Source organism: Mesorhizobium sp. M0047 (assembly GCF_040323315.1).
Lineage (GTDB): Bacteria > Pseudomonadota > Alphaproteobacteria > Rhizobiales > Rhizobiaceae > Mesorhizobium.
On the sequence record NZ_JAMYUW010000015.1, the window covers coordinates 1 to 113,362 of the forward strand.

Sequence of the window (113,362 nt, forward strand, 5' to 3'; positions counted from 1 at the left end):
GATGCGCACCGAGCGCCAGTATTTTCAAACCACTCTCTCCCCGGAAATGGAAAAACGTGCCGAACGGAATCCTGCTCGCCCTGATTGCCTATGCAAGCTATTCGGGCAGCGATGCCGTTGTCAAAAGCTTGGGCGGACAGCTGACGGTCTTCGAGATCGGATTTTTCATAACCCTGTTTGCAGGGTTCTTCCTCTTTTTCACGCGCCCGGCGGACGAACGCTGGCGTGATTTCTGGCGCACCAGGCGGCCCTGGGCGGTGCAGGCGCGTGCGTGGGCGGGAATCGCCTCCGGCGTGCTTAGCGTCTATGCCTTCACAACCATTCCGCTGGCGGAGTGCTATGCGCTGATCTTCCTGGCGCCGCTCTGCGTCACCATCCTGTCCACCGTGATCCTCGGGGAGAAGGTTGGTCCGTGGCGCTGGCTGGCGGTGGTCGCCGGCTTTGCCGGTGTCATGCTGGTGGTGCGGCCGGGCTTTCGCGAACTCAATCTCGGCCACCTTGCCGCCTTCGGCGTCGCCTTCCTCGCCGCCACCAGCGTCATCCTGATGCGCTCGCTGGCGCAGCAGGAAAAGCGCACGACGATGCTGGGCGTGCTGGTCGGCTACGGCCTGGCGTTCAACGGCATCGGCGCCGCGGCCACCACGTTCACCGTTCCCGACGGAAAGCAGCTGGTGTGGCTGGTGATGGCCGGAGCCTTCACGGCAGGCGGACAATTCCTGCAGCTGCTGGCCATGAAATACGCACCCGCCAACCGCGTCGCGCCGACGCATTACTCGCAGATCGTCTGGGCGGTGATCCTTGGCGCGTCGTTCTTCCAGGAATACCCCGACGGGCTGACGCTGGTCGGCCTGGCGGTCGTCGGTGGAGCCGGCCTGCTGACCATGGTGCGCGAGGAAGCGCGGCTGGGTACCGTGCGCTGGAACCCGTTTTCCCGCACCCGGCTCTGAGCCGGCACCGGTTGCACGGCGACCGTCAGCGCTGATATGCGGACGCGATGACGACAAAGCCCTTGCCCGAGCTTCCTGTTTCCGCCGTGCTGCCGGCGCTGCACGAGGCGCTCGGCCATGGCAACAGCGCCGTGCTGGTGGCGCCGCCCGGCGCCGGCAAGACGACGCTGGTGCCGCTGGCGCTGCTCGGCGCATCCTGGCTGGGCGCCGGCAAGATCGTGCTGCTCGAACCGCGCCGGCTCGCCGCCCGCGCCGCCGCCCGCCGCATGGCCGAATTGTTGGGCGAGGAGCCCGGCGCCACCGTCGGCTACGCCATGCGCATGGAGAACCGCACCTCGGCAAGCACCAGGATACTGGTCGTCACCGAAGGCGTGCTCGCGCGCATGATCCTCGATGATCCCGAACTGCCCGGCGTCTCGGCTGTTATTTTCGACGAATTCCACGAGCGTTCGCTCGACGGCGATTTCGGTCTTGCGCTGGCGCTCGACGTGCAGGGTGCGCTGCGGCCGGATCTGCGGCTGCTGGTGATGTCGGCGACGCTCGACGGCGCCCGCGTCGCCAAACTTCTGTCGGGCGCCCCGGTGATCCAGAGCGAGGGTCGCGCCTTTCCTGTCGACATCCGCTATGACGAGCGCGCCGCTGGCACCACCGTCGAGGACGCCATGGCCAAGGCGATCCGCGCCGCCCTTGCCGATGAGAGCGGCAGCGTGCTTGCCTTCCTGCCCGGCCAGCGCGAGATCGAACGCACCGCCGAGCGGCTGGCCGGCAGGACCGGTGCCGATACCGACATCGTGCCGCTCTACGGCATGCTCGACGGCAAGGCGCAGGATGCGGCGATCAAGCCAGCGCCTCCAGGCCGCCGCAAGGTGGTGCTGGCGACGTCGATTGCCGAAACCTCGATCACCATCGACGGCGTGCGGGTCGTCATCGATTCCGGCCTGTCGCGACTGCCGCGATACGAGCCGGCCAGTGGCCTCACCCGGCTGGAGACCGTGCGCGTCAGCAAGGCCTCCGCCGACCAGCGCGCCGGCCGTGCCGGGCGCACGCAAGCTGGCGTCGCCGTCCGGCTGTGGCGGGCCGAGCAGACGGCAGCACTCGCCGCCTTCACGCCGCCCGAAATCCTCGAGGCGGACCTGTCCGGCCTGTTGCTCGACTGCGCCGCCTTCGGCGTCGCCGATCCGACAAAGCTCGCCTTTCTCAATCCGCCGCCGGCGCCGGCGCTCAACGAGGCCCGGGCGCTGCTGCGCGCGCTGGATGCCATAGACGAGGCGGGCCGCCTGACGGAAGCGGGCACGGCGATGCGCAAGCTCGCTTTGCCCGTACGGCTGGCACATATGGTCGCCGAGGCAGCGAAGAGCGGCCATGCCTTCGAGGCGGCCATGCTTGCCGTGCTGCTCACCGAACGCGGCCTTGGCGGTGATGGCGCCGACCTGGAACGGCGACTGATGCGCTTTCGCTCGGAACGAACGCCGCGTGCCACCGCCGCACGCCAGCTCGCCGAACGGCTGGCAAGGCAGGCCTTACCCTCCCCCTCGAGGGGAGGGTCGGCGAGCGAGCAGCGCGCAGCGACGCGAGGGAGACGGGGTGGGGTCGCCGATGGCGTGCCCGAACCGACGCCACCCCGATCCGCTACGCGGATCGACCCTCCCCACAAGGGGGAGGGAGCCGGTCCCCTGCTCGTCCACGCCTGGCCGGACCGCGTCGCCAGGGCGCGGGGCGAGCGCGGCCGTTTCGTGCTGGCCAATGGTTCGGGCGCCATGCTCGACGCCGCCGATCCGCTGGCGGGCGAGCCATTTCTGGTCGTCGCCGACCTGCAAGGCAAGGCGCAGAATGCGCGCATCACGGCGGCAGCTTCCATCGGTGAGGACGATGTCCGCGCAGCACTTGCCGGCAGGATCGAAACACGAAGGCAAACGAGCTTCGACCGCGACAAGCGTGCCGTGCGCGTGCGCGAGACCGTGCGCCTCGGCGCGATCACGCTTGCCGAACGCATGCTGCCGCCGCCAACCGGCACAGATGCCGATCAGGCCATCCTTGATGCGGTGCGCGAGCACGGGCTGTCGCTGCTGAGCTGGAGCAAGGAGGCGCAAACGCTGCGCCAGCGGCTATCTTGGCTCCATCGCGGCCTTGGCGCGCCCTGGCCCGATATGGCGGATGCCGCCCTCATCGAGCGCCTCGACGACTGGCTGCTGCCGTTCCTGTCCGGCGGGGCAAATTTTGCCGCCATCGATGCGGGCGTTATCTCGGCCGGACTGGCGACACTCGTGCCGCACGATCTCCAGCGCAAGATCGACACGCTGGCGCCAACCCATTTCGACGCGCCGTCAGGCAGCCATGTGCCGATCCGCTATGACGGCGAATGGCCGGTGCTGGCGGTTCGCGTGCAGGAGCTGTTCGGCCTCGATCGCCACCCCGCCATCGCCAATGGCACCGTGCCACTGACGCTCGAACTCCTGTCGCCGGCGCACCGGCCGATCCAGACGACACGCGACCTGCCCGGCTTCTGGCGCGGCTCCTGGGCCGATGTGCGCGCCGACATGCGCGGCCGCTATCCCAAGCATGTCTGGCCCGAAAATCCGCTGCTCGCCGCCGCCACCGCCCGGGCAAAACCCAGAGGCACCTAGCGCTTGCCGTCCCGCGGCTGTATTTCAGGCCATGACCAACGTTTTGCATTCGCCCGATTTCCAGCAGAGCCAGAGACTGCGCCTCAACACGCTGATCCGTCTGCGTTGGCTTGCGATCGTCGGACAGAGCGTTGCGGTTCTCGTCGTTGCCTATGGCCTGAAGTTTCCGCTGCCGGTCAGCCTGTGCTTTGCGCTGATCGCCTGTTCGGCCTGGATGAACCTGTATCTCGCCTTCCGGTTCCCGGCGGCGCACCGGCTCACCCCACTTGCGGCCTTCGGCATCCTCATCTTCGACAGCCTGCAGCTTGCCGGCCTGCTCTACATGACCGGCGGCCTCACCAACCCGTTCTCGCTGCTGATGACGGTGCCCGTCGTCATCTCGGCGACATCGCTGCCCCTGCGCCTGACCGCTATCCTCGGCGGGCTGGTGATGTCGGCGGCGACCTTGCTGGTCTTTGTCCATCTGCCGCTGCCCTGGCATGAGGACGCACCGCTGGAGATGCCCTTCATCTACGTCGCCGGCATGTGGATGGCGGTGCTGTCCTCGATCGCCTTCACCGCCATATACGCCTTCCGCGTGGCTGCCGAAGCAAGGCTTCTTGCAAATGCGCTCGCCGCCACCGAGTTGGTGCTGCAGCGCGAGCAGCACCTCTCGGCGCTCGACGGGCTGGCCGCTGCGGCCGCGCACGAGCTTGGCACGCCGCTCGCCACCATCGCGCTTGTCACCAAGGAGATGGAAAAGGCACTCGGCAACGATCCGAAATACGGGGAAGACATGAAGCTGCTTCGCTCGCAGAGCGAGCGCTGCCGCGAAATCCTCAAGCGCCTGACCAGTCTGTCGTCCGAGGGCGAGGCGCATCTTTCGCGGCTGCCGTTGACCTCGCTGGTCGAGGAGGTCACCGCCCCGCATCGCGATTTCGGCATCTCGATCAAGCTTCGGCCTGGCGAACGCATCGGGCCCGAGCCGGTCGGGCGCCGCAATCCGGGCGTCATTTACGGCCTCGGCAATCTGGTCGAGAATGCCGTCGATTTCGCCCGCAAGAGCGTCACTGTCGGCTGGAGCTGGAACGAGGCCACCGTCACTTTCTCGATCATCGATGACGGCCCGGGCTTTCCGGCCGAGATCATCGACCGCATCGGCGAGCCCTACATGTCGACGCGCCAGGGCAATGAAGCCGGCGGCGGCCTGGGGCTCGGCCTGTTCATCGCCAAGACGTTGCTCGAACGCTCGGGCGCGACGCTCGATTTCCGCAATTCGAGCGGCCTGGGTGAGGGCGCCGTGGTACAGATTTCGTGGCCGCGTGGTGTGTTCCTCAATCCGGAAATCACTTCGGCCAGCATGTTCGACACCGCCTGAGAGCCTTGAAGGAGCTCTAAAAATTGGACAATGAGGCTCGGGAACTATATCTGCGTAAAATTAAGGCAGCAGGAATTTTGAGACTATGACAGGCGACGAAAATATTGGCGCAATGGTTGAAGGCGAAGACACCTCGCTGCTCATCGTCGATGACGACAAGCCGTTCCTGACGCGTCTGGCCCGCGCCATGGAAACCAGGGGATTCGTCGTCGAGACGGCCGAGAGCGTCGAGGAGGCGGTTGCCAAGGCGCGCGCCAATCCGCCCGCCTACGCCGTGGTGGACATGCGGCTCGGTGACGGCAACGGCCTCGACGTGGTCGCGGCCATCCGCGAAAAGCGCGACGATTCCCGCACCATCATCCTGACCGGCTACGGCAACATCGCCACCGCGGTGACCGCGGTTAAGCTCGGCGCCGTCGATTACCTCTCCAAGCCTGCCGACGCCGACGATATCTTCGCGGCACTCACCCGCACCGCCGGTGAGCGCGCGGCCCCTCCGGAAAACCCGATGTCGGCCGACCGCGTCCGTTGGGAGCATATCCAGCGCGTCTATGAAATGTGCGAGCGCAACGTCTCGGAGACCGCGCGCCGGCTCAACATGCATCGCCGCACCTTGCAGCGGATACTGGCCAAGCGCGCACCGCGCTAAACCGAGCATCGACATCCTCGGGTCTGCGCCGCGTCGCTACGCTCCTTCCTCTGGGATGACGAAGTGATGGGCGTTTCGGCCACTCTCCGAGGTATGCGATCTGTCAACGTGAACGGGTGTCTTGCGCCCCCAGCGACACTTGCGCATCATTGCCAGTGACGCGGCTTAACGGAGGTGACATGCAGGATTTGAAGCAGCGGCCGGTTTCCGTCCTTCGCGAATTTCTCGACAGCGAGGCGGCCGGCGGCATCATCCTGATGATGGCGGCGGCTCTGGCTCTTATCGTCGCCAATTCGCCGCTCGCCGAAACCTACTTTTCCGCTCTTCATGCCTATCTCGGCCCGCTCAGCGTGTCGCACTGGGTCAATGACGGACTGATGGCGGTTTTCTTCCTGCTCGTCGGGCTGGAGATCAAGCGCGAGATGCTGGATGGCCAGCTCTCCACCTGGCCCCGGCGCGCCTTGCCCGGCATCGCCGCCGCCGGCGGCATGGTGGTTCCGGCGCTCGTCTATGTCGCCATCAACCGCGACAATACGGCGGCGCTGTCAGGCTGGGCGATCCCGACCGCCACCGACATCGCGTTCGCGCTCGGTGTGCTGTCGCTGCTCGGCAGCCGCGTGCCGGCTTCGCTGAAAGTGTTCCTTACAGCACTTGCCATCATCGATGATCTCGGCGCCGTCATCATCATCGCCATCTTCTACACCAGCGGCCTGTCGCTCACCTATCTCGGCGCCGCTTTCGCGGTCATCGCCGCGCTCGTCGTGCTCAACCGCATGCGGGTGATGACGCTGCTGCCCTATCTCGTGCTGGGCGTCGTCCTGTGGGTGCTGGTGCTGAAATCGGGCGTCCATGCGACGCTTGCCGGCGTCGCGCTGGCGCTGACCATTCCGCTCGAACGCTCCGCCGGGATCGGCCACGATCTCGACCATTCGCCGCTGCACCGGCTCGAGCACGGCCTGCACAAATTAGTGCCCTTTGTCGTCATCCCGATCTTCGGCTTTGCCAATGCTGGCGTTTCGCTCGCCGGCCTGAGCTTCGGCGCGCTGATCGAACCGTTGACGCTGGGTGTCGCCGCCGGCCTCGTGGTCGGCAAGCTGGTCGGCGTGTTCGGCTCCTCGGCACTTGCCATCCGGTTCGGGCTTGCCGATCTGCCCGTCAATGCCGGCTGGGCGCACATGATCGGCATCTCGCTGCTGTGCGGCATCGGCTTCACCATGAGCCTGTTCATCGGCCTGCTCGCCTTCGCCAGTGACGTGGCATTGCAGGACGCGGTCAAGGTCGGCATCCTCGCCGGCTCCTTCATCGCCGCCATCCTTGGCGCCGCCGTGCTTTTGATGGCTCCGGCGGTTGATGTAGTGGACGAGGGCGAAGAGTAAGGCGAAACCTACTCGCTCTCATCCTCGATCGCCGGCACCGACACACCGGCAAGCTCCGCCGCCAGCAGCCGTGAAGCGCCGGCCCGCGCGATCCGCAGCATCAGCGCCTTGCGCGTTGCCGCCGCCATGCGGTGCTCGGGCGCATCGCGCATGATCTCGGCGCCGTAGCCGTCGGAAAGGATGAAGCCGCACTCCTCCGGAAAGATCTCCGAGGGCACGCCGGGATGGGTGGCGAAGAAGAAGCGGTCGGAATGCAGCCGGTAGTCGGGCCATTTGCGGTCGACCCTGAAATCCTCGATCGAGGATTTGATCTCGATGATCCAGATGTCGCCCTGCCGCGTAAGTGCGACGAGGTCGGCACGGCGGCCGGTGGCCAGCGACAGCTCAGGCAGCACATGCGCGCCCATCTCCATCAACAGCCGCTGCACGCCGCGCCGCACCAGCATGGCGCGTTCGGACTGGCGACCGTCGATGAGTGGGTTGATTGAGATGGGGGAAATGATCGGCATGGCGGCACCATGCCAGATTCTGTTCACGGTTTGAACCCACTTTCCGGGCAATTACCGATTGACAAGCCCTGCGCAATAGGAATATAATCCTAAAATGGCTTATTGCCAACAGAGAGAAGCAACGTCATGCCCCAAACGCCATGGGAAGTGCTGCTGATGGGCCTGCGTTGGATCGCATCTCTGATGGGTGCCTTGCCATTTGCGAGGAACGGTACAAATGAGCCTGATATCCTGGAGCGCCCCAAAGAAACCGTACCATCCCCTTGCGCGGTTCATATCGGCGCACCCGGATTCGCCAACTCGGCAACAAACCACGGTCGCCAGGAAGTGGCCGGCGCATGCCGGTGGGACGGCATTGCCGAAGCCGCGTCGGCCACTGCGGCGACTTTGGGGGTATGCCGCCTCACCAGACTAGCATCCGGCGACAAGGGCGAGAGCCTTGGTAAAAACCGTACCGTCGAAGTCCGGAAGGCGCTCTCGCTCATCGCCTCGTTTCATTCCATCCGAGGAATGGCGGCCTTGCTTGCCTGCGATCTCGCTTCGGCCTTCAGCAACGCTTCATGCAGGTGCCTGGAACGGTCGCGCCCAGGCGATTTCATATTTGACAGGGCCCGGGCCACCGCGGCGCCTCGTTCGTTTCCCCCTGATGACCGCCGCCAGCAACAGGCGCATAGCCTCTCTAAATTAGCTAGCGCGCATATAAGGAAAAAGTGGTATTTTAAGAGGCAGCCGGAGCTCCCCCATGACACCCCGCTCCGGTCAGGCCCGGTAGCGGTCCACCCAAAGGAAAGGCTGCCGGGCCGCTGTCTTCCATCAACAGCCCGGCAAACGGGGCCAAGACCTGAGATCCACCCACAAAATCTGACAGTCCGGAGATGTCCATTGGACGTGCCTCTGTTGGCCGAGATGTAAGTCGCGTCGACCCTGCCACCAAAGGTAGTGCCGGTCATCAGGATGACAACTCGCCCTCGCGCTCAAATGTATGATCGTTGCCAAAATGGCCGACGCGGATGCCGGTGAGACAACATTGCCTAATCGCGTCGGCCACCTGCGGCGGAATTAGGATTGCCGCCTTTCAAGTTTAGCGCGGCTCAGAAGGTGGGCAATGCGCCTCACGGCTTGGTTATGATCGTACAATCGAGTCCCCATGTGCGAGTCCCCGTCTGCCTTTTTGCAACCAACCCATGGCCCCCTCGTTGAGCCAATGCCGGGCTGATCCCCGGCGCTCCAGAGACTGCCCGCCGCCTTGCAGCGGCGGGCCTTTTGCGCTGATCGGAGTCTAGCCGACAGCGATAGCGCAGGCCCGGCGAATGCGGAGGCCTTCGTGTTTGCCGCGCGTATCGGTCAGAATCGGATCCAGAAGGATCTGCGGAAACACCTGCGGCGCCAGTAACCGTAACGCCAATAGCGACGGCAAACTCTTCTCCAGACGCGACGACGGCGGCGGTGCCACCTGCGATGCCGCACGAACTCGATGCCGTCAGGACCATCCTGGTCCAGGATATCGTCGGACGGTCGGTCGAGTTCATCGAGAATGCCGGGTCCCGTATTCGGGATGCCGGCTAACGCAGTGGCAGGACGCGCAAGTGCGACCACGGTCGCGGCCCCGGCCATTCCTAGCATTCCAGTCAGAAACAATCGCCGATCCATGCCAACCTCCGTCGTTGATCATTGCGACAAGGATGAAATAGTGCGGTCGATTGACGCGCCCAGATATGGGAGGAAATTGTGCCGATTGAACTGCCGCGCCGGCGGCGACGGGCTTTCTTGGCGCCGGCTTGACAATCCGTGCGCCAAGGCACCGCTCGAGCCTTGTCGACGCGAGGTTGCTTATGCAGGCGCCGGGGCACGCTTGTTGCTGAGCAACGCCGCCCCGGCCATGTCATCGAGGATCGGGCAATCCGGCCTTTCGTCGCCATGGCAGGCGTGGATCAGCTTCTGCAAGGTCGAGCGCATCGACTGCAGTTCACGCACCTTCTCCTCGATCGCCGTGACATGGGCGGCGGCGATCTCGCGCACGTCGTGGCTGGCGCGGTCGCGGTCCTGGTAGAGCGCCATCAACTGGCGGCAATCATCAATGGAAAAGCCGAGATTGCGCGCGCGGCGCAAAAAGGTCAGCCGGTGGATGTCGTCTCCGGAATAGTCGCGGTAGCCGTTGACGGCGCGCGCCGGAGCGATCAGGCCGATCTCTTCATAGTAGCGGATGGTCTTGGCCGGCAGGCCGGAACGGTGGGCGGCGTCACCGACATTCATGACGGTTCTCCTCGATTCCTGATGAAGCCGTGGGCGCGGCCATTGAATTTCCTCCACAATCCTGTGAAGGCTGTTGCCAAAATGCCATAGTGGCACGCTTACCAGCACGTCAACTTCGGCATATAGGCATCGCGCGCTTGGCAAGCAAAGAAAATGCCAGCATGAATGATTGCGAAAAAGCGGCCGACTCGTGCCGCCGAAGTTGGGGCGGGGCACCGGATCACCTGATGCGCATGAAGTCGTTTGCTATCGTCGCCGCACTGGCGCTGTCCACTGCTATCGCCGGTTGCAGCACCATCGGCTCGCAGATTTTTTCCAACGACTATGGCGCGGTCACCGACGCCGGTTACCAGCTGCCGCGCGTCCCGATCGAGAAAGTGCCGTTGAAGTACCATCGGCAGGAAGTGAACTACGACAGCCCGGAAAAGCCGGGCACCATCATCGTCGATACGCAGAACAAGTTCCTCTATTTCGTCGAAGGTGACGGCCGGGCTATTCGCTACGGCATCGGCGTCGGCCGCGAAGGCTTCGAGTGGCATGGCACCGCCCACATTGCGCTCAAGCGCGAATGGCCGACCTGGACGCCGCCGAGGCAGATGATCCAGCGCCAGCCCGAATTGGAAAAGTTTGCCGGCGGCATGGAGCCGGGCCTGAAGAACCCGCTCGGTGCGCGCGCCATGTACCTGTTCAACAAGGGTGGTGACTCGGGCTATCGCCTGCACGGCAGCCCGGAATGGAATTCGATTGGCAAAGCGATGTCGTCGGGCTGCATCCGCCTGATGAACCAGGACATTATCGACCTCTATGACCGCGCCTCGGTAGGCGCCAAGGTCATTGTTCTTTAGACCATGATCCCGAGAAACCGGTACCGGTTCTCGGAAAAATCATGATCAGATAGAGGCAGCTTTCGTACGCGGACCGTCTAGGCAACAACGGACGTCCCAAACAGAAAACCGGGCACTTTGGCCCGGTTTTTTGTTTTTTGCCTGGGACTGCTTCGATGCCCTTTTGAGAGTTCGCCCTGCTGAATCCGTATGGTTTGGTTTTCGAGAACCCGAGCGGAGCGTACGTTTAGTACGTGAGCACCGGAAGCGCAGAAAACCGAGCTAGATGGTCAGCAGGGTAGAACTAGAGCGGTTCAGACATTGATTGAATCCGAGGTGATTCCTGAGAGGGTGATTTTGTGATTTTTCAAGATGCTGGCTGGATCGGAGGCCTTCTTAGAAGTTAACGTCCTGCGAATGTTCGCCCCCGGGGGGAAGGTCAAATATGGATCGCGACGACGCACAAAAGAGAGTTCGGACCTTGACGTCCGGTATGTGGCAATCCCTCATGGACGGAGGAGGCGAAGCTTTTTGGAAGCCCCGCGCGAACGAAGCGCTTGCGCTGTCGATTGTGGCATACGGTCAAGTCTCTCCCGAGACGGCAAAGATCACACACGCCCTTGCCGGTATAGAGGCAAAACTCGGAAATCATGAGGAAGCTGAAGGGCTATTTCAGCAAGCCCGCGAGATTTATGATGTATTGGAAGGGCCTTTGTCCGAAGGCAGCGTCTCCATGAATCTTGGGATGGCCGAGGAAAGATTTCTTCTTGGTCATATCGATGAAGCAATAGGTATTTGCTTTGACCGCCAAAAAGAAATTGAGCGAGTGCTCGCCGACGATCCGATGAAAATCCGTCATCCAGGGTCAAAGATTGATCAAGTTCGTTCAGCTTATATGAGCCTACTAAACTGGCTACTGAAATTTGGAATGACAGATCAAGCAGTAATGCAGGCGGAGACTATTTATGGCTACGACCGAAAGCAAGAGTCGCGCAACGATGTCGATCTTTCGAACAGCGCGTGGCGATTGGCGGGAGCGCTGCGGCGCGCCGGACGATTGGAACAAGCGGTTTCTCTTTATCGCGAAGCTATCGCGATTGGAACTGCACATGGCTTGCCGGAATGGGGCGGCCATAGTGGTCACGTGAGTGACCTTGCCGAATGCCTATTTGAGCTGGGCCATCTAGCAGAAGCTGAAGCACAGATGCGCGTTTCTATAACCCTTTCTGAGGGACGTCCTTTGGCCAATTCTGTTAGGGCCGAAAAATTTGAGTACCTTTCGAAGATTCTCGCAGCCAAAGGTGATCGGAGCGGCGCGCTTTCCGCTCTGCTGGAGGCAAAACAAAATCATGACCAAGTTGAGAAATGGGAACGATTTACTCCTTACTGGATTAAAAGCGACCGCCGCATCCAAGCCCTGATAAGTGCAATGTCAGAAATAAGATAGCGAAGGACGATTTTCCTAGCAATGGGCGTCAAGAAACCTGTTCGACCTGCTGCACTTCCGGCACGAAGTGGCGCAGAAGGTTCTGGATGCCGTGCTTCAGCGTCGCCGTCGACGACGGGCAGCCGGCGCAGGCGCCTTTCATGTGCAGGAACACCGTGCCGTTCTCGAAGCCGCGGAAAGTGATGTCGCCGCCATCCTGGGCAACCGCCGGGCGCACGCGCGTGTCGAGCAGTTCCTTGATGGTGATGACCAGTTCCTCGTCAGCCTTGTCGTAGAACTCGCCGGTCAGGCTGGTCTCGGCGGCAGGGCCGGCCTTGGCCATGACGGGCGCACCGGACATGAAATGTTCCATGATGGCGCCGAGGATCGCCGGCTTCAAATGCTGCCAGTCGGGGCCATCCTTTGTCACAGTGATGAAGTCATAGCCGAAGAAAACACCGGTAATGCCGGCAATTTCAAACAGCCGGCCGGCGAGCGGCGAGGCAATTGAGGCGCTGTCGGCATCGCGGAAATCGGCGGTGCCTTCCAGAAGCACTTCCTTGCCGGGCAGGAATTTCAGCGTCGCCGGGTTTGGCGTCGATTCGGTCTGGATGAACATGGCCGTCTCCGTGCCCGTTTCGGGCAGCTAGTTTGGAATAATTCTAAATAGGCCCAATCCGCTGGACATTCAAGCGAAACGCATCGTCGGAACGGCTGGCTGGCGGAATGTTTTTGCGCGCCCCGGGAGGTGATCGAAGGTGTGTTGAGGTTCAGTCAGGCCGCCCTGACATCGATACACCTCAGGCGAGACTGTCGATCTCTTCATCCGAAAGGTTCTGCGGCACGACCGTCACCGGGATCGGGAAGGCGGCACCCTTGCCGGCCACGGCGCCGACCAGCGGGCCCGGGCCCTCCTTGCCCGCACCGGCGGCCAGCACCAGGATGGCGATGTCCTGGTCTTCCTCGATCAATTTGTGGATCTCTTCCGTCGGCTTGCCTTCGCGCACAACCATCTCCGGCTCGATGCCAAGCTTCTGGCGCACCCTGCTGGCATAGCTGTCGAGTGCCGCGCGCGCCGTGGCGGTCGCCTCCTCGCGCATGATCTTCTCGACGCCCAGCCAGTGCTGGAAATCGTCCGGCTCGATGACATAGAGCAGCACCAGCGTGCCGCTGGTGCTCTGCGCCCGCTTCGAGGCGTAGGCGACGGCGCGCTCACACTCGGGCGTGTCGTCGATGATCGCCAGGAATTTGCGGCGATGGCCGGCTTCGCGGCTGAGGCGTTTGGAGACCATGTCTGTGTACTCGGTGTTACTGAGGCCGCAATCTGCCACCGCCGCAGACCGGCGGCAAGCCGCCGGCCTTGGGCAAGTATGGTGCAGTGCGACAGCGAGAGATCAGGCCTGCAGCAGCCCGATGATGTCGCGCACGGTCTTCATCGTCGCCTCGGCCAGCACGCCGGCGCGCTCGCCGCCGTCCCTGAGCACCGCGTCGACATAGGTGCGGTCGTCGGAAATGCGGCGCATCTCGCTGGCGATCGGCGCCAGTCTTTCCACCGCAAGGTCCGCCAGCGCCGGCTTGAACACCGAAAACTGCTGGCCGGCGAACTCCTTGAGCACATCGGCCTTCGACATCTCGGCGAGACCAGCATAGATGCCGACCAGGTTTTCCGCCTCGGGCCGGGCGGCCAGGCCGTCCAGTTCGCTCGGCAACGCTTCCGGGTCGGTCTTGGCCTTGCGGATCTTCTTCGAGATGGCATCGGCATCGTCGGTCAGGTTGATGCGCGACAGGTCCGACGGGTCCGACTTCGACATCTTCTTCGAGCCGTCGCGCAGCGACATGATGCGCGCCGCCGGCCCGCCGATGACCGGCTCGGTCAGCGGGAAATAGCCATTCACGGTCTCTTCGCCGACCTGCATCTCGACGCCGACGCCAAGACGGGCGATGCGGTCAGAAAAATCGTTGTTGAATTTCTGCGCGATGTCGCGGGTCAGCTCCAGATGCTGCTTCTGGTCCTCACCCACCGGCACATGCGTTGCACGATAGAGCAGAATGTCGGCAGCCATCAGGGAGGGATAGGCAAGCAGGCCGAGCGACGCGTTCTCGCGGTCCTTGCCGGCCTTGTCCTTGAACTGCGTCATGCGGTTCATCCAGCCGATACGCGCCACGCAATTGAAGATCCAGGCAAGCTCCGCATGCTGCATGACCCGCGACTGATTGAAGACGATGTGCTTCTTCGGGTCGATGCCCGAAGCCAGGAACGCAGCGGTGATCGACCGCGTCTGGTCGGCGAGGTCTTCATAAACGAGTTGGGCGGTCAGCGAATGCAGGTCGACGACGCAATAGATGCAGTCGGAAGTATCCTGCAGGGCGACGAATTTCTTGATGGCGCCAAGATAGTTGCCGAGATGCAGATTGCCGGTCGGCTGCACGCCGGAAAAGACGAGTGGCTTGAAGGCGGTCATGATTTCCTCATGGCTTGTGGAGGGCCGTTTCGCGCGCGGCGAAAGTCTTTCGACGGCGCGCTTATGGACGAGAGCAGCGTTGCGATCAAGACCGGCGTTGCCGACCGGTTGCCCGGTCTATTCGTCCGGTTCGATTCTTGCCGCCAGGGGTGCTCCCTTGGCCTCGCCCCGTTTGACATTGCGACGGATCATGCCGAAATCGGCGCCGCCGGTTGCAAACGCGGTGACGAAGTAGAGCAGTGCCCCGCCGGCAACCAGCGCCAGGAGCGTCGTCGCCTTGACGACCAGCGGCGAACCCGGGCCGAGCCTCACGGCGAACCAGTGCTCGGCAAAATAGAGCGCCGCCCCCATCACCACCGCCGACAGCACCAGCCGCGGAATGCGTTTCATCAGGGGCACGTCGCGGCCCCAATGGCCGCGCCGGATCAAGACGCCGAGCAGCATCATCGCGTTGACCCAGCCGGCGACGGCCGAGGCCACCGCGATGCCGGGCGCGCCCATCCGTGGAAACAGCGTCAGGGCCGTGGTGACGTTTACCGCCACCGAGATGGCGGCAAAGATCATCGGCGTGCGCGTGTCCTCGCGGGCGAAATAGCCCGGGGTGAACGCCTTGATAAGCACGAAGGCTGGCAGGCCGAGGCCGAAGATCGCCAGGATCGCCGCCACCGTCGGCGTCGAGCCGTTGGCGGCAAACGCGCCCCGTTCATAGACCAGCCGCACGATCGGCTCCGACATCACCCAGAGGGCTGCTGCGGCTGGCAAGGTAAGAAACAGCGTGAATTCGACCGAGCGGTTCTGCAGGTTGGCCGCCTCGATCAGATTGCCAGACTTCAGCGCCCGCGACAGTTCGGGCAACAGCACGATCGCGACCGCGACGCCGACCACGCCCAGCGGCAACTGGTAGATGCGGTCGGCATAAGCGAGCGAGGACACCGCGCTGTTCTGGGCCGAGGCGATTGCCGTGCCGATCAGCTGGTTGATCTGGGTGATGCCGCCGGTGATTGCCGCCGGCAGTGCCAGGATCAGCAGCCGCTTGACCGCGGGCGTCATTTTCGGACGGCGAAAGCCGATCGAGATGCCGGCGTGGCGCACCGCCACCCAGACGATCGCCAGTTGCACCAGTCCGGCGGCAAGCACGCCCCAGGACAGCCCGTAGCCGACGGTGAGCGCGTCGGAGCCCCTGTACCAGGCATAGGCGAGCACGCCGATCAGGATGACGTTGAGGAACACCGGTGCCACCGCGGCGGCGAAATAGCGGCGCAGCGAATTCAGCATGCCCGCCATCATGGCGCCGAGCGACATGCAGATCAGATAGGGGAACATGATCGTCGCCAGCGTCACCGTGGTGTCGAACTTCCCCGGCGTGCCGGCAAAACCGGGCGCCACCAAATAGCGCACGATCAGCGGCATCGACAGTTCCATGATGATCGTCAGCGCCAGCAGAGCCGTGAACAGGACGCCGAAGACTTCCTCGGAGAAGCGCTTGGCACCATCGGTACCGTGGGTCTCGATCTCCTTGGCGAACAGCGGCACGAAGGCGGCGTTGAAGGCGCCCTCGGCAAACAGCCGGCGAAAGGTGTTGGGAAACTGGAAGGCGGCGTTGAAGGCATCGGCGACCGGCCCGGTGCCGAGCGCTGCGGCCATCAGCATCTCACGGCCGAAGCCGAGCGCGCGGCTCATCAGCGTGCCGGAAGCGACCGTTGCGAATTTCTTGACGAGGCTCATGCGTTTGGAGACTGCCTGCAGGATGAGGACAAAGTGATGGTGGCGGTCACTCGGCCGCTGCCTTGGCCTTGCCGCCGCGTTCGGGCGCGATGCCTTCGAGCGTTGCCACCAGCCGGTTGCGGATGGTGGCGATGCGAGCCGGGCTGTCGATCTTCTGGCCGGTGAGATCGGTGACATAGAAGGTGTCGATGACCTTCTCGCCGAAGGTGGTGATGTGGGCCGATGCGATGTCGAGCGACAGGTCGGAAAGCGTTCCGGTGATCTCCGACAGCAAGCCCGGCCGGTCCAGGCCCTCGACCTCGACGACCGAAAAACGGTTAGACAGCGTGTTGCGGATTTCAGCGCGCGGCGGGATCTTGAATGCCTTGGAGCCGCGCCGCGGTTTGGTGCGCTTCTCGATCATCTCCGGCAGCCAGCTCTTGCCTGAGAGCACGTCCTCTATCAGCCGTCCGACACGCTCGGCACGCCGGCGCTCGTCCTCGTCGCGGTCGAATTCTCGCGAGATCAGGATGGTGTCCAGGGCGCGGCCATCCGACGTCGTGAAGATCTGTGCGTCGACGATGTTGCCGCCGGCTCCGGCGCAAGCCCCTGCGATGACCGAGAGCAGGCGGGGATGGTCCTGCGCCAGCACGGTGATTTCGGTCACGGCCTCGAACTGGTGGGTCTTGACCATGGTGGCGAGCTTCTTGCCCGCCACATCAGCCTCGCGGATGAACTCGGCATGGCGCAGCTGGTCGGCGAGATCGACGGTCAAAAGGTAGTTCTCGTAGTGTTGGCCGACATAGCGCTTGCGGACCTTGTCCGGCCAACCGGCGAGTGCCTCGGCGAGAAGCTCGCGCGCCGCCGCCGTGCGCTGGGCGCGCGACACTTCCGAAAAGCCGCCGGTCAAAAGCAATTCGGTTTCGTAGTAAAGCGTGCGCAGCAACTGGCCCTTCCAGCCGTTCCAGACACCGGGTCCAACGCCCCTGATGTCGCAGACGGTCAGGATCAAAAGCAGCTTCAGCCGCTCGACCGATTGCACGATCGCGGCGAAATCCTCGATGGTCTTGCGGTCGTTGAGGTCGCGGGTCTGCGCCGTCATCGACATCACCAGATGGTTCTCGACCAGCCAGGCAACGGTTTCGGTATCGGCTGGAGACAGTCCCATATGCGGGCAGATGCGCCGGGCGATCCTGGCACCGACCTCGGAATGATCCTCCGGCCTGCCCTTGGCGATGTCGTGCAGCAGCACGGCGACATAGAGCGCCTCGCGGCTCTTCTTCAGCCCCGGCATCAGCGTGTGCGCGAGGGGATGGACCTTTTCGCCGTCGCCGCGCTCGATCTCGGCCAGCACGCCGATGCAGCGGATCAGATGCTCGTCCACCGTGTAGTGGTGGTACATCGAGAACTGCATCATGGCGACGATCTTGCCGAAATCCGGGATCAGTCTGCCGAGCAGTCCGGCCTCGTTCATGCGCCGCAGATTGAGTTCGGCATTGCGGTCCGAGGTCAGGATGTCGAGGAACAGCCGGTTGGCTTCCTCATCACGCCGCAGCGACTTGTTGACCAGGCCGAGCGAGCGGGTCAGCAGTTTCAGCGCATCGGGGTGGAATTCAAGGCCGTGCTTGTCGGCAAACCAGAACAACCTCAAAAGATTGACCGGATCGCGTTCGAACACCTGGTCGTCGGCGATGTTGATGCGGTGGTTGTCGACGATGAAGTCCGACGTGCCGGCCAGCTTGCGCTTGCGTCGTGAGAAGGTGAGGAAGATACGGTTGAAGCCCGGCACGTGCTTGGCCTGCTCCTCCTCGAGCGCGGCACAGAAGATGCGGGTCAGGTCGCCGACATCCTTGGCGACGAGGAAATAGTGCTTCATGAAGCGCTCGACCGCCGACAGGCCGGGGTGGGTGGTGTAGCCGAGCCGTTCGGCGATCTCGCGCTGGATGTCGAAATGCAGCCTTTCCTCGGCCTTGCCGGTGAGAAAATGCATATGGCAGCGTACCGCCCACAGAAAATCCTCGGCCTTCAGGAACTCCCGGTATTCGCCCTCGGTGAAGACGCCCTTGTCGACCAGTTCCTCGCCGGTACGCACCCGATAGAAATATTTGCCGATCCAGAACAGCGTCTGCAGGTCGCGCAGGCCGCCCTTGCCGTCCTTGACGTTGGGCTCCACGAGATAACGGCTTTCACCGGCCTTGGCATGACGGTCGTCACGTTCGGCAAGCTTGGCCTGAACATATTCGGGGCCGGTCGTGCGCACCACCTCATGGTCGAAGCGCAGCATCAGCTCGTCATAGAGTTTTTCCTCGCCCCACAGGAAACGCGCTTCGAGGATCGAGGTGCGGATGGTGATGTCGTTGCGCGACAGCCGCACGCATTCGTCGATATTGCGGGTAGCGTGGCCGACCTTCAGCCCCAGATCCCACAGCATGTAGAGCATGTATTCGACGGTCTGTTCGCCCCATGGCGTCTGCTTGTAGGGCAGCAGGAACAACAGGTCGATGTCGGACCCAGGCGCCAGCGTACCGCGGCCATAGCCGCCGACGGCGACGACGGCCATGCGCTCCGCCGAAGACGGGTTCTTGACCCGATAGACATGGGTGACGGCAAAATCGTAGAGCGCCCGGATGATCTCGTCCATGAGATGCGACAACCGCGCCGCGCAGGCACTGCCGCCGCCGTCGTCCCGCAGCATCCGTTCGGCAATGGCGCGCCCGTCTGCCAGCCGCCCCTTGAGCAGATGGAGCACACCGCTGCGCGCCGCCTGTGCGGAGCCGTCGCCTGCCTTGGCCGCAGTCAGCGCGGTCATCTCGCGTCGCAAGGCTTCGCCATCGATCAGTTCGTCGAGCTTCAGGGAGATTCTTGCCATATGTTCAGGTCGGCCTTGCCTTTTCGGCGGCGTCTATAGCGCGTTTTCGCGGCGCTGGGTATGGGGCGGAAAGACGAGCCCGCTCTCGCTCAAGCGTGCTTGGCATCCACCCGCAACGAGATGAAGAAATTTAACCCCTTGACCTTCCAGTTACTGGAAGCCCTATCTCCGCGTCACCCACCGACCCTTAGAGGCATTTTCGCATGACGCATTCCGATCACGATCATCACGCGCATGGCGGCTGCTGTTCGGCAAACCGCGAAGCACCTGCCGCACAGGCCGTCGTCCGCGATCCGGTCTGCGGCATGACCGTCGACCCGGCCGCCGGCAAGCCGACGTCCGAGCATGATGGCCATCTCTATCATTTCTGCAGTCAAGGCTGCCGCACGAAATTCGTCGCCGAGCCGGAAAAATTCCTGACTGCCACCGATCCGGTCTGCGGCATGAGCGTCGACCGTGCGACGGCCAGGCACTTCGTCCGCCACGAAGGCAGTGGCTTCTACTTCTGCTCCGCTGGCTGCCAGGCGAAATTCGAAGCGGAGCCGCAAAAATATCTCGGCGACAGGCCGGTGCCCCAGGCGATGCCCAAGGGCACGCAATACACCTGCCCGATGCACCCCGAAATCATCCGCGACAAGCCCGGCTCATGCCCAATCTGCGGCATGGCGCTGGAGCCGATGGGCGTGCCGACAGGCGATGAAGGGCCAAATCCCGAACTGGTCGATTTCACCAGGCGGTTCTGGGTCAGTGCCGCACTGTCTGTGCCGTTGCTGATCGTCGCCATGGCGCCGATGCTCGGCCTGACGTTCCAAGCCTTGATCGACGAGCGGACGATGGTCTGGCTGGAGCTGGCGTTGGCCAGTCCCGTCGTGCTGTGGGCGGCGCTGCCCTTCTTTCATCGCGGCTGGGATTCGATCCTCAACCGCAGCCCCAACATGTGGACCCTGATCTCGCTAGGCGTAGGTGCTGCCTATCTCTACAGCGTTGTCGCGACGCTGTTTCCGGACATTTTTCCGCATCAGTTCCGCGGCCATGGCGGTGGCGTGCCGGTCTATTTCGAGGCTGCCGCCGTCATCGTCGCGCTGGTCTTCCTCGGCCAGGTATTGGAGCTACGTGCGCGTGAAAAGACCGGCTCGGCAATTCGTGCCTTGCTTGATCTCGCGCCCAAGACCGCGCGGCTGATCGCCGCCGACGGTTCCGAAAGCGATGTGCCGCTTGACGCGGTCAAGGTCGGCGATCGCCTGCGCATTCGTCCCGGCGACGCGGTACCGGTCGACGGCATCGTGCTGGAGGGCCGTTCCTCGATAGACGAATCGATGATCACGGGCGAGCCGTTGCCGGTCGAAAAGACTGAAGGCGATGCCTTGACCGGCGGCACGCTCAATAAGAACGGTTCGCTGATCATGCGCGCCGAGCGGATCGGCTCCGAGACGACGCTGGCGCGCATCGTCGAGCTCGTCGCCAAGGCGCAACGCTCACGCGCCCCGATTCAGGGGCTGGCCGATCGCGTTTCCTTCTACTTTGTCCCGGCCGTCGTCCTCATCGCGATTGCCGCTTTCATCGCCTGGGCGATGTTTGGACCCGAGCCTAGCCTGATCTTTGCCATCGTCTCGGCGGTGTCGGTGCTGATCATCGCTTGCCCTTGTGCGCTCGGCCTCGCCACGCCGATGTCGATCATGACAGCCACCGGGCGCGGGGCGCACGCCGGCGTGCTGATCAAGGAAGCCGCAGCCCTCGAACGCTTCGCCTCCGTCGACACGCTGATCGTCGACAAGACGGGTACGCTGACCGAAGGCCGGCCGAAACTAACCGATGTCGTTGCGGCAAAGGGCTTTTCCGAAGACGAATTGCTGGCGCTTGCCGCAGGCTTGGAAAAAGGCTCGGAGCATCCGCTGGCCGAAGCCATCGTCGAAGGCGCCGCCGCGCGCGGCGTAGCCGTCGCCGATGCCAGCGGCTTCGAGGCGGCCACCGGCAAGGGCGTCTCCGGCACCGTATCGGGAAAGAAGGTCGCGCTCGGCAACGCCGCGATGATGGCCGATCTCGGCATCGACACCGCATCCATCTCGGCTCAGGCCGAGACGCTGCAGACGGAAGGCAAGACGGCGATGTTCGTCGCCGTCGGCAAGAAACTGGGCGGCATTGTCGCTGTCGCCGATCCGGTCAAGACGACCACAGCCGAGGCGATCAAGGCGCTGCATGGCAGCGGCCTGAGGATCATCATGGCGACCGGCGACAATGAGCGTACGGCCAACGCCATTGCCAGGAGCCTCGGCATCGACGAGGTTCGCGCCGGCCTGTTGCCGGAACAGAAGGCAGGGCTCGTCGAGGAACTGCGCGCAAAAGGCGCGGGCGTCGCCATGGCCGGCGACGGCGTCAACGACGCACCCGCGCTTGCCGCTGCCGATGTCGGCATCGCCATGGGCACCGGCGCCGATGTCGCCGTCGAAAGCGCCGGCATCACCTTGGTCAAGGGCGACCTCAATGGCATCGTGCGGGCCCGCACGCTGGCCCAGGCGACGATCCGCAACATCCGCCAGAACCTGTTCTTTGCCTTCCTCTACAACGTGCTTGGCGTGCCGGTCGCTGCGGGCGTGCTCTATCCGCTCACTGGCACGCTCTTGTCGCCCATGCTGGCGGCGGCGGCGATGAGCCTGTCCTCGGTGTCGGTGATATCAAACGCCCTACGGCTCAGAACATTGAAACTCTGATCCAAGCCCCCAAATACGAAACGCAATCAACAGGAGACCATGAATGACCTTGGCTAAGAAAATCGTGCTTTTGCTGATGGCGGCCGGAATGCTGGTTGCCGTCTTCCTCGAAAGCGTTCCGGCGCAGAGCGAAGAGATGAAACACGACATGGGCGCCATGGCGACGGACGCGACCAGCCCTTCGACGGAAGGCTACAGGGCGGCGATGGACAAGATGCACACCGACATGATGGCGTCCGAGTACACCGGCAATGCCGACGTCGATTTCGTCAAGGGCATGATCCCACATCATCAGGGTGCGATCGACATGGCCAAGGTCGTGCTTGCCAATGGCAAGGATCCGGAAATCCGCAAGCTCGCCGAAGGCGTCATCGCGGCTCAGCAAGCCGAGATCAAGCAGATGCAGGCCTGGCTCGCCGCCCATCCGGTGAAGTGAGCTTCAGGCAATCGCCAAGGCAATCGAGAACGCCTCTGGATTTCTCGCCCAGCCTGTGATGCGATCCGGCCCCACTGGAGCCTGCCATGCCATCGATCATCAGAACCACCAGATTGCCCTCTGGCGAAGCCGTTCAGGTGCTTGGTCAGGGGACATGGAAGATGGGTGAGGATATCAGCCGCCGCACCGATGAAGTGAATGCTCTCAAGCTCGGCCTCGACCTCGGCATAACACTGATCGACACCGCTGAAATGTATGCCGGCGGCCGCGCCGAGCAGGTGGTGGCGGAGGCTATTGCCGGGCGCCGGGACGAGACCTTCCTGGTTTCAAAGGTTCTACCATCAAACGCTTCGCGCGAGGGCGTGCAGCGCGCCTGCGAAAACAGCCTGAAACACCTGCGCACCGACCGCATCGATCTTTATTTGCTGCATTGGCCCGGCGGCGTGCCGTTGATCGAGACGGTCGCGGCCTTCGAGGCCTTGAAAGAGGACGGCAAGATCCGCCACTGGGGCGTCAGCAATTTCGACGCCGACGAGATGGAAGAACTGGTCGGCTTGCCAGATGGCGGCAACGTCCAGACAAACCAGGTGCTCTATAATCTGGTCCGGCGTGGCCTCGAATTCGATCTCGCCCCCTGGAGTCGGCAGCGCGGCATCCCTTTGATGGCCTATTCGCCGGTCGAGCAGGGCGCGCTGGCGCGCAACGCCCGGCTCGACGCAATTGCCGCCCGCCACAACGCCACGGCCGCACAGATCGCCTTGGCCTGGGTGATGCACCAGGAGGGCGTCATCGCCATTCCGAAAGCCAGCAGCCAGCAGCACGTCCGCCAGAATGCTGCTGCGCTCGACATCAAGCTTACGGGCGAAGATCTCGCCGATCTCGACCGCGCCTTCCCGCCGCCGACGCGCAAGCGCGGCCTGGAGATGATCTGACTACTTGCCCGCCAGCCCCTTCAGCCGGTAAAGCGCTTCCAGCGCCTCCCTTGGCGTCATCTCGTCGGGATTGATCTCGCCCAGCGCCGCGCCCAGCGCGTCGTTCTTCACCGGCTTGGGCGCTTCCCGCTTCACCGCCACCGAAAACAGCGGCAGGTCGTCCACCAGCCGGTTGGTCTTGCCGGAAACCTCGCCTTCCTCCAACTGGTGCAGCACTTCCTTGGCCCGGTCTACCACCGCCTCCGGCAGGCCGGCCAGCCGCGCCACCTGCACGCCGTAGGAACGGTCGGCGGCGCCCTTGCCGACCTCGTGCAGGAAGACGACGTCGTTTTCCCATTCCTTGACCCGCATGGTGACATTGTGCAATCGCGCCAGCTTGCCGGCGAGCGACGTCATCTCGTGGAAATGGGTGGCGAAGATCGCCCGGCAGCGGTTCTTCTCGTGCAGATATTCAACCGCTGCCCAGGCGATCGACAGGCCGTCGAAGGTGGCGGTGCCGCGGCCGATCTCGTCGAGAATGACCAGCGCGCGCTCCCCGGCCTGGTTGAGGATCGCCGCCGTCTCGACCATCTCGACCATGAATGTCGAGCGGCCGCGCGCCAGATCGTCCGAGGCGCCGACACGCGAGAACAGCCGGTCGACGACGCCCACATGTGCCGATGTCGCCGGCACGAAGGAGCCGGTCTGGGCCAGGATGGCGATCAGCGCGTTCTGCCGCAGGAACGTCGACTTGCCGCCCATATTGGGACCGGTCAAAAGCCAGATCGCGCCGTTCCTGGCGCTGCCTTCCGGCGACAGATCGCAGTCGTTGGCGACGAACGGGCCTTCGCCGGACCGGCGTAGCGCCTGCTCGACCACCGGATGCCGCCCGCCCGCAATCTCGAAAGCCAAGCTCGAATCCACCACCGGCCGGCACCAGGCTTCGCTTTCCGACAAAAGCGCGAGTGCCGCCGACACGTCGAGCACGGCCAGCGCGTCGGCGCCGGCGCGGATCTTTTCCGCCTCGCCGACCGCTTCCGCCGTCAGCGCGTCGAAGGCGGCAAGCTCGATGCTGAGCGCCCGGTCTGCGGCATTGGCGATCTTGGTCTCGAGTCCGGCAAGTTCGGTCGTGGTGAAGCGCATGGCGTTGGCCATGGTCTGCCGGTGGATGAAGCGCGCCTTTGCGCCGTCGCTGCCGGTCATGATCGCGTGGTGATTGGCGGTCACCTCGATGTAGTAGCCAAGCACATTGTTGTGCCGGATCTTCAGCGAGCGGATGCCGGTCTCTTCGATCAGCGAGCGCTCGAGCCCGGCGATCACCTTTCGCGATTCGTCGCGCAGCGCCCGCATCTCGTCGAGATCCGGGTGGTAGCCACCGCGCACGAAGCCGCCGTCGCGCTTCAGCAGCGGCAGTTCCTCGCCAAGCGCCTGCGTCAGGTGCTGGGCCAGCGCCTGAGGCAGCGCATGGATGGCGGCGAGTGCGGCCGCGAGTTCCAGGGGCAGGGCGGTCGCGGCAAAGATTTCGGCGATCGCGCCGGCCGCGTCGAAACCGGCGCGTAGTGCGCCGAGATCGCGCGGTCCGCCCCGGTTGAGCGCCAGCCTTGACAGTGCCCGCGGCATGTCGGCAACGCTCTTCAGGCTCGACCGCACCGCCTGGCAGAGCCGCGTCTCGGAACGGAAGAACGACACCGAATCCAGCCTGGCGCCGATCGCGGCGGGGTCGGTCAGAGGCGCCATCAGCCTGTCGGCGAGCAGCCTTGCGCCGCCGCCGGTCACCGTACGGTCGATCGCCTTGAACAGCGAGCCCTCGCGGCTGCCGGACAGCGTGCGCAGCAGTTCCAGATTGCCGCGTGTCGCCGGATCGATGAACAGGGTCGAACCCTGCTCCTCACGCTCCGGCCGAGACAGCGGCGGACGCTCGGCCTTCTGCGTCTTTTCGACATAGGCAATGGCGCCCGAGATCGCCGACAGTTCGGCGCGCGAAAAGGCGCCAAAGGAATCCGGCGTCGCCACGTCGAAGAAGCGAGCGATGCGCCCGGTGGCCGAGGCCGAATCGAACAGCGACGGCGGCTGCGGGCTGGCGACGCGGCCGAGCACGTCGAACACAGGCTTCAGTTCCGGATCGTAAAACACTGGTTCGGCGACGATCAGCTCACGCGGATCGACACGGAAGATGTCGGCCAGCAGCCGGTCGGCGGTTGTGTCGGTGACGCGGAAGGCGCCGGTCGAGATGTCGATCCAGGCCAGCGCAAAGGCGTGATCGGTCTCGCCACCCTTCACCCGCCCCAGGGCCATCAGAAAGCTCGATTCCGACGGTGCCAGCAATTTGTCCTCGGTGATGGTGCCAGGCGTCACCAACCGCACCACGTCGCGGCGCACCACGGATTTCGAGCCGCGTTTCATCGCCTCGGCCGGATCCTCGATCTGCTCGCAGACGGCAACGCGAAATCCCTGGCCGATCAGCTTCTGCAGATAATCGTCGGCCGCATGCACCGGCACGCCACACATTGGAATGTCGAGCCCTTGATACTTGCCGCGCTTGGTCAGCACGATGCCCAGCGCCCGGCTCGCCTTCTCGGCGTCGTCGAAGAACAGCTCGTAGAAATCGCCCATGCGGTAGAACAGCAGCGAATCCGGGTTCGCCGCCTTGATCTCGATGAACTGCTCTATCATCGGCGTGGCGCCGGCGGTCGGCAACGGCGTCATGGCCTCGGGGGCGTCCGGCTCGTTCGGGGCATGCATGTTCATGCACGGCACGCTAGCAGATGTGATCGCGCGGTTTAATGCCGGGGCTTCGAAAAACAGGGGACGACCGGGCTGCCGGGTGTTCGCAATTTCCCGGACGATCCGCGATTCCCAAGCGCTGGCGGTTTACACGCGGCGGCGCGTGGTCTTAATTCGAATCGAAACAAAGCACCCGCTTCAACGAGGTGCTGCACCGGCGAGGAAATCAAGCACATCATGGCCAGGAAAACCGAGAACAGCGGTCCGTCCGTCAGCGCGCAGGAAGCACTCGAATTCCACGCCATGGGGCGCCCCGGCAAGCTGGAAGTCGTCGCCACCAAGCCGATGGCAACGCAACGCGATCTGAGTCTCGCCTATTCGCCCGGCGTCGCGGTTCCGGTTCTCGCTATCGCCGAGGACCCCAGCCGCGCCTTCGACTACACGACGCGCGGCAACATGGTCGCCGTCATCTCCAACGGCACCGCCATTCTCGGCCTCGGTAATCTCGGCGCGCTGGCCTCCAAGCCGGTGATGGAAGGCAAGGCGGTGCTGTTCAAGCGCTTCGCCGATGTCGATTCCATCGATCTTGAGGTCGATACCGAGGATGCCGAGGAGTTCATCAACTGCGTGCGCTTCCTCGGCCCGTCCTTCGGCGGCATCAATCTCGAGGACATCAAGGCGCCGGAATGCTTCATCATCGAGCAGCGGCTGCGCGAATTGATGGACATCCCGGTCTTTCACGACGACCAGCACGGCACGGCCATCATCTCGTCCGCCGGCCTGATCAACGCGCTGGAGGTCACCGGCCGCGACATGAAGACCACGAAGATGGTCTGCAACGGCGCCGGTGCCGCCGGCATCGCTTGCATCGAATTGATGAAGGCGATGGGCTTCACGCCCGAAAACATCATTTTGTGCGACACCAAGGGCGTGGTCTTTCAAGGCCGCACCGAAGGCATGAACCAGTGGAAATCGGCGCATGCGGTCAAGACCGAGGCACGCAGCCTCGCCGAGGCGCTCGACGGCGCCGATGTCTTCCTTGGCCTTTCCGCCAAGGGTGCGCTGACCACCGCAATGTTGCGGTCCATGGCCAAGAACCCGATCATTTTCGCCATGGCCAATCCCGACCCGGAGATCACGCCGGAGGAAGTGGCCGAGATCCGGACCGATGCCATCATGGCGACCGGGCGTTCCGACTATCCTAACCAGGTCAACAACGTGCTCGGCTTCCCCTACATCTTCCGCGGTGCGCTGGATGTCAGGGCCACCACCATCAATGACGACATGAAGATCGCCGCCGCCCAGGCACTTGCAGCACTTGCGCGCCAGGACGTGCCCGACGACGTCGCCGCCGCCTATCAGGGCAACCGGCCGAAATTCGGCCCCAACTACATCATCCCGGTGCCGTTCGACCCGCGCCTGATCTCGGCCATTCCGATAGCGGTGGCCAAGGCGGCGATGGATTCAGGCGTCGCTCGCAAGCCGATCCTCGATCTCGACCGCTACGCGCAGGAACTGTCAGCCCGCCGCGACCCGATCGCCTCGACCTTGCAGCGCATCTACGACCGTGTGCGCCGCCAGCCCAAGCGCATCGTCTTCGCCGAGGGCGAGGAGGAACAGGTGATGCGCGCCGCCGTCTCCTATGTGAACCAGAAGCTCGGCACCGCCATCCTGCTTGGTCGCGACGACGTCATCAAGGACAACGCCAGGCTCGCCGGCATCGACCTCAACAAGCAAGGCATCGAGATCATCAATGCACGGCTGTCGCGCCGCAACGGCGTCTACACCGATTACCTCTACGAGCGCATGCAGCGCAAAGGCTTCCTGTTCCGCGACTGCCAGCGGCTGATCAACAACGACCGCAACCACTTCGCCGCCTGCATGGTGGCGTTGGGCGATGCCGACGGTATCGTCACGGGCGTGACCCGCAACTATTCCACCGCGCTCGACGACATCCGTCGCGTCATCGATGCCAGGCCCGGCCACCGCGTCATCGGCGTCTCGATCGTGCTGGCGCGGGGCAGGACCGTGCTGGTCGCCGATACCGCCGTGCACGATATGCCGAACGCCGAGCAGATCGCCGACATCGCCGAGGAGGCGGCAGGCTTCGCCCGCCGCATGGGCTACGAGCCGAGGCTTGCCATGCTTGCCTATTCGACCTTCGGCCATCCGCACGGCGAGCGCTCCGAACGCGTCCAGGAAGCCGTGCGCATCCTCGACAAGCGTCGTGTCGATTTCGAATATGACGGCGAAATGGCCGCCGATGTCGCGCTCAACGCCCGCGCCATGGCGCAATATCCGTTCATCCGGCTGACTGGCCCGGCCAATGTGCTGATCATGCCGGCGTTCCACTCGGCCTCGATCTCGACCAAGATGCTGCAGGAACTCGGCGGCTCGACGGTAATCGGCCCGCTGCTGGTCGGGCTGAACAAGCCTGTGCAGATCGTGTCTCTCAACGCTAAGGACTCAGACATCGTCAACATGGCGGCGATCGCGGCGTATACGGCGGGGACTTGACGAACGGTCCGCGCCGCGGACGAAAAGCCGACGACCTGGCTTTCTGACCGTACGGCGTCCAGAAGGCCGCCGACGCTCAGCCATAAGAGATTGATAAGATTCAGCTGATATAGGGGATGTCCTGCCGACGTGCCGTGATGGCATCTACGGCTCGCTCAGACCGCCAAAACGGGGGTGCGGCCATGAAGCATGATCGAGTTCCAGCATCGGTGGTCGGCGAGGGGGCCTATCAGGACGAACGCCTGGATGCGCTTCTCAGCATCACCGGCCGCATGGACGGCTATCTCTACCGCTGTCGCAATGATGCGTCCTACACCATGCTCTACATCAGCGACGGCATTTTCACCGTCAGCGGTTATTGGCCGAGCGATTTCATTCACAACGCGGTGCGCGACTATGTCTCGGCCATCCATCCGGATGATCTCGCCGCCGTTTATGCCGCCGTCGACGGCGCGCTCGAGGCGCGCTGCAACTGGAACGTCGACTATCGCATCGTCCCGCAGGTCGGCGAACCGCTATGGGTGCGCGAGATCGGCGGCGGTGTCTGGGACGACACCGGGAAACTCGAATTCCTGGAAGGCTTCGTCGTCGACATCAGCGACCGCAAGGTTGTCGAGGACCTCAATTCCCAGCTGCTGCTGGATCTGAAGGCAGCCAACGAGGAACTGTCCGTGCAAAAGCGGGAGATCGAACTGGCGAAGCTGCAGAGCGACCATTCGGCCAACCACGATGCATTGACCGACTTGCCCAACCGGCGCGCCTTCCACGATGAACTGAAATCGGTGGTCGCCCGCTGTGGCGCCACCGGCGAGGCGGCCGGTCTTCTGTTCATCGACCTCGACCGGTTCAAGCAAGTCAACGACACGCTCGGCCACGAGGCCGGCGACGCACTGCTTCTGCGCGTATCGAAGAACCTTCGCTCCATCTTGCGCAGTGACGATTTCGTGGCGCGGCTCGGTGGCGATGAGTTCGCCTTCCTGTTTTCGGGAGAGCCGGATCTCGCGCGGCAAAAGGCGGTGCGGGTCGCCGAGCGCATCCTGGAAAGGCTGCAGATCAAAATCCCGGCGCCGGATAGCGCCATCCAGATCGGCTGCACCGTCGGTATCGCCATGTATCCTGTGGACGCCGCCGATTCGGATGCCTTGGTCGCGCTCGCCGACCGGCTGATGTATATCGGCAAAAGAAATGGCCGCAACCGATTGGTCACTGCCGGAGAACTGACTTCGCAAGAACAGTCCGGATCTCGCCAGCCGATTCGCAAGACCGCCTAGGCTAGGCGCGACCTGGGTGTAGCAAAGCTATCAAGCCGGCGCGAAGACGCGTGCGGCCTTGACGACCTCCTCGACCTGATCCTGGCGAAGCAGGTCGATTGGGACTTGGCCTTCGAGGTCGGCCGAGGGCCGCGTCAGCCACAGCCACGCCAGCCTCGGATTGCTGATCAGGGACAGCACGGCGCGGATGCCCGCCACCGGCCTGCCGTCGACGAACTGCGCCAACGGGAAGACATGTTTGCGGCCGCCCTTGCGCAAGGCGATGATCTCGCCCCGCCTTTGCCAGCGATGCAGGGTCGAGCGGGCGATGCGCAGGTTTTCTTCCAGATAGGTCGATCCGGCCACGCGGCCCGCCCAGTCCTCGATCAGCATCGATTCGAGGTCGTCGGCTCGCGGCGATGAAGAAACAGGTTCATCGATATCGGCCGGGGATGCCGGTCCTGTCGCGCGGCCTATGCCTGCCTCGCTACGGCGCGCGGCCTCCGCCGCCAGCGCGCGAACAAATTTCGAGGCCAGGCCGGGCAGGTCGGCATGGATGGTGTCGATGGCGCGCTGGTGCTTCGGCGACAGCAAGGTGACGGCGGACGCAATGCTGCCGGCGATCTTGCCGACCGAGACCATGGTGGGCTTGTTGATGGCCTCATCATAGTGGGCAAGCGCGCGTTCGACGTTCTCCGCGACCATCTCCGCGAAGTCGTCGTGCTTGATGTCCTGGATCTGAAATTTGTTCATGCATCTGTCTTCCGGACCGCGCGCTCCTCCCAGCGGCGGGTTGTTGAACTTCTAGAGCGGAAAGCGGAAATCGCGGCGGCAACAGATGCAGCGGCCCGACAGCTTGCTGTCTTGCATTTCTGGACACCCCAATTGGCTACTGGCGCCCCGAAAGGTCAGTCGCGAGGCGCCTCGATTGCGTGTAGGTGCGATGTGTGACAGCCGCGCGACGGTGAGCGCACGTACGGCCAAGCTGCCGATCTCCCCACTTGTGGGGGAGATGCCCGGCAGGGCAGAGGGGGCGCGAAGGATCGCTACGGAGCGATGTTTGCGTCCACCTCTTCGGTCGACGGCGCGCCATGAAATTCATGCCGTCCATTTTTGGGTTGGCGGCAGTGTAAAGCCTTGGAGATGCTGGCGGGACAGCGCCCCTCTCTGGCCTGCCGGCCATCTCCCCCACAAGGAGGGAGATCGGCAGCTTGATGGCCGCTACAGCAATCCCGCCTGCTCAGCCTCGCGGCGCAAATTCTGCCGCGGCCTGGGGCCGATCTGCTGGATCACCAATCCGGCCGCCAGTGAGCCAAGGTCGCCACAGGTCTGCAGGTCGCGGCCTTGGGTGTATCCATGCAGGAAGCCGGCCGCATAGAGATCGCCGGCGCCCGTCGTGTCGACCAGTTCCTTGATCGCTGTCGCCTTGATGACCACGGTCTCGTCGCCGCGCACGATGACGGAGCCTTTCTCCGAGCGGGTCACGGCGGCGATACGGCAATCCTTGCGGATCTGCGCCAGCGCCTCGTCGAACGACGATGTCTGGTAGAGCGACTTGATCTCGTGGCTGTTGGCGAAGACGATGTCGACCGTGCCCGAACGCATGAGGTCGAGGAATTCGTCGCGGTAGCGGTCGACGCAGAACGAATCCGACAGGGTCATGGAGACTTCGCGGCCCGCCGCATGCGCCAGCTTGGCTGTCTGCCGAATTGCTTCCTTGGCGCGCGGCGGATCCCACAGATAGCCTTCGAAATAGGTGACCTTGGCGCCAGATGCCTTGTCGGCCTCGACATCCTCCGGTCCGAGCTCTACGCAGGCGCCGAGATAGGTGTTCATCGAACGCTCGCCATCGGGGGTGACGAAGATCATCGAGCGCGCCGTCGGCGGCTCGCCCTTGAGCGGCCTGGTGTCGAAGGCGACGCCCTGGGCATGGATGTCGTGAGCGTAGATTTCGCCCAGCGTATCGTTCGAGACCTTGCCGAAGAAAGCGGCGCGGCCGCCGAAGCTGGCAACGCCGGCCGCCGTATTGCCGGCGCTGCCGCCGGAGGCTTCGATCGCCGGGCCCATGCGGCTGTAGAGCAGTTCGGCGCGCTTTGTGTCGATGAGGTTCATCGCGCCCTTGATGATGCCGTTGGTTTCGAGGAATTCCTCGTCGCACTGGGCGATGATGTCGACAATGGCATTGCCGATGCAAAGCACGTCATATTTCGGCATCAATGTCTCCGCCAAAAACCCGAGCCGGCTTCTTGCCATGCCGGCCCGGCGCGGGTCTAGCGATTTGAAACCGGTTTGCCTAGGGCGTGATACGGAACTTTGGCGAAACAGGCTGGAACAGGCCAAAGGTGCCCGCAGCCGCGAGGCGCTATGACAATTCGACCGTGGCCGAAGCATTTCGTCGCCGCACAGCTTACAAGCCCGGCTCAGCCGATCACGTTTTGAAGCGAGCCAGTTCATGCCTGTAAAAAACAACATGACGACCGACCTGGCGCTGCTCGCCGTGCTGGCATTGCTCTGGGGCGCCTCTTACACCTTCATCAAGATCGGCGTCGAGACCATCCCGCCGGTCACCTTCATTGCCGCCCGCACCCTGATCGCAGGCGGTATCCTGTTCGCGATCATCCGCTGGCGCGGGCTTGCAATGCCGGGGGATGCGGCAAGCTGGCGCCGCTTTGCCTTTCAGGCCTGCCTCAACAGCGTCGTGCCGTTCACCCTGATCGCCGCGGCCGAACGCTCGGTGGATGCCGGCCTCGCCACCATCCTGAACGCGACCTCGCCGATCTTCACCTTCCTCTTGACCGCGCTCGTCACCCGCCATGAGCCGGTCACGTTGCGCAAGCTGATTGGCGTCGGCGCCGGCATTACCGGCATCTGCCTCATCATCGGCACGCAGGCCCTGGGTGGTCTCGGTCACGAATTGTGGGCGCAGTTGGCTGTCGTCGCGGCGACGATCTGCTATGCCGGTGCGGCGATCTTTGGCCGTGGCTTCAAGGGCCTCGACCCGATGCTGCCGGCCGCTGGTTCGATGCTGTGCGGCGCCGTCATTCTGGTGCCGCTCAGCCTTGTGTTCGACCAGCCATGGACGCTGGCGCCGTCGACGGCCTCGATCTTGGCGTTGCTCGGCCTGTCGGTGTTTTCCACCGCGCTGGCCTTCGTCATCTATTTTCGCCTCATCCACACGCTGGGCTCGGTCGGCACCACCTCGCAGGCCTATTTGCGCGTGCCCATCGGCGTCGGCATTGGCGCCCTCTTCCTCGGCGAAAGCCTGGGTTCGACGGCATGGCTGGGCATGGGTTTCGTCGTCGCCGGCGTCGCTGCCATGACCATACCGGTTCGAAAGCCGGCGTTTGCGCGGTAGAGCAATTCCAGGAAAGGTGTGAAGCGGTTTTCCCGGGAAAAGCGCATAGCGCTTTCCCTTGGGAATTGCGTCAAAGCAAAGAACCAGCCCGCTTGTGCGCCCGACCTAAGCTGCCTATCTCGGAAGCGTCCGCCGCTCGCCGGTGTCCGCTGACCTGGGGTGAAGCACGGTGATTTTCGACGCAGCACGCACCGCGGCCCTTGAGTTGCTCTCGCCTCCCTTTCGTGCCGTGTTCGTGAAGACGCTTGGGCTGACCTTGCTGGCGCTGGTGGCCTTGTGGTTCGGGCTGACCAGCCTTGTCGAGTGGCTGGCGCTGCCGTGGCTGCAGACGCTGTTGCCCGGCATGCCGTCCTGGGCCGGCTGGCTCGGCGGCATCATCGCCGCCATCGCTCTTGCCTTCGGCATGGCACTGCTCATCGCGCCGGTGACGGCTGTTGTCGCCGGCCTGTTTCTCGACGATATCGCCGACGTGGTCGAGCATACCGACTATCCCGGCGATCCGCCCGGCCGCGCCATGCCGACGCTGCGCTCGCTGGTGCTGTCGATGCGATTCCTCGGCGTCGTCATTCTTGGCAACATCGTCGCCTTGCTGCTTCTGCTGGTGCCGGGCATCAACATTGCCGCACTCTTCATCGTCAACGGCTATCTGCTCGGACGCGAGTTCTTCGAATTCGCCGCCATGCGCTTTCGCGGGGAAGACGAGGCCAGGGCCTTGCGCAGGCACTATGCCGGCACCGTGTTCCTCGCCGGGATGCTCATCGCTGCCTTCCTCGCGCTGCCGCTGCTCAATCTGGTGACGCCGCTGTTTGCTGCCGCCATGATGGTGCATCTGCACAAGGCAATCAGCGCGCGGGAAGTTGCCCGCCGCGGCTAAGCTCTATTCAGCGTAGGAGGAACCCGCATCCCAGTTCGTCGTCGGGCTCGACGATGAACTCAGCCCGTCCGGAATAGTAGGCGCGGCCGCCGACGCGGGCGATGATCGCCTCGTGCTGGCCAGCCTTCGCCGTCCGCACCACGGACCCGGAAAAGCGCGAGCCGGCAATGCTCTCGAACATGCGCGTCTGCCCCATCGCGATCTCGCCCTTGGCCTGCATGGCCGCCAGCCTTGCGGTGACGCCGGAGCCGGTCGGCGAGCGGTCGACCTCGGCCTCGGCGAAGACGCAGATGTTTTTGGTCGCCTCATCGGAAAATGCGTCGCGGCCATCGGTCAGGATGGTGCCGTAGAGAAAGGCAAGGTCGGCATGGTCGGGATGCGACAGCGGAAATTCGGCCTTCAGCCTGCCTGTCAGGGCCGTCGCCGCATCGACGAAATCGCGTACCCGGTCGCGGCCGAATTCGAGCCCGAATTGGTGGCAATCGGCCAGCGCGTAGAAGGCTCCGCCATAGGCGATGTCGAAACCGATCGTGCCATGGCCCGCCAGCTCTATCGTCTGCCCGCCGGCGAATAGGAAGGCCGGCACGCTTTCGAACGACACCGCACCGGCCTTGCCGTCCCTGACCTCGACCGAGGCGACGACCAACCCGCATGGCGCCTCGATGTTGACCGTCGTCACCGGCTCGCGTTTCGTCACCAGTCCTTCGTCCACTGCGTAGCGGCCGAGCGCGACGATGGCGTGCCCGCACATGGTCGAATAGCCCTCATTGTGCATGAACAGCACGGCGAGGTCGGCGCCGGGCAGGTCCGGCTCGACCAGCAAGGCGCCATACATATCGTAATGGCCGCGCGGCTCGAACATCAGGATTTTCCTGAGATGATCGAGATGGTCGCGCACATAGGCGCGCTTTTCCAGGATCGTGCCTCTGGGGATATCCGGATAGCCGCCAGTGACGATCCTGAGCGGTTCGCCGCCGGTATGCATGTCGACGACGGTGAGCGTCATTCGATGAGCCCTATCTAAGCTGAAGGTTTGGCAAACAGAGCCTGCAGCTTGCCGAACGGCATGGCGGCGCGGGTGAAGCCGAATGTACCATCCTGCTGGATCTCGCGCGCCGCCGTCTCCAGCATGCCATAGGCGAAATTGGTCAGCCACGGCCCGAGCGAAATACGCTTGACTCCGGCCGTGGCGAGATCGGCGATGGTGAAGCCGGGCCTCGCCATGACGTTGACCGGCTTGCCGACCGCCGAGCAGATCGCACGCACCATCTCGACGTCGCCGATGCCCGGCGCATAGAGCACATCGGCGCCGGCCTTCTCGAAAGCCTGCAGCCGCTTGATGGTGTCGTCGAGGTCGGACTTGCCCCACAAGAAATTCTCGGCGCGCGCGGTGAAGACGAAATCACGCTTCAGCGCGCGAGCCGCCTCCACGGCCGCCGCGACGCGCTCGACGGCGTGCGAGAAATCATAGATCGGTCTGTCCGGGTCGCCGGTGTGGTCCTCGATCGAGCAGCCGGCAAGGCCGGCCGCTTCCGCCGCGAAGATGGTTTCCGCGGCACTGGTCGGGCTGTCGCCCTTGCCCTTCTCGAGATCGGCCGAGACCGGCAGGCTGGTCGCCGCCGTCACCTCGCGGCAATGGTGGATCATCTGGTCGAAGGTCACGGTGCCATCCGGCAGGCCGCGCGAAAAGGCAAAGCCGGCGCTGGTTGTCGCCAGTGCCGTGAAGCCGAAAGAAGCCAACAGCTTCGTCGTGCCGATGTCCCAGGGATTGGGCATGACGAAGGTCGAGGCATGCAGGTCGCGAAAGATCTTGCCCTTGTCCATGGTAGTTCCCCCTGTGCGGTGTGGCTGAGCGGATTTTATCCTGCCTCATTTGGCCGGGCAAACGAATGCGGTTGGGTCAGAAGCGTTTGGCGTTCTCTTCTGCCAATTTGTCCAGCGCGTCGGAATCCTTGGCGTAGCGCGATGTCTTCTTGTCCCAGAGATAGGTGACGGAAATCGCGTGAGTTCCAGGCTTGGGCCGGGCATCGTCGCAGGATTCGCCGCTCAGCACCGTAGCATTGGTCACGATCACCTTGATCGCGGCATAAGGCTGGCAGGGTGGATTTCATGCGCGGCCTCGAGTTGGCGGCGCCAAGCTGGCACGGCCGATCGAGGCGTACAGCCGCGGCTGGAGATCAGGTCAGTGGATCGGCACCAGCCCGGCCAGTTCGCGCATGTCGTCGAACAGGATGCCGCCTGCCTGGATCAGGCCATCGCGGTCGGAATAGGGATCGGCATGATAGGAAAACACCCGCATGCCGGCGGCGATGCCGGCCTGCGTGCCGGCGACGCTGTCTTCGATGACGATGCAGTCGGCGGGCGCGAAGCCCATGGTCTTGGCCGCATGCAGGAACAGGTCGGGGAACGGTTTGCCGCGCGCGACCATGGTGGAAGAAAACATCGCGTGCTCGAACAGCGGCAACAGCCCGGTCTGGCCGAGCGTGATGTGCATCTTCGACACCCGGGCGGAAGTGGCGACACAATAGGCGATGCCGGCTGAGCGCACGGTTTCGACAAACTCGCGGACGTAGGGGATCGCCTCGACGCCATGGGCAAACAGATCCGGAAGGCCGGCATTCCAGCGATCGACGAAATCGGCGCCGAGTCTGACGCTGGTCTCCCCTTCGATCTCTTTCTGCACCGACGCCATGCTGCGGCCGGAGAAATGCTTGCGGCAATATTCGAAGCTCGTCGGATAGCCGGCAGCGCTCAGCCATTCGGCGAGGCGCCGATTGGCCAAGTTCTCTGTATCGACCAGGATCCCGTCGCAGTCGAAGATGACAAGTTTAGGAATTCGCATCAGGCGGTGCCGGTCGATCCGAACCCGCCCGAGCCACGCGCCGTTCCGCCGGCCAATGTGCGTTCTTCCACGGCCGCCTGCGTCACCGCCGCGAAGACGATCTGGGCGATGCGCATGCCGCGCGTCACCGCGAAATCCTCGTCGCCGAGATTGATCAGCAGCACCTTCACCTCGCCGCGATAGTCGCTGTCGATAGTGCCGGGCGTGTTGAGGACGGTCAATCCATGTTTGAAGGCAAGGCCCGAGCGAGGCCTGACCTGACCTTCCATGCCTTCCGGAATTTCTAGGATCAGCCCAGTCGGCACCAAAGCGCGTTTGCCAGGCAGGATCAGCAGCGGCCGGTCCTCGGGCACCGCGGCGCGCAGATCCATGCCCGCCGCACCTGCGCTTTCATAGCCAGGAAGGGGAAGCCCTTCAGCATGCGGCAACCTGACGAAGCCGACGGTGGGACAGATGACGGAGGGAGTTTGAAGGGCTGCGCGCATAAAATCGATCCTATCGGCGCGAACGGCGATTCGGTCAACTCGACTACAATCCTATCAACGGCTTTCTTTGTGGCGTTACGACGACCTAGCCATCGGAACGACGGTCGTCTCCTTGATCTCTTCCATCACGAAAGAGGCCGATACATCGGACAGCGCCACCTTGGCGATCAGCCGCTGGTAGAGCCGGTCATAGGCCTTCACGTCGGCGACGCGGGCGCGCAAGACATAGTCGAGGTCGCCGGACATGCGGTAGACGCCGATGATCTCGGGAAAGCTTGTCACCGCCGCCCGGAATTTCCGCAGCCACTCCGGGTCGTGGTTGGACGTGCGGATCAGGATGAAGACAGAAAGGCCAAGTCCGAGCTTTTCGGCATCGACCAGGGCCACCCGCCCGGTGATGACGCCATCCTCCTCCAGCCGCTTCACGCGGCGCCAGCAGGCATTGCGCGACAGCGCCACGCGTTCCGACAGCTGGTCGACCGACAGCGTGCCGTCACATTGCAACTCTGCCAGCAATTTCCGATCGATTTCGTCGATTTCCAACGCCATGCGGGATGTTTGTCCCATGAGATGGCCAAATACAAGGACAATTTGAGACCGATGAACCTGCGAAGCATGTCAGGATACTCATGTCAGGAACGTCAAGCGCTGAAGGGAACCAGCATGTCGATCGCAAGGATTTTCACCTCTCATCCGGCCAAGGTCGGCGAGACCTATTTCGGTCACATGGGTTTTGCCGCCTGGTTTTCGTCGCGGCTGCTGATGGCGGCGGGCGCCGCGCTCGTTCACGCTTTCTTGCCATTTCTGTTTGAAACTACGGCCAGCCGAATCGTTCGCGAGCTTTACGAACGGACGCACAACAGAGGCAAACACCCGATCAAGGAGCCTGCGGCTCTTATGGATCGCGCCTAGAGGACGACAGAAAGCGATGTGCCGATGGGCGGCCTATCTCGGTGAAGCGGTCTTTCTCGAAGACATCCTTACCGCGCCCTGTCACTCGCTAATCGCCCAGAGCCATTGCGCCCAGGAAGCAAAGTCGCCGACCAATGGCGACGGCTTTGGTCTTGCCTGGTATGGCGACCGCCCTGAGCCGGGTCTCTATCGCGATATCCTGCCGGCCTGGTCGGATCCCAATCTGAAGAGCCTGTGCCGGCAGATCAAATCCGGCCTGTTCCTGGCCCATGTGCGCGCCTCCACCGGCGGCGCCACCAGCCGCATGAACTGCCATCCGTTCATCTCCAACTCCTGGTCGTTCATGCACAACGGCCAGATCGGCGGCTTCGAAAAAATCCGCCGCGCGCTGGAGAACTCGCTGTCCGACGCCGTCTTCGACCAGCGCGAAGGCACCACCGATTCCGAATTGTTTTTCCTGCTGATGATCGATGAAGGGTTGGCCGGCGACCCGCAAGGTGCCGTCTCGCGTGCCACCAGCCGCGTGCTCGACGCTTCGCGCCGCGCCGGTCTCGATCCGTCACTGAAACTCACCGCCGCCTTCTCGGACGGGCAGGCACTTCACGCGGTGCGTTATGCGACCGACGCCCACGCGCCGACGCTCTACACCTCCACCTTACGCAAGGGCGGCGGCCGCTGCATCATGTCCGAACCGTTTGACCGCGAGGGCGGCGATTGGCAGGCTATTCCGCCATCGAGCTTTGTCACCATGACCAGGGATGGCATGGCTATTCGCCCCTTTGCTCCGGCTGCCGCCAAGCTGGCGCTGGCCGTCTAATGCATGTCGCTCAAAAGTGGCCCCGGTTTTGAGACAACGACATGCATGGAAGCGAAGACCTAAAGCGCGCTGCATGAATCCATTTCGACGCGACGCGCTTTAGTCGCAAATCACGGCGTCGTCGCGGGCATCGGCTGGCAGTCACTTTCAGGGGCTTTGCGGCGCGCTGGATTGTCTCAGCCAATGGCGGTCGAAGACATCGAGAATGGCGCGGAACTCGGCTGGCGGGATCTGGTGGACGCCGCCATCGCTGCCTCCCACGAGGAACCGTACGAGTTGTCGGTCGACCTGCTCCGGCTGGTCGATGGATATGCCGAGCGATGCCAAATCCTCCGATATCGACTGGTCGCCCAGCAGGTATCCGCCCCACGAGGCTGTCCCGGGCGCCGGATCGCGCAGACGTACCATGAGGATCCTGGTCAATGACGGCAGCGCCTCTGGGCCGATAATAGCGGTTCCGCACATGTACCCACCAAGCACACTTCCCGGCTGCGACTGCGGCAACAGGCTGATGAAGAACTGGGCGTCGCCGCCGGCTTCCTTCAGATGCACGTAAAGGCCGCGCTTGGCTGGCGTGACCGGGCCGCCAAGCACCAACTGGCCGGTCGGCAAGGCCTCGCGATATGTGGCGGTCAAGCCATGCAGGCCAGGTCCTGCCTCGATCGACAGAATGCCCTTGATGATCTGGCCGCGATAGTAAGGCGACCAGGCGCGCGAATAACATGCATAAGCACCGGTCAGCGCGAAGACGACGCTGCGCTCATCATGGTTGGAGGTGGCATCGAATTGAGTGCCGGCGCGGCGTTCGAGCACCGCGCTGTCGACGCCGTGGCGGGCTGCGATGGCGGCGGTGAAGTGCGGCAGGTCGCAGTCGGCGATCCATGAGCCGGGCTGCTCCAGGCCTAGCAGCTTCGTCCAATCGTCATAGACACTGTGCTCGCGCGGCTGGGCGCGACCCTGCAGCCATTTGTCGGCGCGGCCGAGATCGAACGCGGTCTTGGGGTTAACGGCCCGGAACGCCGCCGCCAGATCCTTGCGGGTGACGGTCCCCAATAACGCCGACGTCAACCGCAATTTCTGCGCAATGTGCTGTGCCATTCGGCTGCCTCTTGCTGCTCGTTGTTCTGCCATAGCATGCTGCACCTATCCTTCCATGATATATTTCCATTAGCTAATATTCCAGGAATTCCAGAGAATTCCACGGTATTCCATACGTGCTGCCTTTTTCGGTCGCGGGCCGGCGCTAAGCTCGCAGAGGGCTAGGGGCATATCATCCGCGAGAACGTGCTGAACGTGGGCTGAGCACGTCCCTTCCTTTGCAGAGCAGTGACACACTCCAATCGAGCAACGGGTAACCAAGCTCAAGGAGCCTGCTGGCAACCGAACCGTAATGCCATCTAAACCTGAAGGAACGACCGGATGACCTCGAACGCCTCTTCCAGACTGACGTTAATTGTATTTACCGCTGGCTGTATCGCGCTGGCGCTGCTCTTCCGATACGCGCCGGCCGGTGAATTTCCCTCGAAATATACCAAGGTCGCACCGGTGGCACGCGCCGCAAATCCGACCCGCATCGACGTCGACAATGAGGCGCACGCCATACGCTTCTACATCGATGGCAAGCAGGTCGCCTTGCTCGATCAGTCCGGTTTCAGGCAATGAAGCGCCGGCCGTTTTGAATGCATGAGGCAAGAATTTGGGCGCGACGCATGGCTGATCCAGAAAATGCGGAGCGCTTTGGAACTTGAGAGGAAACAGTCATGAGACTCGTTCTGTCCGCGTTGCTTGTGTTGCTTGCCTTGTCGCAGGTGGCGGAGGCAAAGAAGAAAGTCTTGGTGACGCAGGACGATGTCGCCAAGGCACAGGCGTCCCGGCCGCCGCTCGACAATGCATCGACAGGCGGGATTAGGCCAGCAGCGAACTCAAAGGCGCCGGCCACCGACGGGCCGCAGTACCCGCCGGCGCTGTATTTCAACTTCCTGTAGGCCGGTTGCTTGCCGATCGACGACCCGTGCGGCGCCGATCTTGAGCCGTTACTGAGACTCACTGCCGCCTTCTCGGGCGGGGCAGGCGCTGCACGCGGTTCGCTACGCCGCCACAGAGGGGGCGCCGTACAGCGCTCAAACGCAGCCGATCCCCTACTGCTCAACTTCGCTTGAAATCGCAACGCCATCCGCCATCTTGACCAGGGCGAGCGCGTCAAGCCGGAGCATGGGTTATGGACAGCATCTTTTCCTCAACCGGCCAAATGGCCGCCGCGATACTTGACCGCAAGATTTCCGCCATCGAAGCGCTCGACGCGCACTTGGCGCAGATCGATGCGCACAACGATGCGGTCAACGCCGTCATCTCGCTCGACAGGGAAAGGGCTCGCAGCCGAGCCAAAGAAGCCGACGCGGCGCTGGCGCAAGGCGCCGCACTTGGGCCGCTGCATGGCGTACCGTTCACGCTGAAGGACATGCACGAGACATCTGGCATGAAGACCACAGTTGGCTTCCCGGACTTCGCCGATTACATCGCCAGACAAGACAGCCCCGTCGTCGCGCGATTGAAGGCAGCCGGCGGCGTGCTGATGGCCAAGACCAATGTCCCGACCATGCTGTCTGATTGGCAGTCGAACAATCCGCTGTTTGGCCGCACCAACAATCCATGGGACCTCGAGTGCACCGCCGGCGGCTCCAGTGGCGGTGCGGCAGCGGCGATTTGCACAGGGATGACACCGTTCGACATCGGCACGGACATGCAGGATTCGATCCGGCTGCCGGCCGCCTTCTGCGGTGTCTATGGCCTAAAGCCGACGGAGCATCGCGTTTCGCTGACCGGCGCCTTCCCGAACCCAGGCGGTGCTGCGCGCAGTGTGCGGCTGATGTCCTGTCTTGGACCACTGGCGCGCAGTGTGGAAGATCTGGCACTGATCTATCAAATCATTTCCGGCCCGGATGAAAGCGACACCGATCTCGCGCCGGTGCCGGTCGAGGACGTGCCGAAGCTCGATCTCAAGACAGTGCGCATTGCCTTCGCGCCGTCCTTTCCCGGATTTCCGGTGGCCGGCGACATCAGTGCCGCGGTCGAAAGTCTCGCAAGGCAGCTGCAAGGCGCAGGCGCCGTCGTCGAAGAAGCGAAACTGCCGAAACTCAATCTGCATGACGATCTGGAGCAGGGCGGCGCCCTGATCGGCATGATGATGGAGGCCGCGCAGCCGGAGCCGCCACAGGAACCGACTCCGGTCTCACGCTGGTTCGAGGCGCTCGCCCGCCGCGACAAATCCATTCTCGCCTGGGACCGGTTTTTCGAAAATTATGACGCGTTGCTCTGCCCGGTCGCCATGACCACGGCCTTCCCGCATTGCGAGCCGGGCACATCGATCGAGGTCGACGGCAAAGAGCAGAGCTATTGGATGCTGCCGGCCTATGGCGCGGTATTCAACTACAGCGGCCACCCAGCGCTTTCGATCCCGTGCGGACAAGACAGCGCCGGCCTGCCAGTCGGCCTGCAGCTGGTCGGCAGACGCTGGTCGGAGGAGCAGTTGCTCGGCATCGCCAAGGCAATCGAACCCTTGGCTGGCGGCTTTCGCCGCCCGCCTGGCTATTGAGCGAAGCGCGACAATCCATAAGTGCCAAGCAGCGGGTCGCGCTCGCCTTCCAGTATCTCCCGTGCGACGAACAGGCCGACGGCCGGCGCCAGGGTGATGCCCGAATGCATGACCGCGACATAGACACCTTCCATGCCCTCGGCGCGGCCGATGATCGGAAAGCCGTCGATCGGCGTCGGCCGATAGCCGACCGTGTGGAATTCCAATTCCAGCCCGTCGCTGCCGTGCAGCATTGCTTTCAGGGCCGCAAAAAGCCTGCGGGCGGTGCCTTGCGGATCCATGCCCGGGTCGGCACCGCCGAAATCGGAGCCGGCAATGATCCGGCCTTCGGCTGTCTGGCGCATGTGCAGCCGCTCGGCCAGCACCAGGCCGTTGAGCAGCTTTTTGTAGGGCCGTGAGTGGACGATCAGCCCAGGCGGCGTCTCGATCGGCAGTCTGATCCCGGCCGTCGCGGCAATATCCGGTGAGCCGGCGCCGGCCGCGATCACGACCTCGTCGGCGGCAATCAGGCCATGCGATGTGTTCACGCCGGTAATCCGGCCGCCGGTCTGGACCAGCGCCGTAACGGTGCTGGAGATGATGCGCGCGCCATGTCGTTCGGCATCGGCCAGCACCATTTTGGCGGCGGCCACCGGCTCGGCGACACCCTCCTCAGCCACATGCAGGGCAAAGTCGGGAGGCTCGGCGAGATTTGGCTCGATGCGCGCCACGCCGGCGCGGTCGACGCGCTCGATGCCGTAGCCCCAGGCGGAATGCTCCGTGGCGTAAGTTTCCATTGCGGCGGCCGGCAGATCCCAGCACAGGCCGCCGCACCAGCTGAGCGGCAGGCCGGGCAGGTCCTGCGCCAGCCGCGACCACTCGGCCATCGCGCGGGTGCGCAGTCGGAAATACGGCTCCGGGTTGCCCCAACTGGCATTGATCCAGGCGAACGAGTTCGACGTCGCCACCCCGCCAGCGGCACTGTCGGCGATAACCGTCACCTGTGCGCCCGATTTCGCAAGATGCCAGGCGATGGAGGCGCCGATGATACCGGCGCCGATGACGATCACTTGCTTCGCAGCGCTCATGCTGACTCCCTCTGCCTCGCAATTCCTGACGGACATCCACCCAAGTGCCATCCTGTTTCCCACTTGCCAACATCACGCAGCAGGAAATATGCGCAATGCGCACGCAACGTGATCAAGTTCCTTATTCCGAGGGCGAGCAGCGATGTCCGTGCCGCCGGAGCGGTCGACAGCCCGGCACTGCGCTGCTAGAAGCCCGGCCTGTCACACGGAAATCCCAGAGAATGCCCGAAGCAATAGAAGAAGAAGTGGCGCGCCGCCGCACCTTCGCGATCATCGCACACCCGGACGCCGGCAAGACGACGTTGACCGAAAAGCTGCTGCTGTTCGGCGGCGCCATCCAGCTTGCCGGCGAAGTCAAGGCCAAGAAGGACAGGATCCAGACCCGGTCCGACTGGATGAAGATCGAGCGCGAGCGCGGCATTTCGGTCGTCACTTCGGTGATGACCTTCGAGTACGAGAACACCGTCTTCAACCTGCTGGACACGCCCGGTCACGAGGATTTCGCCGACGACACTTACCGCACGCTGTCGGCGGTCGACTCGGCCGTGATGGTCATCGACGCCGCCAAGGGCATCGAGCCGCGCACGCTGAAACTGTTCGAGGTCTGCCGGCTGCGTGACATCCCGATCATCACCTTCGTCAACAAGATGGACCGCGAAAGTCGCGACCCGTTCGAGATTCTCGACGAGATCGAGCAGAAGCTGGCACTGGATACCGCGCCCATCACGTGGCCGATTGGTCGGGGAAGAACCTTTTCCGGCACCTATCATCTGGCGCTGAACGCGGTGCGCAAGGGCGACGACGAGAAGGAACGCACGCCGGTCCACGGTCCCGATTCCAACCGCGTTGCCGGGCTGCTGCCGGAAAACGAGCGCGAGGCCTTTATCGAGGAGCTGGAGCTCGCGCGGGAGGCTTGCCGACCTCTTGATATTGACTCGTTCCGGGAAGGTCATCTGACGCCGGTCTATTTCGGCTCTGCGCTGCGCAATTATGGCGTCCGCGACCTGATCGAGGCGCTTGGCGCCTTTGGGCCGCCGCCGCGCGCGCAGGAGGCCGACACCCGCAAGGTCGAGGCGACCGAAGAGAAGATGACGTCCTTCGTCTTCAAGATCCAGGCCAACATGGACCCCAACCACCGCGACCGTATCGCCTTCGTCCGCGTCTGCTCGGGCAAGCTCGAGCGCGGCATGAAGGCCAGGCTGGTGCGCACGGGAAAACCGATGTCGCTGTCGGCACCGCAATTCTTCTTTGCCCGCACCCGCGTCACTGCCGACGAGGCCTTCGCCGGCGACGTCGTCGGCATTCCCAACCACGGCACGCTACGCATTGGCGACACGCTGACCGAGGGCGAGGAGATCCTGTTCCGCGGCGTGCCGAATTTCGCGCCCGAAATCCTGCGTCGTGTCCGCCTCGGCGATGCGATGAAGGCCAAGAAGCTCAAGGAGGCGCTGCAGCAGATGGCCGAGGAAGGCGTCGTGCAGCTGTTTTCACCCGAGGATGGTTCACCAGCGATAGTCGGCGTCGTCGGCGCGCTGCAGCTCGACGTGCTGAAGGAACGGCTGAACTTCGAATACACACTGCCCGTCGAATTCGAGATGTCGCGCTTTTCCGTCTGCCGCTGGATCTCGGCCGACGACAAGGCCGAGGTACACCGCTTCATCGAGGGGCATCGCGGCGACATCGCCCGCGACCTCGACAATGATCCGGTGTTTCTGGCCCAGCACGCCTTTTCGCTGAACTACGAAGCCGAGCGCTGGAAGGCGATCCGCTTCGCTACGATCAAGGATTATCAGGTTCGCGACAGAGCGGCGTAGGCGCCAGTTTTTCCTTCTCCCCGTTCACGGGGAGAAGGTGCCCGAAGGGCGGATGAGGGGCAGCGTCGACCTGGGTCTAATAGATTCCAACGTTCCCCGCCCGTCGCAGGCTCCAGGCGTTCGAAGCTCGAAAAGCCAAGCAATTGGCTTTCCGTCCGCTACGCGGACCGCTTCTCACCCTTTCGCCGCTTCCTCGATCTTGGCGACGTCGATCTTGCTCATCTGCATCATCGCGGACATCACGCGGCCGGCCTTGGCCCGGTCCGGATCCAGGAGCAGGTGCGGCAGCTGCTCCGGCACAACCTGCCAGGAGACGCCGAATTTATCCTTCAGCCAGCTGCATTGCGACGGTTGGCCGCCACCTTCGATGAGCTTGTCCCAGAAGTAATCTACCTCTTCCTGCGTCTTGCAGTCGATCGACTGCGACATCGCTTCGGTGTGCTTGAACTGCGGTCCACCATTGAGCGCCTGGAACTGCACGCCGTCGAGCTCGAACGTGGTCACCAACACCTTGCCTTCATCGGCGTGGCCTTCGGGCCAACGCATCACGCTCAGCACCTTCGAACTCTTGAAGATGGAGACGTAGAAATTCATGGCCTCTTCGGCCTGGCCGTCGAACCACAGGCAGGTGGTGATCTTTTGCATGTCGTGCTCCTCGGGTGTTTTGGTTGCGGTTACGGCGAAACGGCTTACTCCGGGAATGGTGCTGCCATTTCCATACCGTTTGCCTAAGGACGGCCGTGCGGCACGCAATCCGACAACAGGGTGCAATTTTTTTGGAAGATCTGATTTTTGAGGGGAATCTGGCGCATTGCAAAATTGTGGCCAGACCATGTTTGCGCGTCTATAACGCCTGCGGTCCGAATCCAGCGCCGCCGCGCCATATCTTCGGCTGCGGCCAGCCACCAAGGAAAAAACATGCCTGCCTATCGCTCCCGCACCACCACTCATGGCCGCAACATGGCCGGCGCCCGCGGTCTGTGGCGCGCCACAGGCATGAAGGACAGCGACTTCGGCAAGCCGATTATCGCCGTCGTCAACTCCTTCACTCAGTTCGTGCCCGGCCATGTCCATTTGAAGGACCTCGGCCAGCTGGTCGCGCGCGAGATCGAGAAGGCCGGCGGTGTCGCCAAGGAATTCAACACCATCGCCGTCGATGACGGCATCGCCATGGGCCATGACGGCATGCTCTATTCGCTGCCGTCGCGCGAGCTGATCGCCGATTCCGTCGAATACATGGTCAATGCGCATTGCGCCGATGCCATGGTCTGCATCTCCAATTGCGACAAGATCACCCCCGGCATGCTGATGGCCTCGTTGCGCCTCAACATTCCGACCGTCTTCGTTTCCGGCGGGCCGATGGAAGCCGGCAAGGTGGTGCTGGCCGGCAAGACGCAGGCGCTCGATCTGGTCGACGCCATGGTGGCGGCCGCCGACGACAAGATCTCCGACGAGGACGTCAAGATCATCGAGCGCTCGGCCTGCCCGACCTGTGGCTCCTGCTCGGGCATGTTCACCGCCAATTCGATGAATTGTTTGACCGAGGCGCTGGGTCTTTCGCTGCCCGGCAACGGTTCGACGCTTGCCACGCATGCCGACCGCAAGCGCCTGTTCGTCGAGGCAGGTCACCTGATCGTCGATCTCGCGCAGCGCTACTACGAGCAGGATGATGAGACCGCTCTGCCGCGCAACATCGCCTCGAAGGGCGCCTTCGAGAACGCCATGACGCTCGATATCGCCATGGGCGGCTCGACCAACACCGTGCTGCACATCCTCGCCGCCGCGCATGAGGGTGAGATCGACTTTGATCAGGATGACATCGACGCGCTGTCCCGCAAGGTGCCGGTGCTGTGCAAGGTGGCTCCCGCCAAGGCGGACATCCATATGGAAGACGTCCACCGCGCCGGCGGCATCATGGCCATCCTCGGCCAGCTCGACAATGCCGGCTTGATCAACCGCGACCTGCCGACAGTTCATACGTCAACGCTCGGTGAAGCACTCGACCATTGGGATATTTCCCGTACCACCAGCCAGAGCGTGCGCGATTTCTTCCTCGCTGCCCCTGGCGGCGTGCCGACGCAGGTCGCCTTCAGCCAGGACCGTCGCTGGGACGAGCTCGATCTCGACCGCGAAAAGGGTGCTATCCGCTCGGCGCAACATCCCTTTTCCAAGGATGGCGGCCTCGCCGTTCTGAAAGGCAATCTGGCGCTCGACGGCTGCATAGTGAAGACGGCCGGCGTCGACGAATCGATCCTGAAGTTCACCGGCCCGGCCCGCGTGTTCGAAAGCCAGGATTCTAGCGTCAAAGCGATCCTGTCCAACGAGATCAAGGCCGGCGATGTCGTCGTCATTCGCTATGAGGGACCGCGCGGCGGCCCCGGCATGCAGGAGATGCTCTACCCGACCAGCTATCTGAAGTCGAAGGGGCTCGGCAAGGCCTGCGCCCTGGTCACCGATGGGCGCTTCTCCGGCGGCACGTCGGGCCTGTCGATCGGCCATGCGTCGCCGGAAGCCGCCGAAGGCGGCCTGATCGGCTTGGTGCGGGAAGGCGATACGATCGAGATCGACATCCCCAACCGCAGCATCCGCCTTGCCGTTAGCGACGCTGAAATCGCTGCCCGCCGGGCTGCGATGGAAGCAAAGGGCGCCTTGGCCTGGAAGCCCGAGGAAAAGCGCAAGCGCAAGGTGACGACCGCCTTGCGCGCCTATGCCGCGATGGCCACCAGCGCGGCCAAGGGCGCGGTAAGGTTCGTGCCGGAGTAGGGAGTTTTTCCTTCTCCGCAAGGGAGAAGGAGGAGCCGCGCTGGATGATTCTTCAAGCGGGATGGCGACATGGATTTCGACCTTATCGTACGCGGCGGCACGCTGCCTGATGGCAGGGTTGCCGACATTGGCATCTCCGGTGAGACCATCGCGGCGATCGACCCCGCTCTGCATGGTTCCGCGCAAACCGAGATCGACGCCCGTGGCAATCTGGTCTCTGCGCCCTTCGTCGATCCGCATTTCCACATGGACGCAACGCTCTCCTACGGCATTCCGCGCATCAATGCGTCGGGCACGCTGCTCGAAGGCATTTCGCTGTGGGGCGAATTGAAGCCGCTTTTGACGCATGAGGCGGTGCGCGACCGCGCATTGGCATACTGCGACTGGGCGGTGTCGATGGGCCTGCTCGCCATCCGCACCCATGTCGATGTCTGCGATGACCGCCTGCTGGCGGTCGAGGCCCTGCTTGAGGTCAAGAAGACGGTCGCCCCTTACATTGACCTCCAATTGGTCGCCTTCCCGCAGGACGGGTTCTATCGTTCGCCGACAGCACGTGAAAACACCATCCGTGCGCTGGACCTGGGCGTCGATATTGTCGGCGGCATCCCGCATTTCGAGCGCACCATGGCCGACGGCACGCGCTCGGTAACGGAACTGTGCGAGATCGCGGCCCGGCGCGGCCTGATGGTCGACCTGCATTGCGACGAGACCGACGACCCGCTGTCGCGTCACATCGAACAGCTCGCCTATGAGACGCAGCGCCTTGGCCTGCAGGGCAAGGTGGCCGGCTCGCATCTCACCTCGATGCATTCAATGGACAATTACTACGTCTCGAAACTGCTGCCGCTGATCGCCGAGGCGGACGTCTCGGTCATCCCCAATCCGCTGATCAACATCATGCTGCAGGGCCGCCACGATACCTTCCCGAAGCGCCGGGGTATGACCCGGGTCAAGGAAATGCAGGCGCTCGGAATCCGCGTCGGCTGGGGCCAGGATTGCGTGCTCGATCCCTGGTATTCGCTGGGCACCGCCGATATGCTCGACGTCGCTTTCATGGGCCTGCACGTTGCCCAGATGTCGAGCCCGGCCGACATGGCGCGCTGCTTCGACATGGTCACCAACGTCAACGCGTCGATCATGGGGCTCGACCATCTCGGCCTGGCGGTCGGCAAGCGCGCCAGCCTTGTCGTCCTCGACGCCAGCAATCCGGTCGAGGCCCTGCGCCTGCGCGCCGAACGCCTGTGTGTCATCGCCAGGGGCAAGGTGGTGGCGGAGCGGACGAAGCAGGAGACCAGGCTTTCGATCGTTGGACGGCCGGCACTGGTGAACCGGCGACATATATCCAGCTAGATACAGCCGATTCCCGGCTCTGGCCTTGCCGATTTCCGGATTTCTCCTCGTCAAAGCCGCCGCTTCCGTCTACGACGCGGCTTACGCAGGGAGGATTCGGGATCGGCATGACGCAGCCCGTGGTGCAGAATTCCACAGTTCGGAACGTGCTTTTGGCCGGCATTCTGCTGATGCTGGCCGGCGACTTCCTGTTTGCGCTGAACGACGCCATGGGCAAGTGGCTGGTCGCCAGCTTCTCCGTCGGCCAGGTTGTGCTGATCCGGTCCATCGGCGCCTTCTTCGTGCTTGGCCCGATGATCGCCCATCAGGGCACGGCCAAGCTGTTTCGCATGGAGCGCCTGGAGCTGCAGCTGCTGCGCGTGGTGATGACCACGCTCGACACCGCGCTCTTCTATGCCGCCGTCGTCTATCTGCCGCTCGCGGATGTGATGAGTTTCTACATGGCCGGGCCGATCTACGTCGCGGCACTCTCGCACCTCTTGCTTGGCGAAAAGGTCGGCTGGCGCCGCTGGATGGCCATCCTGCTCGGCTTCTGCGGCGTGCTGATCATGCTGAAACCGTCCTCGGCGGCGTTCTCGCTGTCATCGGGCTTCGCGCTCGCAGGCAGCGTCGCCTTCGCTTTCGCCATCATCCTCAACCGCCGCTTGCGCGGCACCAGCGACACCAATCTGGTGACGTGGCAGACCATCGGCACGCTGCTGGTCGGCGGTGTGCTGACCATCGGCGCCTGGCAGACGCCGTCAGCGCTCGACCTCAGTGCCATGCTGCTGCTCGGCATTGTCTCCTGCGGCGCACATCTGATGATCACCAGGGCGCTCAAGCTAGCGCCGGCCTCGACGCTGGCGCCGCTGCACTACACGCTGCTCCTGTGGGCGGTTGTGTTCGGGCTGGTGTTCTTCGGTGACGTTCCGGGCCCGCGCATCCTGATCGGCTCGGGCATCGTGGTTCTCGCCGGCCTGTTCATCTTCCACCGCCAGAAAGTGGTCGAGACCACGGTGCCGCCCGAAAACGTGCCGAAGGGCGTGAATTAGGTCAAGATTCCTGGTGCCTAACCCCGGCGTACCGCCGTCAGTTGCCGTGAAAACTCCGGCGCCTCCATCAGCGCCTTGCAGCGGGCGAAGCGGCCATCGGCATAGGTGCGAAAGTCGTCGACCGGATTGTTGTTGGCGAGCTGGATCAGTCCCCACAGCGTCCACAACAAATCGCACATCGCCTTGTAGATGACGATGCGGCCGCGCTCGGCCGGCCTCGCCTCGCCGCAGAAATAGGCGCGCATCATCTCTTCGTCCTGCGCTGCGTCGAATCTGCCTTCCACGGAGAGGTCGCCAAGGTCCCAGAGCGGGTCGTTCATGCCCGAATATTCCCAGTCGACGATCCACATCCGCTCACCCGTGTCGAGGAAGTTCTCGCACAGCGGATCGCAGTGGCAGGCGACGATGGGCAGCGGATGGGCGGCGAGCGCCGATCGCACAGTCTCGGCCTCGTGCACCACGTCATGATAGCCGGCGGGCAGGGCGACATCCTTGGTCGACAGCACCTTGAGATAATCGTCGATCATCGCAAACAATTCGAAGCGGAAGGGAAACACCGCGCCTGAATTGTGCAGCTTGCGAAAAGCCTCGCCAGCCCGCGCGGGACTGCCCGACCGAAGCTTGAATTTTTCCGGCGACATCGTCTCGGCGCCGGCGATGAAGCGCGTCACCATGATTCCGGTGGCGGGATCGACATGCAGCACCTCAGGGCTGACCCCTGCCTTTGCCGCTTCGCGCGCCGCTACCACCTCGTTGGCCCTGTTGATGTATTCTTCGGTACCTTTGCCGGGAATGCGCAGGCAGAATTGGCCGGCCCTGAATACCAGATTGGTGAGACCGCCAAGCCGTTCGAGTGGCCCGGTGTAGCCGGCCAGCACGGGAATGACGGCCAATGTCGCGCGCACTTCGTCTGTCACCATGCCTGCGCCCCCACGCTGTTATTTGTCGCAGCGACGGTTCCACAATTTTCGTGCTTTGGCTATCATCCGATGTGAGACCCAAGGAATGGTGGACAGGACAAAAGTGGCGGACAGCAAACATCATGGTGCACTTGGCGCCGTCTATGCGGCCAAGCGCCCGGAGGAGGTCGCAGCACTCTATAACAGCTGGTCGCAGACCTATGACGCCGACATGTCGGCCGCCGGCTATCGCCACCCAACGATCTGCCTTGCGCTGCTGGCCCGCCATCTGCCGCGCGGTGCCGCACCGCTGCTCGATGCCGGGGCCGGCACTGGGCTGATCGGCGAATGGTTGAACATTGCCGGCTATCCCCAGGTCGAGGCACTGGACATCTCGGAAGGCATGCTGGCTCAGGCCGCGCGCAAGGGCGTCTATTCGGCGCTTCATTGCCTGGCTCTCGGCGGTCATCTGCCCTTTGCCGACGATGCCTATGCCGGGATCATCTCGGCCGGCGTCTTCACCTCCGGCCATGTCGGCACTGAGGGGCTGGACGAACTGATCCGCATCTGCAGGCCGGGCGGCATCATCGTGCTGACGGTCAAGAACACGCTGTGGGAAGCGGGCTTCGCCGCGCGCATCGCCGAGCTCGAGGCGCAAGGTCTCGTCAGCCGCGTCGAGGAAACGAGGCCTTACATTTCCATGCCGGGCGAGGCCGACACCGTGCCGAGCCGCGGTCTCGCTTTGCGCGTGATTTGATCTACGCTTTGACCTTGGCGGCTGTCGGATCGTACATCGGCTCGAGATGGATATTGGCCGGTGTTCGTTCCATCGCGACCACCAGTTCGTAGTCGCCCGAGGTGAGAAAATCTTCACTGACGCCATCGGCGTTGCGCACATAGCCGTAGCCGATGTTCTTGCCCAGCGTGTAGCCGTAGCCACCGCTGGTGAGATAGCCGACCAGCTCGCCATTGCGTAGGATGGTCTCGCGTCCGAGCAACACGATCTCGGGGTCATCGACCGTGAAGCCGGCGAAACGTTTCTTCAGCGCCGCGCCGCTGGCCGTCTCGAGCGCTCGCCGCCCAATGAAATCGGTATTCTTGCGCAGCTTGACCGCCCAGCCGAGGCCTGCTTCCTGCGGCGTGTCATTGGGCGTGATGTCGGAGCCCCAGGCGCGATAGCCTTTTTCCAACCGCAGCGATTCGAGCGCACGATAGCCGACCGGGCGGATCTCATACGTCTTTCCTGCCTCCATCAGGCAGTCGAAGACTTCGCCGGTGGCCGCGATCGGCACATGCAGTTCCCAGCCGAGCTCGCCGACATAGGTGACGCGCAGCGCCCGAACCGTGTGACCGGCGACGGCAATCTCACGCACATGGCCGAATGGGAATGCCGCGTTCGACACGTCCGCGCCGGTCACCGCCGAAAGCACGTCGCGCGCCCGAGGGCCCATCAGCGAAAGCGTGCCGAAATCCTCGGTGACGTCGACAAGCGTGGCACTGAGCCCTTGGCCGATATGGTCGCTGATCCATGACAGATCATGTGTGCGAAAACCTGTGCCTGTGACGATGTAGAACTTTTCCTCCGCCAGCCGCGCCACCGTCAGGTCGGCCTCGATGCCGCCGCGTGTATTGAGAAGCTGCGTATAGGTCAGCCGGCCGGCCGGCTTGCCGACGTCGTTGGCGCAGATCCAGTCCAGCGCCTTGAGCGCGTCAGCCCCGCTCAGCTCGTATTTGGCGAAGGACGATTGATCGAAGATGCTTACCTTTTCGCGCACGTGCCGGTGTTCGTCGCCGACCGCGGCGAACCAGTTCTGCCGCCCCATCGAATAGATGTCCTGGGGCTCGACACCTTCGGGCGCAAACCAGTTAGGCCGCTCCCAGCCGAGCTTCGAGCCGAACACGGCGCGCTGCTGTTTCAGCCTGTCGTAAAGGGGCGAGACGATACGAGGCCGCCCGCTGACGTACTCCTCATGCGGAAAGCCGATCGTATAGTGTTTCCCATAGGCTTCCAGAGTGCGGTCGCGGACCCACTGCCGGTCGCGGTGCAAATTGGAAAAGCGCCTGATATCGACGACCCACAGGTCGAGTGGCGCTTCGCCGTCGACAACCCACTGCGCCAGCACCCAGCCGGCCCCGCCGCCCGATGCGATGCCGAAGGCGTTGAAGCCGGCGCCGACGAACATGTTGGCGCATTCGGGCGCAGTGCCGAGGATGAAATTGCCGTCCGGCGTAAAACTCTCCGGGCCGTTGATCATCTGCTTGACGCCGACGGTTTCCAGCGCCGGCATACGCGCGATCGCCTGCATCATGTGTTGCTCGAAATGATCGTAATCGTCGTCGAACAGTCTGAACTCCCAATCATTGGGTACGTCGCCCCCGGGGAGATCGGTCGTCCAGGCCTGTGGATTCGGCTCGTAGCCGCCCATCACCAGCCCGCCGACCTCCTCCTTGAAATAGGTGCGCCGGTCCGGGTCACGAATGGTCGGCGCGTCGGTCGCCAGCCCATCGATCTTCTCGGTGATGATGTACTGGTGCTTCACTGGCTGCAGCGGCACGTTGATGCCGGCCATCGCGCCGACCTGCCGTGCCCATTGCCCGGCGCAGTTGACCACCTTGTCGCAGGCGATGTCGCCCTTGCTGGTCTTTACCATCGTGATGCGGCCGTCCTTCATCTCGAAACCGGTGACGCGGACATCCTCGAACAATTTCGCGCCATGCATGCGCGCGCCCTTGGCCAGCGACTGCGTGATGTCGGAGGGGCTCGCCTGGCCATCGGTCGGCAGCCAGGAGGCTCCGACGAGATCGCCAGTTTCCATGAGCGGCCACATGGATTTGATCTCCGCCGGGGACAGCAATTGCATGTCCATGCCGAAACTTTTCGCCGTCGTCGCCAGCCTTTTGTACTCGGTCCAGCGGTCGGCATTGGTGGCGAGCCTGAGGCACCCGGTCATCTTCCAGCCGGTGGCGAGGCCGGTCTCGGCCTCCAGTCCCTTGTAGAGGTCGACTGAGTATTTTAGCACACGGGTGATCGACGCTGACGAGCGCAGCTGGCCGACAAGGCCGGCGGCGTGCCAGGTCGAGCCCGAGGTCAGCTTGCCTTGCTCCAGCAACACGACATCAGCCTTGTGGTCGCGCGCCAGGTGATACGCTGTCGAACAGCCGATGATGCCGCCGCCAATGACGACGATGGCGGCCTGGCTGGGCAATGTCATGATTTCTGTGTCCCGTACTTCGTTCTGTAGTTTTCCAGCGCGGCGTCGAGCCGCGTCAGGTTTTCCTCGGTGTAGGCGACGTAGTCGATGCCGGGCGCGTCGAGGTAGAGCTCGGACACCATGCTCCACATCGCCTCGCGCAGCAGCGAAGCGCATTGCATAGCCGCGTGCGAGCGGCGGATCGCCTCGTCCGGTTCCTTCATGAAATAGGCGGTCAGGAAGGCGAAGGATTCCTCGTCGCTCATCCCGGCGTTGGAGGCTACGCCGGCGAGATCGAACATCGCCGTATTGAAGCCGGCATATTCGAAGTCGATCAGCCACAGCCTGTTGCCATCGTCGAGAATGTTGGCCGGCAGCAGATCGTTGTGGCCAAAGACGATCGGCAGCAGTTTCTGTGCGCGCTCCAGCTCGTCAGCCAGCGTCAGCAGGCGCGGCAGGTCGCTGCGTTTGCGGCTGCCGCCTTCTTCAAGCGTGCGCGCATAGTCTCGGATGACATGGAACACCCAGAACATGAAGCCGGCGCCGGAGACGTGATTGGGCATCTCGCGATGGAAGGCGCGCATGAGCGCCGCGATACGCCCGAGACTGGTGCGCACATCCTCCGCCTGCAAGGTTTTGGCGCCGAGAAACTCCGTCACCAGGATGCCCGGCTCGGCATGGAGGACGGCCGGTGCGAAACCAGCGGCATGGGCCGCCCGCGCGGTCATCACCTCGCGCTCACGAAAGACATGGTGGAACGGATAGTCCTTGCCGAAGCGAACGACATGTTTGCCGGCCGCATCCGTGACCACATAGTTGGCGTTGCTCAGACCGCCGGGTAGGGGTGCGATTTCGATGCCGCCGGTCCAGCAGGGCAGGTCGCGGATGCGTTCTTCGGCGGTCACGGAATCATCCCTGGTTTGCTGGGGGTTCGATAAGGTGCCATGGACAGAGCGACGATGGCGGGGAGAAACGCAAAAAATCTCGTCGGTGCGGGATGCCAGGATCGGTATCCCGCACCGCACCGACGAGCCCCTTGGCCAGGTCTTTGAGCCCGGCATCCGCCCCCGCGGATCTGAAACTTCCTCGCGCCCGGCACGTTACAAACGGCCTGGTGCGTGAGTTGCGGATCTGCCATCACCCTCCCGTTGCAGCTCCGAACCCTGTCTTGACTTCACGCCCGGGTTGCTCGGTTGTCAAGAAAAAGATGTGACCTTTTTTGGGTGTTTTGCCCGAAACCTAAGATGGCTCCTTTAAAAACGCTTGAATTACCTTAAAATCGGTCAGAGTCTCAGTTCGGGGAACCAAATGGCTCAATCCAAGCGCCACGGCGAGATCCTGCGGCTGCTGCAGGAAGAAGGCACTGTCACCATCGCCAGCCTGGCCGACCGGCTGGGCGTTTCGCTCGAGACCGTGCGCCGCGACGTCAAGCCTCTCACCGGCGACGGCTCCGTCCTCAAGATGCATGGCGCCATCGGCCTGCCGTCGATGGTAGGCGAAGCGCCGTTCGAGCGGCGCATGCGTGAGAATGCCGATGCCAAGCGCATCATTGCCCGCATGGTCGCCGGCACCATCCGCGATGGCGAATCGATCATGCTCGACACCGGCACGACAACCTCGTTCCTAGCCCGCGAGCTGCTCGGCCATCGGCGCTTGACGGTCGTCACCAACTCATCGGATATCGCCCGCACGCTGGCCACCATCAACGGCAATAAGGTCTACATGGCCGGCGGCGAGCTGCGCAGCGATTCCGGCGCCGCCTTCGGCGCCTCGGCCATTGACTTCGTCAGCCGCTTCTCGGTCAGCCACGCCATCATCTCCACCGGTGCCGTCGATGCGGTGATGGGAGTCATGGACTATGACCTGGAAGAAGCCGAATTCGCGCGCATGGTGCTGTCGCGCGGTCAGCGTTCGCTCGTCATCACCGATCATTCTAAGTTCGGCCGCCTCGGTCTGGTCCAGGTCTGCGGCTTCGATAGTTTTTCCGAGATCGCCACCGACCGGTCGCCGCCGCACGACATCGCCGCGGCCTTGGCGCAGGCCGGCGCGCGGCTCAGCATCGTCGGCGCGGAGAGCGGGTTCTGATCAAGCCAACCCATGCCGACGATTTGGCCGGCACTTCCCACCGCCGCCTCCGCCGTGTTTAGTCCGGCTATGGCCTTCACCATCCGCCAGTTGCAGTTCTTCATCGCCGTGGCCGAGCAAGGCACGGTCTCGGGTGCCGCGCAGAACCTCTCGATCTCACAGTCGTCGGTCACCGAAGCGATCAAGGAACTCGAAAGCGATCTCGGCGTCGAACTGTTCGAACGCCATCCGCGCGGGCTGAACATTACCCACAAGGGCCACCAGTTCCTGCGCCACGCCACCAAGATCCTCGCCGACGTTTCCGACGCGCGCCGTTCTTTCTCCGGCGAGCAAACGGTGGCAGGCGGTCGGCTGCAGCTGGGCGTCACCTCGCTCGTCGCAGGTTACGTGCTGTCGGATCTGCTTGCCCGCTACCGCCGCGCCTATCCCGGCGTCGAGGTCTCGGCAATCGAGGATAATGGCGACTACCTCGAGCATCTCTTGATCGGCGGCAAGCTCGACATTGCCGTCATGGTCACCTCCAATCTGCGCGACCGCACCGCGCTGCAGTCGGAAATCCTCGAAGTCTCGGCGTATCGGCTGTGGCTGCCGCTCGGCCACCCGCTCGTCAGCGCAGACATCATCAGCATTGGCGACATTGCCTCCGAAACGCTAATTATGCTGACCGTCGATGAGATCGAGGAAAATACTGGCAAGCTGCTGACGGCAATCGGCGCCAAGCCACATGTCGCCTTCCGCACGCGTTCCGTCGAAGCCGTGCGCAGTCTGGTCGCGACCGGTGCCGGCGTGGCGCTGTTGCCCGACCTCGTCTACCGGCCCTGGTCGCTGGAAGGCGACCGCATCGAATCGCGCGACATTTCGGGCTCCTTGCCGGTGGTGCAGGTCGGCATGGTCTGGCGGCGCGGTTCCGGCCTGCCGCAGGCGGCACGCGATTTCATCGGCCTTGCCCAGTCGCAACGGACGGTCCGCCGCTAGTGTGGCCTACTCCAAGTTGACGTCGCCAGTCTTGCGCTCGCGCCTTGTGACAGAGACCGCCTCCGCCTTGAACGGCCTGATTGGAGCAACCTCGAAGCGGCCGGCGCCGGCAAGCCTGACGGCGGGGCGGAACGTCGGAACACTCCATCGGCCGGGCTGCCGGACATCGGGCGGCGTGACGCAAAGCCTCTCGGATCGCGGTCAGGCGCTGGATGGCTTGGTCAAGTTCGTTCGCCTTGGCATCCAGGCGCCCTCGATCCATTTTCGGCAGGCCGTCGGGCGTCAGCATCGCGGAAATCTCGTCCAGTGCAAATCCACCGGCGCGTCCAAGCGCGATCAAGGCGAGCCGTTCCAGGACGGCCGGGTCGAACAAGCGGCGCTGGCCGCGACGGCCGATCGAGGCGATGAGGCCCTTCTCCTCGTACTAGCGAAGTGTCGAGGCGGGCACGCCGGTACGGCGTGACACTTCGGCAATATCCATATCTTTCATGCTTGACCTCAAGTCGGCTTGAACTCGTAGAGTGCTCGCGACGAGCGGTGAGAGCAACAGAAAGTGAGGTCCGTTATGCCACAATCCGCGCAGCCAAACACACGGCAAGCCGCGCTCTGGAATGATGTCAGCGGAAAGGCCTGGGTCGAGATGCAGCCGATCCTCGACGAGGTACTGGCGCCGTTCGAGCGGCTGGTAGTCGATGCCGGCTATCCCGGGGAAGGGGGCAATGTCCTGGACATCGGCTGCGGCGCCGGCGCTACAACTCTGGCGATGGCGCGCCTCGTGGGCAACGACGGACGTTGTGTTGGGCTTGACATCTCGCAGCCGCTTGTCGCCCTGGCGACGGAGCGCACGCGGCGGGAAGAGGTAGCAAACGCAAGTTTTGAAGTGGGCGATGCCCAGGCGTATGCATTCGAATCTGGGCACTTCGACGCTGTTGTCTCGCGCTTTGGTGTCATGTTCTTCGATGATCCCGTGGCCGCGTTCACCAACATAAGACGGGCCGCAAGGCGCGGTGGCAAACTCGCCTTTGTTGCTTGGCGCAGTCCAGTCGAGAATGATTTCATGACGACCGCTGCGCGAGCGGCTGCGCCTTTCCTGCCGCCCGCACCCGCGCCAGACCCCGATGCGCCGGGGCAGTTTGCCTTTGCCGACGGCGCCAAGGTGAAGCGGATCCTTGACGCCAGCGGCTGGGCATCAATCGAAGTCGAACAGGTGGACGTCCTGTGTCAGATCGCCCAAGACGATCTGATGACGTACGTCACCCGGCTAGGGTCGGTCGGCGCCGCGATGCGCGAGGTTGACCGGGCAGTGGCCGAAAAAATCACTACGGTGTTGCCTGCTGCGTTCGCGCCTTTCATGGAGGACGGTGAGGCTCGCTTCAATGCCGCCTGCTGGCTGGTGACGGCGCTGGCTTGAAGGGGGCGTCTGGCTATCGGTAAAACCGATATCGCCTTTCTGATAAATCAATTTGCGAAACCGGGTTTTTCACAGCACTTTCCGATTTCAGGGACAAGCCGCCATCAGAGCGGCATCAAGTCTAAACGGACGAACTGACTTTTTCAGGCTGCGCGTGACCCCTGGCGAGGACCGAAAACCGGCTTTCGCAGTCAAGCGCCAAAATGGGAGATCGACGATGAATTCATTCCTCAAGTCATGCACTGCCTTGACGATCGCGCTGACCTTCTCCGGCCAGGCCGTCGCCCAGGTCAAGGAACTTGGCAAGGGCGAAGGCCAGCTCAACATCGTGGCGTGGCCGGGCTACATCGAACGCGGCGAAACCGACAAGGGCTATGACTGGGTGACCTCTTTCGAGAAGGAAACCGGCTGCAAGGTAAACGTCAAGACGGCCAATACTTCCGACGAGATGGTCTCGCTGATGAACGAGGGTGGTTTCGACCTTGTCACCGCCTCAGGCGATGCCTCGCTGCGCCTCGTTGCCGGCAAGCGCGTGCAACCAATCAACACCGATCTCATCCCGAGCTGGAAAACGGTCGACGAGCGCCTCAAGGACGCGCCGTGGTTTACCGTCGGCGGCGTCCATTACGGCGTTCCCTACCAGTGGGGTCCCAACATCCTGATGTACAACACCGACGTATTCAAGGAGGCTCCCAAGAGCTGGAATGTCGTCTTCGAGGAAATGAAGCTGCCGGATGGCAAATCCAACAAGGGGCGCGTGCAGGCCTATGATGGGCCGATCCACATCGCGGATGCGGCCAACTATCTGATGTTCCATAAGCCGGAACTCGGCATCAAGGATCCTTACGAACTGAATGAGGACCAGTACAAGGCAGCGCTCGACCTGCTGCGCGTCCAGCGCACCCTGGTCGGCCGCTACTGGCATGACGCAGCTATCCAGGTCGACGATTTCCAGAACGAAGGCGTCGTCGCTTCCGGTTCGTGGCCTTTCCAGGTCAACACGCTGGTCGCCGCCAAGAAGCCGATCGCCTCGACCATTCCGGAGGAGGGCGCCACCGGTTGGGCCGACACCACGATGATGGAAGCCGATTCGGCCAATCCCAACTGCGCCTATATGTGGATGGAACATTCGCTGTCGCCCAAGGTACAGGGTGATGTCTCGGCCTGGTTTGGTTCGCTGCCCGTCGTGCCAGCCGCCTGTAAGGGCAATGAGCTTTTGACCGACGAAGGCTGCAAGACCAACGGCTACGACAATTTCGACAAGATCAAGTTCTGGAAGACCCCGGTGTCGAAATGCACCACCCAGAACGACCAGTGCGTGCCCTATTACCGCTGGGTATCGGACTATATCGGCGTCATCGGGGGTCGTTAAGCGCTCTTACCCTTCCCTTGTGGGGAGGGTCGACGCGCAGCGTCGGGGTGGGGTCCCGGACACGATTTTGCCTATGAGGCCGCCCCCCACCGTGGCCTTTGCTGCGGTCTCCTCCATCGACGGGAGGTGGGGTGGCGCGCGAATTCGCCATCCCCTGCCAGGATTTGCAGGCGAGGTGATCGACAGAACTAAACCGGCAACAGACTGACAGCACCATGACATCAGCCGTTTCCTTCCAGAAAGCCTCGCGCCATTTCGGCAGCGTTCGCGCCGTCGACGCGGTCGATCTCGAGATCGCGCCGGCCGAATTCTTCGCCATGCTGGGGCCGTCCGGTTCCGGCAAGACCACCTGTCTGCGCCTCATCGCCGGTTTTGAGCAGCCGACCTCCGGTTCGATCTCGATCTTTGGCGAACGCGCCGAAGGCGTGCCGCCCTATCGACGCAACGTCAATACCGTGTTTCAGGACTATGCGCTGTTCCCGCATCTGAATGTGCTCGACAACGTCGCCTACGGGCTGATGGTCAAGGGCGCCAGCAAGGCTGAACGGCACAAGGCTGCGGAAGAGGCTCTGGCTCTGGTGCGGCTGCCCGGCTATGGCGCTCGCCGCCCCGGCCAGCTTTCCGGCGGCCAGCGCCAGCGCGTCGCACTCGCCCGCGCGCTGGTCAACCAGCCCAGGGTGCTGTTGCTCGACGAGCCGCTTGGCGCGCTCGACCTCAAATTGCGCGAGAACATGCAGGAGGAACTGAAGTCGCTGCAGAAGGCCCTCGGCATCACCTTCGTCTTCGTCACCCACGATCAGGGCGAGGCGCTGTCGATGGCCGACCGCGTCGCCGTCTTCAATGACGGCAAGATCATGCAAATCGGTACACCGGAGGATATCTACCAGCGGCCGAAGACCCGCTTCGTTGCCGATTTCGTCGGCTCATCCAATGTACTGCCGCCGGATTTCGTCCAGCGTTATTCCGGCCAGCATCGCTGGGGCAGCCTGCGCCCTGAATCCATTCGCGTCGGACGAGCGGCCAGTGGTGAAGGCGTGTCCGCCCGCCTCGTCTCGACCAATTATCTCGGCGCCACGACGAAGCTGGCACTCGACGCCGACGGGCTGCGGTTGCACGCCATCGTGCCGGCCGGCACGGCCTTGCCAGGGGAAGGCGAGACGGTCGTGCTCACCTTCAACCGCGAGCATCTGCACCTGATGGATGAGCCGGCATGATGAAGGTTTGCGCGAAGCGCCCCCCTCTGTCCTGCCGGACATCTCCCCCTCAAGGGGGGAGATCAGTAGCTTCCCGGCCTCGCCAATTCTGCCACGTAGGAGATTGGCGAAACCCGAATGGACAGCCAATCTCCCCCCTTGAGGGGGAGATGTCCGGCAGGACAGAGGGGGGCGCCGTAGAGCGCTACCTGTCTCATGATCTCCCGCAATACAGAGCGGCCCGATGACAATCGCCGCGCTCAACTCCAATCCCACCCCCGCCATCCTGCCGGGCAGCGGCGGCTTGCGAGGCGCGCTGTCGGATCTTTTCTGGCGCAAGCCGAAGGTCCTGCTGCTGCTCATGCTGCTGCCACCGGTGCTGTGGCTCGGGATCGTCTATATCGGCTCGCTATTCGCCCTCCTGGCGCAGAGTTTTTTCTCCATCGACGAGTTTTCCGGCCTCATCAACCGAGAGTTCACGTTGAAGACCTATGCCGACCTGTTCCAGGCCGCCAATCTCGACATCATCCTGCGGACGGTGACGATGGCGGCTCTGGTCACGCTGGCCTCGGCCGTCGTCGCCTTCCCGATCGCCTACTACGCGGCGCGCTATGCGCGCGGCCGCTGGAAGGCGCTGTTCTACCTCGGCATCATGCTGCCGCTGTGGTCGAGCTACCTGGTCAAGATCTATGCCTGGAAGCTTATCCTGGCCAAGGAAGGAATCCTGACCTGGCTGCTCGCCAAGCTGCATCTGTCGTGGGTACTCGACGCCTGGCTGTCGCTGCCGGTCGTTGGCGGCAATTCGCTGTCGGTGTCGTTCACCGGCACCTTCATCGTCTTCGTCTATGTCTGGCTGCCTTTCATGATCCTGCCGGTACAGGCGGCGCTCGAGCGCGTGCCCGGCAATCTGGTCGAGGCATCGTCCGACTTGGGGGCTTCGCCGGGACAGACCTTCCGCAACGTGCTGTTCCCGCTGGCGTTGCCGGGCATAGTCGCCGGCTCGATCTTTACCTTTTCGCTGACGCTCGGCGACTACATCATCCCGCAGATCATCGGCACCTCGCGGCTGTTCATCGGCCAGGCGGTCTATTCGCAGCAAGGCACCGCCGGCAACATCCCGCTCGCCGCCGCCTTCACCGTGGTGCCGATCGTCATCATGGGGTTCTATCTCTGGGGCGCCAAGCGCATGGGGGCCTTCGATGCGCTCTGATGGTTCCCAGTCGGCTCCGCTCGGCCTGAAGATCGCCGCTGCCTGCGGGCTGCTGTTCCTGCACCTGCCGATCCTGCTGATTTTCGTCTATGCCTTCACCACTGAGGAAAAAAGCTTCGTCTGGCCGCCGCCGGGCCTGACGACGCAATGGTTCGCCGTCACCTGGAACCGGCCCGATGTCTGGCAGGCGCTGTCGCTGTCGGTCAGGGTCGCGGCCATCTCGACGGCGATCGCGCTCGTCCTCGGTACGCTCTGTTCGGCGGCTGTGTCGCGGACGAAATTCTTCGGCCGCGAAACCATCTCGCTGCTGGTCATCCTGCCGATCGCGCTGCCCGGCATCATCACCGGCATTGCATTGCGCTCGGCCTTTTCGCTGGCAGACATCCCGTTCTCGTTCTGGACGATCGTGCTAGGCCACGCCACCTTCTGCGTCGTTGTCGTCTACAACAACGCGGTCGCCCGCTTTCGCCGCACATCGGGCTCGATGATCGAGGCGTCGATGGATCTCGGCGCCGACGGCTTCCAGACCTTCCGGCATATCGTGCTGCCCAACATCGCCACCGCGCTGCTCGCCGGCGGCATGCTGGCCTTCGCTTTGTCCTTCGACGAGGTCATCGTCACCACCTTCACCGCCGGCCAGCAGCAGACGCTGCCGATTTGGATGCTGGAAGAGCTGATCCGTCCGCGCCAGCGCCCGGTCACCAACGTCGTCGCCATGATCGTGGTGCTGGTGACGCTGCTGCCGATCCTTGCCGCCTATTACCTCACCCGCGACGGCGACCAGATCGCTGGAAGCGGGAAATGAAAAACAGCGAATAGGGAGTAGCGAATAGCGAATAGGGAAACCGACTGCCAAGACCTGCTCGCTACTCGCTATTCGCTACTCGCTCCTGTTCAAGGAGAACCCAATGGAAACCCAGATGCTGATCGGCTCGAAATTCGAGAAGGGCACCGAAACCGAGGAACCCATCCTCAATCCGAAGACCGGGGCGACCATCCTCAACCTGCCCGAAGCCAGCCAGGCGCAGATCGAGGCGGCGGTGCTGGCGGCCGAAAAGGCGTTCGTCCTGTGGTCGCGCACCACGCCGGCGCAGCGTTCGGGCTATCTCCTGAAGATCGCCGACCGCATCGAGGCCGCCGCGAAGGAGTTCGCCACGCTCGAGGCGTTGAACTGCGGCAAGCCAGTCAACGCCGTGCTCAATGACGAAATCCCGGCGATCGTCGACTGCTACCGCTTCTTTGCAGGCGCTGTGCGCTCGATGCCGGGCGTCGTCGCCGGCGAATACATTCCCGGCCACACCTCAATGGTCCGCCGCGACGCAATCGGCATCGTCGCTTCAATCGCGCCGTGGAACTATCCGCTGATGATGATGGCCTGGAAGGTGGCGCCGGCGATCGCCGGCGGCAACACCGTCGTCTTCAAGCCGTCCGAGCAGACGCCGCTGACGGCCCTGAAACTGGCGAAGATCCTTGCCGAGATCCTGCCGGAAGGCGTGGTCAATGTCGTGCTCGGCCGCGGCGACAGTGTCGGCAACACGCTGATCAACCATCCCAAGGTCAACATGATCTCGATCACCGGCGACGTCGCCACCGGCAAGAAGGTGCTGCAGGCGGCCGCCAAGTCGGTCAAGCGCACCCATCTCGAACTCGGCGGCAAGGCGCCGGTCATCGTCTTCGACGATGCCGACCTCCGCTCGGTGGTCAACGGCCTGCGCGCCTTCGGCTACTACAATGCCGGCCAGGATTGCACCGCCGCCTGCCGCATCTATGCCGGCAAGAAGATCTACGACAAGCTTGTCGCCGATCTGTCCTCAGCCGTCTCGACCATCAAGTACAATCGCCCAGACGACACCGAAAACGAGATCGGGCCGCTGATCTCGCGCCGTCAGCGCGACCGTGTATCGAGCTTCGTCGAGCGTGCCTCGGAACTGAAGCACATCGAGATCACCACCGGTGGCAAACCGGGCGAGGGCTCCGGATTCTATTACCAGCCGACCGTCGTTGCCGGCGCCCTGCAGGAAGACGAGATCGTGCGTCGCGAAGTGTTCGGGCCGGTCGTCTCGATCACCCGTTTCACCGAAGTCGACGAGGCGGTAAACTGGGCCAATGACAGCGACTATGGCCTTGCATCCTCGGTGTGGACCAAGGACGTGTCGCGCGCCATGGCGACTGCCGCGAGCCTCCAGTATGGTTGCACTTGGATCAACACCCATTTCATGCTGACCAACGAGATGCCGCATGGCGGACTGAAACAGTCCGGCTACGGCAAGGACATGTCGCTCTACGCGCTCGAGGACTACACCGCCGTCCGGCACGTGATGGTTGCGCATAGCTAGCGCTTGGAAATGCAAGCACTCAGAAGGAGGAATGACCATGCATCGCCGCCAGTTTCTGTCATCCGCAGCCATCGCCGGAGCACTGTTGGCCACTGGGCCATCCTTTGCTGCCGACACCGCCCAATCGGTCGTCGAAGCCTATCTCGCCGCCTGGAATGCCCATGATTCGACCAAGGCCGCCAGCTATTTCGCCGACGACGTCATGTACTACGATGCCTCGGTCGGCACCCCGGTCAAAGGCAAGGAAGCCGCCAAGACCGGCGTCATCGACAACTTCCTCAAGGCCGTTCCTGATGCCGTCTGGACGATGAAGGGCGCGCCTGTGGTGGAGGGCGACCGCGTCTCCTTCGAATGGGAGTTTTCCGGCACCAACACAGGCGCTTGGGCCGATGGCACGGCCGCCACCGGCAAGAAATTTTCCTTCACCGGCGCTTCGATGTTCTCGATCAAGGACGGCAAGATAGCCACCCAGAGTGACTACTATGACGCGCTCGGCTTCTACAAGCAGCTTGGCCTGATGTAGAGGCACCGTTCATGGGGAGCAGGAAGAACGGTTCGAAGGACCGATATGAGGCAGGGCCAACCTTTAAAAGCTGGCCTCTGCCCCGATCTGTCTGCCGGCATCTTCTTCCCGCAAGCGGCGAGAAGAGAGCACTACTCCACGATGCGGTAGATATTCCACAGGCTGGTGCCTGACACAACGTAGGGCTCCATCTCCTTGCCCCATTTGGCGTGCGCGTCGATCTTGCTGATCTTGGCGAAGAACGCCTCCAGCTGGGCCAGGCTCTCGACCTGATGGTGCGACTCGACCGTCGCTTCCCGGGCGCCGATCGAGCCGGTCATGATCTTGAACTCGAGATCGGCGAGACCGACCTGCGACCCGATCTCGCGTTCCCATTTCTTCAACAGGTCGAGCACGGTCTGCTTGTGTCCGAACTTGGCGTCGATCTGCCATCTGGCGCTGAACATTGTCTTCTCCTCCGGGGTTGAGGCCGGGGCATGATCCCGAAAAGTGGAATCCGATCGGGATCAGGCACCAGCACTGAAACAGAGCCCATCCCGATTGAATCGGGATGGGCAGCTTCGCCGTTGACCTACTCGTCCCATGCCTGCACGACGGTCTGCCGTGCAATCAGCCCGTTCTTCAGCTCCAGCGTCGCGGCGCAGAACACCTTGGTGCCGTCTGGATAGGCGCAGGCCTGGGTGAAGGCCAGGCTGTCGCCCTCGGCGATGGTGGTGTCGACCTTATGGGTCATCGCACGGCTGCAGATGTCGTCCCAGAACGTGCTTATCGCCGCGCGCCCGCGAATTTCACGCGGCTTGCTCGGTGGGTTGTTGCGGTCGATCACCCGCACCAGCGCGTCGTCGGCATAGAAGCTCGACAGCATCCTGCCATCACGGCCTTCGATCGCCTTCTTGATCGACGCGCCATTCACTGTTTGGGTCTTGGTCAGCATTTCATCCTCCATTGGCCCGTCTTCCGACGGGCGGTTGATGGTCGAAGTGCTGCCCGGCGCTCATCGCCGGGCAGTGATTTCTTCACTGCAACTTCGCTTTGACGGCCGCGAACAGGTCGTCGGTCTGCTTCTTGAAGGTGGCGAGATCGACCTGGCTGCCGTTGAGCATGGTCGACCAGTGGCGCACGATCGCCGCCATCGCCACCGCCTCCACGTGGTCCACCTCGGCCACGGCGCTTGTCGAACAGGATCAGCCGCGAGAACGCCGAAAGCCGCTTCAGGAGCCTTGTATGACCTTCGTCTTCCCAGTGCAGATCGAGATTGGAAATGAAGCCCGGCACGAAGACGAGATCGAACGGCCCCTGCCCGACCACCTGATAGGCGAGCCGCACATCGCCGCTGCGGGCGTATCGGGTCTCGATCGGCCTCACGAGGTTTTCCGCCCGGCCTGACGATTTCTGATCGTAAACCATAGCAGAGCAACGCCGATCGGGGCAGCCCAAACCTTAGCGATAAGGAATATACGCCGGCGTGGCTCGACGATTATTTTTGCGAGGCGGCGATGTCGGCCGGGGAAGCCTTGAGCCCGAGCCTGATGTCGGCCTCGGCTGGTGTGATCGGTCGCTTGATCCTGGCGGAGGCAGCAACCACCAACTCGTTGAAATCCGCGGCGCCGCCGTCCAGCATCTCGAAGAACTGCCGCCGCATTCTCGGCTCCCAGAACTTGTTGATGTGCTCTGCGACGCCGGCAATGCCTTCCTCGCGCGGCTTGGAATGGAAAAAATCGGCGATCTGGTTCGCCATGCGCACCAGCTTCTCGCTGGTGCTCATGATGTGTTCTTCGTCATGCGACATGCTTGGCAACTCCGCAAACCACCCGGTCGGGGTGGGTGAAAATATCAAAATCGTCGCCGCGAACCAGCGCCACCAGCGTCATGCCAGCCTCTTGCGCCGTGCGGATGGCCAATGCGGTCGGCGCCGAGACGGCGATGATGAAGGCCGAGCCGATAGAAGCCGCCTTCTGCACCATTTCGACCGAAACGCGCGACGTCACCACGACAGCACCGGATGCGCCGTCGATGCCGGCCTTGGCCAGCGCGCCAGCCAGCTTGTCCAGCGCATTGTGACGGCCGACATCTTCGCGCGCCATGACGATGCCCTTGCCGGGCACATAGAAGCCGGCGGCATGCACCGCTCCGGTCTCGCTGTGCAGAGGCTGCACTTTCGACAGAAGCTTGACCGAGGCGGCGATATCGTCGGCATCAAGTGTAAGTTTCGACGCACCAACCGCGTCGACCGAGCGCATTGCTTCTTCGATGGATTCGATGCCGCAGAGCCCGCAGCCAACCGGGCCGGCCAATCGCCTGCGCCGCGCCTCGAAACGCGTGTTGGCGGTGTCCTTCAACCGGATCTGGATGTCGATGCCGGCACCATGGTCCTCGACCTCGATCGCTTCGATCTCGTCGGGCTGCGCAATGATGCCTTCGGTTAGCGAGAAACCGAGCGCGAAATCCTCGAAATCGGCTGGGCTCGCCATCATCACCGCATGCGTGGTGCCGGCGAAGGAGAACGCAACCGGCGTCTCTTCCGGCACCATGCGGTCGGCCGCGGCGGTGCCGCTGGCGCGGTGCGCGAGACGGGAAATCTGGCTGATTGGCTGGCGTTGGCGGGTCACGCAGCACGCCCCTCTGGCCTGCCGGAAAAGCCGTCCCCCACTCCGTCGCTGCTGCGCAGCGCCACCTCTCCCCTCTCCGGAGGGAGAGGAAGGGTGCCTCCCGGCAAAGGCTCGCGCCTTTCCTCTCCCCCGTCGATCGGGGGAGAGGTGTCGAGCGAAGCTCGAGGAGTGGGGGTCGACCAACCGTCGAGATTGAAGCTCTTGCTGTCGAAAGCCTCGACACAGCTACTCCGCCGCTTCCAGCTTCGCGATGCGACGGCTCTGCCTGGCTTGCTCGTCATAATCGCGCTGCCATTCCGACGGCCCGTTCGAGGCGCCGACCTGCACCGCCGTCACCTTGTATTCCGGGCAGTTGGTCGCCCAGTCGGAGAAGTCGGTGGTGATGACGTTGGCCTGCGTGTCCGGATGATGGAATGTCGTGTAGACGACGCCTGGCGACACCCGGTCCGTGATCAGCGCGCGCAGCGTCGTCTCGCCCGAGCGGCTGGTCAGCCGGACCCAGTCGCCGTCGCGCAGTCCGCGGTTCTCGGCGTCGTGCGGATGGATCTCCAGCCGGTCCTCGCCGTGCCACATGATGTTGTCGGTGCGCCTGGTCTGCGCTCCGACATTGTACTGCGAAAGGATGCGGCCGGTGGTAAGCAGCAGCGGGAAGCGCGAGCCGGTCCTCTCGTCCGTCGCCACATATTCGGTGCGGATGAACTTGCCCTTGCCGCGCACGAACCCGTCGATATGCATGATCGGGGTGCCGAGCGGCGCCTTCTCGTTGCAAGGCCATTGCACGGATCCGACACGGTCGAGCAGCTCGAAGGAGACGCCGGCGAAGCTCGGCGTTGTCATGGCGATCTCGTCCATGATCTCGGAAGGATGCTGATAGTTCCAGTCCAGCCCGATCGCGCGGGCAAGCTCCTGCGTCGCCTCCCAATCGGCATAGCGCGCCTTCGGCTCCAGAACCTTGCGCACCATGTTGATGCGGCGCTCCGCGTTGGTGAAGGTGCCGTCCTTCTCCAGGAAGGTCGAGCCGGGCAGGAAGACATGGGCGTAGTTCGCCGTCTCGTTGAGGAAGAGGTCGTGCACGACGACGCATTCCATCGCGGCAAGGCCAGCGGCGACATGCTTGGTGTCGGGGTCGGACTGAAGAATGTCCTCGCCCTGGATGTAGATACCCTTGAAGCTGCCGTCGACGGCGGCATCCAGCATGTTGGGGATGCGCAAGCCGGGCTCGTCGTCCAGCTTCACGCCCCACAAGGTCTCATAGATGTCGCGCACGGCTTCGCCGGAGATATGGCGATAGCCGGGCAGTTCGTGCGGGAAGGAGCCCATGTCGCACGAGCCCTGCACGTTGTTCTGGCCGCGCAGCGGATTCACGCCGACGCCTGGCCGGCCGATATTGCCGGTTGCCATGGCGAGGTTGGCGATCGCCATCACCGTGGTTGAGCCCTGGCTGTGTTCCGTCACCCCGAGGCCGTAGTAGATCGCGCCGTTGCCCCCGGTGGCGTAGAGACGGGCCGCGCCGCGGATCGCCTCTGGATCGACGCCGGACAGCTTGCCGACGGTTTCGGGGCTGTTCTCCGGCAGGGCGACGAACGACGCCCAATCCTGGAACTCCGTCCAGTCGCAGCGTTCGCGGATGAAGGCTTCGTCGAAAAGACCTTCGGTGACGATGACATGCGCAAGCGCCGTCAGCACGGCGACATTGGTGCCGGGCTTCAGCGGCAGATGATAATCCGCTTCGACGTGTGCCGACTTGACCATCTCGGTGCGGCGCGGATCGAGCACGATCAGCCTGGCGCCCTGGCGCAGCCGCTTCTTCAGCCGCGAGGCGAACACCGGATGGGCCGAAGCGGGATTGGCACCGATGACGACGGCGACGTCGGTGTAATCGACGGAGTCGAAATCCTGCGTGCCGGCAGAGGTGCCATAGGTCTGGCCGAGCCCGTAGCCCGTCGGCGAGTGGCAGACGCGCGCGCAGGTGTCGACGTTGTTGTTGCGGAAGCCCTGCCGAACCATTTTCTGGACGAGGTAGGTTTCCTCGTTGGTGCAGCGCGACGAGGTGATGCCGCCGATCGCGGTGCGTCCGTACTGGTACTGGATGCGGCGAAATTCCTTGGCCGTGTGGGCGATCGCCTCTTCCCAGCTCACCTCGCGCCAGGGATCGGTGATTTTTTCCCGGATCATCGGCGACAGGATGCGGTCCTTGTGGGTGGCGTAGCCATAAGCGAAACGGCCCTTCACGCAGGAATGGCCGTGGTTCGCCTTGCCCTCCTTGTAAGGCATCATGCGAATGACCTCGTCTCCCTTCACTTCGGCCTTGAACGAGCAGCCGACGCCGCAATAAGCGCAGGTCGTGACGGCCGAGCGTTCCGGCAGGCCCTTGGCAAGGACCGTTTTCTCGCGCAGAGCATCGGTCGGGCAGGCCTGCACGCAGGCTCCGCAGGAAACGCATTCCGAATCGATGAATGCCTCGTGCATTCCCGCCGAGACCCTGGATTCGAAACCACGGCCCTCGATGGTCAGCGCAAAAGTGCCCTGGACCTCCTCGCAAGCCCGCACGCAGCGCGAGCAGACGATGCATTGCGAGGCGTCATAGGTGAAATAGGGGTTGGACTCATCGCGGGCGATGTAATCGACCGCCAGCGAGCCGTGGCCGGGCGCCACGCCACCTTCCGGCTTGACGTGGTTGCGGCCCTCGATGCCATAGCGGTTCTCGGTCAGGCCGATCGACTTCGCCACCGCATCGAACTCGCTGGCGCCGGTTCCGGCCTTCTCGTTCCAGCCAGTCGGATGGTCGGAGACGTAGAGTTCCATGACACCGCGGCGAATGGCGTCGAGCCGCTCGGTCTGCGTACGCACCACCATGCCCTCGCCGACGGGTGTCGTGCAGGAGGCCGGCGTGCCGCCGCGCCCTTCGATCTCGACAAGGCAGATACGGCACGAACCGAAGGAGTCCAGCATGTCGGTGGCGCAAAGCTTCGGGATCTCGACCCCGCCTTCCATCGCGGCACGCATGATCGAGGTGCCTTCCGGGACGGTGATGCTGCGGCCGTCGACGTTCAGCGTGACCTGCTTCTGCGCCTTCGATTCCGGGGTTCCGTAGTCGATCTCTTCGACGAGGGACGGGAAGTCGGCCTTGATGTTCATCTGCCAGCTCCTATTCAGCAGCCACGCGCACGGGCGCGGGCTTGAAGTCGTCGGGGAAATGGGTGATCGAGCTCATGACAGGGTAGGGCGTGAAGCCGCCCAGCGCGCACAGCGAGCCGAATTTCATCGTGTTGCAGAGGTCGGTGACCAGAGCGAGGTTCTTCTCCGGTTCGATGCCCGCGGCAATTCTGTCGATGGTCTCGACGCCGCGCGTCGAGCCGATGCGGCAGGGCGTGCACTTGCCGCAACTTTCGATGGCGCAGAACTCCATCGCAAAGCGGGCCTGTTTCAACATGTCGGCGGTGTCGTCGAACACCACGATGCCGGCATGGCCGATCAGCCCGTCCTTGGCCGCGAAGGCTTCATAGTCGAATGGCGTGTCGAACAGCGCGCGCGGGAAATAGGCGCCGAGCGGTCCGCCGACCTGCACTGCCTTGACGGGACGCCCCGTGGCCGTGCCGCCGCCGATGTCGTCGACGATCTCGCCGAGCGTCATGCCGAAAGCGGCTTCGAACAGGCCGGCATATTTGACATTGCCGGCGATCTGGATCGGGATCGTGCCGCGCGAGCGGCCCATGCCGAAATCCTTGTAGAAGGCCGCACCCTTGTCCATGATGATAGGCACCGAAGCCAGCGAGATGACGTTGTTGATCACCGTCGGCTTGCCGAACAGCCCCTTGTGAGCCGGCAGCGGTGGTTTTGCCCGGACCATGCCGCGCTTGCCTTCGAGCGAGTCCAGCAGCGCCGTCTCCTCGCCGCAGACATAGGCGCCTGCGCCGACCCGGATCTCCATGTCGAAAGCATAGGCCGAACCCAGCACGCTAGCGCCAAGAACGCCGGCCTTGCGGGCGATTTCGACGGCCTTGTTCATCACCGCCACCGCATGCGGATATTCCGAGCGGACATAGACGAAGCCCTTGGTCGCGCCTGTCGCGATACCGGCAATCGTCATGCCTTCGATCAGCACGAAGGGATCGCCCTCCATGATCATGCGGTCGGCGAAGGTGCCTGAATCGCCTTCGTCGGCGTTGCAGACGATGTATTTGCGGTCGCCTGATGTATCGAGCACCGTCTTCCACTTGATGCCGGTCGGGAAGCCCGCGCCGCCGCGCCCGCGCAGCCCGGATTCGGTCACCTCGGCGACAATGGCGGCCGGCGTCAGTCCCAGCGCATTCGTCAGTCCATTCAACCCGCCATATTTCTTGTAGGATTCGAGCGACAGCGGATCCGTGACGCCGCAGCGTGCGAAGGTCAATCGCGTCTGCTTGGCCAGGAAGGGGATTTTGTCCGGCACGCCCAGCCAGCGTTTGTGATGGCCGCCGGTGAGGAAGCCGCTGTCGAACAGGCTTTTGACGTCGGACGGCTTGACCGGCCCATAGGCGACCCGGCCATTGGCGGTCGCCACTTCGACCATCGGTTCGAGGAAGTAAGCCCCGCGCGAGCCGTTGCGCACGATTTTGGCTTCGATGCCGCGTTCGGCAAGCTCACTTGCGATCGCCTTCGCGACTTTTTCGGCACCCAGCGCCAGCGCGCCGGAGTCGCCGGGAATGTAAATACGCGGGATCATGAGCGCACCTCGGCAACGATTTCGTCGAGCTTTTCGTCATCGAGCCGCCCGATCACCTGGCCATCGAGCATTGCGGCGGGCGAACAGGCGCACAAGCCCAGGCAATAGACCGGCTCCAGCGTCACCGAACCGTCGCGGGCCGTCTCATGGAAGCCGATGCCAAGCAACTGTTTAAGTTTGGCGGCGATGGCGTCCGAACCCATCGACTGGCAGGATTCCGCCTGGCAGAGCTTCAGCACATGCCGGCCGGCGGGGTGGCTGCGATAATCATGGTAGAAGCTGACGACGCCGTGCACCTCGGCCCTGGAGATATTCAGCGCCTCGGCAATGACCGGCAGCGCATCCTTGGGCACATGGCCGAACTCTTCCTGGATGCCGTGAAGGATCGGCAGCAGCGGGCCTTCGAGGCCGTTCAACTCCTGGATGATCGCGGCTGTGCGCGATGTGATCTCGGTACTTGCAGGCTGCATCGTCAAGCAGCGCCCTCCCTGGTCGATAGCTTTTATCGCTAAGCCGTTACAAAATCAGAGGAAACCCGCTGAATCAATAAAGCTGTTTCGTTGATTGATAGAAAATTTCTATCAGTCTGGTTATCCAGCATTGCTAGCCTAGCGGTGGGCGTGGAAATCGTCCGCCAGCGCCATCGCCTCGTCCAACAGCGCCGAGACCAGTGGCGTGTGCGGTTCGCGCGGCGCCGCCACCAGGCCGACCGTGTGGCTGGCGTCCGGTTCGACGATCGGAATGGCCCGGATCGGTTCGGAAAAGCCGAATGTTTCCGTGAGGTTGAGTGGCATGATCGACGACCATTTGCCGGTCCGGATATGTGAAAACAGCACGATCATCGAGTTGGATTCCAGCGTCGGCCGCACCTGCACGCCGGCTTCGGCCAGATGCTGGTCGATGATACGGCGGTTCTGCATGTCCGGCGTCAACAGGCACAGCGGCAGGCTTGAGAGCTCCGCCCATGTCACTTTGTCGCGGTCGGAATAGGGATTTCCCATCGCGGTGATCAGTTGATAGCGCTCGTCATAGAGCGGCACGCTGGTGACCCGCCCCAGCGGCTCGTTGTCGAGATAGGTGATGCCGGCATCGATGTCGAAATTGCCAAGCAGCGACAGCACCTCGATGGAGGTTCGCGACAGCACCGAAAAGGTGACGCCCGGATGCTTTGCCCGAAACGGCGTCGTCAGCCGCGCCACCATGGCCAGAGCCGTCGGGATGGCGGCGATGCGGATGCGGCCCGAAAGACCGTAGCGCGCAGCGCGCATCTCCTCGCGCATGGTGCGGGTGTCGCCGACGATGCGGCGCGCCCACACCAGGACCTGTTTTCCCTCCGGCGTCAGCCCCTGGAAGCGCGAGCCGCGCAAAACCAGCATCACCCCGAGCTGGCCCTCCAGCTGCTTGATGCCGGCCGACAGCGTCGGCTGGGTCACGCCGCACAATTCCGCCGCCCGGCCGAAATGCTCCTCCCTGGCCAGCGCAATGAAGAATTCCAGCTTGTCGATCATGCGATCTTTCCGGTCGTTCGACGCAAGGTCGGGGAAATCGCATTTTATCGCAAGCGCCATGCGCAATTGGCCTGCATCCACATCTTTAAGCCGGCTAGCTGTTCCCCCCGGCTGAATGCGGCGCTATGTGGATGAAACTGGGAGATCGACCATGCTGGGCTGGTTCCGCAAGCTTTTGCCGCGCGAAGATCGCTTCTTCGAACTGTTCGAACGACATTCCCGCACGGTGGTCGGCGGCGCCGAGGCGCTGGAGCAGCTTCTCCAGGGCAAGGACATCGAGCGCTGGTGCCAGAAAATCATCGATCTCGAAGACGAAGCCGACCATATCACCGCGGAAGTGCTGCTGGCGGTGCGGCGCTCCTTCATCACGCCTTTCGATCGCGGCGACATCAAGGACCTGATCCAATCGATGGATGATGCCATCGACATGATGCACAAGACGGTCAAGACGGTGAGGCTGTTCGAAAAGAAGGAATTCGATCCGCTGATGCAGGAAATGGGCGGCGTCATCGTCGCCGCCGCCAAGTTGGTGGCCGAGGCGATTCCGCTGCTCAGCAAGGTTGGTGCGCACACCGTGCGCCTCAATGCCATCGCCGAAGAGGTCATGCGCGTCGAAAGCCGGGCCGATGATCTGCACGAGCAGGGTTTGAAGGATCTCTTCAGGAAGCATGGCAGCAGCGACCCGATGGCCTACCTGATTGGCTCAGAGATCTATGGCCAGCTGGAAAAGGTGGTCGATCGCTTCGAGGACGTCGCCAACGAGATCAGCGGCATCGTCATCGAGAATGTTTAGGTGATGGAAGAAGCCACCATTGCCTTTCCCGTGCTGGTCGGCCTCGTCGTCGTCGCGCTGTTCTTCGATTTTCTCAACGGCCTGCACGACGCGGCCAACTCCATCGCCACCATCGTGTCCACCCGGGTGCTGAGGCCGCAATATGCGGTGTTGTGGGCAGCCTTCTTCAATTTCATTGCCTTCATGTTCTTCGGCCTCCACGTCGCCGAGACAGTGGGAAAGGGTATCGTCGACGTCAGCGTCGTCACGCCGGCGGTGATTTTCGCCGCCCTTGTCGGCGCCATCGTCTGGAACATCGTAACCTGGATGGTCGGCATTCCGTCTAGCAGCTCGCATGCTTTGATCGGCGGTCTTGTCGGTGCCGGGGTGGCAAAGGCCGGGCTCGGCGCCATCGTCTGGACGGGACTCGGCAAGACTGTCGCTGCTATCGTCGTGTCGCCGGCGACCGGTTTTGTCTTGGCACTCGTCCTGATCCTGACCGTTTCCTGGCTCTTCCTGCGCCAGTCGCCGTTTGCGGTCGACAGCACCTTCCGCGTCCTGCAGTTCTTTTCCGCCTCGCTCTATTCGCTCGGGCATGGCGGCAACGACGCCCAGAAAACCATGGGCATCATCGCCGTGCTGCTCTATTCGCAAGGCATGCTCGGCGCGACTTTCTATGTGCCGCTGTGGGTCGTACTCACCTGTCAGTCGGCGCTGGCCCTCGGCACCCTGTTCGGCGGCTGGCGTATCGTTCACACCATGGGCTCGAAGATCACCCGGCTGAATCCGATGCAGGGTTTTTGCGCCGAGACCGGTGGCGCCATCACCCTGTTTGCCGCCACCTGGCTCGGAGTTCCCGTTTCGACCACGCACACCATCACCGGCGCCATCATAGGCGTTGGCGCCGCTCGCCGGGTCTCGGCGGTGCGCTGGGGCATTGCCAGCAGCATCGTCATTGCCTGGATCGTCACCTTGCCGGCGACCGCTATGATCTCGGCGCTCACCTACCTCGCTGTCGGCCTGGCGAGGTGACGCGAAGACATCTAGCTGTCCACAAGGTTCAGGATGTTGCCGTCTGGGTCCTTGAACCAGGCGACCTTCATGCCGGAGCCGACATGGACGTCGCCCTCCAGTGTCAAGCCCGGCATATCATAGTGCTCGAAGCTGACGCCCTTCGACTTCAGCGCCTTGACGACATTGCCGATCTCGTCGCCCACGGTCCACGTCACCGCTGTTGCCTTGTTGGTTCCGGCATATTGGGAATGATAGACATTGATGGCTGTGTCGCCGCTTTTATACACGATCAGTTCACCGCCCTCATCGTGCACCTGCTTCAGGCCAAGCGTTCCCCCATAGAAAGCCTTGGCTTTCGCGAGATCCTTTACCGCGAGATTGGCTGTTGCGTTGCAGTTTGCGAGCATGATGATCTCCTTCCCTGGTTGTCGTGCTCCTCATGGTCATGCAGATAGGTCGCACCGGCTGATTGGCGACCGTCAACCCTCTGGAGTGATCGGCCACCTTGGCTGCCGTTTTCCGCGGTTGCGTTCGATCAGGAGGTCAGACGGGCCTCGTCGTTTTTCCGGGCACGCCGAGGCAGCTATTGCTCCACGGCTTGGTTCTGTCCGGAAACTGCATTATCTGAAGCCCTGAACGTCCAAGGAAAATATCATGTCCGCCGTCCAGCAGAACGTCACCAAGGAAATCGTCACCGAGCGTCTGAAGACGGTCAACGGGCCGGATTTCACCGGCAACATCGTCGACCTCGGCATGGTTTCGGAGATTTTCATCGCCGACGGGAAGGTCTTCTTCTCGATTACCGTTCCCGCCGCCCGCGCCCAGGAGATGGAGCCGCTGCGTGCCGCCGCCGAACGTGTCGTCAAGGCGATCCCCGGTGTCGCCGGCGCCGTCGTCGCCCTGACGGCCGAAAAGAAGGGCGGCGGCATGGAGGCTCCGGTCCCGTCTCGCCCCGCACCCAGGCCGGCTCCACCCGCTGCTGCCGCGCCGCGTGCTGCTCCGCACGCGCCGGCCTCGCACAGCTCCGGCAAACGCGGCGTGCCCGGCATAGAGGCAATCATTGCCGTTGCTTCCGGCAAGGGCGGCGTCGGCAAGTCGACCACCGCCGTCAACATCGCGCTCGGCCTCGCCGCCAACGGCCTGCGCGTCGGCGTGCTCGACGCCGACATCTACGGCCCATCCATGCCGCGGCTGCTCAATATTCATGGCCGGCCGCAGACCGTCGATGGCAAGATCTTGAAACCGATGGAGAATTACGGCCTGAAGGTGATGTCGATGGGCTTCCTCGTCGATGAGGAAACGCCGATGATCTGGCGCGGCCCGATGGTGATGTCGGCACTGACGCAGATGCTGCGCGAGGTCGAATGGGGCCGGCTCGACGTGCTCGTCGTCGACATGCCGCCCGGCACCGGCGACGCGCAGCTGACCATGGCCCAGCAGGTGCCGCTGGCCGGCGCCGTCATCGTCTCGACGCCGCAGGATCTGGCCCTGATCGACGCACGAAAAGGCCTCAACATGTTCAAGAAGGTCGACGTGCCGCTGCTCGGCATCGTCGAAAACATGAGTTATTTCGTCGCGCCGGACACCGGCAAACGCTACGACATCTTCGGCCATGGCGGTGCGCGCCGCGAGGCCGAGCGTCTCGGCGTCACCTTCCTCGGCGAAGTGCCGCTTGAGATGGGCATCCGCGAAAGCTCGGATGCCGGCGCGCCGGTTGTCGTCTCGAAGCCCGACGGCGCCGAGGCGAAAGTCTACCGCGACATCGCTTCGAAGGTTTGGGACCGGGTCAACGAAGAGCGTGGTGCCGCTGCTGCGGCGGTGCCGAGCATCGTGTTCGAGTAGCACGGATATCCCTCCCCCTTGAGGGGAGGGTGGCCCGGAGGGCCGGGTGGGGCCGGCGGTGACGCGCTCCAACTTCTTCTGTCGAAGGTCGAGGCAGTTCAGTGAAAAGTTGAGGCAGCTGAGGCGACCCCTCCCGCATCGCTTTGCGAGGCACCCTCCTCTCAAGGGGAGGGTTAGCCGCCGACCTTTTCGCCGAACGAGGAAAAAAACTGTCCGGCGAGTTTCTTCGAGGTCGATTCGATCAGCCGGCTGCCGAGCTGGGCGATCTTGCCGCCGACATCGGCCTTGGCGGCGTATTTCAACACCGTGGTATCGGGCCCATCTGATGCCAACGTCACGTCCGCACCACCCTTGGCGAAACCGGCAATGCCACCCTTGCCTTCACCCTGGATGGTGTAGGAGTGCGGCGGCTTCAGGTTCTTCAACGTCACTTCGCCGTTGAACGTCGCCTTGATCGGTCCGATCTTCACCACCACGGTCGCCGCCATTTCGGTCGGCGATTTCATCTCCAGGCTCTGGCAGCCGGGAATGGTCGCCTTCAGGACCTCGGGATCGTTCAGCGCTTCCCACACTTTTTGCAGGGAAGCGGCAATGCGCTCCTCGCCTTCGATCACCAAAGCCATGAAAACCTCCCGGACAAGACTGAATGAAGCCCTAACGCACGGCTGGCTGCCTGTCTATCACACCAAAGTCCGGTTGCGACCGCACGCCCTCTTGCCTGCTCTCGCGCGTTGCCATATCGATTTGTCTTACAAATACGGAGACCACCAATGGCAGGCGCCCCCACCCACAAGAAAAAATTTCGCTCGCAGGAGTGGTTCGACAATCCCGACAACCCGGGCATGACGGCGCTCTATCTCGAGCGCTACCTGAATTACGGCCTGACGCGCGCCGAACTGATGTCGGGCAAGCCACTGATCGGCATCGCCCAGACCGGCTCCGATCTTTCGCCCTGCAACCGGCACCATATCGAACTCGCCAAGCGCGTGCGAGAAGGCATCGTCTCGATGGGCGGCATCCCTTTCGAATTTCCCTGCCACCCGATCCAGGAGACCGGCAAGCGCCCGACCGCCGCTCTTGACCGCAACCTTGCCTATCTTGGCCTGGTCGAAGTGCTTTACGGCTACCCGCTCGATGGCGTCGTGCTCACCATCGGTTGCGACAAGACGACGCCGGCCCTGCTGATGGCGGCGGCCACCGTCAACATCCCGGCGATTGCGCTGTCGGTCGGCCCGATGCTCAATGGCTGGCACAAGGGCAAGCGCACCGGTTCGGGCACCATCGTCTGGGAATCACGCCAGCGCCTGTCGGCTGGCGAGATCGGCTATGACGAGTTCATGGATATCGTCGCCTCCTCGGCGCCGTCCACCGGCTATTGCAACACCATGGGCACCGCCACGACGATGAACTCGCTGGCCGAGGCGCTCGGCATGCAGTTGCCTGGTTCGGCCGCCATTCCCGCGCCGTACCGCGAGCGCGGCCAGATTTCCTATGAGACGGGAAAGCGCATTGTCGAGATGGTGCACGAGGATTTGAAGCCGTCGGATATCATGACGCGCAAGGCCTTTGAGAACGCCATCGTCGTCAACTCGGCTATTGGCGGCTCGACCAATGCACCGATCCATCTCAACGCCATCGCCCGCCATCTCGGCGTGCCGCTCGACAATGACGACTGGCAGAAGGTCGGGCTCAAGATCCCGCTCATCGTCAATCTGCAGCCGACAGGCGAATATCTCGGCGAGGATTATCACCACGCGGGCGGCGTGCCCGCCGTCGTGGCCGAATTGATGAAGGGCGGATTGCTGCCTTTCCCCGAAGCCATCACCGTCAACGGCAAATCGATCGGCGACAACTGCAAGGGGGTCGTCAACGAGAACATCGAGGTCATCCGCACCGTGGCCGAGCCGTTGAAAGCCAATGCCGGCTTCATCAACCTGCGGGGCAATCTGTTCGATTCGGCGATCATGAAGACCAGCGGCATTTCGCCGGAGTTCCGCGAGCGCTATTTGTCCAACCCCAGGGACCCCGAGGCTTTCGAAGGCAACGCCATGGTTTTCGACGGGCCGGAGGATTACCACGCCCGCATCGACGATCCGGCGCAAGGCATCGACGAACACACCATCCTGTTCATGCGCGGCGCTGGCCCGGTCGGCTATCCCGGCGGTGCCGAGGTCGTCAACATGCAGCCGCCGGCCTACCTCATCAAGAAGGGCATCCATGCGCTTGCCTGTATCGGTGACGGTCGCCAGTCGGGCACGTCAGGTTCGCCGTCGATCCTCAACGCCTCGCCGGAAGCGGCGATCGGCGGCGGGCTGGCGCTGTTGAAGACGGGCGACCGTGTCCGCATCGACCTGCGCAAGGGCACGGCCGATATCCTCGTCACCGATGACGAGATCACCCGCCGCCGCGCCGAACTGCAGAACGATGGCGGCTATCACTATCCCAAGCACCAGACGCCCTGGCAGGAGATCCAGCGTGGCATGGTGGCGCAGTTCTCAGAGGGAATGGTGCTGGAGCCAGCGGTGAAATACCAGGATGTCGCGCATACCAGCGGTGTTCCCAGGGACAATCACTGATATTCCAGGATAATCGCTGATTATCCTCGGGATAATCGCTGATTATTCCAGGCGACGATTGCTGATGCTGGATCATTGACAGGCGGCCTGAACTATCAGGCTGCCTCTCGGGCTCCGTTCGGCGTGTCCCGGTCGAGGGTCGAGAACCATCCGTCAACAACCGCTATCGCCATACCGCAATTGTCCCGGCTCATCGGTCTGCTGGCGTCCCCGGCAGGGGAGAGACACGCATAAGGAAGGATCCAAAGCCACGGCCTTTGTATTCCGCTTGCGAACCTCCTAATTGCGTTGAAACGGATTGGAACTCATGGCGGGACGGCGCTCTTCTCTCGGCTTCCTCGGAATGTTCGGCCGCTCAAGCGATTTGAGACAGCTCGACGTCGCATTGCGGGCCGCCGACCTTCACCCAGCCCTTGTGCCGGAGGGCGTAAAACTCACCATCGTCAATCTGATGAAGGATCACTGGTCCGACGAGCCGCCCACCCAGGCGTATGCGGAAGTGGCGCAATTGTTCAGCTATTGCGTTGCTGGGCCAGAAACCTTCGAAAGCTCCCACGGCCTGCCGCAACGGCAGGACGTCGAGCGCCGGGTCGAGGCCGCGGTGCAGGCCGGCGACAGTTTCGATGCGCAAATCGTATTGATGACCCTGCACGCCAAGCTGATCAGCGCCGAGGTCGTCGAGCGCTATGGGCTGGGCACCGAATAGCTGTTCCGGGAGCGTTGTTTACCCGCCCATCCTGCCGCGCGGCAATTTGATCATTTCGCCAAAGCGGGCGCGCAGCCGGTCGTCGATCGGCTTCGGCACATGGCGCGGAAAGCGCTCGGCAAGCACCCGCTTCTTCTCGATGATCGCCCGCTGCAAGATGTCGGGCCGGCCCTTCTCGTTCCATTCCTTGGGAGAAAAGCGATCGCCGACGGCGGGGTAAAAATACTCCGTCTGCATCAGCCGCAGCGTCTGCTCATTGCCGAGATAGTGGCCCGGACCCTTCAGGCAGACATCGGCAATGGTATCGATCGACAGCGCTTCGTCGCTCACCTCGATGCCACGCACGCAGCGCAGGCAGTGGCCGAGCATGTCGTTGTCGATGATCAGGCTTTCCAGGCAAAAGCCGAGCAGGGAGGCATGCATGCCGGCCGATTCATAGACGAGATTGAGCCCGGCGAGACCGGCCATCACGTCGGTGATGCCCTTTTCGTAGCCGGACTGGATATCGGGCAGTTTCGAATCCGTCATGCCGGCGGCTGAACCGCCAGGCAAGTCGTAGTATTGCGCCATTTGTGCGCACGCTGCAGTCAGGACTGCCTGCTCGGCCGAACCGCCGGACATTGCGCCGGTGCGCAGATCCGAAACGAACGGCCAGGTACCGAAGATCGCCGGGTGGCCCGGCTTGATGGCGTTGACATAGACCAGACCGGCCAGCACTTCGGCCACCGCTTGCACCACCGCACCGGCAATCGCCGCCGGTGCCGTGGCGCCGGCCTGCCCGGCCGACAGCAGGAGAATCGGGATGCCGCCCTCGACGCAAGCCTCGAGCACGCCGCAGGCGTCCTCGGCGAACTTCATCGGCGGCACCACGAAGCAGTTCGAGTTCGACACGAACGGCCGGGCGCGGAAGTTCTCCTCGCCTCCGGCAATGGCATAGAGCATTTCGAGCGCCGGCTGCACATTCTCGCGCACCGTAAACGAGGTGCCGACATGCTTGGACGTACCCATCACGCAGGCATAGAGCGTGTTGAAATCCATTTCGAGCGGATCGGGAATATCGCGCGGCACCATCGGCCGCTGGAAGAAGTGGATATTGTCGAGCCCTTCGACGAGGCGGGCGGCGTCATAGATGTCCTGCAGCAGCGACTCGCGATATTCGCGCTTCTCGACGTCGACCAGATGCACGGCAGCTCCGGCCGTGCCGTAATGCACGCGCTTACCCTTGATCAGCATGTCGTGCTTGGGGTCCTGGCCGTGTAGCGTGAAATGCCGTGCCGCTTTTTTGATCGTGTCGAGCACGAGCGCTCGTGGAAAGCGGATGCGCCCATCGTCGCCATAGGTGCCGCCGGCCTCTGTCAAGGCTTCGATGCAAGAGGGGATGGCATTGGCAAAGCCAACCGTCTCCAGGAGCGTCAACACCGCTTCGTGGATGCGTTCCTGGTCGTTCTGTGTCAGCGGTCCGTAGCTGCCGCCTTCGAGGCCGGCGCGCACCGGCTTGATGTCGTCGGCCAAGGGTGCTGCCCGCATGGCGCGGCGCGCTTCGCGCCCGCCGGAGCGACGCGAACGCTGGTCCGCCGCCGCTTCCTGCTTTTCAAGAACTGACATGGAGACACTCCACCTTTCCGAGAAGCAGGGCGCGGCGGTTGGTCCACCATCGGCTGCTTCTTCCCCTTTGTGCTCCGACTATGCCGCCGGCATTGGCCCAGACTATGAGCCAGAGGGTCCGGTCGCATATGCCAGAACACTAAAGGACCGGAGCCACGCCTGCACGGCTGCGGTCCAAAGGGGTGGGCGATGGATCAGGCGGCCGCCGGCCTGCGTCCGGCGGCGGTGGCGAGTTCACGGATGCCTGGCTCGATGTGCTGCAGCGCGATTGACGAGATGCCCAGCCGCATGAAACGCGAAGGCTTCTCGGTCCGATCGAAGAAACGGTCGCCCGGCTCGATGATGACGCTGCGCGAGGCTGCTGCCTCGGCCAGCCCGCGTGAATCGGTGCCGCGCGGTCCCTCGAGCCACAGCGACGTGCCGCCGGCCGAATCAGTCGAGCGCCACTCCGGCAGGAAGGCGGAAATCGCATGGACCAGCCGCTTGCGCCGCTCGTCGAAGGCCGACGACAGCCGTCGTACCAGCGCCTCATGATGGCCGAGCGACAGGAAGAGTGCTACGGCGCGCTGATTGTTGGCCGGCGGATGACGCAGCATGAAGCGGCGCAGTGCCCTGAGCTCGGAGATCAGTCCGGCAGACGCCACGATGTAGCCAAGCCGCAGGCCGGGAGCCAGCGTCTTCGACATCGAGCCGACATAGACGACACGGCCGGAACGATCGAGGCTTTTCAGCGCCTGCTGCGGTGCTTCGTCGAGAAGCTGGCTGTCATAGCCGTCCTCGATGATGATCTGGTTGTAGCGGTTGGCTCGCGCCAGAAGATCCTGCCGCCGTTCCGCCGAAAGCGGCACCATCGTCGGGCAATGGTGGCTGGGCGTGACGAAGACGAACCCGGAATCGTTGGGAATAGAAGCGGTTACGATGCCGGACTGGTCGACCGGCACCGGCTGTATGTCGGCGCCTGCAAGGCGGAAGATCGAGCGTGCATCGGGGTAGCCGGGATCCTCCATCGCCACCTTGGAGCCCTTGGACATCAGCAGCGTCGCCAGCATGTAAAGCGCGTTCTGGGCGCCCAGCGTGACGATGATCTCGTCGGGATTGGCGAAGATGCCGCGTCGCGGCAACAGCCGCGCCTGGATCTGCTCGATCAGCAGCGGATCGTCGCGGTCGACCATGTCGGACGCCCAGTTGCGGATTTCGAGCACGGCAAGCGCCATGCGGTTGCACTCGCGCCACTCGGCGGTCGGGAACAGCGCCGGGTCGAACTGGCCGTAGACGAAGGGGTAGGACGACTTGATCCAGTTCTCGTGCTTGGCCGGCGGCGGCATGTCGCTGGCGGCGATCTTGCGGCGTGCCTTCCAGTCGATTTCGTTGGCCTGGTCGGGCGCCTTCTGGTGCGGCTTGGCAGGCGTTGCCAGCACATCGGGATTGACGAAATGGCCACGCCGCTCGCGTGCCACCAGGAAGCCCTGGTCGACGAGCTGCTGGAACGCCAGCACGACGGTTCCGCGCGCAACGCCGAGCTTTTCAGCCAGGATCCGGCACGAAGGAAGCGGCATCGAAGCGGCAATCTGGCGGTCGAGAATGGCGGCCACGATGGCTTGGCGGATCTGCGCCTGCAGGGTCTGGCCCGATTCCGCCGAAATCCGGAACAGGCCGGACCATATGGCCGTGTCGTTACGCTGTGGCATGGGAGGTGTTCCTCGATGGCCAGTCTTTTTCGCTTGGCTGGACCAGCCGAACGTAACCGTGGCACAAGGGGTTGCGCCAATCAATTTTTCTGATCGTTGGGATTTATGCCAGTGATCCTTCACGCCATTTTGATGCTGCGCTGCGGCATCGCGGGGTGACGCGGCGCCTCGTCCCGGCGATGACTTCGTGCGTCATCGCTGCGCATTGAAATGGCTCGAATTAGGTTCGATAGATTGTCGCGACGACACGCGCCGGAAACATCCGGTTCGTAATGATGGCTCGAGGTTTCGGAGTTCGGCAGTGGATCAATCGTCCTTCCAAAAACAGCTCGCTGCCTTGCGCGATCATCGCGCGGCGGCGCCCGCCAGCATGCGCCAGGCCTTCGCCGCTGATCCCAAGCGTTTCGAGACATTCTCCGCCACCGACGGCGACCTTCTGCTCGACTGGTCGAAATGCGCCGTCGACGGGCTCACCATGGACTTGCTGGAACGGCTCGCCAAGGCGGCCAATCTCGAAGGTCGTCGCGCCGCCATGTTCGCCGGCAAGAAGATCAACCTCACTGAGGATCGCGCCGTGCTGCATACGGCGTTGCGCAACCTGACCGGCAAGGGCGTCACCGTCGATGGCCAGGACGTCAAGGCGGACGTCATAGCCGTGCTCGACGCGATGGGCGCCTTTGCCGACGCCGTGCGGTCGGGCAAGGCGGCTGGCGCCACGGGCAAGAAGATCACCGACATCGTCAACATCGGCATCGGTGGTTCCGATCTCGGTCCGGCCATGGCGACGCTGGCACTGGCGCCCTATCATGACGGGCCGCGCGCGCATTACGTCTCCAACATCGACGGCGCCCATATCCACGACACGCTGAAGGGCCTGTCGGCCGAAACCACGCTGTTCATCATCGCCTCCAAGACCTTCACCACCGTCGAGACGATGACGAATGCGCAGACGGCGCGCAAATGGGTGCAGGAAGCGCTCGGCAAGGAAGCGGTGGGCAAGCATTTCGCCGCCGTCTCGACCGCGCTCGACCTGGTGGCCAAGTTCGGCATCGCGCCGGATCGCGTCTTCGGCTTCTGGGACTGGGTCGGCGGCCGCTATTCGCTCTGGGGCGCGATCGGCCTGCCGGTGATGATCGCTGTCGGCCCGCGGAATTTCCGCGCGTTCCTCGATGGCGCGCACGAGATGGACGAGCATTTCCGCACCGCGCCCGTGCTGGAGAACCTGCCGACGTTGCTGGGACTGGTCGGCTGGTGGCATCGCGTGATCTGCGGGTATCCGGCGCGCGCCGTCATCCCTTATGACCAGCGCCTATCCAGGCTACCGGCCTATCTGCAGCAACTCGATATGGAATCCAACGGCAAGAGCGTCACCCTCGAAGGCGCCGACGTAACGACGCCGACCGGACCACTGGTCTGGGGCGAGCCCGGCACCAACGGCCAGCATGCCTTCTTCCAGCTGCTGCACCAGGGCACTGATTTCATCCCGGTCGAGTTCCTTGCCGCGGCCGTCGGCCACGAGCCCGAGCTCAAGCACCAGCACGATCTGCTGCTCGCCAACTGCCTGGCGCAGTCGGAAGCGCTGATGAAGGGCCGGACGCTTGAGGAGGCCCGCGCCCAGATGCTGGCCAAGGGCATGAAGCCGGCCGAGGTCGACAAAATTGCCCCGCACCGCGTCTTCTCCGGAAACCGGCCCTCCGTGACCATCCTCTACCGCAAACTCGATCCGCGCACCTTTGGCCGGCTGATCGCGCTCTACGAGCACCGCGTCTTCGTCGAGGGAACGCTGTTCAACATCAACTCCTTCGACCAGTGGGGCGTCGAACTCGGCAAGGAACTCGCCACCGGCCTTCTGCCTGTCGTGGAGGGCAAGGAAAGTGCCGCCAAGCGGGATGCATCGACCGCTGGTCTCGTGGGATTCATCCACCATTTGCGTGGATCGGAGTGAAAAGCTTGGCAGACATCAAGGGTATATTGTTCGACAAGGATGGAACGCTTGTCGACTTCAACGCGACCTGGCTTGGAGTTGCCGACTTCATGGCCATGGATGCGTCCGAGGGTGATCGCTGGAAAGCCGACAGGCTGCTGGCGGCCGCCGGCTTCGATTTCACCAGCAAGCGCTTCAAGCCTGACTCCATCTTTGCCTCCGGCACCAATCTCGACGTCGTCGAATTGTGGTTCCCGCGGCTGTCCAATGAGGACCAGATGCTTGCGGTTGCCCGCTTCAACGAGATCACCTCGGTGCAGGGCTCGGCGATGGCTGTGGCGCTGCCGGGCATCGTCGACACGCTGACGGCCTTGCACAGAAAATCCTACCGGCTTGGCGTCGCCACCAACGATTCGACCAGCGGTGCGGAAAAGACGCTTGTCACGCTGGGCGTCGCCCAGCTCTTCGACGCGGCTTATGGTTACGACGCGGTGGCCAATCCGAAGCCGGCGCCCGACACCATCCTGGCCTTCAGCGATCTCACCGGGCTGAAGCCGGCTGAAATCGCCATGGTTGGCGACAACCGCCACGACCTCGAAATGGCGCGGGCCGGCGGCTGCGGGCTGGCGGTCGGCGTGCTCTCGGGCACCGGCACCCGCGAATCGCTGGCCGGGATTGCCGACATTGTTCTTGATTCGGTTGCCGATCTGCCCGACTTCCTCTCGGCACGGGTCAAGGAGACGATCTGACCGGGCTAGGCTTGGCAAATCGACTTGGGACTTTCCCGCCAACGGCTGAGATGGGGTGGTGAGCCGAACGTCTGCAGGTAGTCGAAACCGACGGTTAGCTGCCGTTCTTCACTTCACCCCGTGACATAAGATGTGCGGGATTAGTATCCTGCGTGGCCTTTGCCGCCGTGCGCGGCGATGAACATGGCGACGGCCGACCGGCAATAGGATTCGATTTCGTTGTCGTCCTCTGCTCTCGCCTGATCGAAGCGTGCGATAATCAGGAGATCGGACCCTTTGAAAAGCGCGGCAAACAAGCGGGCGGACCGGAGAGGATCGGGCACGTTCAGAACCGCCTTCGCGTGCAACCGGCGCAACAGGGCCTCGATTTGGGCGATGACATGGGCGGGGCCGGCTTCGTAATGGACCTTGCTTAACGAATTTTGATTCGTCTTGTCGGCCATGATCATGGCTTCGACACTGCGGACGTCCGGGCTCAACAGCGTGCGAAGCAGCGATGATCCCACCGCCATGAGCTGATCTTCGGCCGAACCGTCGACGCCTTCAACAAGGGCCTGTGGTGCAAACTGACGGCAGCGGGCCGCGATGGCCGCGCTGAACAGCGCCTCCTTGTTCTCGAAGTGCCGATAGATGCTGAGCTTGGATATCTTCGCTCGCTGGGCGACCTTGTCCAATGTCGTCGCATGAAAACCCAGTTCCTCAAAGAGTTCGTACGCGGCGTCGACTATCGTTTGGCCAAGCGCCTCGTTGGCCGGCCGGCCGCGCCGGCCCTGGCTGTTTACGGTCACGACAATTCCAGTCCTTGACAGTATCCTAATTCGTGCATTACGATACCACGTAGTATCTGAAATGTGCAAGCCAACGGGTCGGTTTCAACTTGTCCTCCAAATCAAGTTTCCCCGGGCCGCCCGGCGATATCGAATGCGGCATTGTCCGGCCGGTCAACACAGTGATGGGCGACATTCTCGTCGATGCCGAAGCCCTGCTCGCTGACCGTCTCGAGCGCGTATCGGTGGACGATATTTCGCGCCCGGCCCAGCCCAACCCCCTCCATCCACAACACGGAGCCCATCATGGATGACGTCATCATCATCGGCGGCAGCTTTGCCGGTCTCGCCGGCGCCCTGCAGCTCGGCCGTGCCCGCCGCAAGGTCACCGTTCTCGATACCGGCCTGCCGCGCAACCGCTTTGCCGGCCACTCGCATGGCCTGCTCGGCCACGACCACAAGCCACCGCTGGACATCCTGGCCGAGGCGCGGCAGCAACTGGCGCGCTATCCCACGATCAGGCTGGTCAATGCCCGGGCCGACAGCATCTCTGGCGCCATCGACGATTTCTCCGTCCTCACTGGCGACGGCGAAAGCCTTGCGGCGCGCCGGCTGATCCTGAGCTATGGCGTCGTCGACCAGATGCCTGATGTTCCGGGCTTTGCCGAAGGCTGGGGCACGTCCATCGTGCCCTGTCCCTATTGCGACGGCTTTGAAGTCGCCGGCCAGCATTGGGGCCTCGTCTGGTCCGGCCGGCAGTCGCACAATTATGTCAGGCTGTACCACGACTGGACCGACACGTTGACGCTCTTCGCCGATGGTCACGACATTCCGCCCGATATTCGGGCCGATCTGGGGCACCGCAATATACCTGTCGTCGATGGCCGGATCACCGGAATCGCCCATCACGGGGGCCATCACGCCACCGTCGAGCTCGATACCGGCCCCAATGTCGCAGTCGACATCCTGTTCGCGCATCCGCGCAACAAGCCGTCCGCAAGCCTGCATGAATCACTGGGCCTCGCCACGGTCGATTCGCCCCTCGGCATTGCCCTCAAGGTCGACGAGCGCCGCGAAACCAGCATGCCCGGCATCTACGCCGCCGGCGACCTCGCCAACCCCCTCATGGCCTCGGTCACCACGGCATCATCGCACGGCGCGATGGCGGGCATCTTCTCCCAGCAGTCGATGCTGGTTTGAGAGCACAGGTTCCCTTCTCCGGTTGCCGCGGGCCGTCGCGGAAAACCTCCTTTTGGGGGAGAGCGCCTACGCCAGCAGATCAGCGGTGGTGCGATAGAGGCCCGTGGCAAGAAGATCGTCGGCGCAACCGCATCTGTTAGACTTGGCATGGCGCGTGAGGACGACCGTGACGTAGGCGACGTTAGCGACGGGGCGCTCTATTCGCGGAGAGCTGCTTCGAGCGACTTGAGCGGATACATCTGTATGGCGAAAAGTACATTGGCGAATTAGGGGACGCTGAGCTTAGATGTTAGCGGCCGTCACGACTGCTATCTGAACGTGCCTTTGATTGGATGATCATCTGCGTTGGCGGTCGAACTCGGTACATTCCGAGTGACTGGGTTTTGATCTCAGCGACAGCGGTCATCCGCTTCAAAGGAAAACACACCGCTCGGTTTCGTCGCGACACCCTTCGCGTCGCCGAAATCCGGCACCTGGTGCTCGGCGAGCAATCGCAGCCGTGACAGCGGCAGATCGGTGCGACGGGGATCGCCGACCAGAACCTCGATGCCGGCGGCCAGGCAGCGGTCGAGGAATGGGGTAACGCGTAAGGCAACCTCATGGCCGTAAAAAACATCGCCTGCGAGCACAAGGTCGACGGCCGGTGGCGGGCCAGTGGTGATATCCTTGTCGACAACGGTGATCGTGACGCCGTTGGCGGCGGCATTGAGGCCGATCGCTGCAACGCCGTTACGGTCTATCTCGGCCGCAAGCACCGCGCGGGCGCCAGCCTTGGCGGCGGCGATACCGACGAGGCCTGAACCGGCGCCGAGGTCGAGCACACGCCGCCCGATTACCGTCTGCGGTCGCTCGAATATGAAGCGGGCAAGCACCGCGCCGCCGGCCCAGGCATAGGCCCAGTAGGGCGGCTGCGGTTCGGTCCCGTCCTCGTCGGCCTCGATGCTGTCTTCCGGCTCGACGTCATCGTCACGCCACTCGATCAGCCGCCTGAGACCACTTGCCGGATGGGCCGTGTAGAGCAGGATTTGGGGAAGTGCCGGAACAGGCACAAGGCGCATATTCGCCTTGATGAACGTAGCCGCGTCGGGACGTCGGCCATCGTCCGCGAACCCTCGATTGCCAGGGCCATCCTTCAAATCGCGTTTATTCCCGCAGCGCTCGGCGCAGGATCTTGCCGACCGGTGTCTTCGGCAGTTCGGTCCTGAACTCGATGTATCTGGGCCGTTTGTAGCCGGTCAGGTTCTCGCGGCAATACGCGGTGAGCGTCTCTGCGGTCAGCGCCGGATCTTTCTTGACCACGAACAGTTTCGGCACCTCGCCCGAATGCTCGTCCGGCACGCCGATCGCCGCCACTTCGAGCACTCCCGGATGCATCGCCACGACTTCCTCGAGCTCGTTCGGATAGACGTTGAAGCCCGAGACCAGGATCATGTCCTTCTTGCGGTCGACGATCTTGGTGTAGCCGCGCTCGTCCATGAAGCCCATGTCGCCGGATTTGAAGTAGCCGTCCTTGGTCATCACCTTGGCGGTCTCATCGGGCCGGTTCCAGTAGCCCGCCATCACCTGCGGTCCCCGGATGCAGATTTCACCGACCTCGCCGAGCGGCAGGTTGTTGCCGTCGTCGTCGCGGACGGCGATCTCGGTAGAAGGCAGCGGCAGGCCGATCGTGCCGGTGAAGTCGCCGGCCGTGAACTTGTTGGCCGTGGCCACCGGCGAGGTTTCCGAGAGGCCGTAGCCTTCGGTGACCGAACAACCGGTCAGCGCCTTCCAGCGTTCGGCGACGCCCTTCTGCACCGCCATGCCGCCGCCCAGCGTCAGGATCAGCGGCCTGAAGTCGAGCTTGCGGAAATCCTCATTGTTGAGCAGTGCGTTGAACAGCGTGTTGAGGCCCGGAAAGATGTGCACCGGGTATTTCTGGAGCTCCTTGACGAAGCCGGGAATGTCGCGCGGGTTGGGAATGAGCACATTGCGGGCGCCTTGCTGCATGCCCATCAGCGCGTTAACCGTCAGCGCGAAGATATGATAGAGCGGCAGCGCGCAGATGAAGTTGGGATGCGCCGGTTTCGGCTTGATCGTATAGGCGTCCTCCATCCATTGCGCGTTCTGCGCGACGTTGGCGAGCACGTTGCTGTGCAGCAGCGTGGCTCCCTTCGAGACACCCGTGGTGCCCCCCGTATATTGCAGGAAGGCAACATCATTGGCCGTCACCTTGGCCGGCTTGAAGGTCGCGCCGGCGCCGGCCTTCAAGGCCACATTGAACTTGACGTGACCGGGCAATGACCAGGCCGGCACCATCTTCTTCACCCGGCGCACGACGAAATTGACGATGCTACCCTTCAGTCCCCCGAGCATGTCGCCCATCGCGGCAACCACGACATGCTTGACCGCCGTCCTGGCGATCACCGCCTGCAAGGTGTTGGCGAAGTTCTCGAGGATGACGATGGCTTGCGCACCGGAGTCCTTGAGTTGATGTTCGAGCTCGCGCGGCGTGTAGAGCGGGTTGATGTTCACCACGACATAACCGGCGCGCAAGACGGCCATCATCGCCACCGGATATTGCAGCACGTTCGGCATCATCAGCGCGACGCGCGCGCCTTTCTGAAGACCCTTCGATTGTAGATAGGCGCCGAAGGCCGCCGACAGCCGCTCGACATCGGCGTAGCTGATGGACTTGTCCATGCAGGTGAAGGCGGGCTGCGCGGAAAATTGCTTGCAGGCGGCAACCAGGAAATCGCCGATCGAACTATAGGGCAGGGGGCCGATTTCGGCCGCCACGTTTTTCGGATAGCTCTTGAGCCACGGCTTTTCCGGCAGTCCTGCGGCCAGCGCCGTCAGTGCATTCGGCAATCGCCTGGCGGCAGCCTCGGCAGGCTTCACTGCCGGCGAGGCCTTGGCCGCTGCAGCCTTCGCCACCGGCTTGGCAGCTGCCGGCTTTGCCGCGGGCACCGTCTTTCCGACAACAGTCTTTGTCGAGGCTTTCTTGATCGGGGCTTTGGTTGCCGGCTTTGGGCTTGCCTTCGCCGGCACGGGCGCCTTCGGCTTGGGCGCGGCGGCTTTGGCAGCGGGCACTTTCGGCGTGGACATGCCGCCGGCTGCTTTTGGAGCCGCCTTGGCTTCCGTCTTCGCCGGCGCCGTCTTCCTCGATGCTTTTGCCACCCGTTCCTCCCTCGACAATTCTTGTTCGATCGCGCTGCGCTCGCCCCTGAATTGACAGAGACGTCCTCCGCTGCCGCCGCTATACCACCTATGTATTGCCTCCATTGACGACCGTGCAAGTCTTGCCCCTGCGGCAAGGCGGCGAAAGATTTGCCGTCGAGAAATACTTCCTGCCGCGACCGTTGTCCTGCCGCACACCCGGCGGCTCGGAAGTGCGCGCGGCATCAATATCGTCAGATCGGCAATCAATAAAAAAATGCGGTCGTTAACAATCTCGTGATTGGAAAAAACTGCTAATTTTTTCTGCGTTTAAGCGAAATCGCGGATTTTTTTCCTGCTTCCCGCGGGGTAAGCAAACGGGGTGTTCCAAAGCCGGAAAAACGGTGCTTATATGCGCGCTTCGCGAGCCTGATAGAGGGGCTTGGAAGAACATCAGGGAGTGCTCAATGAAGAAGAAACTGACTTTTGCAGCCGCGTTGCTGGCTGCAAGCGTCCTGGGCGGCGTGGCCAACGCGAAAACTCTGGTCTATTGCGCGGAAGCTTCACCGGAGGGTTTCGACCCGGCGCCGTATACCGCCGGCCAAACCTTCGACGCATCCTCGCGCACCGTCTTCAACCGCCTTGTCGAATTCGATCACGGCAAGACGACGATCTCGCCGGGCCTGGCTGAAAGCTGGACGATCTCCGACGATGGCAAGGAATACGTCTTCAAGCTGCGCAAGGGCGTCAAGTTTGCCGCCACCGACTATTTCACTCCGACGCGCGACTTCAACGCCGACGACGTGGTGTTCTCCTTCCAACGTCAGGTCGACAAGAACGGCCCGTGGTTCCAATACATCCCGGGCATTGCCTACCAGTATTACAATGACCAATTCGGCGACAACATCACCAAGGTCGAGAAGGTTGACGACTTGACGGTAAAGTTCACCCTCAAGGAGCCGGCAATCACCTTCATTCCGACGCTGGGCATGGACTTCGCCTCGGTCGTCTCCAAGGAATATGCCGACAAGCTGCAGGCCGACAAGACCCCGGAACTGTTCAACCAGAAGCCGATCGGCACCGGCCCGTTCATCTTCGTCGACTACCAGACTGACGCAGCCATCCGCTACAAGGCCAACCCGGACTATTGGGGAGGCAAGCAGAAGATCGACGATCTGGTCTTCGCCATCACCACCGATCCGGCAGTGCGCGCGCAGAAGCTCAAGGCCGGCGAATGCAACATCATGTCATACCCGGCACCGGCCGATATCGCCGGCCTGAAGGCTGAACCAAGCCTGAAGGTCGACGAGCAGGAAGGCCTCAATGTCGGCGCGCTGATGTACAATACCCAGCAGAAGCCGTTCGACGACGTGCGCGTCCGCAAGGCGCTCAACATGGCCATCAACAAGAAGGCCATCATCGACGCCGTCTTCCAGGGTGCCGGCCAGGTGGCGATCAATCCGATCCCGCCGACCATGTGGTCGTACAACAAGCAAGTGAAGGACGATCCGTACGATCCGGAAGCGTCTAAGAAGCTGCTTAAAAAGGCAGGCGTCAAGGACCTCAAGATGAACGTCTGGGCCATGCCGGTGTCGCGCCCGTACATGCCGAACGCGCGCCGCACCGCTGAACTGATCCAGTCGGACTTCGCCAAGGTCGGCGTCACCGTCAACATCGTCAGCTACGATTGGGGTGAATACCTCAAGCGCGCTTCGGCTGTCGATCACGACGGCGCCGTCATCGTTGGCTGGACCGGCGACAATGGCGATCCGGACAACTTCCTCGGCGTGCTCCTGAGCTGCGCTTCCGTCGGTTCGAACAACCGCGCGGAATGGTGCAACAAGGACTTCGATGCGCTCATCAACAAGGCCAAGACCGTTTCGGATCAGGCCGAGCGCACCAAGCTCTACGAGAAGGCGCAGGTCATCTTCAAGGAACAGGCGCCCTGGGCGACACTCGCTCACTCCAAGGTGTTCATGCCGATGCAGAAGACCGTCACCGGCTTTGCGATGGATCCGCTCGGCATCCATCGCTTCGACGGCGTCGATATCGCCGAATAAGGTTCGCGAAACGGGGGCGTCACCGCATGGTGACGCCCCCACTCGCCCGCCATGCTGCGTTATATCCTCGGCAAGCTCGCCCTCATCATCCCGACCTTCATCGGGATAACCATCCTCGCCTTTGGCTTCGTGCGCATCCTGCCCGGTGATCCGGTGCTGGTGCTTGCGGGCGAACGCGGCCTGTCGCCCGAACGCCACGCGGCGCTGATGCACCAGTTCGGCTTCGATCTGCCGATATGGCAACAGTACCTGACCTATTTGACCAACATCCTGAGCGGCGATTTCGGCACCTCGTTTTCGACCAAGACGCCGGTGCTGAGGGATTTCCTGATGCGCTTCCCGGCAACGGTCGAGCTCGCCATCTTCGCCATGATCTTTGCCGTTATCCTGGGCGTCGCCGCCGGCATCTTCGCCGCCATCCGCCGCGGCTCCTGGTTCGATCAGCTGACCATGGGCACGGCGCTGGCAGGCTATTCCATGCCGATCTTCTGGTGGGGTCTGCTGCTGATCATCGTGTTTTCCGGCACGCTGCACTGGACGCCGGTTTCCGGCCGCATCGACCTTCTCTATTTCTTCAAGCCGGTGACCGGCTTCATGACCATCGATTCCCTGATCTCGGGGCAGAAGGGCGCCTTCCGCTCGGCGCTGTCGCACCTCATCCTTCCAACCGTCGTGCTCGGCACCATCCCGTTGGCGGTCATCGCTAGGCAGACGCGATCGGCGATGCTTGAAGTGCTCGGCGAGGACTATGTGCGCACCGCGCGTGCCAAGGGCCTGGCGCCGCGCCGAGTCATCGGTTTGCATGCCTTTCGCAACGCGCTGATCCCGGTCGTCACCACCATCGGCCTGCAGGTCGGAACGCTTTTGACCGGCGCCATCCTGACCGAGAGCATCTTCTCTTGGCCCGGCATTGGCAAATGGATGATCGACGCTATTTCCAAGCGGGACTATTTCACCGTACAGGGCGGCTTGCTCTTGATCGCGCTGATCGTCATGTCGGTGAACCTCATCGTCGACGTGCTCTACGCCGTCATCAACCCACGTATCCGGGCCAACTGACATGAGCAACGAAGGCCCAGCCACCATTGAAGCCGTGACCGTCGTCAAGCCGCAAGACGCCAGGCTGCAGATGCTCGGCGAGTTCTGGCACTACTTCTCCGTCAACAAGGGCGCGGTGATCGGGCTCTTCGTCTTTGCGCTGCTGATCCTGATCGCCATCTTCGCGCCGCTGCTGGCGCCGCATTCGCCCGACGACCAGTTCCGCGACTTCTTCCTGACGCCGCCGGCCTGGCAGGAGGGCGGTAACGCGCAGTTCCTGCTCGGCACCGACGCCGTCGGCCGCGATATGCTGTCGCGGCTGATCTACGGCTCGCGCTTTTCGCTCGCCATTGGCTTCGTCGTCGTCACGTCAGCGCTGATCTCGGGCGTTATCCTCGGCCTGCTCGCCGGCTACTGCCGCGGCTGGGTAGACACGCTGATCATGCGCATCATGGATATCATCCTGGCCTTCCCGTCGCTGCTCTTGGCCCTGGTGCTGGTTGCGGTGCTCGGGCCTGGCCTTGTCAACGCCATGATCGCCATCGCCTTTGTGCTTCAGCCGCATTTCGCCCGGCTGACCCGCGCCGCCGTGATGGCCGAGAAGAATCGCGAATACGTCATCTCGGCCAAGGTCGCCGGCGCCAGCCATCTCAGGCTGATGCTGGTCACCATCCTGCCCAACTGCATCGCGCCGTTGATCGTGCAGGCGACGCTGTCCTTCTCCAACGCCATTCTCGAGGCCGCCGCCCTCGGCTTCCTTGGCATGGGCGCGCAGCCGCCGACGCCTGAGTGGGGCACCATGCTGGCCGAGGCGCGCGAGTTCATCCTGCGCGCCTGGTGGGTGGTGACTTTCCCGGGCCTCGCCATCCTGATCACCGTCTTCGCCATCAACCTGATCGGCGACGGCCTGCGCGACGCGCTCGACCCCAAGCTGAAGAGGTCCTGAGCATGTCTCTGCTCGAGATCAAGAACCTTACTGTTTCCTTCGACACGGCGGCCGGACCGTTCATGGCCGTGCAAGGCATCGATCTCGCGATCGAGCCGCGCGAAGTGCTGGCGATCGTCGGTGAGTCCGGCTCCGGCAAGTCGGTGGCGATGCTGGCGGTAATGGGCCTGTTGCCCAACACGGCAACGGTCAAGGCCGACCGCATGGCCTTCGACGGCGTCGATCTTTTGGAGCTCAGTCCGTCCGAACGCCGCAAGATCGTCGGCAAGGACATTTCTATGATCTTCCAGGAGCCGATCGCCAGCCTCAACCCATGCTTCACGGTCGGCTTCCAGATCGAGGAGGTGCTGCGCTTCCACATGGGCATGGATCGCGCCCAGCGCCGGGCGCGTGCCATCGAACTGATGAAGCTGGTTGGCATCGCCGACCCGGAGGAGCGACTGAGCTCGTTCCCGCACCAGATGTCGGGCGGCCAGTGCCAGCGCGTCATGATCGCCATCGCCATCGCCTGCAACCCGAAACTGCTGATCGCCGATGAGCCAACCACGGCGCTCGACGTCACCATCCAGAAACAGATCCTCGATCTGCTGGTCTCGCTGCAGGCCAAATACGGCATGGGCCTGATCATGATCACCCACAATATGGGCGTGGTGGCCGAAACCGCCGACCGCGTCATCGTCCAGTACAAGGGCCGCAAAATGGAAGAGGCCGACGTGCTTTCGCTGTTCGAGTCGCCGAAGAGCAATTATACGCGGGCCCTGCTGTCGGCCTTGCCGGAGAACGCTGTCGGCGACCGGCTGCCGACCGTGTCCGACATGATGTTCGAGCCGGCGCCTTCGGCTGCGGGAGCCGCGTTATGAGCACGACCGTTCTCGAAGGCAAGAACATCGTCCGCGACTATCACATCGGCGGCGGCCTGTTCACCGGACCGCGCACCGTGCATGCCGTCAAGGGCGTCTCCTTCACGGTGGACAAGGGCAAGACGCTGGCCATCGTCGGCGAAAGCGGCTGCGGCAAGTCAACACTAGCCCGCATCATCACGCTGATCGATCCGGCGACAGCGGGCGAGCTGTTCATCGACGGCAATAAGGTCGATATCGCCAAACATGGCCTGTCAAAGGACATGCGCCGCAAGGTGCAGATCGTTTTCCAGAATCCCTACGGATCGCTCAATCCGCGCCAGAAGATCGGCGACGTGCTGGGCGAGCCGCTGCTGATCAACACCGACAAGCCGGCGGCCGAGCGTCGCGACCTGGCGATGAAGATGCTGAAGAAGGTCGGCCTCGGTCACGAGCACTACAACCGCTATCCGCACATGTTCTCGGGCGGCCAGCGCCAGCGCATCGCCATTGCCCGCGCGCTGATGCTGAACCCAAGCCTGCTGGTGCTGGACGAGCCGGTCTCGGCGCTCGATCTGTCGGTGCAGGCACAGGTGCTGAACCTGCTCGCCGACCTGCAGGACGAGTTCCAACTGACCTATGTCTTCATCAGCCATGATTTGTCCGTCGTGCGTTACATCGCCGACGACGTGATGGTGATGTATTTCGGTGAAGCCGTCGAATACGGCTCGCGCGACGAGGTCTTTTCCGACCCTAAGCACAGCTACACCAGGACCCTGTTCGCCGCGACCCCGCGCGCCGACGTCGCCTCGATCAAGGCAAGGCTGGCGAAGAAGAAGGCGGCTTAGCGCCTCTTCGTCATGCTAAGGTCTGCGGGACACCTCGCTCCTTGCTTCGCCCAGGGATGACGACGCTGGAGTAGCCGGCTCACGACAATTTGGCGATGATGGCGCGCAGCGCTTCGCCGAAGCGGTGGACTTCCTCAACCGTGTTGTAGTGGACCAGCGAAGCGCGGATGGCGCCGCTATCCATCGACAGGTTGAGGCGCCTCATTAGCCGTGGCGCGTACATGTGGCCGTCGCGGATGCCGATCTGCATCTCGGCCATTTCCTCGACGATCCGCTGCGGCGACAGTTTGCCGATATTGAAGCAGAAGGTCGGCACGCGCTCATTGATGCGCGCCTCGTCGGCTACGCCATAGATGGTCGCGCCGCAGTCCTTGAGCACTGCGAGCATCTCGCGTGCCAGCACCAGTTCATAGTCGCGGATGGCGCCCATGCCGGCAACGATGTTGTCGCGCCGCGACCGGTTGTTGGAGGGTGCCAGATTGCGGCCGATCAGTTCGAGATACTGTACGGCGGCATTCATGCCGGAGACGTTCTCGTAGATGAACGTGCCGGCCTCGACCTTGTAGGGCGGCTCGTCGGGGATGAAATCCTCGCGGAAGGTCGGCAGTCGCTTCAGCGTTTCGAAGCGGCCCCACAGGAAACCCATATGCGGCGAGAAATTCTTGTAGCCAGAGCAGACGAGGTAGTCGCAGTCCCAGGCCTGCACGTCGATCAACCCGTGCGGCCCGTAATGTACGCAGTCGAGGAAGACTTCGGCGCCGGCGGCGTGCGCGATCCCAGCCACTGAAGCGACATCGACGATCGAGCCGATCGAATGCGCGGTCACCGTGCAGGCGACCAGACGCGTGCGGTCGCAGACCAGCGGACGCAGGTCGTCGACATGCAGATTGCCGTCCTCGCGCATGCGCCACCATTTGAATTTCGCACCGGCCGATTCCAGCGCCAGCCATGTGGCGATGTTGGCGTCGTGATCCATGTCGGTGATGATGATCTCGTCACGCTCCCCGAGCATCTGGCCGATGCCGAGGCTGACCAAGCGAATGAACGAGGTGGCATTCATGCCGAAGCAGATTTCAGCCGGGTTGTAGGCATTGATCAGCAGCGCCACGCTCTCGCGTGCGTCCGCGACCGACTGGTCGACGGTCACGCTGCGGCCATAGCGGCCGCCGCGCTGCACGTTGTGCGAAACCAGATGGTTGGTCACAGCGTCGAGCACGCTCTGCGGGATCTGGGCGCCTGCCGCGTTGTCCATGAAGACGAAGTCGCCGGCCCGCTGCAAGGCTGGAAACATGGCGCGGATGGTGTCGACGGGGAACGTCATGGCGTTGGCATTGTCGGTCTGGTGCTTGTTCACGCGTAGGCTCCTGCGAAGGACTTGGGCGGGGTGGAATCAGCTGGCGAGGTCAGCGGGTCTTTCCGGTCTTGAAGCGGTCCTCAAGCAGGCTGACGAGGCGGACCATCGGCCAGAGGAAGATGAGATAGACAAGAGCCGCGCCGATCAGCGGCGAAGGGTTGGCATAGAGCGACTGCGCATTGGTCGCTTCCTTGAGCAGTTCAGGCAGTGCCACGGTGGAGGCGAGCGAGGTGTCCTTGAACATCGAGACGCAGTTGCTGGTCATTGGCGGGATGACGACGCGGATAGCTTGCGGCAGCACCACCTTGCGCAGGGTCAGCAGGAACGGCAGGCCAAGCGCCTGCGCCGCCTCGAACTGGCCATGCGGAATGCTTTCGATGCCGGAGCGGAACACCTCGGCCGAATAGGCCGACATGATGATGGCGAACGCCGTCACCGCCGAGGCCCAGGACGATAGGCGGATGCCGAGGAACGGCAGCGCATAGTAGATCAGGATCAGCACGACCAGCACCGGCAGGGCGCGGAAAATGTCGGTGTAGCCGACCGCAAGCCACCGCAGCGGCTTCGGCGCATAGAGCCGCAGCAGGCTGATCAAAAGGCCGATAGGGATGCCGATGCCGATGCTCAAGATGCCGAGCAGCAGCGTGTTCAGGAAGCCGCGCAGCAGCGCCGGCAGACTGGACATGATGACATCGGGGTTGAAGAAGGTGTCGAGCAGCGACATGGGAGCGTTCCCGAACCCCAGAGCAAAGAATGCTCGCGTTAAAATCAATCGGCCTCACCGAAGGCGAGGCGGTCTGCGACGGGAGCCGGCGTCAGAGCGTGAAATGAATCGTGCCGGCCTGGACAGCCGGCACGATGTCAATGCATTGCCGCTCAGGCCTTCGGCAGCGGCATTTCCTTCACGGTCGAAGAGTCGGCGGGCGCGTCGCTGCCGAACCACTTCTTGTGGATCGCGGCCAGGGTGCCGTCCTTCTTCATCGCGGTCAGCGCGTCGTTCAGCTTGCCGAGCAGCGGATGGTCCTTGGTCATCATCAGCCCGTACTGTTCGCCGGTCTTGATGCGCTCCTTGACGGTCAGATCCTTCATCTTGGTGAAGGAATACTGCATGCCCGGAATGTCGCTGACGGCGGCATCGACGCGGCCGGCGCTGAGGTCGAGCAGCAGGTTCTGCTGCGTGTCGTAACCTTTCACGTCGGTGAAGCCATCGGCTTCCTGATGCGCCTTGACCCAGGTCTCGCCGGTCGAGCCGGACAGCACACCGACGATCTTGCCCTTGAGGTCGGCTTCCATCTTGATCGCGCTATCGGTCTTGGTGGCGATGCCCATATCGGAATCATAATAGGGCTGGGTGAACGACTGCGACTTCAGCCGCTCCGCCGTAATGGTGATCGACGATATGGCGACGTCGATGCGCTTCGAAGTGGTGGCGGCGAACAGCGCCTGGAAGCCGAGATCGGCGATGTCGGTGGTCGTGCCGATGCGCTTGGCGGCTTCATTGACAATGTCGACTTCGAAGCCTTCGAAGGTGCCGCTCTCGTTCTTGTATTCGAAGGGCGGATTGGTCGGATAGGCCCCGACATTGAGCACGTCGGCGGCATAGGCGGTGGCGGGGCCGGCGGCGATCCCGATGGTGGCGGCGAGAAGAAGCAATTTGCGACGAGTGAAGCTCATTTGTGTTCCCTCTGTTGTTGATCGGGCGGGTTGCTCCCGCACGGTTTTTTGCCGCCCCGCTTCGGGCAGGGCGTCAATTCATGGCAGCGACCATGCGGTCGAGAGCGGTCACTATCCGGTCAAGTTCACGGCAGACGCACATGCGCAGGAAGGCCGTAGCGATGTTCTCGGTGTGCAGGTCGCGGATCTGGGCGCGCACACCGCCGAAGGCATAGCGTGCGCTGGACGATGACTGGGGCACTATGAACGACAAGGACTGAAACCCCTCCCACCACGATGGACTGGCAAGCAAGCCCCTCCGGCGCGGCAATAGCCATCGATTTTGGAATGCTTATCCAAAGTGCCGCGGTTTTCAAGGCGAAAGTTTTAAGCTTAAAAAGTTTGACCGGATTGTTGCCCGGCCGATACGCCCTTGGCCGAGCTCGTGTCGCGCCAGTTCGGCTACGCGTCGTAGAAAGAACCTTCGGACGCACCAGCCTCGCCATCGCGAGGCGAAGCTATTTCATGCTTGAAATATTGTTGCGGAGCCGTAGCGTGCGATCTCCGCCGGGAGGTCGCGACATGCACAAACCACATCCATTGCACAGCCCGAACAGGCTGAAGCTCGGCGTCTTTTCGACCAATGCGGATGGCGGGCTTGCCATAACCGACGTGCCGGAACGCTGGACGGCAAGCTGGCAGGACAATCTGACCGCGGCGCAGATCGCCGACCGCGCCGGCCTGGAATTCATGCTACCGATCGCGCGCTGGCGCGGTTTCGGCGGTCGCAACAAGGTGCGGGAATGGTCGTTCGAGACCTTCACCTGGGCGGCGGCGCTTGCCATGGCCACCGAACAGATCGGCCTGTTCATGACCGTCCATGTGCCGCTCGTGCATCCGGTCTACGCGGCCAAGGCGTTGGCGACGGTCGACCACATCAGCCAGGGCCGCGCAGGCTTGAACATCGTCTGTGGCTGGAACCCGAAGGAATTCGGCATGTTCGGCACGCCGCTGGTAGAGAAGGGTTATGACCAGGCAGCGGAATGGATCGAGATCCTCGAAAAGCTCTATGCCTCGGATGAGCCGCTCGACTATGAGGGCACGTATTACCGCCTCAAGGAAGCCGTCAGCCGGCCAGCCAGCCTGCAGCTTCCACGACCCTTGACCATGAACGCAGCTTTCGGCGGGCCCGGGCGGGATTTCGCCGCCGCCAGATGCGATTATCTATTCACGACCTTTTCCGAGATGAGCAATGCCGGCAAGCATGTCGCCGATATCAGCGAGCGGGCCGACAAGGCGGGCCGCGACGTCGGCGTCTACACCGTGGCGCATGTCGTCTGCCGCCCGACGATGGAAGAGGCGCGGGCCTATTACACGCGCTACGCGGTTGAGATGGCCGACCATGATGCGGTCGATGCCCATATGGCCGGCAAGAAGGAATTCTCGCAATCGCACGACCCGCATGCCTATGACCGCTACCGGCAGCGTTTCGCCGGCGGCGCGGGCACTTACCCGCTGATCGGTACCCCTGAAACGATCGCCGCCGACATGGTCGCCATTGCCGGGCACGGCTATCAGGGCATCGCGCTGTCCTTCGTCAATTACACGCAGGAGCTGCCCTATTTCTGCGATCACGTGCTGCCGATTTTAAAGCGGGCGGGCTATCGGGGGTAACGGTCCCGCCGTGACAGCCCGGCAAGAACAGGCGCTGGCGAGACTGGAGCTGCGGAATGAGATTTAGTCATCATTTCATTTGAGGCATTGCGACAATATCGTAGACGGACTGGAAAGCAGAAGTTAATACCTGCGGAAGAAGCTCTTGGCTGATTGGGAGTGGGTTGAGGCCGAGAAATGTTTCTTGCATCGCTAGACCGGTGGCATCCTATCCGGCTTTGTTTCTACGGATTTCTGGCTGCCACGGGCCTCGGGGCGCTCTACTGCATGGCTCCCTTTGGCGTTGATCCTCACCTTCGGATTTTCAAAGGTCTCTTGGCGATGTATGCAGCGTTTCTCTGCGCCATCGCCATATTCATCCAGAGCCTACGAAAGCAAGACGGCGCTATCTACAGCCAGTTGATTTCTCGGTTCCTGCGAATTCGTGGCTTCGATGGACAGAAAGCATTATCCTTCGAAAGATTCTGGCTTGCGACGACCGCCTGTTTCGTCGGATTGTCTTTGACAATCCCCCTGTAGGCCCTGTCCAAGACTTTGTTGAGTTGGTCCGAGCTTGGCTGGCGCGATGTAGTGGGCTCCACATCTGGCATGCTGGTTGGGCTTTTCTTCCTGTGCGACTTTCATTTCCTGCGACGGAGGTGGCTAGCCAATAGTTGAACGCCTTGCGCGAGCCACGTCTTCGTCGGCAATGGGTCGGACGCTGCCCTCCGCATTTGACCGAGGAATGCAGCGGAGCAGAATTTCCGCACCGCAGCAGCGCGTTGAAGTCGCGGCATGGATCCTGGGGTCTGCGCTGCGTCGCTTCGCTCCTTGCTCCGCCCCAGGATGACGAAGCGATGGGTGTTTAGCGCTAATTGCCAAAGCATGCGGTTCATTTCGGAATGGTCGTAATTTACTCCGGAATGACGGCGGTCGCCTGGATTTCCACCTTGGCGCGATCTTCGACCAGCGCCATCACCTGCATGGCGGCCATCGCCGGAAAGTGCCGGCCGATCACTTCGCGATAGACCTCGCCAATACCCTTGAGGCTGGCGAGGTATTCGGCCTTGTCGGTGAAATACCAGGTCATCGAGGTGATGTGCTGCGGTCCGGCGCCGGCCTCGGCCAGCACCGCTATGATGTTCTCGAGCGTCTGCCGAACCTGGCCGACAAAATCGTCGGTCTCGAACTGGCATTGCCCATTCCAGCCGACCTGTCCGCCAACGAAGACCAGCTGCCCGCGCGCTGCGACGCCATTGGCGTAGCCGACAGGTTTTGCCCAGCCTTCTGGCTGCAGAATCGTGTGCATTCAAAACCTCCCGGTATTCCAAAAACCAATTTTCAAAATCGAATGCCCGTCAAATCTCTGCCGTCAGTCCGCGCCCATCACTTGCCGCGCGATCACCACTTTCTGCACGTCGGAGGCACCCTCATAGATGCGCAGCGCGCGGATCTCGCGATACAGGCTTTCGACGATATGGCCTTTGCGGACACCGTCGCCGCCATGCAGCTGCACGGCCTTGTCGATCACCTCTTGCGCCTTGTCGGTGGCAAACAGCTTGGCCATCGCCGCCTCGCGCGTCACGCGGGGCGCACCCATGTCCTTGGTCCAGGCGGCGCGATAGACCAGCAGGGCGGCAGCATCGACGTCGAGCGCCATGTCGGCGATATGGCCCTGCACCATTTGCAGTTCGGCCATCGGCGCGCCGAACAGTTTGCGTTCGGCCACCCTTTTGATGCTTTCATGCAGCGCACGACGGGCAAAGCCGAGGGCTGCCGCACCGACAGTCGAGCGGAACACGTCGAGCACTGACATGGCGATGCGGAAGCCGTCGCCCGGTTTGCCGATCAGCGCCGAGGCGGGGAGGCGGACTCGGTCGAACGACAGCCGCGCCAGCGGATGCGGCGCAATCACTTCCAGCCGTTCGGCGATGCCAAGGCCCTTGGCGTCGCCAGGCACGAGGAAGGCGGAGAGCCCCTTGGCGCCCGGCGCCTCGCCGGTGCGGGCAAAGACGACATAGAGATCGGCGATGCCGCCATTGGAGATCCAGGTCTTTTCGCCGGACAGAACGTAACTGTCGCGGTCGCGCACCGCCGTCATTTCGGTGTTGGCGACATCCGATCCCGAACGCGGCTCCGACAGGGCGAAGGCGGAAATCGCCTTGCCGGCACGTGTCTTCGAAAGCCATTGCTGCTGTTGCGGCGTACCGAACAGGCTGAGCGCACCGGTGCCGAGCCCTTGCATGGCGAAGGCGAAGTCGGCGAGCCCGTCATGGCGCGCGAGCGTCTCGCGCGTAATGCACAGGGTGCGCACGTCGAGTGGTCCCGGATTGTCGGTGTCGATTGCCGTCGGCTTCAGCCAGCCGTCCCGGCCGAGGTTCGCCACCAGCTCGCGGCAGGCGGCATCGACATCATGGTGATCGACGGGGAGGTTTTTCGCGCACCATGTCTCCAGTTGGTCGGCCAGCGCGCGATGGTGGTCTTCGAAGAATGGCCAGGAGAGGAAGGAACGATCAGGCATGGATATTTCTTTCTCCGCCCCGTTCCCGCACACCCCCCTCTGTCCTGCCGGACATCTCCCCCGCAAGGGGGGAGATTGGCAACTTCAATCTTGCCGTCCATCCTGCAACGCCGGCGATCGGTGAAAGCGATGCGTTCAGCTGATCTCCCCCCTTGCGGGGGAGATGGCCGGCAGGCCAGAGGGGGGTGCCTGGGCGCGAACCGCTCATCCTCAATCCCCCTCGAACACCGGCTTTTCCTTGGCCACGAAAGCCTTGTAGGCGCGCTCGAAGTCGCGGGTCTGCATGCAGATCGCCTGCGCCTGCGCTTCCGCCTCGATCGCCTGGTCGAGGCCCATCGACCATTCCTGGTTGAGCTGCGTCTTGGTGATGCCGTGGGCGAAGGTCGGGCCGGAGACGATGCGCGCCGCCATGTCGAGCGCATCGGCCTCAAGCAAGGCGGCATCGACCAGCCGGTTGTAAAACCCCCAGCGCTCGCCTTCCGCCGCAGTCATGGTGCGGCCGGTGTAGAGCAGTTCGGCGGCGCGGCCCTGGCCGATGATGCGCGGCAGGATCGCGCAAGCGCCCATGTCGCAGCCGGCGAGGCCGACGCGGGTGAACAGGAACGCCGTCTTGGCTTCCGGCGTGGCGATGCGGATATCGGAACTCATCGCGATGATGGCGCCGGCGCCGACCGCGACGCCATCGACCGCCGCAATGATCGGCTTGCCGCAATTCAGCATCGCCTTGACGAAATCGCCGGTCATGCGGGTGAAGGCAAGAAGCTGCTTCATGTCCATCTTGACCAGCGGACCGATGATGTCGTGGACATCGCCCCCGGAGCAGAAATTGCCGCCATTGGAGAGGAACACGACGGCGTCGACGTCGTCGGCATAGACGAGGTCGCGGAACGTGTCGCGCAGCTCGGCATAGCTGTCGAAGGTCAGCGGGTTCTTGCGCTCCGGCCGATCGAGCCGGACCTTTGCGATCCTGCCCTCGACCTCCCACAGGAAATGCTTTGGCTTGCGGCCGGCCATCGCGGTCATTCGCGTCCCTCCCAGTTGCTGCGGAACGAGGTCAGCATGCCGGTCAGCCGGCGCGCGTCGTCCTCGCTGACCTTGCCCAGCAATTCGCCGATCCAGCCTTCATGCGCCGCGGCGATGGCGGCAAAGACCTGCGTGCCTTCCTCGGTCAGCCGCACCATCGATGTGCGGCGGTCGCCATTGCGCCTCGCACGCGCCACTAGTCCTTCCGAAACCAGCCGGTCGACGATGCCCGTGACATTGCCGTTGGAGACCAGCAGGAAGCGCGATAGGTCGCTCATAAGCATGCCTTCCGGCGCGCGGTAGAGCGCTGCCATCACGTCGAAGCGCGGCAGCGTTGTGTTGAACTCCTTCTTCAGCCGCTCGCGCAGCTCGGCCTCGATCGTGCGCGAGGCGCGCAGCAGCCTTATCCAGAGACGCAGCCGGTCCTTGCCGGGTCCTGACGGCGCGGGCAGGGGGCCGGCTACCATGTTTCGCCTCCTGAGATGGAAATCGCCTGTCCGGTGATCGATTGGGCGGCGTCGCCACACAGCCACAGCACGGCGGCGGCGACCTCTTGCGGCTGGATGAAGCGGCCTTGCGGATTGGTCGAGGCTAGGCCAGACCGCGCCTGTTCGACCGAACGGCCGGTCTTATCGATGATGCGCTGGATGGATTCCTCCAGCATTTCGGTCTCGACAAAGCCGGGGCACACGGCATTGACGGTGACACCGGACTTCGCCGTCTCGGCAGCCAGCGCCCGCATCAGGCCTATGACGCCATGCTTGGCGGCGACGTAGGGCGCGACATAGGCATAGCCTTTCAGCCCTGCCGTCGAGGCGATGAAGACGATCCGCCCGGCCTTGCGCGCGGCCATCCCGGCCAGCGCCGGCTTCACGGTCAGGAAGGCGCCGGTCAGATTGACGTCGAGTGTCCGCTGCCAGTCGTCGAGTGTGGTCTTGTGCGCCGTCGTGCTGCCGGCCATGCCGGCATTGGCGACGACGATGTCGAACGGCCCACGTGCAGCTTGTGCCGTTTCATAGAGCGAGACCATCGCCGCCTCATTGGTCACGTCGCCGGCGATGCCGAAGATGCGGTCGTTTTCCCCTGCCACCTTGGCAAGCTCCGCTTCCCGGCGGCCGCAAATGGTGACGTCGATGCCGGCACCCGCCAGCGCCAGCGCGATGGCCCGGCCGACGCCGGAGCCGCCGCCAGTGACCAGCGCATGCTTGCCCGCGATCATGCGCCAATCCTCGAGACTTGGCGCCACGTACCCCCTATCGATCGCAAACTCATGCGGTTTCCGCTGGGTCGAACGCAACATAGTCCCCCTCCCCCTTGTGGGGAGGGGCTGGGGGTACAGCGCCGACGTAGCAAGCGAAAAGCACTCATACTTTCAGCCCCGCCGCCGCATCACGCTCGGCCAGCCGGTAGATCTGATCGCGTCCCGGCAGATAAGGATCCGGCCATTTGACGCCACGGTCGCCAAGCGTGACAGCCGCATGCAGGGTCCAGTAGGGGTCGGCGAGATGCGGCCGTGCCAGCGCCACCAGATCTGCGCGGCCGGCCATCAGGATCGAGTTGACATGGTCCGGCTCGTAGATGTTACCGACCGCCATGGTGGCCATGCCGACCTCGTTTCGGATGCGGTCGGAAAACGGCGTCTGGAACATGCGGCCGTAGACAGGCTTTGCCAGTGCCGATGTCTGGCCGGCGGAGACGTCGCAGATGTCGATGCCGGCCTCATGCAGCAGCCGCGCGATCTCGACCGCGTCGGCCGGCGTTACGCCTTCGATGCCGACCCAGTCATTGGCCGAAATGCGCATCGAGATCGGCTTCTCCGCCGGCCAGGCGGCACGCACCGCACGGAAGATTTCCAGGGGATAGCGCATGCGGTTTTCCAGCGAACCGCCATAGGCATCCGTGCGCCTATTGGTGATCGGCGTGATGAAAGACGACAAGAGATAACCGTGCGCGGCGTGGATCTCGAGCATGTCGAAGCCGCAACGGTCGGCCATTTCGGCGGAGGCCACGAATTCGTCGCGCACTTTGTCCATGTCGGCGCGGTCCATCGCCTTCGGCACTTGGTTCTGCGGAGACCACGCCACGGCCGATGCCGCCATGACAGGCCAGTTGCCCGAGGTCAGCGGCACGTCGGTGCCCTCCCAGCCAAGCCGGGTCGAACCCTTGGCGCCGGAATGGCCGATCTGGGCGCAGATCTTGGCTTCGGTCTCAACGTGGACGAAATCGACCAGCCGCTTCCACGCCACCTCATGTTCGGGCGCATAGAAGCCGGGGCAGCCGGGCGTGATGCGGCCTTCAGGGCTGACGCAGGTCATTTCGATATAGATGAGGCCGGCGCCGCCCTTGGCCCGTTCGGCATAATGGGTGAAATGCCAAGCGGTCGGGCAGCCGTCGACGGCCTTGTACTGTGCCATCGGCGAGACGACGATGCGGTTCTGCAGCTTTAGATCGCGCAGCTTGAACGGCGCGAACATCGGCGCGCGGCGTATGCCGCCTGCGCCCGCCTGGCGCTGGAACCACTCCTCCGCGCCGCCCAGCCATTCGGCATCGCGCAGCCGCAAATTCTCGTGGCTGATGCGCTGCGAGCGGGTCAAAAGCGAATAGTTGAACTGCACCGGATCTAGGCCGAGATAGCGCTCGACCTCTTCGAACCATTCGAGCGAATTGCGCGCGGCCGATTGCAGCTTCAGCACCTCGGTGCGGCGGGCATCCTCATATCTGCGGAACGCAGCATCGAGGTCCGGCTCGGACTCGACATACTCGGCCAGCGCCGCCGCGCTTTCCAATGCGAGTTTAGTGCCCGAGCCGATCGAGAAATGCGCCGATGCCGCGGCATCGCCCATCAAAGCCAGGTTCTTGTAGGACCAGCGTTCGCACAGCACGCGAGGGAAATTGATCCAGGCCGAACCCCGGATATGGTTGGCATTAGTCATCAACGCGTGGCCGCCTAGATGCTTCGCAAAGATGCGCTCGCAGACGGCGATCGATTCCTGCTGCGACATCGCACCGAAGCCGAAGGCAGCCCAGGTCTGCTCGCTGCATTCGACGATGAACGTCGCGGTATCGCTGTCGAACTGGTAGGCGTGCGCCCACACCCAGCCATGCTCGGTCTTTTCGAAGATGAAGGTGAAGGCGTCGTCGAATTTCTGGTTGGTGCCGAGCCAGACGAACTTGCATTTGCGAGTGTCGATGTCGGGCTTGAAGATGTCGACGAAAGTGTTGCGCGCCCTGGAGTTCAACCCATCGGCGGCGACGACCAGATCATGCGTATCCATGTAAGGTCGGGGATCGGCAATGTCGGTCTCGAACAGGAGCTTGACGCCGAGTTCTCGGGCGCGGCGCTGCAACAGGATGAGCAGCCGCTTGCGGCCGATGCCGCAAAAGCCATGCCCGGTCGAAACCGTGCGCACGCCGTCATGAATGACGGCGATATCGTCCCAGTAAGCAAAGTGCTTCTTGATCCAGACGGCGCTGACCGGATCGTTTTTCGACAGATTGTCGAGCGTCTCGGCCGACAGCACGACGCCCCAGCCGAACGTGTCGTCGGCGCGGTTGCGCTCGAACACCGTCACCTCGTGCGCGGCGTCCCTGAGTTTCATCGAAATGGCAAAATAGAGGCCGGCTGGTCCACCGCCGAGAACCGCAACCTTCATGTCTGCGATCTCCTCTTCGCTTGCTGCTTTCAGTATCGCGCCGGCGGCAAATTATTTCAAGCTTAAAGTTTCATATCGAAATGATTCAACGTCGCACCTGTTTGGCGTGGTCGCGGAACATCCGCAAGCACGCATTGCCATCGCTTATCCGGTTCTTCGGGCTCCATAAGACCGTCTCGGCGCGCTTCTCGTAAGCCATGCCCGAGGGATAGCTGATCGCTTCCAGTTGCAGCCCCTACGGCGCCTGGAATGCGGCCCCCACGGCGCCTGGAAGGAGGGGATGGTCTGACCGGCGGTCGCATGTCCGAGGCTCGCTTTTCGGCGTGCGTGTGCATTCATGTCGCGGCCTTGGCGGCGGCAGGGATGTCCAGCCAACCCGGGTCGATTTCCGGCAGCGGAATGGCTGCGATGAGATCGCGCGTGTAGCTCTGCTGCGGATTGTCGAACAAGGCATCGGTGGCGCTCGCCTCGACGATCACGCCTTCGCGCATGACGATCACTTGCCGGCACAGCCGCCGAATGACCGACAGATCGTGGCTGATGAAGGCGACGGTCAGGCCCATCTCGGCCGCAAGCTTTTCCAGCAGGGTCAGGATCTGCGCCTGCGTCGACACGTCGAGGCCGGAGACGATCTCGTCGGCCAGCACGAATTTCGGCGACAGCGCCAAGGCGCGGGCAATGCCGACACGCTGGCGTTGGCCGCCCGACAGTTCATGGCGGTAGCGGCTGGCAAAGCTTTGCGGCAGGCCGACGCGCTGCAACGCCTCGGCGATGCGGGCCTTCAGATTGTCGCCAAGTCCGTTCTGCTTCAGCGGTGCCGCGATGATGGTGGCGATGGTGCGGCGCGGGTTGAGCGACGACATCGGGTCCTGGAAGATCATCTGCAGGTTGCGACGCAGTGGCCTGAGCTCCGCCTCCGGCAGATGCGTGATATCGCGGCCCTCGAAACTGATGCTGCCGGCGCTGGGCTCCAAGAGGCGCACCAGAGCACGGCCGAGCGTCGACTTGCCGGAACCGGATTCGCCGACGATGCCGGTCACAGACCCCTTGGGCAGGTCGAAATCCAGGCCTTTCAGGATCTGGGCCAGCGGCGCGCGGCCAAACAGCGGCTTGCGCGTCATATCGGGCAGCGCCACCTTCAGCCCGCGTACGGAAAACAGCGGCTCAGCCATGCGGGCGCCTCCAGGCCTGGTCGGCGGCCGCAATCTCGGCGGCAAGCCCGGCCAGTACCGCCTCATCCACGGGTTTCAGCGAAGCGTATGGGTCGGTGTAGCGCGGCGTCGCCGCCATCAGCGCCCGTGTGTAGGGATGCTGGGGTGCTGCGAAAAGGGCAGCCGTCTCGGCCTCTTCCACCACCTTGCCGGCATAGAGCACCGACACTTTCTGGCTGATCTTGGCGACGACGCCGAGATCGTGGGTGACGAACAGGATCGCCGTGCCGTGCTCGCGCTGCAACGCAGCGATCAGCCGCAGGATCTGCTTCTGCACGGTGACGTCGAGCGCCGTCGTCGGCTCGTCGGCGACGATCAGCCGGGGTTCGGCGGCGAAAGCAGCGGCGATCAGCACGCGCTGGCGCATGCCGCCGGAAAGCTCGTGCGGATAGCTTTTGAGCACACGGTCGGGGTCGCGGATCTGCACCTCGTCCAGCAACTGCCGGGTGCGCCGATCAGCCTTGTCGCCACCCCAGCCGAGGATGCGCACCAGCCGGTCGGTCATCTGCGGGCCGATGCGCCGTGACGGGTTGAGCGCGGTCAGCGGGTCCTGCGGGATCAGGGCGGTGCGGGCGCCGATCAGCGTGCGCCGCGGCTTGGGCTGGAGCCGGCCGAGGTCTTCGCCCTCGAGCAGCATGTCGCCCTCGACGATGCGCACGCTCGGCGGCAGCACGCCGAGCACCGCCTTGCCGATCATCGTCTTGCCGGCACCGCTCTCGCCGACCAGCGCGCGGACTTCGCCGGGCTGCACGGCAAGCGACACCGAGCGCAGCACGCGCTGGCCGTTGGGCAGCACCGCGCTCAGCTCCCTGATGTCGAGACAGGCGCTCATCGCAGCACCGGGTCGAAGCGCGTCTTCAGCGCCTCGCCGAACTGGCTGAACGATAGCACGGTCAGGATCAGCGTGATCAGCGGGAACACCAGCACCCACCAGGCCTGATGGATCGAAAGCCGTCCCTCGGCGATGATGCCGCCCCATGTCGGATCGTCGGTAGAGATCGACAGATTGACGAAGGACAGGATCGCCTCGACGATGACGGCAATGCCCATCTCCAGCGACAACAGTGCCACGATCGACGGCACCACATTGGGCAGCACCTCGCGCAGCATGATGCCGATGCGGCCATAGCCGGCAATGCGGGCATTCTCGACATAGTCCATGCGCGACTGGCCCATCGTCTCGGCGCGGATCACCCGGCAGAAGCGTGTCCAGTCGATGATGGCGATGGCGAGGATGACGGAACTCAGGCCAGTGCCGAGCACGGCCACCAGAAGGATGGCGAACAGCACCGGCGGAAACGCCATCCAGACATCGACGATGCGCGAGATGAAGCGGTCGGCCCAGCCGCCGAAATAGCCGGCAATCAGCCCGAGCGTCGAGCCGGCAAGGCACGCCGCTATGGCCGCGGCAAAAGCGACGATGAAGGCGATGCGGCCGCCGAAGATCAACCGCGACAGCAGATCGCGGCCGAGGCTGTCGGTGCCGAGCCAATAGCCGGGCTCGGCTCCATCGATCCAGAATGGCGGCAGACGCTGGAGCATCAGATCCTGCGCCAATGGATCCTGCGGTGCGACCAGCGGTGCGAAGATCGCCGCCAGCAATGCCAGCAGCAGCCAGCCGCCGGCCAGCCACAGCTTTGCGCCCGAGCCATGCCTTGAAATGCGGCTATCATCCATGGCGCAGCCTCGGATTGAGCAGGGCGTACATCATATCGACGCTGAGGTTGATCAGCACGAACAGCAACGCGAAGACCAGCACGATGCCCTGGATCAGCGGCAGGTCACGGTTGATGACCGCGTCGATCGCCATGTTGCCGAGGCCTTCATAGGAAAACAGCCGCTCGACGATGACCGTGCCGCCGATGAGGAAGGTGAACTGCACGCCGACCAGCGTCAGCGTCGGCAAAGCGGCGTTCTTCAGCGCCTCGCGCAGGATGACTTGCGTTTCCGAGAATCCCTTCACGCGCGCCAGCACGACATAGTCGAGGTCGAGCACTTCCTTCAGCGACTGTTTCAACAGCTGCGAGATGATTGCGGCGAGCGGCAGCGCCAAAGCCACGGCCGGCATGAGCATGTGCTTCAAGAGATCCCAGGTGAGGTCGAGGCGCAGCCGAAGCAGG

101 protein-coding genes and 2 pseudogenes (1 of these 103 cut by a window edge) are annotated in these 113,362 nt (G+C 63.2%); 48 read left to right on the plus strand and 55 right to left on the minus strand.

Annotated elements, in window-relative coordinates; all coding sequences use genetic code 11:
* Positions 1-56 precede the first annotated feature (56 nt).
* The 5 genes from NKJ89_RS16450 to nhaA all read left to right on the plus strand — a co-directional run bounded on the left by NKJ89_RS16450 (position 57) and on the right by nhaA (position 6,953).
* On the plus strand, positions 57-947 hold the full coding sequence (locus NKJ89_RS16450; RefSeq protein ID WP_352604118.1) for a DMT family transporter: 891 nt from the start codon (positions 57-59) through the stop codon (positions 945-947).
* Positions 948-994: 47 nt separating this feature from the next.
* Complete coding sequence (hrpB, locus tag NKJ89_RS16455) at positions 995-3,571, plus strand: ATP-dependent helicase HrpB (RefSeq protein ID WP_352603918.1); 2,577 nt, start codon at positions 995-997, stop codon at positions 3,569-3,571.
* A gap of 31 nt (positions 3,572-3,602) precedes the next feature.
* The gene (locus tag NKJ89_RS16460) at positions 3,603-4,928 is read left to right on the plus strand and encodes an ActS/PrrB/RegB family redox-sensitive histidine kinase (protein ID WP_352603920.1); all 1,326 of its coding nucleotides are present in this window, start codon (positions 3,603-3,605) and stop codon (positions 4,926-4,928) included.
* A gap of 85 nt (positions 4,929-5,013) precedes the next feature.
* Positions 5,014-5,577 carry an ActR/PrrA/RegA family redox response regulator transcription factor gene (locus NKJ89_RS16465; RefSeq protein WP_111544836.1) on the plus strand — a complete coding sequence of 188 codons (564 nt, stop codon included), beginning with the start codon at positions 5,014-5,016 and terminating at the stop codon, positions 5,575-5,577.
* 179 nt (positions 5,578-5,756) lie between these two features.
* Complete coding sequence (gene nhaA / locus NKJ89_RS16470; protein WP_352603923.1) at positions 5,757-6,953, plus strand: Na+/H+ antiporter NhaA; 1,197 nt, start codon at positions 5,757-5,759, stop codon at positions 6,951-6,953.
* Between the two features lie 8 nt (positions 6,954-6,961).
* Here the strand turns inward: nhaA and NKJ89_RS16475 are convergent, their stop codons facing one another.
* Together NKJ89_RS16475 and cueR are read right to left on the minus strand one after the other, a co-directional pair.
* Complete coding sequence (locus NKJ89_RS16475; RefSeq protein WP_352604120.1) at positions 6,962-7,462, minus strand: MmcB family DNA repair protein; 501 nt, start codon at positions 7,460-7,462, stop codon at positions 6,962-6,964.
* A 1,830-nt stretch (positions 7,463-9,292) separates the two neighbouring features.
* On the minus strand, positions 9,293-9,715 hold the full coding sequence (gene cueR / locus NKJ89_RS16480; protein ID WP_352603925.1) for a Cu(I)-responsive transcriptional regulator: 423 nt from the start codon (positions 9,713-9,715) through the stop codon (positions 9,293-9,295).
* 227 nt (positions 9,716-9,942) lie between these two features.
* Between cueR and NKJ89_RS16485 the strand changes: the two genes are divergently transcribed.
* Together NKJ89_RS16485 and NKJ89_RS16490 are read left to right on the plus strand one after the other, a co-directional pair.
* Positions 9,943-10,560, plus strand: coding sequence for a L,D-transpeptidase (locus NKJ89_RS16485; protein ID WP_352604121.1), 618 nt, complete (start codon positions 9,943-9,945; stop codon positions 10,558-10,560).
* A gap of 424 nt (positions 10,561-10,984) precedes the next feature.
* Positions 10,985-11,986: a tetratricopeptide repeat protein gene (locus NKJ89_RS16490; RefSeq protein WP_352603927.1), complete on the plus strand. Its 1,002-nt coding sequence runs from the start codon at positions 10,985-10,987 to the stop codon at positions 11,984-11,986.
* A 28-nt stretch (positions 11,987-12,014) separates the two neighbouring features.
* On the opposite strand, the gene NKJ89_RS16495 is transcribed toward NKJ89_RS16490, so the two are convergent.
* From NKJ89_RS16495 to NKJ89_RS16515, 5 genes are all read right to left on the minus strand, one after another.
* Positions 12,015-12,584 carry a NifU family protein gene (locus NKJ89_RS16495; RefSeq protein WP_352603929.1) on the minus strand — a complete coding sequence of 190 codons (570 nt, stop codon included), beginning with the start codon at positions 12,582-12,584 and terminating at the stop codon, positions 12,015-12,017.
* 181 nt (positions 12,585-12,765) lie between these two features.
* Positions 12,766-13,257 carry a universal stress protein gene (locus NKJ89_RS16500; RefSeq protein WP_352603931.1) on the minus strand — a complete coding sequence of 164 codons (492 nt, stop codon included), beginning with the start codon at positions 13,255-13,257 and terminating at the stop codon, positions 12,766-12,768.
* A gap of 102 nt (positions 13,258-13,359) precedes the next feature.
* A complete protein-coding gene (trpS, locus tag NKJ89_RS16505; protein WP_023762744.1) occupies positions 13,360-14,427 on the minus strand; it encodes a tryptophan--tRNA ligase in 1,068 nt (355 codons plus the stop codon).
* Between the two features lie 117 nt (positions 14,428-14,544).
* Positions 14,545-16,152 carry a murein biosynthesis integral membrane protein MurJ gene (gene murJ, locus NKJ89_RS16510; RefSeq protein WP_352603933.1) on the minus strand — a complete coding sequence of 536 codons (1,608 nt, stop codon included), beginning with the start codon at positions 16,150-16,152 and terminating at the stop codon, positions 14,545-14,547.
* A 46-nt stretch (positions 16,153-16,198) separates the two neighbouring features.
* The gene (locus NKJ89_RS16515) at positions 16,199-19,000 is read right to left on the minus strand and encodes a [protein-PII] uridylyltransferase (RefSeq protein ID WP_352603935.1); all 2,802 of its coding nucleotides are present in this window, start codon (positions 18,998-19,000) and stop codon (positions 16,199-16,201) included.
* A 203-nt stretch (positions 19,001-19,203) separates the two neighbouring features.
* On the opposite strand from NKJ89_RS16515, the gene NKJ89_RS16520 reads away from it, so the two are divergent.
* The 3 genes from NKJ89_RS16520 (at position 19,204) to NKJ89_RS16530 (ending at position 23,076) form a co-directional block, all read left to right on the plus strand.
* Complete coding sequence (locus tag NKJ89_RS16520) at positions 19,204-21,708, plus strand: heavy metal translocating P-type ATPase (protein ID WP_352603937.1); 2,505 nt, start codon at positions 19,204-19,206, stop codon at positions 21,706-21,708.
* Between the two features lie 43 nt (positions 21,709-21,751).
* The gene (copM, locus tag NKJ89_RS16525) at positions 21,752-22,144 is read left to right on the plus strand and encodes a CopM family metallochaperone (protein WP_352603939.1); all 393 of its coding nucleotides are present in this window, start codon (positions 21,752-21,754) and stop codon (positions 22,142-22,144) included.
* 86 nt (positions 22,145-22,230) lie between these two features.
* Positions 22,231-23,076: an aldo/keto reductase gene (locus NKJ89_RS16530; RefSeq protein WP_352603941.1), complete on the plus strand. Its 846-nt coding sequence runs from the start codon at positions 22,231-22,233 to the stop codon at positions 23,074-23,076.
* Here NKJ89_RS16530 and mutS read toward each other — a convergent pair whose 3' ends face one another.
* Positions 23,077-25,803 carry a DNA mismatch repair protein MutS gene (mutS, locus tag NKJ89_RS16535; protein WP_352603943.1) on the minus strand — a complete coding sequence of 909 codons (2,727 nt, stop codon included), beginning with the start codon at positions 25,801-25,803 and terminating at the stop codon, positions 23,077-23,079. It abuts the gene before it with no gap.
* A gap of 213 nt (positions 25,804-26,016) precedes the next feature.
* Between mutS and NKJ89_RS16540 the strand changes: the two genes are divergently transcribed.
* On the plus strand, positions 26,017-28,296 hold the full coding sequence (locus tag NKJ89_RS16540) for an NADP-dependent malic enzyme (protein WP_352603945.1): 2,280 nt from the start codon (positions 26,017-26,019) through the stop codon (positions 28,294-28,296).
* A gap of 182 nt (positions 28,297-28,478) precedes the next feature.
* A complete protein-coding gene (locus NKJ89_RS16545; protein WP_352603947.1) occupies positions 28,479-29,567 on the plus strand; it encodes a diguanylate cyclase domain-containing protein in 1,089 nt (362 codons plus the stop codon).
* 30 nt (positions 29,568-29,597) lie between these two features.
* Here the strand turns inward: NKJ89_RS16545 and NKJ89_RS16550 are convergent, their stop codons facing one another.
* On the minus strand, positions 29,598-30,299 hold the full coding sequence (locus NKJ89_RS16550; RefSeq protein WP_352603949.1) for an antitoxin Xre/MbcA/ParS-like domain-containing protein: 702 nt from the start codon (positions 30,297-30,299) through the stop codon (positions 29,598-29,600).
* 468 nt (positions 30,300-30,767) lie between these two features.
* Positions 30,768-31,760, minus strand: coding sequence for an adenosine kinase (locus tag NKJ89_RS16555; RefSeq protein ID WP_352603951.1), 993 nt, complete (start codon positions 31,758-31,760; stop codon positions 30,768-30,770).
* Between the two features lie 238 nt (positions 31,761-31,998).
* Between NKJ89_RS16555 and NKJ89_RS16560 the strand changes: the two genes are divergently transcribed.
* Together NKJ89_RS16560 and NKJ89_RS16565 are read left to right on the plus strand one after the other, a co-directional pair.
* Positions 31,999-32,901, plus strand: a complete 903-nt coding sequence (locus tag NKJ89_RS16560) for a DMT family transporter (protein ID WP_352603953.1) — start codon at positions 31,999-32,001, stop codon at positions 32,899-32,901.
* 169 nt (positions 32,902-33,070) lie between these two features.
* Complete coding sequence (locus tag NKJ89_RS16565; protein WP_352603955.1) at positions 33,071-33,775, plus strand: sulfate transporter family protein; 705 nt, start codon at positions 33,071-33,073, stop codon at positions 33,773-33,775.
* A 7-nt stretch (positions 33,776-33,782) separates the two neighbouring features.
* On the opposite strand, the gene NKJ89_RS16570 is transcribed toward NKJ89_RS16565, so the two are convergent.
* From NKJ89_RS16570 to NKJ89_RS16595, 6 genes are all read right to left on the minus strand, one after another.
* Positions 33,783-34,781 carry a proline racemase family protein gene (locus NKJ89_RS16570; RefSeq protein ID WP_352603957.1) on the minus strand — a complete coding sequence of 333 codons (999 nt, stop codon included), beginning with the start codon at positions 34,779-34,781 and terminating at the stop codon, positions 33,783-33,785.
* A gap of 14 nt (positions 34,782-34,795) precedes the next feature.
* A complete protein-coding gene (locus NKJ89_RS16575; protein ID WP_352603959.1) occupies positions 34,796-35,599 on the minus strand; it encodes an isocitrate lyase/PEP mutase family protein in 804 nt (267 codons plus the stop codon).
* Between the two features lie 76 nt (positions 35,600-35,675).
* Entirely contained in the window at positions 35,676-35,843 is a 168-nt protein-coding gene (locus NKJ89_RS16580; protein WP_352603961.1) for a hypothetical protein, read from the minus strand.
* 114 nt (positions 35,844-35,957) lie between these two features.
* The gene (locus tag NKJ89_RS16585; RefSeq protein ID WP_352603963.1) at positions 35,958-36,617 is read right to left on the minus strand and encodes an HAD family hydrolase; all 660 of its coding nucleotides are present in this window, start codon (positions 36,615-36,617) and stop codon (positions 35,958-35,960) included.
* Positions 36,617-37,102, minus strand: a complete 486-nt coding sequence (dut, locus tag NKJ89_RS16590; protein ID WP_352603965.1) for a dUTP diphosphatase — start codon at positions 37,100-37,102, stop codon at positions 36,617-36,619. Before dut ends, NKJ89_RS16585 begins: the two co-directional genes overlap by 1 nt.
* 75 nt (positions 37,103-37,177) lie before the next feature.
* Positions 37,178-37,651 carry an Lrp/AsnC family transcriptional regulator gene (locus tag NKJ89_RS16595; RefSeq protein WP_352603967.1) on the minus strand — a complete coding sequence of 158 codons (474 nt, stop codon included), beginning with the start codon at positions 37,649-37,651 and terminating at the stop codon, positions 37,178-37,180.
* Positions 37,652-37,765: 114 nt separating this feature from the next.
* Here NKJ89_RS16595 and NKJ89_RS16600 point away from each other — a divergent pair, with 114 nt between their 5' ends.
* Both NKJ89_RS16600 and NKJ89_RS16605 read left to right on the plus strand, forming a co-directional pair.
* The gene (locus NKJ89_RS16600; RefSeq protein WP_352604123.1) at positions 37,766-38,014 is read left to right on the plus strand and encodes a DUF6356 family protein; all 249 of its coding nucleotides are present in this window, start codon (positions 37,766-37,768) and stop codon (positions 38,012-38,014) included.
* A 16-nt stretch (positions 38,015-38,030) separates the two neighbouring features.
* Positions 38,031-38,831, plus strand: a complete 801-nt coding sequence (locus NKJ89_RS16605) for a class II glutamine amidotransferase (RefSeq protein ID WP_352603969.1) — start codon at positions 38,031-38,033, stop codon at positions 38,829-38,831.
* A gap of 147 nt (positions 38,832-38,978) precedes the next feature.
* On the opposite strand, the gene NKJ89_RS16610 is transcribed toward NKJ89_RS16605, so the two are convergent.
* Entirely contained in the window at positions 38,979-39,929 is a 951-nt protein-coding gene (locus NKJ89_RS16610; protein ID WP_352603971.1) for a hypothetical protein, read from the minus strand.
* Positions 39,930-40,250: 321 nt separating this feature from the next.
* Here NKJ89_RS16610 and NKJ89_RS16615 point away from each other — a divergent pair, with 321 nt between their 5' ends.
* The 3 genes from NKJ89_RS16615 (at position 40,251) to NKJ89_RS16625 (ending at position 42,423) form a co-directional block, all read left to right on the plus strand.
* Positions 40,251-40,493 (plus strand): hypothetical protein, encoded by a 243-nt coding sequence (locus NKJ89_RS16615; protein ID WP_352603973.1) that lies wholly within the window; start codon positions 40,251-40,253, stop codon positions 40,491-40,493.
* Between the two features lie 98 nt (positions 40,494-40,591).
* The gene (locus tag NKJ89_RS16620) at positions 40,592-40,816 is read left to right on the plus strand and encodes a hypothetical protein (RefSeq protein WP_352603975.1); all 225 of its coding nucleotides are present in this window, start codon (positions 40,592-40,594) and stop codon (positions 40,814-40,816) included.
* 233 nt (positions 40,817-41,049) lie between these two features.
* Complete coding sequence (locus NKJ89_RS16625; protein ID WP_352603977.1) at positions 41,050-42,423, plus strand: amidase; 1,374 nt, start codon at positions 41,050-41,052, stop codon at positions 42,421-42,423.
* Here the strand turns inward: NKJ89_RS16625 and NKJ89_RS16630 are convergent.
* Complete coding sequence (locus tag NKJ89_RS16630) at positions 42,417-43,490, minus strand: NAD(P)/FAD-dependent oxidoreductase (protein ID WP_352603979.1); 1,074 nt, start codon at positions 43,488-43,490, stop codon at positions 42,417-42,419. The two genes, NKJ89_RS16625 and NKJ89_RS16630, sit on opposite strands and share 7 nt — an antisense overlap.
* A 221-nt stretch (positions 43,491-43,711) precedes the next feature.
* Here NKJ89_RS16630 and NKJ89_RS16635 point away from each other — a divergent pair, with 221 nt between their 5' ends.
* Complete coding sequence (locus NKJ89_RS16635; RefSeq protein ID WP_352603981.1) at positions 43,712-45,304, plus strand: peptide chain release factor 3; 1,593 nt, start codon at positions 43,712-43,714, stop codon at positions 45,302-45,304.
* A gap of 174 nt (positions 45,305-45,478) precedes the next feature.
* Here NKJ89_RS16635 and NKJ89_RS16640 read toward each other — a convergent pair whose 3' ends face one another.
* Complete coding sequence (locus tag NKJ89_RS16640) at positions 45,479-45,949, minus strand: VOC family protein (protein WP_352603983.1); 471 nt, start codon at positions 45,947-45,949, stop codon at positions 45,479-45,481.
* 273 nt (positions 45,950-46,222) lie between these two features.
* On the opposite strand from NKJ89_RS16640, the gene ilvD reads away from it, so the two are divergent.
* The 3 genes from ilvD to NKJ89_RS16655 all read left to right on the plus strand — a co-directional run bounded on the left by ilvD (position 46,223) and on the right by NKJ89_RS16655 (position 50,448).
* Complete coding sequence (gene ilvD, locus NKJ89_RS16645; RefSeq protein WP_352603985.1) at positions 46,223-48,067, plus strand: dihydroxy-acid dehydratase; 1,845 nt, start codon at positions 46,223-46,225, stop codon at positions 48,065-48,067.
* A gap of 69 nt (positions 48,068-48,136) precedes the next feature.
* Positions 48,137-49,417 carry an amidohydrolase family protein gene (locus tag NKJ89_RS16650; protein ID WP_352603987.1) on the plus strand — a complete coding sequence of 427 codons (1,281 nt, stop codon included), beginning with the start codon at positions 48,137-48,139 and terminating at the stop codon, positions 49,415-49,417.
* A gap of 107 nt (positions 49,418-49,524) precedes the next feature.
* Positions 49,525-50,448: a DMT family transporter gene (locus tag NKJ89_RS16655; protein WP_352603989.1), complete on the plus strand. Its 924-nt coding sequence runs from the start codon at positions 49,525-49,527 to the stop codon at positions 50,446-50,448.
* A 17-nt stretch (positions 50,449-50,465) separates the two neighbouring features.
* Here the strand turns inward: NKJ89_RS16655 and NKJ89_RS16660 are convergent, their stop codons facing one another.
* Complete coding sequence (locus NKJ89_RS16660; protein ID WP_352603991.1) at positions 50,466-51,368, minus strand: phosphotransferase; 903 nt, start codon at positions 51,366-51,368, stop codon at positions 50,466-50,468.
* Between the two features lie 103 nt (positions 51,369-51,471).
* Between NKJ89_RS16660 and NKJ89_RS16665 the strand changes: the two genes are divergently transcribed.
* Positions 51,472-52,104, plus strand: a complete 633-nt coding sequence (locus NKJ89_RS16665) for a class I SAM-dependent DNA methyltransferase (protein WP_352603993.1) — start codon at positions 51,472-51,474, stop codon at positions 52,102-52,104.
* A 1-nt stretch (position 52,105) separates the two neighbouring features.
* Here the strand turns inward: NKJ89_RS16665 and NKJ89_RS16670 are convergent, their stop codons facing one another.
* Both NKJ89_RS16670 and NKJ89_RS16675 read right to left on the minus strand, forming a co-directional pair.
* On the minus strand, positions 52,106-54,559 hold the full coding sequence (locus NKJ89_RS16670; protein WP_352603995.1) for a GcvT family protein: 2,454 nt from the start codon (positions 54,557-54,559) through the stop codon (positions 52,106-52,108).
* Complete coding sequence (locus tag NKJ89_RS16675) at positions 54,556-55,443, minus strand: phosphotransferase family protein (RefSeq protein WP_023758238.1); 888 nt, start codon at positions 55,441-55,443, stop codon at positions 54,556-54,558. The genes NKJ89_RS16670 and NKJ89_RS16675 overlap by 4 nt, the downstream gene beginning before the upstream one ends.
* A 403-nt stretch (positions 55,444-55,846) precedes the next feature.
* Here NKJ89_RS16675 and NKJ89_RS16680 point away from each other — a divergent pair, with 403 nt between their 5' ends.
* Together NKJ89_RS16680 and NKJ89_RS16685 are read left to right on the plus strand one after the other, a co-directional pair.
* On the plus strand, positions 55,847-56,623 hold the full coding sequence (locus NKJ89_RS16680) for a DeoR/GlpR family DNA-binding transcription regulator (protein ID WP_023758237.1): 777 nt from the start codon (positions 55,847-55,849) through the stop codon (positions 56,621-56,623).
* A gap of 69 nt (positions 56,624-56,692) precedes the next feature.
* Positions 56,693-57,598 (plus strand): LysR family transcriptional regulator, encoded by a 906-nt coding sequence (locus NKJ89_RS16685; protein WP_352604124.1) that lies wholly within the window; start codon positions 56,693-56,695, stop codon positions 57,596-57,598.
* On the opposite strand, the gene NKJ89_RS16690 is transcribed toward NKJ89_RS16685, so the two are convergent.
* Positions 57,558-57,971: a MerR family DNA-binding protein gene (locus NKJ89_RS16690; RefSeq protein ID WP_352603997.1), complete on the minus strand. Its 414-nt coding sequence runs from the start codon at positions 57,969-57,971 to the stop codon at positions 57,558-57,560. The two genes, NKJ89_RS16685 and NKJ89_RS16690, sit on opposite strands and share 41 nt — an antisense overlap.
* A gap of 192 nt (positions 57,972-58,163) precedes the next feature.
* Between NKJ89_RS16690 and NKJ89_RS16695 the strand changes: the two genes are divergently transcribed.
* The 7 genes from NKJ89_RS16695 to NKJ89_RS16725 all read left to right on the plus strand — a co-directional run bounded on the left by NKJ89_RS16695 (position 58,164) and on the right by NKJ89_RS16725 (position 65,643).
* A complete protein-coding gene (locus NKJ89_RS16695) occupies positions 58,164-59,009 on the plus strand; it encodes a class I SAM-dependent methyltransferase (RefSeq protein ID WP_352603999.1) in 846 nt (281 codons plus the stop codon).
* A 217-nt stretch (positions 59,010-59,226) separates the two neighbouring features.
* Positions 59,227-60,381 (plus strand): ABC transporter substrate-binding protein, encoded by a 1,155-nt coding sequence (locus NKJ89_RS16700; protein ID WP_352604001.1) that lies wholly within the window; start codon positions 59,227-59,229, stop codon positions 60,379-60,381.
* Positions 60,382-60,596: 215 nt separating this feature from the next.
* Positions 60,597-61,595 (plus strand): ABC transporter ATP-binding protein, encoded by a 999-nt coding sequence (locus NKJ89_RS16705; RefSeq protein ID WP_352604003.1) that lies wholly within the window; start codon positions 60,597-60,599, stop codon positions 61,593-61,595.
* A 223-nt stretch (positions 61,596-61,818) separates the two neighbouring features.
* Positions 61,819-62,784, plus strand: a complete 966-nt coding sequence (locus NKJ89_RS16710; RefSeq protein ID WP_352604005.1) for an ABC transporter permease — start codon at positions 61,819-61,821, stop codon at positions 62,782-62,784.
* On the plus strand, positions 62,774-63,589 hold the full coding sequence (locus tag NKJ89_RS16715; protein WP_352604007.1) for an ABC transporter permease: 816 nt from the start codon (positions 62,774-62,776) through the stop codon (positions 63,587-63,589). The genes NKJ89_RS16710 and NKJ89_RS16715 overlap by 11 nt, the downstream gene beginning before the upstream one ends.
* A gap of 103 nt (positions 63,590-63,692) precedes the next feature.
* Entirely contained in the window at positions 63,693-65,120 is a 1,428-nt protein-coding gene (locus tag NKJ89_RS16720; RefSeq protein ID WP_352604009.1) for a gamma-aminobutyraldehyde dehydrogenase, read from the plus strand.
* Positions 65,121-65,151: 31 nt separating this feature from the next.
* Positions 65,152-65,643, plus strand: coding sequence for an ester cyclase (locus NKJ89_RS16725; RefSeq protein WP_352604011.1), 492 nt, complete (start codon positions 65,152-65,154; stop codon positions 65,641-65,643).
* 131 nt (positions 65,644-65,774) lie between these two features.
* On the opposite strand, the gene NKJ89_RS16730 is transcribed toward NKJ89_RS16725, so the two are convergent.
* From NKJ89_RS16730 to NKJ89_RS16740, 3 genes and pseudogenes are all read right to left on the minus strand, one after another.
* A complete protein-coding gene (locus tag NKJ89_RS16730; RefSeq protein ID WP_352604013.1) occupies positions 65,775-66,089 on the minus strand; it encodes a hypothetical protein in 315 nt (104 codons plus the stop codon).
* A 125-nt stretch (positions 66,090-66,214) separates the two neighbouring features.
* Positions 66,215-66,577 carry a nuclear transport factor 2 family protein gene (locus tag NKJ89_RS16735; protein WP_352604015.1) on the minus strand — a complete coding sequence of 121 codons (363 nt, stop codon included), beginning with the start codon at positions 66,575-66,577 and terminating at the stop codon, positions 66,215-66,217.
* 82 nt (positions 66,578-66,659) lie between these two features.
* Positions 66,660-66,788 (minus strand): annotated as a pseudogene (locus NKJ89_RS16740) (carboxymuconolactone decarboxylase family protein); the annotation flags it as partial.
* A 79-nt stretch (positions 66,789-66,867) separates the two neighbouring features.
* On the opposite strand from NKJ89_RS16740, the gene NKJ89_RS16745 reads away from it, so the two are divergent.
* Positions 66,868-67,029, plus strand: a complete 162-nt coding sequence (locus tag NKJ89_RS16745) for a hypothetical protein (RefSeq protein ID WP_352604017.1) — start codon at positions 66,868-66,870, stop codon at positions 67,027-67,029.
* A 91-nt stretch (positions 67,030-67,120) separates the two neighbouring features.
* Here NKJ89_RS16745 and NKJ89_RS16750 read toward each other — a convergent pair whose 3' ends face one another.
* The 6 genes from NKJ89_RS16750 to NKJ89_RS16775 all read right to left on the minus strand — a co-directional run bounded on the left by NKJ89_RS16750 (position 67,121) and on the right by NKJ89_RS16775 (position 74,465).
* The gene (locus tag NKJ89_RS16750; protein WP_352604019.1) at positions 67,121-67,432 is read right to left on the minus strand and encodes a formate dehydrogenase subunit delta; all 312 of its coding nucleotides are present in this window, start codon (positions 67,430-67,432) and stop codon (positions 67,121-67,123) included.
* The gene (gene fdhD / locus NKJ89_RS16755; RefSeq protein ID WP_352604021.1) at positions 67,422-68,252 is read right to left on the minus strand and encodes a formate dehydrogenase accessory sulfurtransferase FdhD; all 831 of its coding nucleotides are present in this window, start codon (positions 68,250-68,252) and stop codon (positions 67,422-67,424) included. The genes NKJ89_RS16750 and fdhD overlap by 11 nt, the downstream gene beginning before the upstream one ends.
* A 225-nt stretch (positions 68,253-68,477) precedes the next feature.
* Entirely contained in the window at positions 68,478-71,390 is a 2,913-nt protein-coding gene (gene fdhF / locus NKJ89_RS16760; protein ID WP_352604023.1) for a formate dehydrogenase subunit alpha, read from the minus strand.
* Between the two features lie 10 nt (positions 71,391-71,400).
* The gene (locus tag NKJ89_RS16765) at positions 71,401-72,957 is read right to left on the minus strand and encodes a formate dehydrogenase beta subunit (RefSeq protein WP_352604025.1); all 1,557 of its coding nucleotides are present in this window, start codon (positions 72,955-72,957) and stop codon (positions 71,401-71,403) included.
* Complete coding sequence (locus NKJ89_RS16770; protein WP_502904138.1) at positions 72,954-73,427, minus strand: formate dehydrogenase subunit gamma; 474 nt, start codon at positions 73,425-73,427, stop codon at positions 72,954-72,956. Before NKJ89_RS16770 ends, NKJ89_RS16765 begins: the two co-directional genes overlap by 4 nt.
* 138 nt (positions 73,428-73,565) lie before the next feature.
* Complete coding sequence (locus tag NKJ89_RS16775) at positions 73,566-74,465, minus strand: LysR family transcriptional regulator (protein ID WP_023758219.1); 900 nt, start codon at positions 74,463-74,465, stop codon at positions 73,566-73,568.
* Between the two features lie 151 nt (positions 74,466-74,616).
* On the opposite strand from NKJ89_RS16775, the gene NKJ89_RS16780 reads away from it, so the two are divergent.
* Positions 74,617-75,258, plus strand: coding sequence for a DUF47 domain-containing protein (locus tag NKJ89_RS16780; protein ID WP_023758218.1), 642 nt, complete (start codon positions 74,617-74,619; stop codon positions 75,256-75,258).
* A gap of 3 nt (positions 75,259-75,261) precedes the next feature.
* The gene (locus NKJ89_RS16785; RefSeq protein ID WP_352604029.1) at positions 75,262-76,269 is read left to right on the plus strand and encodes an inorganic phosphate transporter; all 1,008 of its coding nucleotides are present in this window, start codon (positions 75,262-75,264) and stop codon (positions 76,267-76,269) included.
* An 11-nt stretch (positions 76,270-76,280) separates the two neighbouring features.
* Here NKJ89_RS16785 and NKJ89_RS16790 read toward each other — a convergent pair whose 3' ends face one another.
* Complete coding sequence (locus NKJ89_RS16790; protein ID WP_352604031.1) at positions 76,281-76,658, minus strand: VOC family protein; 378 nt, start codon at positions 76,656-76,658, stop codon at positions 76,281-76,283.
* Between the two features lie 247 nt (positions 76,659-76,905).
* Between NKJ89_RS16790 and NKJ89_RS16795 the strand changes: the two genes are divergently transcribed.
* Positions 76,906-78,093 (plus strand): Mrp/NBP35 family ATP-binding protein, encoded by a 1,188-nt coding sequence (locus NKJ89_RS16795; protein WP_352604033.1) that lies wholly within the window; start codon positions 76,906-76,908, stop codon positions 78,091-78,093.
* Positions 78,094-78,266: 173 nt separating this feature from the next.
* Here NKJ89_RS16795 and NKJ89_RS16800 read toward each other — a convergent pair whose 3' ends face one another.
* Positions 78,267-78,716 (minus strand): SRPBCC family protein, encoded by a 450-nt coding sequence (locus NKJ89_RS16800; protein WP_352604035.1) that lies wholly within the window; start codon positions 78,714-78,716, stop codon positions 78,267-78,269.
* A gap of 147 nt (positions 78,717-78,863) precedes the next feature.
* Here NKJ89_RS16800 and NKJ89_RS16805 point away from each other — a divergent pair, with 147 nt between their 5' ends.
* Both NKJ89_RS16805 and NKJ89_RS16810 read left to right on the plus strand, forming a co-directional pair.
* The gene (locus tag NKJ89_RS16805) at positions 78,864-80,669 is read left to right on the plus strand and encodes an IlvD/Edd family dehydratase (RefSeq protein WP_352604037.1); all 1,806 of its coding nucleotides are present in this window, start codon (positions 78,864-78,866) and stop codon (positions 80,667-80,669) included.
* 307 nt (positions 80,670-80,976) lie between these two features.
* Positions 80,977-81,375, plus strand: coding sequence for a hypothetical protein (locus tag NKJ89_RS16810; protein WP_352604039.1), 399 nt, complete (start codon positions 80,977-80,979; stop codon positions 81,373-81,375).
* 18 nt (positions 81,376-81,393) lie between these two features.
* Here the strand turns inward: NKJ89_RS16810 and NKJ89_RS16815 are convergent, their stop codons facing one another.
* Together NKJ89_RS16815 and pdxR are read right to left on the minus strand one after the other, a co-directional pair.
* Positions 81,394-82,980 (minus strand): trimethylamine methyltransferase family protein, encoded by a 1,587-nt coding sequence (locus NKJ89_RS16815; RefSeq protein ID WP_352604041.1) that lies wholly within the window; start codon positions 82,978-82,980, stop codon positions 81,394-81,396.
* A gap of 194 nt (positions 82,981-83,174) precedes the next feature.
* Positions 83,175-84,668, minus strand: a complete 1,494-nt coding sequence (pdxR, locus tag NKJ89_RS16820) for a MocR-like pyridoxine biosynthesis transcription factor PdxR (RefSeq protein ID WP_023758211.1) — start codon at positions 84,666-84,668, stop codon at positions 83,175-83,177.
* Positions 84,669-84,969: 301 nt separating this feature from the next.
* On the opposite strand from pdxR, the gene pgi reads away from it, so the two are divergent.
* Both pgi and NKJ89_RS16830 read left to right on the plus strand, forming a co-directional pair.
* On the plus strand, positions 84,970-86,613 hold the full coding sequence (pgi, locus tag NKJ89_RS16825) for a glucose-6-phosphate isomerase (protein WP_352604043.1): 1,644 nt from the start codon (positions 84,970-84,972) through the stop codon (positions 86,611-86,613).
* 5 nt (positions 86,614-86,618) lie between these two features.
* Positions 86,619-87,341 carry an HAD family hydrolase gene (locus NKJ89_RS16830; RefSeq protein WP_352604045.1) on the plus strand — a complete coding sequence of 241 codons (723 nt, stop codon included), beginning with the start codon at positions 86,619-86,621 and terminating at the stop codon, positions 87,339-87,341.
* A gap of 140 nt (positions 87,342-87,481) precedes the next feature.
* Here the strand turns inward: NKJ89_RS16830 and NKJ89_RS16835 are convergent, their stop codons facing one another.
* Both NKJ89_RS16835 and NKJ89_RS16840 read right to left on the minus strand, forming a co-directional pair.
* Complete coding sequence (locus tag NKJ89_RS16835) at positions 87,482-88,129, minus strand: TetR/AcrR family transcriptional regulator (protein WP_352604047.1); 648 nt, start codon at positions 88,127-88,129, stop codon at positions 87,482-87,484.
* A gap of 101 nt (positions 88,130-88,230) precedes the next feature.
* A complete protein-coding gene (locus NKJ89_RS16840; protein WP_032907120.1) occupies positions 88,231-88,416 on the minus strand; it encodes a hypothetical protein in 186 nt (61 codons plus the stop codon).
* On the opposite strand from NKJ89_RS16840, the gene NKJ89_RS16845 reads away from it, so the two are divergent.
* Positions 88,415-89,308, plus strand: a complete 894-nt coding sequence (locus NKJ89_RS16845; RefSeq protein ID WP_023758206.1) for an NAD(P)/FAD-dependent oxidoreductase — start codon at positions 88,415-88,417, stop codon at positions 89,306-89,308. The two genes, NKJ89_RS16840 and NKJ89_RS16845, sit on opposite strands and share 2 nt — an antisense overlap.
* Positions 89,309-89,697: 389 nt before the next feature.
* On the opposite strand, the gene NKJ89_RS16850 is transcribed toward NKJ89_RS16845, so the two are convergent.
* Both NKJ89_RS16850 and NKJ89_RS16855 read right to left on the minus strand, forming a co-directional pair.
* Positions 89,698-90,366, minus strand: a complete 669-nt coding sequence (locus NKJ89_RS16850; protein ID WP_352604048.1) for a class I SAM-dependent methyltransferase — start codon at positions 90,364-90,366, stop codon at positions 89,698-89,700.
* Positions 90,367-90,451: 85 nt separating this feature from the next.
* Complete coding sequence (locus NKJ89_RS16855) at positions 90,452-92,464, minus strand: long-chain fatty acid--CoA ligase (protein WP_352604050.1); 2,013 nt, start codon at positions 92,462-92,464, stop codon at positions 90,452-90,454.
* 446 nt (positions 92,465-92,910) lie between these two features.
* Here NKJ89_RS16855 and NKJ89_RS16860 point away from each other — a divergent pair, with 446 nt between their 5' ends.
* The 5 genes from NKJ89_RS16860 (at position 92,911) to NKJ89_RS16880 (ending at position 98,174) form a co-directional block, all read left to right on the plus strand.
* Positions 92,911-94,503, plus strand: a complete 1,593-nt coding sequence (locus tag NKJ89_RS16860) for an ABC transporter substrate-binding protein (RefSeq protein ID WP_352604051.1) — start codon at positions 92,911-92,913, stop codon at positions 94,501-94,503.
* A 51-nt stretch (positions 94,504-94,554) separates the two neighbouring features.
* Entirely contained in the window at positions 94,555-95,562 is a 1,008-nt protein-coding gene (locus NKJ89_RS16865) for an ABC transporter permease subunit (RefSeq protein WP_023758202.1), read from the plus strand.
* Positions 95,563-95,632: 70 nt separating this feature from the next.
* Entirely contained in the window at positions 95,633-96,487 is an 855-nt protein-coding gene (locus tag NKJ89_RS16870) for an ABC transporter permease subunit (protein WP_198032195.1), read from the plus strand.
* Positions 96,488-96,489: 2 nt separating this feature from the next.
* A complete protein-coding gene (locus NKJ89_RS16875; RefSeq protein WP_023758200.1) occupies positions 96,490-97,347 on the plus strand; it encodes an ABC transporter ATP-binding protein in 858 nt (285 codons plus the stop codon).
* Entirely contained in the window at positions 97,344-98,174 is an 831-nt protein-coding gene (locus NKJ89_RS16880) for a dipeptide ABC transporter ATP-binding protein (RefSeq protein ID WP_023758199.1), read from the plus strand. Before NKJ89_RS16875 ends, NKJ89_RS16880 begins: the two co-directional genes overlap by 4 nt.
* Positions 98,175-98,253: 79 nt before the next feature.
* Here NKJ89_RS16880 and NKJ89_RS16885 read toward each other — a convergent pair whose 3' ends face one another.
* The 4 genes from NKJ89_RS16885 to NKJ89_RS16900 all read right to left on the minus strand — a co-directional run bounded on the left by NKJ89_RS16885 (position 98,254) and on the right by NKJ89_RS16900 (position 101,455).
* The gene (locus NKJ89_RS16885) at positions 98,254-99,528 is read right to left on the minus strand and encodes a cysteine desulfurase-like protein (protein WP_023758198.1); all 1,275 of its coding nucleotides are present in this window, start codon (positions 99,526-99,528) and stop codon (positions 98,254-98,256) included.
* 49 nt (positions 99,529-99,577) lie between these two features.
* Positions 99,578-100,252 (minus strand): amino acid ABC transporter permease, encoded by a 675-nt coding sequence (locus tag NKJ89_RS16890; RefSeq protein WP_023758197.1) that lies wholly within the window; start codon positions 100,250-100,252, stop codon positions 99,578-99,580.
* Between the two features lie 152 nt (positions 100,253-100,404).
* On the minus strand, positions 100,405-101,202 hold the full coding sequence (locus NKJ89_RS16895) for an ABC transporter substrate-binding protein (RefSeq protein ID WP_352604052.1): 798 nt from the start codon (positions 101,200-101,202) through the stop codon (positions 100,405-100,407).
* 73 nt (positions 101,203-101,275) lie between these two features.
* A complete protein-coding gene (locus NKJ89_RS16900; protein ID WP_352604054.1) occupies positions 101,276-101,455 on the minus strand; it encodes a hypothetical protein in 180 nt (59 codons plus the stop codon).
* Positions 101,456-101,763: 308 nt separating this feature from the next.
* On the opposite strand from NKJ89_RS16900, the gene NKJ89_RS16905 reads away from it, so the two are divergent.
* On the plus strand, positions 101,764-102,855 hold the full coding sequence (locus tag NKJ89_RS16905; RefSeq protein WP_352604056.1) for an LLM class flavin-dependent oxidoreductase: 1,092 nt from the start codon (positions 101,764-101,766) through the stop codon (positions 102,853-102,855).
* Between the two features lie 892 nt (positions 102,856-103,747).
* On the opposite strand, the gene NKJ89_RS16910 is transcribed toward NKJ89_RS16905, so the two are convergent.
* The 11 genes and pseudogenes from NKJ89_RS16910 to NKJ89_RS16955 form a co-directional block, all read right to left on the minus strand.
* Positions 103,748-104,143, minus strand: a complete 396-nt coding sequence (locus NKJ89_RS16910) for a RidA family protein (RefSeq protein WP_352604058.1) — start codon at positions 104,141-104,143, stop codon at positions 103,748-103,750.
* 63 nt (positions 104,144-104,206) lie between these two features.
* Positions 104,207-105,355, minus strand: a complete 1,149-nt coding sequence (locus NKJ89_RS16915; protein ID WP_352604060.1) for an acyl-CoA dehydrogenase family protein — start codon at positions 105,353-105,355, stop codon at positions 104,207-104,209.
* A 210-nt stretch (positions 105,356-105,565) separates the two neighbouring features.
* The gene (locus NKJ89_RS16920; RefSeq protein ID WP_352604062.1) at positions 105,566-106,378 is read right to left on the minus strand and encodes an enoyl-CoA hydratase family protein; all 813 of its coding nucleotides are present in this window, start codon (positions 106,376-106,378) and stop codon (positions 105,566-105,568) included.
* Positions 106,375-106,845 (minus strand): MarR family winged helix-turn-helix transcriptional regulator, encoded by a 471-nt coding sequence (locus tag NKJ89_RS16925; protein WP_352604064.1) that lies wholly within the window; start codon positions 106,843-106,845, stop codon positions 106,375-106,377. Before NKJ89_RS16925 ends, NKJ89_RS16920 begins: the two co-directional genes overlap by 4 nt.
* The gene (locus tag NKJ89_RS16930) at positions 106,839-107,597 is read right to left on the minus strand and encodes an SDR family NAD(P)-dependent oxidoreductase (RefSeq protein WP_352604066.1); all 759 of its coding nucleotides are present in this window, start codon (positions 107,595-107,597) and stop codon (positions 106,839-106,841) included. The genes NKJ89_RS16925 and NKJ89_RS16930 overlap by 7 nt, the downstream gene beginning before the upstream one ends.
* Positions 107,598-107,742: 145 nt before the next feature.
* On the minus strand, positions 107,743-110,031 hold the full coding sequence (locus NKJ89_RS16935; RefSeq protein WP_352604068.1) for a bifunctional salicylyl-CoA 5-hydroxylase/oxidoreductase: 2,289 nt from the start codon (positions 110,029-110,031) through the stop codon (positions 107,743-107,745).
* Positions 110,032-110,116: 85 nt separating this feature from the next.
* Positions 110,117-110,325 (minus strand): annotated as a pseudogene (locus tag NKJ89_RS35760) (hypothetical protein); the annotation flags it as partial.
* A gap of 41 nt (positions 110,326-110,366) precedes the next feature.
* Positions 110,367-111,203 carry an ATP-binding cassette domain-containing protein gene (locus NKJ89_RS16940; protein WP_352604070.1) on the minus strand — a complete coding sequence of 279 codons (837 nt, stop codon included), beginning with the start codon at positions 111,201-111,203 and terminating at the stop codon, positions 110,367-110,369.
* Entirely contained in the window at positions 111,196-112,074 is an 879-nt protein-coding gene (locus tag NKJ89_RS16945; protein WP_352604072.1) for an ABC transporter ATP-binding protein, read from the minus strand. Before NKJ89_RS16945 ends, NKJ89_RS16940 begins: the two co-directional genes overlap by 8 nt.
* On the minus strand, positions 112,071-112,919 hold the full coding sequence (locus tag NKJ89_RS16950; protein WP_352604073.1) for an ABC transporter permease: 849 nt from the start codon (positions 112,917-112,919) through the stop codon (positions 112,071-112,073). Before NKJ89_RS16950 ends, NKJ89_RS16945 begins: the two co-directional genes overlap by 4 nt.
* Positions 112,912-113,362, minus strand: the end of a protein-coding gene (locus NKJ89_RS16955) for an ABC transporter permease (RefSeq protein WP_352604074.1). The gene runs 557 nt beyond the window's last position; 451 of the gene's 1,008 nt are visible here — the last part of the coding sequence; the start codon falls outside the window, past its right edge; the stop codon is at positions 112,912-112,914. The genes NKJ89_RS16950 and NKJ89_RS16955 overlap by 8 nt, the downstream gene beginning before the upstream one ends.

Excerpts from the sequence above, each read along its gene's own strand:
- NKJ89_RS16785 (WP_352604029.1), top strand. The coding sequence starts at position 75,262 with ATGGAAGAAGCCACCATTGCCTTTCCCGTGCTGGTCGGCCTCGTCGTC.
- cueR (WP_352603925.1), bottom strand. The coding sequence starts at position 9,715 with ATGAATGTCGGTGACGCCGCCCACCGTTCCGGCCTGCCGGCCAAGACC.
- murJ (WP_352603933.1), bottom strand. The coding sequence starts at position 16,152 with ATGAGCCTCGTCAAGAAATTCGCAACGGTCGCTTCCGGCACGCTGATG.
- NKJ89_RS16745 (WP_352604017.1), top strand. The coding sequence starts at position 66,868 with ATGACCTTCGTCTTCCCAGTGCAGATCGAGATTGGAAATGAAGCCCGG.
- NKJ89_RS16875 (WP_023758200.1), top strand. The coding sequence starts at position 96,490 with ATGTCTCTGCTCGAGATCAAGAACCTTACTGTTTCCTTCGACACGGCG.
- dut (WP_352603965.1), bottom strand. The coding sequence starts at position 37,102 with ATGCGCGCAGCCCTTCAAACTCCCTCCGTCATCTGTCCCACCGTCGGC.
- NKJ89_RS16685 (WP_352604124.1), top strand. The coding sequence starts at position 56,693 with ATGGCCTTCACCATCCGCCAGTTGCAGTTCTTCATCGCCGTGGCCGAG.
- NKJ89_RS16475 (WP_352604120.1), bottom strand. The coding sequence starts at position 7,462 with ATGCCGATCATTTCCCCCATCTCAATCAACCCACTCATCGACGGTCGC.
- NKJ89_RS16840 (WP_032907120.1), bottom strand. The coding sequence starts at position 88,416 with ATGATGGGCTCCGTGTTGTGGATGGAGGGGGTTGGGCTGGGCCGGGCG.
- NKJ89_RS16845 (WP_023758206.1), top strand. The coding sequence starts at position 88,415 with ATGGATGACGTCATCATCATCGGCGGCAGCTTTGCCGGTCTCGCCGGC.
- NKJ89_RS16640 (WP_352603983.1), bottom strand. The coding sequence starts at position 45,949 with ATGCAAAAGATCACCACCTGCCTGTGGTTCGACGGCCAGGCCGAAGAG.
- NKJ89_RS16680 (WP_023758237.1), top strand. The coding sequence starts at position 55,847 with ATGGCTCAATCCAAGCGCCACGGCGAGATCCTGCGGCTGCTGCAGGAA.
- NKJ89_RS16575 (WP_352603959.1), bottom strand. The coding sequence starts at position 35,599 with ATGGACAAGGGCAAGATCTTTCGCGACCTGCATGCCTCGACCTTCGTC.
- NKJ89_RS16610 (WP_352603971.1), bottom strand. The coding sequence starts at position 39,929 with ATGGCACAGCACATTGCGCAGAAATTGCGGTTGACGTCGGCGTTATTG.
- NKJ89_RS16550 (WP_352603949.1), bottom strand. The coding sequence starts at position 30,299 with ATGAACAAATTTCAGATCCAGGACATCAAGCACGACGACTTCGCGGAG.
- NKJ89_RS16660 (WP_352603991.1), bottom strand. The coding sequence starts at position 51,368 with ATGGTGACAGACGAAGTGCGCGCGACATTGGCCGTCATTCCCGTGCTG.
- NKJ89_RS16925 (WP_352604064.1), bottom strand. The coding sequence starts at position 106,845 with ATGGTAGCCGGCCCCCTGCCCGCGCCGTCAGGACCCGGCAAGGACCGG.
- NKJ89_RS16715 (WP_352604007.1), top strand. The coding sequence starts at position 62,774 with ATGCGCTCTGATGGTTCCCAGTCGGCTCCGCTCGGCCTGAAGATCGCC.
- NKJ89_RS16910 (WP_352604058.1), bottom strand. The coding sequence starts at position 104,143 with ATGCACACGATTCTGCAGCCAGAAGGCTGGGCAAAACCTGTCGGCTAC.
- NKJ89_RS16795 (WP_352604033.1), top strand. The coding sequence starts at position 76,906 with ATGTCCGCCGTCCAGCAGAACGTCACCAAGGAAATCGTCACCGAGCGT.
- NKJ89_RS16650 (WP_352603987.1), top strand. The coding sequence starts at position 48,137 with ATGGATTTCGACCTTATCGTACGCGGCGGCACGCTGCCTGATGGCAGG.
- pdxR (WP_023758211.1), bottom strand. The coding sequence starts at position 84,668 with ATGCCACAGCGTAACGACACGGCCATATGGTCCGGCCTGTTCCGGATT.
- NKJ89_RS16710 (WP_352604005.1), top strand. The coding sequence starts at position 61,819 with ATGACAATCGCCGCGCTCAACTCCAATCCCACCCCCGCCATCCTGCCG.
- trpS (WP_023762744.1), bottom strand. The coding sequence starts at position 14,427 with ATGACCGCCTTCAAGCCACTCGTCTTTTCCGGCGTGCAGCCGACCGGC.
- mutS (WP_352603943.1), bottom strand. The coding sequence starts at position 25,803 with ATGAACATGCATGCCCCGAACGAGCCGGACGCCCCCGAGGCCATGACG.
- NKJ89_RS16465 (WP_111544836.1), top strand. The coding sequence starts at position 5,014 with ATGACAGGCGACGAAAATATTGGCGCAATGGTTGAAGGCGAAGACACC.
- NKJ89_RS16770 (WP_502904138.1), bottom strand. The coding sequence starts at position 73,427 with ATGCAGCCTGCAAGTACCGAGATCACATCGCGCACAGCCGCGATCATC.
- NKJ89_RS16950 (WP_352604073.1), bottom strand. The coding sequence starts at position 112,919 with ATGGATGATAGCCGCATTTCAAGGCATGGCTCGGGCGCAAAGCTGTGG.
- NKJ89_RS16915 (WP_352604060.1), bottom strand. The coding sequence starts at position 105,355 with ATGCCTGATCGTTCCTTCCTCTCCTGGCCATTCTTCGAAGACCACCAT.
- NKJ89_RS16655 (WP_352603989.1), top strand. The coding sequence starts at position 49,525 with ATGACGCAGCCCGTGGTGCAGAATTCCACAGTTCGGAACGTGCTTTTG.
- NKJ89_RS16810 (WP_352604039.1), top strand. The coding sequence starts at position 80,977 with ATGGCGGGACGGCGCTCTTCTCTCGGCTTCCTCGGAATGTTCGGCCGC.
- NKJ89_RS16625 (WP_352603977.1), top strand. The coding sequence starts at position 41,050 with ATGGACAGCATCTTTTCCTCAACCGGCCAAATGGCCGCCGCGATACTT.
- NKJ89_RS16620 (WP_352603975.1), top strand. The coding sequence starts at position 40,592 with ATGAGACTCGTTCTGTCCGCGTTGCTTGTGTTGCTTGCCTTGTCGCAG.
- NKJ89_RS16485 (WP_352604121.1), top strand. The coding sequence starts at position 9,943 with ATGCGCATGAAGTCGTTTGCTATCGTCGCCGCACTGGCGCTGTCCACT.
- NKJ89_RS16730 (WP_352604013.1), bottom strand. The coding sequence starts at position 66,089 with ATGTTCAGCGCCAGATGGCAGATCGACGCCAAGTTCGGACACAAGCAG.
- NKJ89_RS16515 (WP_352603935.1), bottom strand. The coding sequence starts at position 19,000 with ATGGCAAGAATCTCCCTGAAGCTCGACGAACTGATCGATGGCGAAGCC.
- NKJ89_RS16930 (WP_352604066.1), bottom strand. The coding sequence starts at position 107,597 with ATGATCGCGGGCAAGCATGCGCTGGTCACTGGCGGCGGCTCCGGCGTC.
- NKJ89_RS16880 (WP_023758199.1), top strand. The coding sequence starts at position 97,344 with ATGAGCACGACCGTTCTCGAAGGCAAGAACATCGTCCGCGACTATCAC.
- NKJ89_RS16945 (WP_352604072.1), bottom strand. The coding sequence starts at position 112,074 with ATGAGCGCCTGTCTCGACATCAGGGAGCTGAGCGCGGTGCTGCCCAAC.
- NKJ89_RS16540 (WP_352603945.1), top strand. The coding sequence starts at position 26,017 with ATGGCCAGGAAAACCGAGAACAGCGGTCCGTCCGTCAGCGCGCAGGAA.
- NKJ89_RS16560 (WP_352603953.1), top strand. The coding sequence starts at position 31,999 with ATGCCTGTAAAAAACAACATGACGACCGACCTGGCGCTGCTCGCCGTG.
- NKJ89_RS16570 (WP_352603957.1), bottom strand. The coding sequence starts at position 34,781 with ATGACGCTCACCGTCGTCGACATGCATACCGGCGGCGAACCGCTCAGG.
- NKJ89_RS16905 (WP_352604056.1), top strand. The coding sequence starts at position 101,764 with ATGCACAAACCACATCCATTGCACAGCCCGAACAGGCTGAAGCTCGGC.
- copM (WP_352603939.1), top strand. The coding sequence starts at position 21,752 with ATGACCTTGGCTAAGAAAATCGTGCTTTTGCTGATGGCGGCCGGAATG.
- NKJ89_RS16765 (WP_352604025.1), bottom strand. The coding sequence starts at position 72,957 with ATGATCCCGCGTATTTACATTCCCGGCGACTCCGGCGCGCTGGCGCTG.
- NKJ89_RS16700 (WP_352604001.1), top strand. The coding sequence starts at position 59,227 with ATGAATTCATTCCTCAAGTCATGCACTGCCTTGACGATCGCGCTGACC.
- NKJ89_RS16595 (WP_352603967.1), bottom strand. The coding sequence starts at position 37,651 with ATGGCGTTGGAAATCGACGAAATCGATCGGAAATTGCTGGCAGAGTTG.
- NKJ89_RS16705 (WP_352604003.1), top strand. The coding sequence starts at position 60,597 with ATGACATCAGCCGTTTCCTTCCAGAAAGCCTCGCGCCATTTCGGCAGC.
- NKJ89_RS16585 (WP_352603963.1), bottom strand. The coding sequence starts at position 36,617 with ATGCGAATTCCTAAACTTGTCATCTTCGACTGCGACGGGATCCTGGTC.
- NKJ89_RS16495 (WP_352603929.1), bottom strand. The coding sequence starts at position 12,584 with ATGTTCATCCAGACCGAATCGACGCCAAACCCGGCGACGCTGAAATTC.
- NKJ89_RS16555 (WP_352603951.1), bottom strand. The coding sequence starts at position 31,760 with ATGCCGAAATATGACGTGCTTTGCATCGGCAATGCCATTGTCGACATC.
- NKJ89_RS16935 (WP_352604068.1), bottom strand. The coding sequence starts at position 110,031 with ATGAAGGTTGCGGTTCTCGGCGGTGGACCAGCCGGCCTCTATTTTGCC.
- NKJ89_RS16870 (WP_198032195.1), top strand. The coding sequence starts at position 95,633 with ATGCTCGGCGAGTTCTGGCACTACTTCTCCGTCAACAAGGGCGCGGTG.
- NKJ89_RS16460 (WP_352603920.1), top strand. The coding sequence starts at position 3,603 with ATGACCAACGTTTTGCATTCGCCCGATTTCCAGCAGAGCCAGAGACTG.
- NKJ89_RS16890 (WP_023758197.1), bottom strand. The coding sequence starts at position 100,252 with ATGTCGCTGCTCGACACCTTCTTCAACCCCGATGTCATCATGTCCAGT.
- NKJ89_RS16775 (WP_023758219.1), bottom strand. The coding sequence starts at position 74,465 with ATGATCGACAAGCTGGAATTCTTCATTGCGCTGGCCAGGGAGGAGCAT.
- NKJ89_RS16750 (WP_352604019.1), bottom strand. The coding sequence starts at position 67,432 with ATGTCGCATGACGAAGAACACATCATGAGCACCAGCGAGAAGCTGGTG.
- NKJ89_RS16670 (WP_352603995.1), bottom strand. The coding sequence starts at position 54,559 with ATGACATTGCCCAGCCAGGCCGCCATCGTCGTCATTGGCGGCGGCATC.
- NKJ89_RS16790 (WP_352604031.1), bottom strand. The coding sequence starts at position 76,658 with ATGCTCGCAAACTGCAACGCAACAGCCAATCTCGCGGTAAAGGATCTC.
- NKJ89_RS16635 (WP_352603981.1), top strand. The coding sequence starts at position 43,712 with ATGCCCGAAGCAATAGAAGAAGAAGTGGCGCGCCGCCGCACCTTCGCG.
- NKJ89_RS16520 (WP_352603937.1), top strand. The coding sequence starts at position 19,204 with ATGACGCATTCCGATCACGATCATCACGCGCATGGCGGCTGCTGTTCG.
- NKJ89_RS16865 (WP_023758202.1), top strand. The coding sequence starts at position 94,555 with ATGCTGCGTTATATCCTCGGCAAGCTCGCCCTCATCATCCCGACCTTC.
- NKJ89_RS16895 (WP_352604052.1), bottom strand. The coding sequence starts at position 101,202 with ATGAGCTTCACTCGTCGCAAATTGCTTCTTCTCGCCGCCACCATCGGG.
- fdhF (WP_352604023.1), bottom strand. The coding sequence starts at position 71,390 with ATGAACATCAAGGCCGACTTCCCGTCCCTCGTCGAAGAGATCGACTAC.
- nhaA (WP_352603923.1), top strand. The coding sequence starts at position 5,757 with ATGCAGGATTTGAAGCAGCGGCCGGTTTCCGTCCTTCGCGAATTTCTC.
- NKJ89_RS16815 (WP_352604041.1), bottom strand. The coding sequence starts at position 82,980 with ATGTCAGTTCTTGAAAAGCAGGAAGCGGCGGCGGACCAGCGTTCGCGT.
- NKJ89_RS16600 (WP_352604123.1), top strand. The coding sequence starts at position 37,766 with ATGTCGATCGCAAGGATTTTCACCTCTCATCCGGCCAAGGTCGGCGAG.
- NKJ89_RS16545 (WP_352603947.1), top strand. The coding sequence starts at position 28,479 with ATGAAGCATGATCGAGTTCCAGCATCGGTGGTCGGCGAGGGGGCCTAT.
- NKJ89_RS16695 (WP_352603999.1), top strand. The coding sequence starts at position 58,164 with ATGCCACAATCCGCGCAGCCAAACACACGGCAAGCCGCGCTCTGGAAT.
- NKJ89_RS16780 (WP_023758218.1), top strand. The coding sequence starts at position 74,617 with ATGCTGGGCTGGTTCCGCAAGCTTTTGCCGCGCGAAGATCGCTTCTTC.
- NKJ89_RS16860 (WP_352604051.1), top strand. The coding sequence starts at position 92,911 with ATGAAGAAGAAACTGACTTTTGCAGCCGCGTTGCTGGCTGCAAGCGTC.
- NKJ89_RS16630 (WP_352603979.1), bottom strand. The coding sequence starts at position 43,490 with ATGAGCGCTGCGAAGCAAGTGATCGTCATCGGCGCCGGTATCATCGGC.
- NKJ89_RS16850 (WP_352604048.1), bottom strand. The coding sequence starts at position 90,366 with ATGCGCCTTGTGCCTGTTCCGGCACTTCCCCAAATCCTGCTCTACACG.
- NKJ89_RS16500 (WP_352603931.1), bottom strand. The coding sequence starts at position 13,257 with ATGGTCTCCAAACGCCTCAGCCGCGAAGCCGGCCATCGCCGCAAATTC.
- hrpB (WP_352603918.1), top strand. The coding sequence starts at position 995 with ATGACGACAAAGCCCTTGCCCGAGCTTCCTGTTTCCGCCGTGCTGCCG.
- NKJ89_RS16720 (WP_352604009.1), top strand. The coding sequence starts at position 63,693 with ATGGAAACCCAGATGCTGATCGGCTCGAAATTCGAGAAGGGCACCGAA.
- NKJ89_RS16805 (WP_352604037.1), top strand. The coding sequence starts at position 78,864 with ATGGCAGGCGCCCCCACCCACAAGAAAAAATTTCGCTCGCAGGAGTGG.
- NKJ89_RS16530 (WP_352603941.1), top strand. The coding sequence starts at position 22,231 with ATGCCATCGATCATCAGAACCACCAGATTGCCCTCTGGCGAAGCCGTT.
- NKJ89_RS16735 (WP_352604015.1), bottom strand. The coding sequence starts at position 66,577 with ATGCTGACCAAGACCCAAACAGTGAATGGCGCGTCGATCAAGAAGGCG.
- NKJ89_RS16800 (WP_352604035.1), bottom strand. The coding sequence starts at position 78,716 with ATGGCTTTGGTGATCGAAGGCGAGGAGCGCATTGCCGCTTCCCTGCAA.
- NKJ89_RS16615 (WP_352603973.1), top strand. The coding sequence starts at position 40,251 with ATGACCTCGAACGCCTCTTCCAGACTGACGTTAATTGTATTTACCGCT.
- NKJ89_RS16940 (WP_352604070.1), bottom strand. The coding sequence starts at position 111,203 with ATGGCTGAGCCGCTGTTTTCCGTACGCGGGCTGAAGGTGGCGCTGCCC.
- NKJ89_RS16605 (WP_352603969.1), top strand. The coding sequence starts at position 38,031 with ATGTGCCGATGGGCGGCCTATCTCGGTGAAGCGGTCTTTCTCGAAGAC.
- NKJ89_RS16725 (WP_352604011.1), top strand. The coding sequence starts at position 65,152 with ATGACCATGCATCGCCGCCAGTTTCTGTCATCCGCAGCCATCGCCGGA.
- ilvD (WP_352603985.1), top strand. The coding sequence starts at position 46,223 with ATGCCTGCCTATCGCTCCCGCACCACCACTCATGGCCGCAACATGGCC.
- NKJ89_RS16490 (WP_352603927.1), top strand. The coding sequence starts at position 10,985 with ATGGATCGCGACGACGCACAAAAGAGAGTTCGGACCTTGACGTCCGGT.
- NKJ89_RS16920 (WP_352604062.1), bottom strand. The coding sequence starts at position 106,378 with ATGACCGCGATGGCCGGCCGCAAGCCAAAGCATTTCCTGTGGGAGGTC.